Origin of the sequence: Sphingobium fluminis, from assembly GCF_037723805.1 — a bacterium.
In the GTDB taxonomy this organism is placed as follows: Bacteria; Pseudomonadota; Alphaproteobacteria; order Sphingomonadales; family Sphingomonadaceae; genus Sphingobium.
Window position 1 is genome coordinate 1 of sequence record NZ_JBBJUK010000007.1, and the last position, 115343, is coordinate 115343.

The window sequence follows — 115343 nt, forward strand, 5'->3', positions numbered from 1 at the left end:
TTTTGAGAAGACAGCGGCTAAAGGGGCTACGGCCACGCAAGGACCGGGATTTAAGGCGACTAACATGGGTTTGCAGGATGCAGATGCGGACGACGCCGGTTTCGGTACGCGCGTAAGGAGCGCTATCTTCTGGCGATCGGGCAGCCAGATCCTGTCACAAATGCTCAGCTGGGTCGTGACATTGGCGGTGATCCGCCTGCTGGATCCTGCCGATTACGGGCTTTTCGCCATGACCCAGGTGATTTTGAACTTCGCTACCTTCCTGAACGGCTACGGTCTCGTCAGCGCCCTGGTGCAATCCGACTCGCTCGATTCGCACCGGCTGCGTCAGGCTTTCGGAATCATGCTGCTGCTCAATGGCGGGCTTGCGATCGCGCAGCTGCTAATAGCGCCAATCGCCGCGGACTATTATGACCAACCCATGGTCGCTTCGCTGCTGCGGGTTCAGGCCCTGCTCTACTTGTCCACCCCTTTCCTCTCGATTCCCGAGGCGATCATGGGGCGGGCGCTCGACTTTCGCCGTCCGGCGCTCGTCAATCTGATCGCGGCCATCGCGTCAGCCGCCACGGCGCTGGTCGGGGCACTGTCAGGCTGGGGCGTGTGGACATTAGTGTTCGCGCCGATCGCGGGTTTCTGGGTCAAGGCGATCGGCTACGTCATCGTCACCGGCTTCCGCCCGATCCCCAGCTTCGATTTCCGGGGAACGGGCGCCATGGTGACCTATGGCGCCTCGTTGCTCGGCGGCCAGCTCTTCTGGATTGTGCAGAGCCAGGCGGATATTTTCATTGGTGGCCGCGTGCTCGGCGCGCATGAACTGGGCCTCTATGCCGAAGCACTGTTCCTGACGCAGATTTTCGTCAGCAAATTCATTCCGCCACTCAACGACGTCGCCTTCCCAGCCTATGCACGGATGCAAAAGGACCCGAACCGGATCGCCTGGTCGTTCTGCAAGGCCGTGCGTCTGCTGCTGCTGATGTCATGCCCGGTCTATCTCGGCATGGCGGTGACGGCAGAGCCGCTGGTCGAGACATTGTTCGGAGTCAAATGGCTCGCCATGGCGCCCTTCGTCGCGATTCTCGCGCTCGCCATGCCGTTCATGACGCTTCAGGTGATGTTCGCGCCGGTCAGCAATGCTGTCGGTCGCCCCGGCACGACCGCGCGGATCGCTGCGGTGGGTGCGATCCTGATGCCGGCCGCCTTCCTAATCGGCATTCGCTTCGGCGCCATCGGTCTGGCCTGGGCATGGCTAGCTGCCTTTCCCATCCTCACGGCGGTGACCGCCCGACTCGCGGGCGCACCGATGGGCTTGCGGATCAGCGACGTGATCCGCGCGGCCGCACCGGGCATTGGCTGTTCGGCTTTGATGGCCGGCGTCGTGCTGGCGGTGGATTGGGCGCTACCGCCTTTGCCCGCGCCGATCCTGCTCGGGATACTGGTCCCGACAGGCGGCGTCGCTTTTCTCGCCGCCCTGATGCTGTGCGCGCGCGGTACGCTGATGGAGTTGGTGACCCTGGTGACTCGCAAAGCGCCGCCCGCAATCCCCCCGGCCTGATCGGCCCTTATCAGCATGTCGCTCAGGCGGTGGCGATATAGTTGCGAAGAGCTGCCGCTTCCGATTCGATCCCGTCGATGCGGTGTTTGACGAGATCGCCGATCGAGATCAGCCCCACCAGCGCGCCATCCACGACCACCGGCAGATGGCGGATCCGCCGCTTCGTCATCAGCGACAGGCCCGAAATCACCGGCGTTTCGGTGTCGATCGTGATCGCCGGTGAAGTCATGACCTCGCTCACCGGCCGGTCGAGCACGCCTGGCCCGTCCGCGCCGACGCGATAGACGAGGTCGCGTTCGGAAAATATGCCCACCACCGTACCGTCGTCGACCACGGGCACGCAGCCGATGCGATGCTCGGCCAGCAGCTTCACCACGGAGAGGACGCTATCGCCGGGCCGGGCCTGAACCACATCCTTGCCTTTGCCCCGCAAAATCGCCGCAACGGTCATGGTCACTCTCCCTTTTCGTACGGACATGAGGTCCGGGTGCTTGATGATCCCACTTTAACACCCCAAAGAAAAGGGATGACTCGCAAGCAAGCGCTCGACGACCCTGTTATCGCGGCTACCGCCTGGGGGCGGTTTCGGCGGATGATGGTCTGGATGGCGCTCGGCGGCGCCGTCTGCGTCGGGCTGGCGCTCGGCGCATTGCGTTGGTGGGCCGGACCGCTGCCACTGCATATGATCATCGCCACGGTCATCGGGACATGGTGCACCTTCATGCTGGGCACCGGCCTGATGGCGCTCGTTTTCCTGTCGAGCGGCACGGGACATGACGAGCAGGTAATCGACAGACTGAAAGGCGAGGTGAACATTGACGATTGAAACGAGCGGAACGAGCGCATCCGGGGGCGGCGTGCCCATCCTGCGCGTGGTGCCGGGGCCAACCGACATCAACGCCAACGGCCATATCTTCGGCGGCTGGGTCTTGAGCCAGATGGATATAGCGGGGGGCATCGTCGCGCACCGGATCGCACAGGGGCCGGTCGCAACCGTCGCGGTCGAGAGCATGCATTTCATCGCGCCCATCCTGCTGCGCGACATCGTGTCGGTCTTCGCCCATGAGGAACGGCGCGGCCGGACGTCGATCGCGATCCGCATCGACGTGGTCGCCAATCGCGGCGCGGCGATGACGGACGTGCACCTGACCAGCGGGCTGTTCACTTTCGTGGCGCTTGACGAAGACCACCGGCCCCGGTTGCTCCCGCCAGCCTGATCAGTCCACCGCCGGGGCATCATAGTCGAGGGTCGCCGTAGCGTTCGCTGGCACGGTCGTCCGCCACAGCCAGTCGCCATCCTTGCGAAGCAACCCGCGCGCGGGCGAGACGGGCGTGTCGTCCGTCCGTGCGATCTTCACCTCGATCCCGACGGGGCGGGAGGTCGCGTTACTGAAATGCGCGTGCAAAAACCGGCGTTTCGTTCCGGCTTTGCGTGTCACGGCGAACCGCACGGGCGCGCTGTCGCCAGCCGCCATTTCCACATTTTCGTCGACGGCATGGTCGCCCAGCGTCGATTCGCTCAGCACCAGCGATTCAGCACCCACTGGCGCAAACAGCGCGACGCTACCAGCGGCAGGCCGACACCGGAGTTTGCGTCATTGCGGAAGAGCCGATGACAGGTCACTGTCGTCGTGCCCATCGGCCAGCATTGCAGGTTGAACGCTGGTATCGGGGGTTCGACGAGAGCGCGCGATAGTGCGACCGGCGATCCAACCGCCCGGCAACGGCCAGCAATTGCGCGCCGGGGAACCCGATTTCACCATTATTGGCGACCGTCATCCAGCCGAACGGGTCCATCCGGTCGCCGGTGGCGGACAGGCGGCCGACATAGTTCGCGCTTCAGTGAACCCCGTGGCGATATAGGTCAGCGTCACATCGGCCACCGTCGCGTGATCGGTCTTGCTGGTCAGGGAAAGAACCGCTCCGCCATTGACGCTCAGCACCCGCGTCTGCTCGCGCGGTTCAGCGCCGGTAGCGGGATTGATGCGCATGATGGTGACGGTGCGGCCGATGACCTTTTCCATCAGTTTGGCGGGCGACAAGAGGTCGAAGTCCAAATTCTGCTCGACGATGCCGCGCCATCGGCGGCGAAGGAGAGTGTTTCGGGGCGGATCTGCGCCGACACGTCGGGAAATTTGATGCGCGCGATACCGGCAGGGATAGCGATCGAGCGTATATCCTGCATCAGCGCCAGAATGTCATTATAGAGGGTGACGGCGACGTCACCCTGCCCCGATGCGCCCGTCGGATCGGATGCGCTCGCCTGGGCGAAAGTGATGGCGGGCAAGCCACATAGGATGATGCATAAATGGCGAACGGCTCTGATCATCATCGTCTCTCCCCGCATGGCGATCTTGTGCCGCATCCGGCTGCACTTGGAAAGCGGCAGAAAAAAGGGGATGGCACGCCAGCGCCATCCCCTTTTCGTGCCGCCGTTGCCACACGGCCTGGACGTTATGGCTTATTCGGCCGCCTCGGTCGTAGGACGCGGCCGACGGACGCGCTTGCGCGGCGCTTCGGCGGCCTCACTGTCATTATCGGCCCGCGCGATCGACGGCGGCAGCACGGCGAGGTCGAGACCTTCGCTCAGCTTTTCACCCTGATCGACTGGTGCCGGCTGACGAGGCGGACGGCCACGACGCGGACGAGGTGCTTCGGCCGATTGCTCGGCTGCGACGGTCGGCGCTGAGGGCAGGGGTGCGGACGGGGCCGCCTGTGGCTGTTCCACCGCGCCCTGCTCCACAGGGGACTGCTGGGTGACAGACTGCGAAACCGGGCGCTCGCGACGGTTGCGATCACGGCGCTCGTTACCGCGATCACGATCATTGGGCCGTTCGCCGGACCTGTCATTGGAGCGCTCGCCGGAGCGATCCGCAGATTGACCGCCGGAGCGATCATAACCGCGATTATCGCTGCGTTCCCGATCACTGGCCCGGTCATTGTTCCGCTCGCCGTTGCGTTCATTGCTCCGGTCATTCCCGCGATCGCGGCCGTCATTCTGCCATTCGCGCTCCTGGTAGCGCGGCGTCTGCTGCGGAGGATCGAAGCGGCTATCTTCGCCGGCATCGTCATTGCCGTCGAAATCCTCATTCTCTTCGTCCATGCCCTCGTCAGGGCGACGATAGCGGCCCTGCTGTTCTTCCTGACGCGCGCGATTATCGGCGAGGACACGGAAATAATGGTCGGCGAACTGAAGATAATATTCGGCGTTTACGCGATCGCCCGCCATCTGCGCGTCACGCGCCATATTCTTGTATTTTTCAAGAAGCTGGGTCGCGTTGCCACGCGCGCGATTGTCGATGCGGTTACCATTATCACCGCCGCCCCGGTTAGTACCACCGTTGGGGCGCCCGTTATTCCGGCCGCGATTGCGACGGCCGGCCTGCCTGTTGTTGATCAAGACATGGTCCTTGCGTTCACTAAGACATACTTCACTGAAAACATTGTTCAGTCGCCACCCCATTCCGGCCCGCTCGTCGAACCGGATATGGCTCCGCAGGGGAAAGCTCGCAGGAGCCATCCCTCATTGCCAGAGGCGCTTGCGCAGCAGCGCCGTCATGGCTTTTAGGAGCTGAGAAAAACGGCTTTTCCATCAATGGCCCTGAAGGCCAAATCCAAATATAGTGCCGCTCCTGCATGCCATGTAGTGGGTTTCGGGGCATAAACCAAGCAAATTTCGCTTGATCTCGCGTAAATCACAGCTTTCTCGTTGCCACCAGACACCGATCATGCCCGGCAAGATCGCGATGCACCGCGACATCCAGCCCCTGCGCATGGAGCAGTGCTGAGACGCTGTCCCGCTGATCGAACCCGATTTCGATCGCCGCCATGCCTCCGGGCGCGATGAGGCGCGGCAATTGCGGGGCTATGCGGCGATAGTCGTCCAACCCCTCGAGCCCGGCGAACAAGGCGCCATGCGGTTCTCGCAGGATATCGCGAGCGAGCGGGACGTCTCGTGCGATATAGGGCGGGTTGATCAGCATCAGGTCGAAGCAGCCCTCGATCCCCTCGCCCCAGTCGCCAGGCGCGAAATCGGCCCGGTCGCCCATGCCGAGCCGGTCCGCATTGCCGCGGGCCACATCGAGCGCGGCGGGGGAGATATCGACGCCGAGGCCTCGCGCTTGCGGCCACTGGTCGAGCGCAGCCAGCAGCAGCGCGCCCGAGCCGGTGCCCAGGTCCAATATGGTCGCGGGTGACCGCACCAAAAAATGCGCGACGGCCGCCTCGATCAGGGTTTCGCTGTCGGGCCGGGGTATCAAAACGTCGGGCGTGACAGCGAGGCTGATCGTCCAGAAATCACGGGCCCCGATAATATAGGCGACAGGTTCATAGCCGAGGCGGCGCTCGACAAACGCATCATAGGTCGGGGGGGCGTCAAGGTCATGCTGGCGCAACAGCAGATCGTTGCGGGGCAGGCCGAGCGCATGGGCAAGAAGCAGCTCCGCATCGAGCCGGGGCGAATCGCTGACGGAGGCAAGACGGGCGGCAGCCCCGCGCAGCGCCTCTGCGGCCCTCACCCCACCCCGTCCAGTTGCGCGAGCCGCGCCGCTTCATCCTCCGCCACCAGCGCGTCGATGACTTCGGCGAGGCCCGGCCCTTCCAATATTTCGGGCAGGCGATGCAGCGTCAGGTTGATGCGATGGTCGGTGACCCGCCCCTGCGGAAAATTATAGGTGCGGATGCGCTCGGACCGGTCGCCCGAACCGACCATCGCCTTGCGCGCGCCGGCCTGTTCGCTGTGCGCGCGCTCGCGCTCGGCTTCGTAAAGCCGCGCGCGCAGCACCTGCATCGCCTTGGCCTTGTTCTTGTGCTGCGACCGCTCGTCCTGCTGGATGACGACGAGGCCCGACGGCAAATGGGTGATGCGCACCGCCGAATCGGTGGTGTTGACATGCTGTCCGCCAGCGCCCGATGCGCGATAGATGTCGATCTTGAGGTCGCCATCGGCGATGTGCACGTCGACTTCTTCGGGTTCGGGCAGCACCGCCACGGTCGCTGCCGAGGTGTGGATTCGACCGCCGCTTTCGGTGACGGGCACGCGCTGAACCCGGTGGACGCCACTCTCGAATTTGAGCTTGGCGAACACGCCCGTGCCGGTGATGCTGGCCACCACTTCCTTGTAACCACCCGCTTCCGAGCTGTTGGCGCTGATCAGGTCCATCTTCCAGCCCTGCGCGTCGGCGAAGCGCTGATACATGCGGAACAGGTCGCCCGCGAACAGCGCCGCTTCGTCGCCTCCGGTGCCGGCGCGGATTTCCAGCATGGCGGGGCGCGCATCGGCCGAATCGCGGGGCAGCAATTGCAGCGCCAGCGCCCGCTCGGCCAGCGGCAGCTGGCCTTTGAGGAGCTGCATTTCCTCCTGCGCCATGTCGCGCATCATCGGATCGGCGTCCGCATCCGCGCCGCCAGCCATATAGTCGAGCGCGGCGAGTTCCTGCCGCAGCCGCCGCACCTCATGCGCCGCCCGCGCGACCGGCTCGATTTCGGCATATTCCTTCGACAGCCGCACAAACTCGTCCGCCGCCAGATCGGCGCGCGTCATCGACGCCTGCACCTCGTCCCGGCGCGCCTCGATCTGCGCGATGCGTTCAGGCGAGATGTGCATAAGGTTTGTCCACTTATCCGTTCGGGCTGAGCGAAGTCGAAGCCCTCTGCTGAGCGAAGCGAAGTGGCTTCGCCTGCGGCTCAGCCGAGCCCTTCGACAAGCTCAGGGCGAGCGGGGGCGGGTATGCGGGATTAGCCAAAGGGGGCATCAGACAGGCCGGTCCGCCCAAAGCGTTATAGGCTGGCGCTCGATCTGCAAGTTATAGCGCGATCCAAACATTGAATGCAGCACGTCGTCCGACGGCATTTCGATCTGCGGATACTTTGCATAATAGCGGACACGGAGATTTGGTCGATCGGCCGTGACTTCCGATGATATGGAGATCGCAATGTCAGGGTTCTTTAATCGCGTTGCCTTCTCCCACCGTTTTTTGGGTGACCCCGTCGCCGTCACCTCGCAGGATAAAGACGATCGCCAAATCCTGCTGGCCACGTCATAACCGGCCGAAATGAGATCGTCGGACTCAACAATGACGGCAAAATTTGCTTTGGCGATCTCCGGCGCATCCACCAGCATCGCCAGCCGCTCGATCCCCGCCGCCCAGCCGACCGCAGGCGTCGCCGGCCCGCCCAGATTCTCGATCAGTCCGTCATAACGCCCGCCGCCCAGCACGGTGCCCTGCGCGCCCAGCCGGTCGGTGACGAATTCGAACGCGGTGTGGCGATAATAATCAAGGCCACGCACGAGCCGGTCGTTACGTTGATAATCGACGCCCGCTGCCTTCAGGCCCGCTGTCACCTTGTCGAAAAATGTCAGCGCCTCGTCGGTCAGATAGGCGTCGATCCCCGGCGCGCTGTCGGCCACGGGGCGATCCCGCGGGTCCTTGCTATCAAGGATGCGCATCGGATTGCGCGCCAGCCGGTCGAGGCTTTCTTCCGACAACTGATCGCGATGCGCTTCGAAATGCCGGATCAGCGCCACCCGCCATGCCTCCCGGCTCGCGGCGTCGCCCAGCGTGTTGAGCGTCAGCGTCACGCCATCTGCAATCCCCAATTCCTTAAGCAACTGGTCGGCGAATACCAGCAGTTCGACGTCAGCCCCCGGCTCGGCCGCACCGATAATTTCGGCGTCTAGCTGGTGGAACTGGCGAAAACGGCCTTTTTGCGGGCGTTCATAGCGGAACAACGGGCCGTGGGTCGCGACCTTGAGCGGCGCATATTGCTGCCAGCCTTCGGTAATATAGGCGCGGGCGATCCCGGCGGTGAATTCCGGGCGCAGCGTGATCGAATCCCCGCCCCTGTCCTCGAACGTGTACATTTCCTTCGACACGACGTCGGTGCTTTCGCCGAGCGACCGGGCGAATACCGCCGTCGCTTCGAACACCGGCACCTCGACGCGCTGGAAGCCGTAAAGCTTACGCACCCGGTCGAACGTAGCGATGACATGGGTGAAGCGTTCCGCAAACGCATCCTTGGTCCCGCCGAGCATGTCCTGTGTACCACGCACCGCATTTGGGGTTTTTGGGCGCGGCGTTTCGTTTTTAGCCATGGGTCGGGGGCATTAGCGATAATCGCCTCTCGTGGAAACGCGATTTTTGCGCGGTCGCCCCAGCGTTCTCCAGGCGCGTGATCGGATCATCGCGAGGGGGTGGACGACGGCGGTTCGCCTCGTCATGCTGCATATCCCTCGTCCCTCCCCCGTTCGTCCACCGGAGACCCGCATGATCCGCAGCCTGGCTGCCGCCCTCTTCCTCTCCACGACGCTCACCGGCCCGCTCGCCGCGCAGGACGCGATCCGCGCTCGGCCGACGGCGCCTGTCATAAACGATGCGACCCCGGCGCCGCGCGACGCGCCCTATCCCGGCGGCACGATCCGGCTGGAGGTGGACGCGACCGACACGATGCAGCGAATCTTTCGCGTACGCGAAACGATCCCCGTCGCGGCGGCCGGCCCGATGACATTGCTAATGCCCCAGTGGCTGCCCGGCAATCATGCCCCGCGCGGCCAGATCGACAAGCTCGCAGGGCTCAGCTTCACCGCCGATGGCAAGCCGCTCGCCTGGACGCGCGATCCGCTCGACGTCTACGCTTTCCGCATCGACGTGCCTCAGGGCGCGAAGCAGGTGGTGGCACAATTCCAATTCCTGTCGGCCACCATGCCCAATCAGGGCCGGGTCGTGGTGACGCCCAAGATGCTCAACATCCAGTGGGAATCCGTCTCGCTCTACCCGGCGGGCTATTATACCCGGCAGATCCCGGTGCAGGCGACCGTCACCTACCCGGCCGGCTGGCAGGCGGCGAGCGCGCTGCGGGGCAGGCGAACCGGCGACACCATCGCTTATGACGTAATCGATTATGAAGCCTTGCAGGATTCGCCGGTGTTCGCCGGGGTCCATTACAAGGCGGTCGATCTTGGTCACAACGTCACGCTCAACATCGTCGCCGACGACGCCGACGAACTGGACGCAAAGCCCGACCAGATCGAGAAGCACAGGAAACTGGTGGCCGAAGCGGGGTCGCTGTTCGGCGCTTATCATTTCGACCATTATGATTTCCTTCTCGCCATCACCGACGAGATGGGGGGCATCGGCCTCGAACATCATCGCAGTTCCGAAAATCAGGTCGAGCCGGGCTATTTCAAAAAGCCGGGCGATGCCGACGCGCTGCTCGACCGCAACCTGTTGCCGCATGAATTCACCCATAGCTGGGACGGCAAGTTCCGCCGCCCCGATCTGCTATGGACCCCCGATTTCCGCACGCCGATGCAGGACAATCTTTTGTGGGTCTATGAAGGCCAGACGCAATTTTGGGGCTATGTGCTGGGCGCGCGATCGGGGCTGTTCACCAAGCAGGAAACGCTCGACGCCTATGCGCATATCGCGGCGAAGCTCGATACCGCCAGGGGGCGCGAATGGCGCGCGATGGAGGATACGACCCACGATCCGATCATCTCGGCCCGCCGGCCCAAAGGCTGGGCCAGCTGGCAGCGGTCGGAGGATTATTATAATGAAGGGCTGATGATCTGGCTGGAGGCGGACGCGATCCTTCGCCGGCAGACCGGCGGCAAGAGGGGCCTCGACGATTTCGCGCGCGCCTTTTTCGGGATCAATCCCGGCGATTGGGGCCAAGTCGTTTATAATCGCGACGAGGTCGTCAGGACCTTAAACGGCGTCGCGCCTTATGACTGGGACGGCTTCTTCAAGAGCCGCGTCGATGCCACGACGAAGGAGTCCCCCAAGGGCGGCTTCGCTCTTGGCGGTTACAAGCTGGTCTATGGCGATACGCCGGGCGCGATCACGCGCAGCGCCGAAAGCGCGCAAAAGATGGTGGACCAGAGCTTCGGCATAGGGCTCACCATCAAGAATGACGGCGAGATCAGCGGCATTACGTGGGACAGTGCTGCTTTCAGGGCAGGCCTCGCGACGGGCACGAAGATCGTTGCGGTCAATGGCGACGAATATTCGTCCGATGGCTTCAAAGCGGCGATCAAGGCCGCGCAGACGGTTCGAAAACCGATCCAGATCATCGTCCGGCAGGACAAATATTACCGGATATTGTCCCTCGCTTATTGGGATGGCCTGCGCTATCCGCGCCTCGAAAAGACAGGAGAGGGTGAGGGCAGCCTGGACCGGCTGCTCAAACCGAAAACATAATCACCCCGCGCCCTAACGTTAGCAGAAGGCCCTTTCATGAATATCGAACTGATCCCGGTCGGCGACGATCCACCGAACAGCCTGAACGTCGTCATTGAAGTGCCGATCGGCGGCGAGCCGGTAAAATATGAATTCGACAAGGCCAGCGGCGCGCTGTTCGTCGACCGCATCCTGCATACGCCGATGCGCTACCCGGCCAATTATGGTTTCGTGCCGCACACTTTGTCGCCCGATGGCGATCCGCTCGACGCGCTGGTCATCGCGCGTTCGCCCTTCGTGCCCGGATCGGTCGTGCGTGCGCGGCCGATCGCCGTGCTGAACCTGGAAGACGAAGCGGGCGGCGACGAGAAGCTGGTGTGCGTACCCGACAACAAGACTTTCCCCTATTATGCGGACATCAGCGAGAAGGACGATCTGCCCGGCATCGTGATGGAGCAGATCGAGCATTTCTTCACCCACTATAAGGATCTGGAAAAGCAGAAGTGGGTGCGCGTCGGCACCTGGGGCGGCGCGGAAGACGCCAAGCGCATCACGCTGGAAGCGATCGCCCGCTACAAGGCCGGCAAGACCGCCTGATACAAAAGATCGAAAGGGGGCCGCGCGAACAGTCTGCGCGGCCCCCTTTTTTGCGTCAGATCAGTCGATCAGCTTCCAGCGCCAGCGCCAACGAATCACGACCTCGTGGCGCGCGGGCATGCAAGCGCGCGTCTGCTTCGGCGAGGCGCGCGACGCCCATTGCCATCTGCTCCTCCGGGACGGCGAAGGGCAGACGCAGGAATCGCTCGAACGCGCCGTTCACGCCAAAGCGCGGCCCCGGCGCGATGCGCACGCCATGGCTTTCTGCCAGCGCCGCGAGCGCGGTGGCCTCCGCATGGGGAAGCTCAGCCCAGAGTGACAGGCCGCCGGCGGGCGATTCGACCCGCCAATGCGGCAAATGTCGCTCCAGCAGCCCAAGCAGATGATCCCGCCTCGCTCGCAGCATGTCCGCGCGCGCGCCCAGCCCCTGATCGGCGTCGATCAGATGCGCCACGGCAAGCTGTTCGACCACGGGACTGGCCATGTCCATGGTCGTGCGCAACCGGCCGAGCGCAGCGATGGTTTGCGGGTCGGCGCGGATCCAGCCGACCCGCAGCCCGCCCCAGAACAGCTTGCTCGCCGACCCCATGGTGATGACATGCCGGCCGGAAGGGTCATGTGTGGCGACCGGCGGCGGGGCCATGAAGTCCAGCCCCATCGCCATCATCGTCTCGTCGATGATCAGCGGCGTGTGGCTGCGCATGGCGGCGGCGACCAATGCCCGCCGCGTCGCCGGGTCCATCGACCGGCCGGTCGGGTTATGAAAATCGGCGATGATATAGGCAAAGCGCGGGGACGTTTGGCGGAAGGCCGCATCCATCGCGTCGATGTCCCAGCCCTGCCGCGGCAATCCGACCGGCACGGGCACGACATGGGCGCGCTGCAACGCCTGGATCGCATTATGATAGGTCGGATGATCGATCACCGCCCGGTCGCCCGGCCCGGCCAGCCATTGCAACAGCAGCGCAAATCCCTGCTGCGCGCCGTTGGTGACCATGATCTGGTCCGCGCCCGTCGGACAGCCGCGCCGCTCGAAATCCGCCGCGATCGCGCGACGCAGCGGCGCAAGCCCGAGCGGATCATAGCCAAGCTCGCCAAGATAAGCGGGCAACGCCTCGACCGCCGCCTGACAGGCGCGGGCGACGCCGGGGGACGCGGGCAACGCCGCGTGGGTCCAGTTGAACAGATTGCCGCCGGTCGGGCTGTCAGGCTCTGCTATCGTCGGCTCCGTCCGGCCCGGCGGCAGGCGCGTGACGCTGCCAGAGCCCTGCCGGCTTTCGAGATACCCCTCCTCGCGCAGCCGGTCGAAGGCGGCGGCGATGGTGGTGCGGCTGAGGCCCAGCGCCGCTGCCAGTTCCCGTTCACCCGGCAGGCGCACGTCGAGCGCGACCCGCCCGTCGAGCACGAGCATCCTAAGCGCGCGAGCGAGCTGACGATAGGCGGGTTCAGGGCTTTCCGTGGCACGCCATGCGCCAAGCTGGCGGATCAGGGAGGGTGGACGGAGGGACGATGTAGACATGATATTGGCATCCGATAGCCGGTGACAGTCAAGCCAATTATCCCATATTGGCCATTTGGTAAAATGCCACTTTGACTATTGCTGGTCTTCATGATGATCCGCCGCCGTCTTTTCCAACTGAGCTGGGGTCTCGTCCTCTATGGCTTTGCGATGGCGCTGCTGTTGCGCGCGAACCTCGGCCTAGATCCATGGGATGTGCTGCACCAGGGGCTCGCACCGCGCCTTGGTCTGAGCTTCGGCATGACGGTCAATCTGATTGGCTCGGTCGTTCTGCTACTGTGGTGGCCACTGCGCCAGCGGCCGGGTATCGGCACCGTTTGCAATATCGTGGTGATCGGCACGGCTGTGGACCTGAGCCTGATGATCCTGCCGACGCCAGCAGGGTATGCGATGCGCGCCGCTTGGCTGATCGCCGGGATCCTCCTTAACGGCATTGCCGGCGGCGCCTATATCGGCGCTGGCCTCGGCCCCGGGCCACGCGACGGCCTGATGACCGGCTTTTGTCGCCGTACCGGCTGGTCGGTCAAAAGGGTGCGCACCGGAATCGAGATCGCGGTACTTGGCATCGGCTGGCTGCTCGGCGGTACTGTCGGCATTGGCACCGTGCTTTATGCCGTGAGCATCGGCTGGATCGTCCACCACAGCCTGCCTTTTTTCACGATCCGCGATCGACCACCCGCCGCTCCGGCATAAAGCTCAGTTCGACACCAGTCGGATCGCCGCGCTCGACACCCAGCCGCTGGCGCAAGGCCCGCTATAGGCTTGCTTGCGATCTGCTGGTCCGGATACGCCACAATCGGTGGCGGGAGCGTCGGCACCGGCTACATCCTTATTCGCCTTATCCGCTGCCGGGGGGGCTGGAATGACGACGACGCCCAACCATTTTTGGTCGAGGCTGCGGGTGCAGACGAAGGTGCGGTCGCCTTCGGCAAGCCGGCCTGTCTCCACGCTCTCATCAAATGGCGCGGCACGTAAGGCGATGCCCCCTCCGCCCGCACGCGTCACCCGGCCCACCGTTCCGCAGGCGGCGAAACGCGCGCCGTCCTCGCCGATCGTGACGGGCCGCGCGACCGGGGCATCCATTCGGCTTTCCGGCACATCCGCGCGCGGTGCGCCTGCGAGCGAACTGTTAGGCAGTTCCTCCAGCACGTCGCTGCTGCTCGAACAGGCGGCGAGCAATAATATCGGGATGAGAATGGCGCGCATCCCTGCCTGATAGACCTCCCCTCGCCCCGGCGGAAGCCGGCATGTTTTGCTTTAGTTTCGCAGGCGCATTCCCTATATGCTGGCCCATGAGCGAAGACAGCCAAGCAAATCCCAACAGCAACGAATATGGCGCCGACAGCATCAAGGTGCTGAAAGGCCTGGACGCCGTGCGCAAGCGGCCCGGCATGTATATCGGCGACACCGACGACGGGTCGGGCCTGCATCATATGGTGTTCGAAGTCAGCGACAATGCGATCGACGAGGCGCTGGCGGGCCATTGCGACCGGATCGACATCGTCCTCAATCCCGACGGTTCGGTCAGCGTGACCGACAATGGTCGCGGCATCCCGACCGGCATCCATAGCGAGGAAGGCGTGTCGGCGGCCGAGGTCATCATGACCCAGCTCCACGCGGGCGGGAAGTTCGAGAATACCAGCGACGACAATGCCTATAAGGTGTCTGGCGGCTTGCACGGCGTCGGCGTGTCCGTGGTCAACGCGCTGTCCGACTGGCTGGAGCTCAACATCTGGCGCGACGGGCAGGAACATTGGATGCGCTTTCGCAACGGCGACGCCCAAGCGCCGCTCAAGGTGCTGGGGCCGGCTGCTGCGGGTCAGAAGGGCACGAAGGTCACCTTCATGTTCTCGACCGAGACGTTCAAGAATGTGACCGAATATGATTTCGACAAGCTGGAGCATCGCTATCGCGAACTGGCCTTCCTCAACAGCGGCGTCCGCCTGTTCCTGACTGACGCGCGGCACGAGGAAAGCAAGACGGTCGAGCTCTATTATGAAGGCGGCATCGCGGCGTTCGTCAAATATCTCGATCGCAACAAGGCGTCGATGATGCCGGAGCCGATCGCGATTTCGGGCACGCGCGACGATGTGACGATCGACGTCGCGCTGGAATGGAACGACAGCTATTACGAGAACGTCCTTTGTTTCACCAACAACATTCCTCAGCGCGACGGCGGCACCCATCTGGCCGCCTTCCGCGCGGCACTGACCCGCACGCTCAATAATTACGCTGAAAAATCCGGCGCGATGAAGAAGGAGAAGGTATCGCTGACCGGAGAGGACATGCGCGAGGGGCTGACCGCCATCGTGTCGGTCAAGCTGCCCGATCCGAAATTCAGCAGCCAGACCAAGGACAAGCTGGTCAGCAGCGAGGTGCGCCAGCCGCTCGAAAGCCTGATGGCGGACAAGATGGCCGAATGGCTCGAAGAAAATCCGGCGCACGGCAAGATGATCGTGCAGAAGATTATCGACGCAGCCGCCGCACGAGAAGCCGCCAAAAAGGCGCGCGAACTGACGCGGCGCAAGGGTGTGCTCGACGTCGCCAGCCTGCCCGGCAAGCTCGCCGATTGTCAGGAGCGTGACCCCGCCAAGTCGGAACTGTTCCTGGTCGAGGGCGATTCGGCCGGCGGTTCGGCGAAACAGGGCCGTAACCGCCACAATCAGGCGATCCTGCCGCTAAAGGGCAAGATTCTGAACGTGGAACGCGCGCGGTTCGACAAGATGCTTTCGTCCAAGGAGGTCGGCACGCTGATTCAGGCGATGGGCACCGGCATCCGCGACGATTTCAACCTCGACAAGCTGCGCTATCACAAGATCGTCATCATGACCGACGCGGATGTCGACGGCGCGCATATCCGCACGCTTTTGCTGACATTTTTCTATCGCCAGATGCCGCAGATCATCGAGGCCGGGCACCTCTTCATCGCCCAGCCGCCGCTCTACAAGGCCACGCGCGGGCGCAGCGAGCTTTATCTCAAGAACGACGCGGCGCTGGAGCAATATCTGGTCGACAATGGCGCTGATTCGATGGTGCTGGAAGGTGGCAGCGGTCCGCGAACCGGCAATGATCTCAAATCGCTGGTCGACCATGCCCGGCGCATGCGCGCCGTGATGCGCTATGTGCCGCGCCGCTATGATCCGACGATCATCGAGGCGCTCAGCCTTACGGGGGGGCTCGACCCGGAACTGTCCGAGGCGCAGCAGGCCGAACGGCTGATCGCGGCGGTCGTGTGGATGGGCGAGCATGACGCCGAGGGCAAATGGACCGGTCGAATCGCCGAGGGTGGCGGCTTTCATTTCGAACGGCTGTGGCGCGGTGTTACCGACCATCATGTCATCGAACATGGCTTTCTGGGGTCAGCCGAGGCGCGCAAGCTGCACAGCACGGCGTCCGAGGAAGCGTCGAGCTATCGCAGCCCGAGCCGCCTCGTTTCGGCCAAGGCCATCGCCGTGCAGGAAGATCCGGGCGACGATGAACTGCCCGCCGCCCCCGCCAAGGGATCGACCCTGATCACGCGGCCGAGCGAATTGCTGGAGGCGATACTCGCCGCCGGGCGTAAGGGCCTTGCGATCCAGCGCTATAAGGGTCTGGGCGAAATGAACGCCGAACAATTGTGGGAAACCACGCTCGATCCCGAAAATCGGTCCATGCTGCGCGTGGAGGTGGAGCAAGCCGACATTGCCGACGAAATCTTTACCCGGCTGATGGGCGATATCGTCGAGCCACGCCGCGAATTCATTCAGGACAATGCGCTGAACGTCGCCAATCTCGACGTGTAAGGCAGGCGGCGATGCGCGCCTGTTTAACGATGGGGGCCCTGCTGCCGCTTATCCTTGCCGGCTGTGACGACGAGGACGGACGCAGCCCGCCGGCCAATCGCGCCGTTGCTACTACGCCGATCAGCTCTGCGCAGATCGGCGTAGTACAGGCGGCCAATGCGATCGCGGTGGTCGATCCCGCGCCTCGATCGTCGCCGAGAGGGCCAGCCCTGAAGTCAGGGTCCGCTTCTGGACCCCCGGCACGGATCGATTATCGCGCCATCGGCACCGAGCCTTTCTGGGCCGTGACGCTGCGCGGGTCGACGGCGGTGCTGGAGCGCCCGGACAGGCTGCCGCTCGATGTCGCGGTTACCCGCTCGGATGATGCCAATGCCATCCGCTATCGGGGCGAAGGCTTCGCCATGACGGTCAGCGCCGGCCCGTGCAGCGACGGCATGAGCGATGCGATCTGGTCCGATAGCGTGCAGATCGCCTTTGGCGAGGGGACGCTCAAGGGCTGTGGCGGTGTTCGGGAAGAACCCTGACCTCGCCTTAAAAATCGAAGATGGAGAGACGAACGATGTTGGTGCAGCGGTTCAAAGAGAAGTCGGTGATCGTGACCGGCGGCGGCTCAGGGATCGGGCGCGCTACGGCGGTGGCCTTCGCCCGTGAGGGCGCCAATGTGCTCGTCGCCGACATCGTTCGGGATCGCGCCGAGGAAACAGCACAGATCATCCGGCAGGCGTCGGGCAGCGCCGAGGCCCATCAGGTCGACGTCAGCGAGCGCGCGCAGATCGACGGCATGTTCGACCGCGCCATCGCCCTGTTCGGACAGCTCGACGTCTATTTCGGCAACGCCGCCGTCATCGACATGGGGACGCCCTGCGAAGATATGTCGGACGAATTGTGGCACCGGAACATCTCGGTCAATCTGTCGGGCTGCTTTTACGGCGCGCGCGCCGCGCTGCCGCACCTCGCGCGGACGAAAGGCAATATCGTCATGACCTCGTCGGTCGCGAGTCTCGGCGGACTCGCGGGAGGGGTGGCCTATACGGCCTCCAAATATGGCGTGACGGGCCTTGTAAACCAGCTGGCCTGCGAAGTGGCGGCGCGCGGCATCCGTGTCAACGCGATCGCACCGGGCGGCGTGCTGACGAACATATTCGAGGTCATGGACTTTGCCGGCGTCGACGAGCAGGTCAAGGCGGTGACGCCGCTCGGCCGCTTCGCCGCGCCCGAGGAAATCGCCGAGCCGGTCCTGTTCCTGGCCTCCGACGCGGCCAGCTTCATCACCGGCACCTTGCTGCGCGTCGACGGCGGCTGGCGTTCCAAATAGCATTCGCCCTCAAGTGGGCGCATCCCGGTCCCGTTCGGCGAGAGAGCGGCGAATTCTGCCGTGCTCAGCCTCGTCGAGCGGGAAGTGATGGATGAGCCAGGCCGATAGCATATGCGCCAGCGCAGGGCCGAGCGCTAAGACGTAGAGCAGATTCCTCAGCGCTTTGGGCGCGTTCGATTTCGCGGCGGGATCGAAACGCAGCCATGCGACCAGTGGAAGGGCGATGCCGACCGCCGCTGCCATACCGGCCTTCATCGAAATGCTGAAAGCGCAGAAGAACAGCGCCGTCCGGTCATGCCGGTAAGCAGTCGATGACGATCCGCCACGTCCGCGACCCGTCGAGGCGAATGGCCGTCGCGGTCCCCCTTATCTGTCGTCTGCTTTTTCCAGATATTTCCCCAAGGTGGGCAGCATCGCCCCGCCCACCAGAAAGAGGGCGGCCGTCATGTAAAAGCTGGCGTCATAACTGCCTGTCAGGTCACGAAGCCACGAAAACATCATAGGGCTCGCCGCGCCTGCGCATGCAGCGGCCGCATAGACCCAGGAATAGACTTTGGAAAACAAATGCGGCGCGAAATATCGCGATGTGAGGAGCGCCAACAGGTCAAGCTCGGCCCCTGTCGCCAGCCCGATCAGCAAGGCTGCGGTCACCGCCGCTGAAAAGCCCGGGTCCCAGGTCAGGAGCAAGCAGCCCAATGCCGGCGGCGTCAGAAAAACTGCCCCAATCGCGGGGGCCCAGAAGCGATCGACAAGGAAGCCGACAACGAGCCGGCCCAGGATCAGGGACGCGCCAAACGCGCCTTGCGCTATCGCCGCGCGCTCAAGGGTCATGCCCTTATCCGTCAACGCCGGAATGAAATTCGGCATGACGCCCGAGATCGCGCAATAGGTGCAGAAAATGGAGATCAGCAGCACCCAGAACCTGTACTGCAAGAACATGCCGCTTCGAGCGCGTCCCGACCGGGAATGTGGCTCGCCACTATCCGGCCGGACCCGTATCGCAGATGTTTCCGCCGGCCTGAACATAAGAAAGACGATCGGCATGGCGACGAGCGCAGGTAGGCAGGCCAGCGCCAGATAGCCCGTCCGCCAACCATGGCCCCCGATCACCCAGGCGAGGAAGGAGGGCAGAAAAACGCCCGCGATGCCGGCACCGGACAGGACGATGGCGAGGGCAAGCCCCCTGTTCTTGTCGAACGCGGCGGTGACCGCGCGCGACCAGGTGATAGCACTGGCGCCCGAGCCGATCAGCGCGGTCAACGCCATGATCGCATAAAATTGCAGGATCGACTGAACAAAGGATATCAGCGCCAGACCAAGGGCCGTTGCCAAAAGGCCGACAAGCGCCAACCGCCGCGCGCCGACCCTGTCCAGCAGCAGACCGGTCGCGATCACGCCCAGGCTGCTGAAACCCTGCCCGAAAAGCAGCGACATCTGAACGGCGGTCCTGCTCCACCCCATGTCCCGGCCAAGTGCGGTTACGAATGGCCCGATGGAAATGGTGGCCAGCGTGCCCATGCAAAAGGCACAACCGACGATCGCAGGCATCAGGATCGTCCATCCCCGCTGAAACTCCCCCTGATGGCGAGACGCGGCTGGAAAGGCTACAGGGTTGCTTACGCCTTCAGTCATGCCTGCACCTTTCCGGTCGCGCCGTGGCTTTGAACGGTCGCATCATTCTGCCAGCCATCAGGCGGATCAGAAATTAAAGCCGATGCTCGCCCCATAGGTGATCGGCTTGGCGAATACTTCGGAAAAGCCGAAATTATTCCCAAATGTATACATGGGGCGCTTTTCGTTCGTGAGATTGTCGCCCCAGACCCGAACGAAATATTTGTCGTTGGCCGTGCGCCACGTCACCGACGCGGTGACATTCGACCAGGACGGGATCGACAGCGGTCCCCTGAGTGGCTGCGTGTCGAAGCCGTCATTATAATAATAGGATGAGCTGAGCAGGATGGACGAGCCGCCTGGCAGGATGGTCTTATAGTCGAACCCCAGACTGACGGTCCATTTGGGCGCGAATGTGAGATCAGACCCCGACGCGTTGGTGCTGATCGCCACGGCGGCGCCGGACGGCGCCGGCACGAACACGGCGGCGTTGGGGAATTTCTTGTATTCGGCATGAAGATACGTCGCCGACGCCCGCAGATTGAGTGCATCATTGACGACCACGGTAAGGTCACTGTCGATGCCGTAGATTTCCGATTTGGCGGCGTTGCGCAACTGGCTCTGGACGGTGACCGGGTCCACGAACTGGACCGTGATATCGTTATATTTATAGAAGAAGCCTGAGAGATTGAGGCGAACCCTTCTGTCGAACAGCTCGCTTTTCAAACCGATTTCATATGCGTCGAGAACTTCGGGTTCCAGCGCGGCCGGCTGACCGCTCGCCGTCGCGATCGCCGTCGGCACATAACCGCCGCTCTTGAAGCCGCGATTATAACTGATGAAGCCCAGAATATCGTCATTGAACTTGTGATCAAAGGCAAGGCGCCAGGTCAGCTTCCTGAACGTCTTATGCGTATCGGCGCTTCGGCCGGGCACGATGACTTCCGCCCCGGTTCGATTGATATAAGTGTTGTAATTGCGCAGCCCCTTGCGGTCCTCGCTAAAACGCAGGCCAACGGTCACGCGGTCGCGGTCGGTGACGCCATAAGTCGCCTGTGCATAAACGGCCTTGGCCTCGGTCGGCATTCTCGCATGGGTGAACGAGACATAGGGCGCAACGAATGGCAAGCCCGACAGGGTCGCCGGATCAAAACCATTGGAGACGCCGACACTAAATCCCGAAGGATCGATCCTGGCGACGTTTTTGTAATAGAATAGGCCCAATATCCAGGAAAGACGATCATTGCCGCTGGACGTCAGTTGGAGTTCTTCGGAAATCGACTTGCTGCTTTCACCCTGAATAGCGAACTGTCTGGCTGCCGATGTGCGGTCCGCGTCCACCGTGATGTTCGCTTTGGCATCCTGATAGGCGGTCGTGGAGACCAGATCGATCTTGTCGGTCAGCCCATATCTGATTTTGCCGATCCCGATCTGCGATCTGGCCCCAATGACCGGAATGAAATCGAAGGAAGACTGATAATCGCCCGTCGCATTGATGGTGCCGGCGGGGAATGCCACATGCATGCCGCGCTTGTTATGAGTCAGGACGCCGGCATTATTATCTGTTTTATATCGGAGATAAGTCGCCTCTACATCCAGTCGATCGGACGGCGACCACAACAGTTTCGCCATGACGGCATAATTATTGACATTCCCCACCGTGCGACCGCTCAAGATATCCTTGATGTAGCCGTCATCGTTGCGGAAGGAGCCGGATACAGCCAGTTTCAGCGTATCGCTGACTGGCACGGAGAGATGGCCTTTGGCGGCCCATTCGTCGAACCGGCCGAGGCCGACCTCACCGCCATATTCGAGTTGCTCGCCAGGTCGCCGGGTCACGACATTGACCGCGCCGCCCGTAGCGTTGCGTCCGAACAACGTGCCCTGCGGCCCCTTGATGACCTCGATCCGCTCGATCGTCCCGAGATCGAAGATCGCGGAGGATTTGGATGAAAGATATACCCCGTCCAGATAGACCGCGACGGGGCTTTCATAAGCGACGCTCGATATATTGCTGCCAACCCCGCGGATGAAGGGCTGAAAAGACGTCACGGTCTGATAGGCGACGAGGCCGGGAACCGCGACCTGTAAACCTGTGGTGCTGCGGATATTGGCGTTGGTCAAAGCCTGTTCCGTCACGGCCGAGACCGCGATCGGGACATCCTGAAGATTTTCGCTCCGCTTTTGAGCGGTGACCACGATGTCTTCCAGACCGACGGGATTTGCCGTCCTGTTTTCAGTACCAGCCGATGCTGCGGGCGAAGAAGAACCAGGCTGCTGCGCCAATGCCGAAGTCGACATCAGCGCGATCATAGCATATCCTATTCCAGCTAAATGACGCCTCTCCATGAAATCTCTCCCCATATTTTGACATTATGATTTTTAAGCGAGCGTATTCATGCCGCGATCGATATTTTTCCGACCGTCACATGCGCTTATGCTCGACCCTGCCTCAGGGCTGCGTGCGCGCCAGTCCTTCAAATCCGATCGTTCGAAGATAATCCATCTGAACCTCTTCGGTGAACGCGTTCATTCGGGATGCGCCCGCATCCATGCCCACCGTCGTCCGGATCGGGCGTCTGCCCGGCTCCATCTGAATCAGCTCCAGCACGAGATCCGCGACATCGCGAGGATCAAGGGAGATTTTGGACGCTTCGAGCAGCGGCCACAGGCGCTCGCCCAATATTTTGTCGAGCCGGCCGTTCTCGCCATATTCCTCGACGATCAAGGAATCCGCCGGACCGATCTGATTGGCCCCCAAATTGGTGGCGAAGGGACCTGGCTGTACGATGACGGTGTCGATCCCAAGGCCCGATACCTCATAGCCCAGCGATTCCGCGAGGCCCTCCACCGCAAACTTACTGGCGTTGTAGATGCCAAGGCCCGGCGCGATCACCCGGCCACTCACCGAGCTGATGGTGATGATGAGCCCGGAATTCCGGGCGCGCATGTTGGGCAGCACGGCCTTGTAAAGGCGAAACGGTCCAAGAACATTGGTTTCGAGGATCAGGCGGAACTGGTCGGTGGAAAATGCCTCGACAGGTCCAGCTGACATCAGCCCCGCACAATTGATCAAAATATCTATGTCGGATGTCTGACCCAATATTGAACCGACGCCTCTCATGACGGAATAATCATCGGTGACGTCGATTTCGACCGGGACGATCTGGTGCGGCACGTCTATCGAAAGCAATTGGGCGGCATTGTCGGCATTGCGCCCGTGGACATCGCGCATGCCGGCAAACACCCGGAACCCTTGCAACGCAAGCACCTCCGCGATGATCTTGCCCATGCCGCTGCTTGCGCCGGTGAGAATGACTGAACGCGCGTGGCTCATGCCATTTCCCCCTCATCTTCCTTGACGAGCACTTGTTTCAGGTAACTTTCCGGGCGGCTTTCATCGATGATCCACTTGCACATCCGGCGCATCGGCTCGATCGCGTCCTGCGGCCCGGTGAATACCGGCATGCCCGACCCGCCGAGCGAGACGATCCGCTGCGCGCCATGAATCGACAGACGATCGCGTAATTGCGCCTTCAGCGATTCAGGGTAGATGCCGATCGTCTGGGTATAGGCGGTGACGGCGCGAACCGGGATTTCGAGATCGTCGACGGGGACGACGTTCGCGACGCGATTGGCGAGCAGCTTGGCGAAATCCACCGGCTCGTCCATCTGCGACACGACGACCGCGCCTTCGCGCCCGCCACCGTAGATTTTATGCCATTCGCTGCTGAGCCGCAGCGCGTTCATCTCGTTTTCCAGTGCCGGGTCCATCCGAACCGCAGGCCCGCTGAAATGCGGGGGCAGCGCCCTGATTTCCTCGTTCAGCATGGCGCCAAAGGCGTTGGCCTTGTCGATCCCGTCCTGATCGGTGCCGCTTTCGACATAGATCACACGCGCGTTCGAACAGGCCTCCTGATTATAGACGCCGACATCGAGTGCCGCCAGGGCGGCCGCGGCGCGCATCGTCGCCTCATCGGCAAAGGTCTCACGCCCCAATATGGTCGAGGAAAGCTTCGGGTCGAGCGTGATGAGGTCAATGCCCGGTTGCAGATATTTGGAGATATGCGTGATCGACGCGAAGCCGCCCCAGGCGATGATCTTCTCGATATTGGCGGGACGGTACAGCCGCTCTTCCACGGTTTCCGTTCCGCCCTTCCAATAGGCGACGCTCAGATGCCGGGTGATAGGATGATCGGGCGCCATGTCGATCATCGTCCTCGCGATGGCCGAGGCCGTAAGCGGATCGTTGGACGGCGTCTTGATGATGGCATCCCCGCGCGTCACCGCGTTGCGAGCGATGGTTATAGCGGCAACCTGTGGCACATTGCCCGCGATCACATGGACACTGCGCGCGCCAAAAGCGCGGATCGCTGCGCGTCCGCCGTTGCCGATCGCATGTTCGACCCATCCTTCGACATGGTCGATGCCGATGGTCCGATCGACCGTCTGGCGCCATTGTTCTTTTCCGAAGATTTTGTGAAGATTGGCGTAGCAGTCGCGCAATATGCCTTCGGAAAGGCCAGACGTGCGCAACGACAGGTCGAGAGCGTCCTGCACATAGCTGTTTTCCGCGAGATGGAGCCGCGTACCGAGTTGTTCCAGATAGTCGAGAATTTCCTCGAAGCTGATGGCGTAAAGGTCGCTCATTGCCGAAGGCCGGGTCAGGGCAAGCTCCGACATATATTTGCCCACGGACGGCGTCACGAGTTCGGTAGCGCCGTCGCGTCCGCCGAATTGCGCCTCATAATCTTCGATCACCTTGCCGCGGATGATCAGCGGAACCTTATACTGCGTCATCTCAGTTCTCCACCGAGGCCATCAGGAAGGCCAGGGCATTGTCATGGGCCTCGGGCGCGCCGGCGCAGTTGATCTTGTCGTCGCCGCCTTCCGCTTCGCTGTAGCGGCTGATGCTGTTGGCCAGCACCATCGGCGTCGTGCGCCCGCAGGGGCAGGGTTCGTAGGAGACCGTGACCTTGTCGCCGGTCAGGAACCCGCCCCAATAGGTGGTGGCGCCAAGGTCGAACACGCCGAACCGGCCGGTTTGTTCACCCTCGCGCGGATAGGGCTCGCCGGTCAGCGGATCGAGCACGAAGGGGATCTGGAAGGGATAGATATGATAATGACCATGTTCGCACGAACGCGCCGAGGCGATACATTCGGTCATGCCGTAACCATCGCGTATTTTGTCGACGCCCAGGAATCCGGTGATGACCGCTTCCCAGTTTTCCGGCGGCGTGCGCCCTTTCCAGCCGCCGCCGAACATGATGTTGCTGTTGGAAGCAAAGATGTTCGACAGCCCCCGGTCGAGCCCCGCCTGCGCAAGGTCGTATAGCTGGCCAACCCATGCCAGCATCGCCACGGGGCGTCCCGCCAGCGATTTGGCGACGGCGTCGATGAAATCGCTCATCCGGGTCGGCGCTTCGGTCATGCTGCGCACATATTCGTCGCGCCGCGCGATAAGCGCCGGCGAAAGACGCACTTCGCCCAATTCGCCTTTTTGCGCGGCGAGTTGCAGCCGCCCGCCAAGCGACAGCGCGTCGGCGCTCATGCGTCCCTCGTTGAGGGCAACCAGCATAGACTGGTCGCCGCCGAAAACCGTCTCCACCATCCGGTTGAACATGCGCTGCTGAGCGAATGCACCGGTTCGGTAGGCCGGGAAAATGACCGGGACCTCGTCCATCGGCGGCAGATCGGGACCGGCCCCTTCATGCAGTAGGCGCCATCCCTGGATCATCAGGTCGGTTTCCGCGGTGCCGCGCGGCAGGAACGACAGTTTCCCCGATGTGCCGCCCGAATGGAGCACGCGGACGGATGTTTCCGCGTCCAGCATCATGATCCAGTCGTCGATAGTCTCGACGCCATCGAAGTTGAGGCCCGACAAGTCCGCCGTCGTAAAGCCGGACAGCCATTTCGTCAGTCGATCGAACTGGGATTTCTCGACGAAGCTGACCGGATAGGATTTATATATGGAATGCTGGAACAGCAGTTTAGCGGCATCATTGACATCGAGAATTTCAGTAACGCCCTGCTCATCGGCCAATTTTCCGAGCATGAGCAATCTGGGTTTTAGATACTCGAACCGCTCCCTCAAACCCCGGATAGCAATATGATCCAGATCTTCGGCCGGAACGGAATGCAAATCATCTATAGAATAATAGAATAAATCGGCCCATTCATCCTGATCATCGACGTACAGGCCCCATGACTTAGCCTGCTCTGCGTTCGATCGCATCCTAATCTCCAGCTTTATATTTCCATAAGGATCGATCAAGCGACGCCGACGGTCAACTGGGCAAAAAATCCAGTCCTAAATCGGCGTACAGACCACTACGGCGCTGGCGATCCGGGTGCACGCCTTGCCTTTGCGCGGCTTGAAGGACATAGTTCCGCAGGCGAAAAGACGGTTCAGGAAGGCCGCCATTCCGGAGGATGTTGAGGAACGAGTGGTGACATACAGAATCGGCTTCGTCATACATGCGGGCTTCCAGCTTCAGCATGTCGCCGGACCGCTTTCGATCTTCGAAGCTGTCGCTGGTTATGGCGACCCGGTCTATGCCGCGATCCTGCTCTCGGACGATGGCGCTCTCGTCCCGTCCTCGGCCGGGGTCAGCGTCGCATCGACGCCCTTCTCGAAGGCCGGCCCGCTCGATATCCTCTTTATCTGTGGTGGCTACGCCTGCTTCGAAGCGGAGCGCTCACCCGCTATAGCGCAGTTCGTACGAACCCAGAGCGGTCGTTGCCGCCATATCGTCGCTATTTCCAGCGGCACTGTCGTGCTGGCCGCCTCCGGCGTGCTGGCCGGGCATCGGGTGACGACCCACTGGTCGCTGAACGGCGAACTGGCCGAACTCTATCCCTCGATCCAGGTGGAGGGCGACGAAACCATCGTGCGCGATGGCAAGTTCTGGACTTCGACATCGGTGACGGGCGGCGCGGATATCGCGCAACGGATAATCGAGGAAGATCTGGGGCATGACGCTGCCAAGCGCGCCGCGCGCGAATTTCTGCCCCACCACCGGCCCAATGCGAGCGACAGCCCCGACGTTACCGGCGACGAGCGCTTCAAATGCCTGATCCATTGGGCACGGGATAATCTGAACCAGACTTTGTCGGTCGAACAGATGGCCGAGCATCTTGGCATGCATCCGCGCAATTTCGTGCCCGCCTTTACAACTGCGCTCGGCCAGACCCCGGCCAAGGCAATCGAACGCATCCGTCTGGAAGCCGCTCTCGCCCTGTTCCGCGAGCCACAACTCGCTCCATCGGCGATCGCCCGTCAGGTCGGTTTCGGCAGCCCCGACCGGATGCGCCGCGCGTTCATCAGGGTGTTTGGCGTTCCGCCGCAAAGCATGCGGGTGATTGCCCGGGCGCGCGCTGCCAAATTCAGGGCCGATCGCGTGGAACTGGCCAGTTCCAGATAAACGCTGTCCGCGTAGGCGGTGCCTGCCGCCCTATATCTGCCGGATGCGAAACAATCTGCGCGCCCGATGGCGGGTTCCTCATGCTTGTGCGTTTTAAATAGAAACTCTTACAAGTTTCAATGATGCTCGCGCGCCTAGGCTATTATGCGAGTGATCGGGGGGAATGTTCGGCTGAAGCAATCGGCCGGTCTGAAGGGCGGACCAGACAGGGGGTTTGCCATGACGAAGATATCTCATCACATTGGTTTCAGCTCGAAGCGCGCCCGCCGGACCATGCTCGCATTGTTGATGAGTTGTTCCGCGCTTGTCAGTCTGCCGGCAACTGCGCAGGACGCCGCTCCCGCACCAGAAGAACAGGGCGAAATCCTGGTGACCGGCCGACGCATTTCCGTATCATCCGAAGCGATCGGTCAGGACAGGGTGACAAATACTGTCGGCATCACACGCGAAGCATTGTTGTCAGCGCCATCCGGCATTTCGGGCCTCAAGATGCTGGAGCAGTTGCCCGGCTTCAACGTCCAGACCGACGGCCCGCTCGGCCTTTATGAATTCGGCAACAGCGTGCAGGTGCGCGCCTTCAATCTCGACCAGATCGGCTTCATCATCGATGGCATCCCGACCGGGCGCAGCGACGCCTTCGGCGGCAGCCCGGTGTTCCGCTATGTCGATAATGAAAATCTAGGGCGCGTCGAGGCATCGGTCGGCGCGGGCGACGTAGGTCTGCCGAGCTATTCCTCGCTGGGTCCCATCATCTCGTACAACTCGATCGCGCCGCAAGAGGATCTTGGCCTGTTCGTGTCGCAAAGCTTTGGCGATAATGATCTCAAGCGCACTTTCATCCGTTTCAGCACGGGCCAGGTTGGGCCGTTCAAGGCTTATGTCAGCCGCACCAAGCTCGACACCGATCTGTGGCGGGGCGTGGGTTCGGTCGATCGGGAACATTGGGAAGCACAGGTTCATGCCGACCTGGGCGGCGACAGCTGGGCGCGATTCAAATTCGTATCGAACGATTTCTTCGATTATGATTCGCCGGGCCTTGGCCGCGCGCAATATTTTTCAAGCACACCATCTTACAACGGCCTCGGCGGGACCGGGCGCAATATCGGCTATATTATCGCACCGCCCAACACGACGCCGGGATTCGCGCCCATCGCACCGGGGGTCGCCTATTCCAGCCTAGCCTATATCAACAGCTATAATCTGGCGATCAACGTGCGAAAGGACAAGCTGTATGGCGCCACCGTCCATCTGGGCATCGCTGATGGCGCATGGGTGGAAAGCACTGCTTATTGGGAAGACAAGGGCGGCTATGGCGTGTCGCCCGACAGCTATACCAACAGCCTGCTCAATTATACCGAACAGAGGGCGATAGGGCTGCCGGTCAATGCGCCGCGCGGCACCCAGTTCGGGCGGTCGGGCGTCGGCGGCGATCGCTACGGCCTTACCACCAAGTTTCACTGGGAGCTGGGTGACCATGCGGTAGAAGCCGGGCTATGGGCGGAACAGGACAAATATCATCGCACCCAGGCGCGTTACAACACCACTGATGGGTCGCCGGCCAGTCCCGCTGACCTCAATTCCCTCGTCTTCCTGCGGCGCGATTATCGGAGCAAGCGCGACACCACCCAGTTGTTCCTGAAAGATACGGTCAAACTGCTCGACGACCGCCTGATCGTCGATCTCGGCTTCAAGTCGCTGTTCCTCGACTATCATTATTTCGGCTATCGCGATTTCGACGATTATTCTCGCAATATCGGCACGGCACAGGCGCCCATTTTCGTCGGCGGCCGTGGCCAGCATGGCGCGACGGCCCATTATAATGACGGCTTCCTGCCCATGGCGGGCTTCATCTACAAGCTGGACGGACGAACACAGCTCTTTGCGTCATTCGCCGAAAATATGGCGTTGCCCAAGGGATTGGACGATATTTTCTCGGTTGTCCCGTCCACAGGTGTGCTCGCGCCCGCACCAAGGGCAGAAAAATCACGCAATTTCGAACTGGGTGTCCGGACCAACCAGTCCGAATTCTATGGCGCGCTCGCGCTTTACTACACCAAATTCGACAACCGGATCGCACAGACATCGATCCCGCTGGTCGGGAGCAACGTGCCCGAAAACGTCTATACCAATGTCGGCCGGGTAATGGCCTATGGCGCGGAATTCACCGGCACCTACAAGCCGGCCTTCCTCAACGGCCTTGCCTATTTCAACCTCAACGCGACTTATAATAATGCCAAGTTCAAGGACAATCTACCCAACGGCACATTGCTGGCCGGCAAATATCTGCCCGATAGCGCGAAGTGGATCGTCAATGGCGGCGTCACCATCGAACCGGCAAGCTGGCTGGTGGCCAATTTCAGCGGCAAATATACCAGCAGCCGCTGGGCTACGCTGGCCAACTCGCCCAGTTCGAGCGTGCCGGGCTTCACGATCTTCAGCGCCTATGTCGATATCGGCGACGGGATCACGCTGGGGCCGGTCAAGGGCGTGAAGGCGCGGTTCAATCTAGACAATGTGTTCGACAAGGATGTGCTATCCTTCATCATGCCCAATGTCAGCGGAGACGGGCTATTTTTCCGTCCGCAATCGCCACGGACCTTCCAGTTTACGATTTCCGGAGAGATTTGAATGAAGCCATTTCCGTTGGGGGCGGCGCTGCTGGCGTCGCTCTCCATCCCGGTCCAGGCTCAGGACGTGTCGAAAGCGACGCTCAAGCTGCATCAGTCGCTGATTACCCTCGACACGCATCTGGATACGCCCGCCTCGCTTGATCTGCCTGGCTGGTCGATCGAGGACGAACATGATGCGACCGTGGACTATACGCAGGTCGACCTGCCCCGCATGAAGAAGGGCGGGCTGGATGGCGGTTTCTTCGCCATTTACACAACTCAGGGTCCGTTGACCCGCGAAGGCTATGAGAAGGCTCGTGACTTCGCAATCCTGCGAGGCATGTCGATCCGCACAATGGTCGCGGCGGACCCGGCGAACTTCACGCTCGCCACAAAGGCATCGGACGCGGCGGGGATCGCCGCCACCCGCAAGCGCATCGTCTATATGTCGATCGAAAACGCCTATCCGCTGGGCGAGGATGTGAGCCTGATCGACCTGTTCTTCCACATGGGCGTTCGCGTGTCGGGTTTTGCCCATTTCGCGAACAACCAGTTCGCCGATAGCGCCACCGATCCATCGAAACAGGCCAAATGGGGCGGCCTCAGTCCGCTCGGCAAACAGCTGCTGGTCGAGATGAACCGGCTCGGAATTGTGGCCGATGCGTCGCACAGTTCCGACGCGGTGCTCGACGATCTTCTTGCCCTGTCGAAGACGCCGGTGCTGCTAACGCATTCGGGGTGCAAGGCCGTGTATGATCACCCCCGCAATATCGACGACGCCCATTTGCGCGCGTTGGCCGCCAAGGGCGGTGTCATCCAGATGAACGCCTATGGCACCTATCTCAAAGCCGCAAAGCCCAATCCCGAGCGACAGAAGGCGATGACGGCGCTCTTCGCCCAGATGCGCGAAGGCGCCAAGGTCAGCGTCGAGGCGCGAGCCGCGTTTTTAAGGAAGCGTCACGAGATCGACACGCTCTATCCGGAGATCGATCCGCCGACATTCGACGATTTTCTCGCGCACCTGTTCCATGCGCTCAAGCTGGTTGGCCCTGACCATGTCGGCATCGGTCTCGACTGGGATGGTGGCGGGGGCGTTCGGGGGCTGGAGGATGTGACCAAAATTCCCCGCATTACCGAGGCCCTGGTGAAAGCCGGCTATTCGGAGACGGAAATCGGCAAAATCTGGTCGGGCAATGTGCTGCGCCTGCTCAAGGCAGCAGAGGTCGAGGCGGCCGCCCAAAGGAACAAGGCACCGCCCGCCCCGCAATCCTAGCAGCTAGACCAGCCCAAGTTTCGCCAGTTCGCCAAGCAGGCGCGGCGGCATCGCGTCAGTGTCGTCCGCCTCGCCATCGCCAAGATCCGCCGGCGCGTCAGCGTCTTCGAGATAGCGCCATCCCTGATGGGCGCGCTTGGCCTTGGCGCGGACGGGTATCAGGACGGGTTCCAGCCTGATCCATTGACGGCCCTGCCCCGTCTCGGCGAAACCGAGGATCGGGCTGCGACCGACGAGGCGGTGGCCATGAATCCAGTACAGTGAACCACCCGCCATCTCCGCGACACGCTTGGGCAGATAGCGGGTGGTGAGGCGCGCTTCGCCATCATGGCTTTCCAGCCAAGCGCGCAATGTGGCGGGGCTTTCGCTCTGGAACGCGATCTTGGTCATGTGCAGCGGCATCATGCACCTATCTGGGCAGAGAAGGGCCGCGGTTCAATCGACCGCAGCTTTATCTCAGCGCAGGAACAGGGTGGCAAGACCAAGAAAGCTGAAGAAACCGCAACAGTCGGTCATCATCGTCACGAACACCGCGGACGAAACCGCCGGATCGACATTGCTGCGTTCGAGCGTGATCGGGATCAGCACGCCCGCCAGCCCCGCCACCATATTGTTGATGAGAATGGCGCAGGCGAACACGATCGACAGGTCGGCACGACCATAGAGAATATAGGAGCCGACGCCGATCAACAGGCCGAGCGATGCGCCGTTCGCGGCGGCGATGCGAAATTCGCGGCCGATCATGCGCAGCGTATTCGAACTGGTCAGCTGGTTGGTCGCCAGCGCCCGCACGACCACGGCCAGCGTCTGCGTACCGGCATTGCCGCCCATGCCGGAAACGATACCCATCAGCGCAGCGAGGAGCGCAAATTTCTCGATCGTTCCTTCGAACAGGCCGACGACCGACGCCGCCAGCATCGCGGTGCCGAGATTGACGATCAGCCAGATGAGGCGCGCGCGCACCGTCATCAGGATCGGCTCGTTGATGTCGCCTTCGCCCGCGCCCGACAGGCGCAATATGTCCTCGCCGGCTTCTTCCGAAATGATGTGGACGACGTCGTCGACCGTGATCATTCCGACCAGCCGGCCCTCACCGTCGACCACGGCGGCGGAGATGAGAGCATATTTCTGGAAGCGCAACGCCACTTCCTCCTGATCCATGTCCACCGGGATCAGCGTCTGTTCCCGCTTCATCAAGTCCGCCATCGCGACCGAACGCGGGCAGGTGAGTATCCAGCTGAGCTGGCAATAGCCGATCGGCTTGTGCAGCGCATCGACGACGTAGATTTCCCAGAAATCGCTGGTCAGGTCGCGATTGTCGCGCAGATAGTCGATGACCTGGCCCACAGTCATATGTTCGGGCACCGCGACCAGATCGCGCTGCATCAGACGGCCGGCCGATTCCTCCGGATAGCCGAGCGCACTTTCGATCGCGGCGCGGTCTGCCGGGTCGAGCGCGTCGAGGACGGCCTGCTGGTCGGCCTCCTCCATATCCTCGATGATGGCGACGGCGTCGTCCGTGTCGAGTTCGGCGGCAAAGCCCGCCACCTGTTCGGGCGCGAGCGCGCCGATCAGGTCGTCGCGGACATAATCATTGAGCTCGGAAAGAACTTCCGCGCCGACCAGATCGCCCAGCGCCGCCGCCACCGCGCCCCGCCGGTCGCCGGGCGTGAGTTCGAGCAGATCGGCGATGTCGGCGGGATGCAGCGGCGCGACGAGATCGCGCGCCTTGTCGGTATCGCCATCCTCGACCGCATCGAGCACGGCGGAGACGAACCCATGTTTCAGACGATCGTCCTCGTCATGGCGCGATTCCGCCACGTCCGGGATCAGCGTATCGCTATCCTGTGTATCCGGCCGCGTCCCGGCCATGTCGCCGCGCTCGGTCATGGCGCGTCCTACTATCGGGTTCCTGAAGCATTTAAATGCTTTCGCTCATGCACAATATAATTGCAATGGGCTTGGAAGCGCTTCCATCGCGATCCCAACCCTCTATATGAACCCCGCATATCTGCTTGCCCAAGAGAGGACCCTGCATGGCCGACGAAACCCTGACCCTTAGCCTCGACAGCGGTGGCGATGTCGTCATCAAGCTGCGCCCGGATCTTGCGCCCGGTCATGTGGCGCGCATCGTCGAGAACGCAAAAGAAGGCTTTTATGACGGCGTGGTTTTCCACCGCGTCATCCCCGGCTTCATGGCGCAGGGCGGCGATCCGACCGGCACCGGCATGGGCGGCCATCCCAACAAGCCCGACATCAAGGCCGAGTTCAGCCGAGAACCGCATGTACGCGGTGTTTGTTCTATGGCGCGATCATCCAATCCGAATAGCGCCAACAGCCAGTTTTTCATCTGTTTCGACGACGCTGGCTTCCTTGACGGCCAATATACCGTCTGGGGCGAAGTGACGTCGGGCATGGAGCATGTCGACGCGCTGCCCAAGGGCGAGCCGCCGCGCACGCCCGGCAAGATCGTCAAGGCGACAGTAGCCTGATCACCGGGGCTTGACCATCGCATCGGTGGCGGAAATGGCGTTGGCCGTTTCCGCCCCATTCTCCGCCGCTCCACCATCTTCGGCCAGGGCTTCATAAGGGCGGATAGATATGATGTGCCAGCGCCGTTCGGCCGCGCTGGCCCCCGGCACGTCGTTCACGCGCCGCAGAACCACTTGTCGAAGACGATACCAGGGTGACCCATTGGCAGCGATCCGGCCGTATACCTGCACCGGGACGGTCACATAGCTGGATCCGGCCGCCCCTTCAGGATGGCGTGGTGCGCCAATATTGGCGTGGATTTCACTGAACCCCCGAAAGCGCAACGCGAAATGCGCATCGTCCTGCGCGCCCTCTGGACTATTGTCCGACCACAGGTCCTGCGCATCACCATAGCGCTTCTGTTCCAGCAGGCCATAATAGCCCTGCACCACCTGCGCCGCGCCCTGCGCCGACTTGGGATCGATCTTGTCCTCCGCAGGCGGGGGAGCAACCGGAAGGCCGCCCGGCGTACCGGGAGCAGGCGGCGCAAGCGGCTCCATCACCGCCTGCGCCTCCGCCCGGAGGCTGTTATCGACCTGCGCCACATTCGCGCCGTTGGCGAGATTGTCGAGCGCGCTTTCCTCGCGACCATCACAGGCGCCAAGGATCAGCAATCCCACCAGCGCGACGGCCCGCACACCATGCCGCATTAATCGGCGCGGCCCCGGCGTCCACCCCGGTTGAAGGACCGGCCACCATCCTGTGTCGACGGAGCGTTGCGCATACCCTGCTGACGCCCCGCCCAGGGATTGGGGTTCACATTCTGCTGAGGTTGCGGGCGGGCCTGAGGCGCAATGGCGTTGCCAGCACCTGGCGCCATCTGACCACCGCGATCACCACGCTGCCATTGTCCGCGATTTGCCCGCCAGTCGCCACGTCTTTCACCACGATTGCCCTGCCACTGACCACGATCGCCATCACGCCATTGCGGGCGACCCTGGCCATTGTTCCAGTTACCGGGCCGACCATCGCCGCGCCCTTCATTCCCTCGTGCCTGCCTGCGGCCTTCCCAGTAGCGGCGCTGGCCATCGTCCCAGCGACGGCGCGTACCGCCGCGATCATAGATATAATAGCCGCTGCCGGGATAATAGAAGCCGTTATACCAGCCGCCATAGCCGCCGGGGCCATAACCATAATCATCATAATATCCGCCACCGCCGGCATAATAGCCGGTGCCGACGCTGACGCCGCCATAACCATATCCGTCGTCATAGGCACAGCCGCCGAGCGCGAGTGCTCCTGCTAGGCCCACCGCAGCCAGGAACTTCTGTCCAGTCCACGTCATCGCCCGTCTCCTTGTTCGAGTATCTGATGACATCGTAACGCCCGGCGGTTGAATTGGTTGTGAATGAAATAGCGATATGTTGCCGTTTATCTACCGTTCAGAAACGAGATGCTGCGTTCATCTATCCGACAGGAACCGTGCCCTTTCCGTCACATTTTGGCTCTTTTCGGCGCTTTTCACTTTCGTTCAGGAAACCTTCTGCAGACCCCGTCCATTACCCCCTCATCCATCGCGAGCCGCTTAAAGCCGCTCCGGGACGCCGGTGGGTCCACACCCCGGCTTTGCTTTCACACATATTGTAAGGGTTAAACCCATGAAGACACTGCTTCTCACAGCGGTCGCTGCCGCGTCTCTGATCCCCGTCGCCGCCCTGGCGCAGGACGACGCCGGATCGACACGCCGGATCGAACCCTATGTCGGCGTCCTTGGCGGCATCCATAATTTCGACAGCGAGACGAGCAAGTCGGGCATCCCGCCTGTGGGCTATAAGGGCCGCATGGTCGAGGGCGTCGCCGGCGTGAACGTCGATGTCGCCGGACCCATCGTCCTGGGCGTCGAGGGCAATGCGGCCAAGGGCGTGTCGGGCGACATCGACTGGGAATATGGCGCGGCCGGCCGAGTCGGCGTCAAGGCGGGCAAGGACAGCATGATCTTCGGCAAGGTCGGCTATCGATGGGTCAATTTCGACGCACTCGGTTCTAACAGCGGCGACTATCATGGCATGAATTATGGCGCTGGTGTCGAACTGTCTCCCGCCGATATGGGGGGTTCGGCCGCCAGCAGCAATATTCGCCTGCGCGTTCAGGCCGACACCGACGGCAACTTCCATTCCATCCGCCCAATGGCGGGCGTGGTCGCGAAATTCTGATCGCCCAATTCTGATCGATTGAATAGGGCGGGGCTGGCCTGATGGTCGGCCCCACCTTTCACCAGTCACCCCCCGCTTGCGAGGGTTGAGGGTTCGGGGCGGCCATGGACTGCTGGCCGTCCCGCACTCTATGAGAGGCTTTCGAAGGGAGCCTCTTTTGCGTCGGACGAGATTGAGCATTTGCGCCCGCAAAAGGCGATTCGACACGGAGCAGGATGCGCATGGGGCCATCGCCGCCGCCACGATGCCGCTCAGACTTTATCGTTGCGACCGTTGCGCGCAATTTCACCTGACAAGCCGGACCAAGGGCAAACGGATCGCGCGCCCTGTCGCGTGAGCGTCTCAAGCCGCTTGCGCTGCACCGGCCGCTTGGGCCAAAGACCCTCCCGTGACAGCCAGCATCACCATCGGCACCGACGGCGCGGGGAAATCCGTGACCATCGACGTGGAAGAATTGCTCGCCACCCGATTGCTCGTTCAGGGCAATAGCGGGTCGGGCAAGTCGCATCTGTTGCGCCGCCTCCTGGAGGAAAGCGCCCCGCTGGTGCAGCAGGTCGTGATCGACCCCGAAGGCGATTTCGTGACGCTCGCCGATGCCCATGGCCATGTCGTTATCGAAGCCGGCGATTATAATGAGCGCGACATCGTTCGGATGGCGAGCCGCATCCGCGAGCATCGCGCGTCGGTGGTGCTGAGCCTCGAATCGCTCGAACTCGAAGCGCAGATGAAATGCGCCGCGACCTTCCTGTCGACCCTGTTCGATGCGCCGCGGGACCATTGGTATCCGGCGCTTGTGGTGGTGGACGAGGCGCAGATGTTCGCCCCGGTCTCGGCGGGCGAAGTATCGGATGAAGCGCGGCGCCTCAGCCTCGCGGCGATGACCAACCTCATGTGCCGGGGCCGCAAGCGCGGCCTGGCCGGCGTGATCGCGACGCAGCGGCTGGCCAAGCTCGCCAAGAATGTCGCGGCCGAAGCGTCCAATTTCCTGATGGGGCGCACATTCCTCGACATCGACATGGCGCGCGCGGCCGATCTGCTCGGCATGGAACGGCGACAGGCGGAGCAGATCCGCGATCTGGAGCGCGGGCGCTTCCTGGGGCTGGGTCCGGCGATTTCGCGTCGGCCGGTCGCGGTGAAGATCGGCGCGGTCAGGACGGGCACGCGCGGGGGCACGCACAAGCTGATGCCGCCGCCGGTGACGACAACCGGGGATTTCGTCGAACTGCTGTTCGCGCCCGCCAAGGAGGACGCCACCCCTCCCCCGCTCCGCAACGAACCGGCGCCGGTGCCAGCCGAAAACGTGATGCAACAACTGGCCACCGCGCCGAGCGCGAAGCCGGCCGCGCCCGAACTCGACTTTGGCCAGAACGAGCCGGTGGTGATCGCGGTGCTTGAAGCCATCGTCGCCGATCTGGGCGACGCGCCGGCCAGCGCGGCCACGCTGTACCAGGATTTCACCGTGCGCTGCCGGATGAAGGGACTGCGTGCCGTTCCGCTCGATTTGCCGGCTTTCCGCAAGCGGCTCGCCATGGCGATGGCGGGGATGGCGGACGCGGCCGATCCGCGTTGGGACGATGCGATGCGCGCTGCCGCGCCGCTCCCTGAGGATATGCTCGCGCCCTTCCTGCTGATCGCGCGGGCGGCGATGACCGGCGCGCCTTGCCCCGACGATGCCGTACTGGCACGCGCCTATGGCACCAGTTCGCCGGGGCGGGTGCGGCGCTTGATCGAGTATATGGAGAAGCTGGGCGTCGTGGTCGCGCGCACCGATTTCGGCGGGCGGCGATCGATCGGGGTGCCCGATCTGGGGCTTTCGACGGCCGCCGCCGAGGGCTGAGCACGGCGCCTCACCGCCCGACCGCCCGTTCGATCCGTTGGGCGGCGCGCTCGCCCAGCGCCTTGACCCGGTTGCCGGCGGGGAAAAGCCGGGGCGCGGCGGGTGACAGGCCCAGGCGACGCAGGCGGCGGTTGAACTTGTGCGCGTCGATCGCGGCGAAGCTCCATGCGCTGCACCATGTCAGTGACAGCGAGACCGAAACCGCCTCATGCACCTTTACATGATGGGGGGCGAAAAGCGGCACGAAGATCGATTCGCCCGGTTCGATCGCGATCGCTTGTCCGCGCTGCCCATGTTCCTCGCGCCACGGCAGATAACGCTGGCCGCCGGCGAAATAGCTTTCGAAAAAGCGCTGGCCGACGATCTGGTCGTCGGCGGTCGGGAAAAGCGTCATCGTCTTGGCACCATGCGCCTGGAACAGGATATTATATTCCGGGTCGAAATGGGGCTGCGTCACGGCCTGCGGCGAGGAAATGAAGATGAAGGCGCGCAGCTTGTGCATCGGCCCGGTGCGCGCCTCGATGATCGGGCGCAGCTCGCCCAGCACATCGGCCATCAGCACGGCATAGGCCGGGTCCTGCTCGATCTCGCGCAGCAGCACCCAGGAGCCGCAGGTCTCGATCTGTTCGATCGTCTGGAGCGTGGTGAGGCCATTAGGGGGCAGCTTCGTCGTCGGCGTGCCGAGCGGCACGTCGATCGCGGCATTATGCTCCAGCGTATCGGGCCGCATCCGCGCCGCAAGGCCTGCGAGCGCGTCGAGGGTGAGCAGCGGATGATCGGCAAAGCCATGGGCCATGCGCGCGGGGACCAGCGGATAAATGTCGCGGAAACGCTGCTTGGATGAGTCGGGGATGACGCCGTGCATGAACCGATGCCCTATAATGTCCGATATGTTGCCCGATTGTAAATGACGGGCATGAAGAGCGGGTAAATGGTGGGTCCGCCGCCGGAGCCGGACGCTTGCGCCGAAGTTCACACCGTCGTCGCGTCTTTCGGCCCCGTTTTTGCCCATCTGCGCCGCCGGTGCGCCGCAAACGCGACACCCGCGCGCCGCCGCCGCAACGACCGGGTCACAGGCGCGCGCGCAGGACGCGATGGGCGGGCGACCCGGCGGCGTCACCCCTGCGACCGCTGTGCGGCGGGATCGGCACCGAAGGGATCGGCGAGCCGCCGGGCGTAGAGGGCCAGCGCCTTGTCCCAAAGGCGATCGAATGGCGTGCCCGCCAGCCGCCGGCGCAGGCGATGCGCGCTGGAGCGCGACATGCCGGCGGCGCGGGCGGCATGGACGACGCTGCCGGTGTCGAGCAGGGCGGTGAGGAAAAGCCGTTGCTTGGCCGGGGTCCAGTGGGTGCGGTCGGCGGGTTCAGGATCGGGGTGCTGCTGTTCCATCGGACAGTATGGAGCAGAGGAAATCCTATATTGGAAGGGGATTTGCGCGGTGGCGCTTGTCAGGATTAGCGCTAAATCGTATAAAGTCTGTCATGGCTCAAATGAACATCTCCCTTCCCGACGCCCTGAAAAGCTGGGCCGAAACGCGCGTGGCCGAGGGCCGATACAGCAGCACCAGCGACTATGTGCGTGACCTGATGCGGCGCGATCAGGATCATGCGGAGAAGCTGGCGCGGTTGCAGGCGGCGATCGACGAGGGTCTGGCGTCCGGGGTGAGCGATCGCGACCCGTTCGATTATCTGGATGAGGTGCGCGCACAGTTGCGGAGTGCGGATGCGGCTTGAGCTAAGCCGCAGGGCGCAGGCCGATCTCGATGATATCCGAGACTATAGCGTCGAGCATTTCGGGTTGGCGCGGGCGATCCTGTATTTTGATGCGATCGAGGAGGCATTTCGCCGGGTGCTGGCATATCCCGAGATCGGGGCGACACAGACGGATTTGGCGACAGGGTTGCGCAGCTTACCGGTTGGCGAACATCGGCTGTTTTACCGCGTCGAACGGGAAAGGATTTTGATCGTGCGCTTGCTGCACAAGGCGATGAACCCGGTTCGGCATATCTGATCACGCGACGTCAGCATTCTGCCGCGCCGTGCCCGGCGGATCATCACGACATTGGAAGGGCGGATCGCGACGCTGGACGATCCGCGCCTGCCGGGCAGCGCGCTGACCGACGATCATGCGGGATTGGCGTGGCGGATGGGGTAGCGGCGGGAGGCTATTGGCAGATCGCAATCTGCTTAATTCTATCGCTTTGGCCCATGCCCATAAGTATCGAAGATTTCCAGCATGCGGTCCGCGCTGATGCCCTCTTCCTGCGCAATCGCCAGCGGGTGATCGTCATCCATCACCCAAAGCAATGGCCGTTGCCGATTGGGCCTGCGTTGGACCCATATGGCGAGAGGATCGGTTCCAACATAGTCGGCCAAGCGGTTGCACAAACATCCGCTTAATAATGTTTCATCAGCCTCGCAACCGCCGTCAAATTCTTCAAGATATTTGTCGAAATTATCCCGCGATAAGGTTGACCAGCAGCCAAATCCGAAAGGCTCATCCAAACCTTGGACGGGTAGGGTCAACACAGCACGGATCATGAAGTATTTCCCATCGAGGACGCAGAAATCTTCCGAAAGGAAATTACCGTCCATACGAAGCGCGCCATTGGGCTGATATTCTTGCCCATGGGGCCAAGGGTCGGGCGCGCGCGCGGCAAGGTCGAAAGGCCAGCCATGGACTGCATCACAGCTATCACAGCGCCAGCTTCCGTCTCGCAACAATTGTGCAGCGGTAGGAGGCTTGTTCCTGAAGCCGAACATGGTTCCGCCTATGCCTGTTTCGGCGCAGGCGCACCCCTGAGTAATCCTTCGGTACTCAAATCTTCGTCGATCTCGGGCCAATGAATCCCGTAGCCGCCGCCCGCCACTTCCCACACGGCGCGCTCGGCTAGCGTGGCGCTGGCGAGGCGTGGATACCAAGCGAGCGGCACCGAGATCGTGCGGCCGTCCATCAGGTCGACGATCAGACTGTCGTCGTCGCAGCGGACATCGGCGACGCGCTCGTCTGTGACCCTAGCCGAAATATTCATGCCACGCCTCCAACAGCCGGCTGCGATGCTCCGCGACCATGGCGATTATGCCATTGATTTCGGAACGACGAAAGCCGGTGTTCTTGGCGTGCGCGACCGGATCAAGCCAGACCTTCAGGGATGCGCTGCCCTTGTCGATATGGACATGCGGCGGCTCGTTGGGTTCGTGGCTGTAAAAATAGAATCGGTAGCCATTGAGGCGAAAGATGGTTGGCATCAGCGATCATCCTTGCAGTGATGCCAACCATCTATCGCGTGAGCCGCTTCTGCGTCCAAGGCTTGCCCTCAATCATGCTGCCTACCCCCAGCGCCCATATACAGCTCTGACCCCTTCGCCTTGAACATGGCGCTCATTTCTTCCATGCCCTTGAGCGCGGCGGCCTTGCTGGCGGCGGCGGTTTCCGCGCCCGTGGGACCGGTCGCGATAAACCCTTCAACGCCCTGATTCTGCTTAGTGGCGAAGTCGCGGACTTCCTGACTGATCTGCATCGAGCAGAATTTGGGGCCGCACATCGAGCAGAAATGGGCGGTTTTCGCGCCTTCTGCCGGAAGCGTCTGGTCGTGGAATTCTTCCGCCGTGTCGGGGTCGAGCGACAGGTTGAACTGGTCGCGCCAGCGGAATTCGAAGCGTGCCTTTGACAGGGCATTGTCGCGGACCTGCGCCGCCGGGTGGCCCTTGGCGAGGTCGGCGGCGTGGGCGGCGAGCTTGTAGGTGACGACGCCGACCTTCACATCGTCGCGGTCGGGGAGGCCCAGATGCTCCTTGGGCGTGACGTAGCAAAGCATCGCCGTGCCGTACCAGCCGATCATCGCGGCGCCGATGCCGCTCGTGATATGATCGTATCCCGGTGCGATGTCGGTGGTGAGCGGCCCCAGCGTGTAGAAGGGCGCTTCGCCGCAGACTTCGAGCTGCTTTTCCATATTCTGCTTGATCTTATGCATCGGCACATGGCCCGGGCCTTCGATCATCACCTGCACATCCTGTTTCCAGGCGCGATGGGTGAGTTCGCCCAGCGTGTAGAGTTCGCTGAACTGCGCTTCGTCATTGGCGTCGGCGATGCTGCCGGGGCGCAGGCCGTCGCCAAGGCTGTAGGCGATGTCATAGGCCTTCATGATCTCGGTGATCTCGTCGAACCGCTCGTAGAGGAAGCTTTCCTTGTGATGGGCGAGGCACCATTTCGCCATGATCGATCCGCCGCGCGAGACGATGCCGGTGACGCGCTTGGCCGCCATCGGGATATAGCCCAGCCTGACGCCCGCATGGATGGTGAAATAATCGACGCCCTGTTCGGCCTGTTCGATCAGCGTGTCGCGGAAGATGTCCCAGGTCAGGTCCTCGGCGACGCCGCCGACCTTTTCGAGCGCCTGATAGATGGGCACGGTGCCGATCGGGACGGGCGAGTTGCGCAAGATCCATTCGCGGGTGTCGTGGATGTTGCGGCCGGTCGACAGGTCCATGACCGTGTCCGCGCCCCAGCGGATCGACCAGACGAGCTTGTCGACTTCGGACGCGACGTCGGACGCGACCGCGCTGTTGCCGATATTGGCGTTGATCTTGACGAGGAAGTTGCGGCCGATCGCCATCGGTTCGGATTCGGGATGGTTGATATTGTTGGGGATGATGGCGCGACCGCGCGCGACCTCGTCACGGACGAATTCGGGGGTGACATAATCGGGGATCGACGCGCCGAAGCTTTCGCCGTCGCGGACATAATCGGACAGGCGCGCGCGGCCGAGATTTTCGCGCTCCGCGACATATTCCATTTCCGGCGTGATGATGCCGCGCCGGGCATAGTACATCTGGGAGACGTTGCCGCCCGCCTTCGCGCGCAGCGGGCGGCGGTTCATGTGCGGGAATTGCGCGACGCCGCCGGAGCGGTCGGGGCCTTTGAGGCCGTTATCCTCGGGCTTGATGGCGCGCGCGTCATATGCCTCGACATCGCCGCGCCCCATGATCCAGTCGCGGCGCAGCGCGGGCAGGCCCGCCATGATGTCGATGCGGGCATTCGGATCGGTATAGGGACCGGACGTGTCATAGACCCGCACCGGCGGCTCGCCGCTGCCCGGCTCCAGCGCGATTTCGCGCATCGCGACGTTCAGGGGGCCGACGTGGATCTTCTTCGAGCCACGGATCGGTCCAGTCGTAACGCGCATTTCGGTGCGGGCGGGAACGTCGGCCATAAGATTCTCTCCTTGGGCGGAGAGGAAGCGCAATCCCAAACGGACCACTCCCTCCCTACGCCAGTGTCAGCTGGATCAGGTTCGGCGGGTCGGGCGGATTTGCACCGCCCCTCTCAGCCTCATGGCTCCCCGGGGATGTGGACAGGATAGGGGCGGTGCGGCACAAGGTCCAGCCTCTTATGTTCGATCGGTCCCCCATGAACCGCAGACACGTGAAAAGGATATTGACCCTGGTTTCCGCTGCCCTGCTGACCGGCGCCGGTGCGCCGCCCGCCATCCCCGTGCCGGCGGACGATCCTTTCGTCTGGCTGGAGGACTGGACCGGCCCGCGCGCGATGCAGTGGGTGGAGACGGAGAATGTAGCGACGGTCAAGGTCCTGCAGGGCGACCCGCGCTATGCCGGCTATCACGCCCAGGCGCTCGCCATCGCTTCGGCGAAGGACCGGATCGCGATGCCGAGCCTGATCGACGGGCGGGTGTTCAACTTCTGGCGCGATGCCGACCATCCGCAGGGCATCTGGCGATTCACCAGCGCGGCGGACTATGCGAGCGCCAGCCCGAACTGGACGACCGTGCTCGATCTCGACGCGCTGTCGAAGGCGGAGGGCAGGAAGTGGGTGTGGAAGGGTGCAAGCCTGCTCGACCCCGAGGAGCGGCTGGCTCTGGTCCATCTGTCCGATGGCGGCGAGGATGCGGTGGCGTTGCGCGAATTCGACCTGCGCGCTGGGCGGTTCGTCGGCGGTGGCTTCGATATTCCGACGTCGAAGCAGGATGTCGCCTGGATCGACGGGGACACACTGTTGCTGGCGCGCGACTGGGGGGCGGGCACGACGACGGCATCGGGCTATCCGTTCGTGGTGAAGCGCTTGAAGCGCGGACAGCCGCTGAGCGCGGCGACAGAAATCTTTCGGGGAGCGCACGAGGACCAGCTGATGTCCGCGCCCTACATCCTGTCGGACGGGGCGGGCCATCGCGCCGCCTTCATCCAGCGCGGCGTCACCTTCTTTGGCTTTGAGCATCTGCTGGTGACGGGCGACGGCGTCAAAAAGCTGCCGTTGCCCGCCAAGAGCAGCATCGTCGGCATGGTCGACGGGCAGGTGCTGATCCGCACCAGCGAGGACTGGACGAGCGGTGGAGTGACCGTGGCGCAAGGGGCGCTCGCGAGCGTGCCGCTGGCCGCGCTTGAGGCGGGCGAAGCGCTCAGGCCGCTTATCCTGTTCACGCCCAATGCGCGCCAGTCGATCGACGGCGTGGTGGCGATGAAAAGCCGCGTGATCCTGACGATCAACGACAATGTGCGCGGGCGGGCGATCCTGTTGACGCCGGGCGATAAGGGCTGGACCAGCACGCCCGTCACCCTGCCCGACAATGCGACGATCAGCACGGTGGCGGCGACCGACCGCAGCGACACGGCCTATCTGAGCGTCGCGGGCTTCCTTGCGCCGACGACGCTGTGGGCGATCGATGCCGCCGATCCCGCGCCCCGGCAGGTCAAGGCCACGCCCGCGCGCTTCGATGCGGCGGGCCTTATCGTCGAGCAGTTCGAGGCAGTGTCGAGCGACGGGGTCAAAATCCCCTATTTCATCGTGCATCGAAAGGACATTCCGCTCGACGGCTCCACCCCGACGATCATGACCGCCTATGGCGGCTTCGAGATTTCCAATACGCCCAGCTATCCGGCGATCACCGGCAAACTGTGGCTGGAACGGGGCAACAGCTTCGTGCTGGCCAATATCAGGGGCGGCGGCGAGTTCGGCCCGGCCTGGCACGAGGCGGGGCGCAAGACGAAGCGCCAGATCATCTATGATGATTTCGCGGCCGTCGCGCGGGATATTTTCGCGCGCAAGCTGTCCAGCCCAGCCAAATTCGGCATCTATGGCGGGTCTAATGGCGGGCTGCTGATGGGGGTGGCGTTCAACCAGCATCCCGAGCTGTGGAATGCGGTCGTCATCCAGGTGCCGCTGCTCGACATGATCCGCTACGAGGCGATCGCGGCGGGCGCATCCTGGGTCGATGAATATGGCAGCGTGCGCGTGCCCGAGGAAAAGGCGTTTCTGGAGACGATCTCGCCCTATGCGAACATCAAGAGGGGCGTGAAATATCCCATGCCCTATGTCTGGACGACGACCAAGGACGACCGCGTCGGGCCGCAACATGCGCGCAAATTCGCGGCGCGGCTCAAGGATTATGGCCTGCCCTACCTGTTTTACGAAGACACTGCCGGCGGGCATTCGGGCGACGCGGACATCGAACAGGGCGCGCGGTTGCAGGCGATGCAGATGGTGTATTTTGCGCGAGCGCTGGAGGGGGAATAGGCATCATCCACTCCGTCATCCCGGATCAAGTCCGGGATGACGGTATGATGTGAGCGGAGCGAACGAGGGCACCTCACTGCGTTCGGTGGTGCCCTTCGACTTCGCTCAGGGCGAACGGGGTAACAGAATCTCGTCCCCCGGGCCAATTCGTCATTGCATTGCAGCAAGCGGTGGCGTTTGATCGGCCCATGCTTAAAGCCGCGCTGCACCACCTGACCGCCTATCGTTATTCGCGCCCGATCCGGCTTGGCCCGCAGGTCATCCGCCTGCGCCCCGCGCCGCACAGCCGGACCAAGGTGCCCAATTATGCGCTGAAGATCGAGCCGTCTGGCCATTTCCTCAACTGGCAGCAGGACCCGCATGGCAACTGGCTGGCGCGGGTCGTCTTTCCCGACCCCGTCGATCGGTTCAGCATCGAGGTCGATCTGCTCGCCGATCTCGACATCATCAATCCGTTCGATTTCTTCGTCGAGCCTTATGCGGAGAATTATCCCTTCGCCTATGACGAGCAGATCAGGACCGATCTCGCCGCCTATTTCGATATCGAGATGCAGGGGCCGCGCTTCGAGGCGCTGGTGGCGGAGCATGCCGCGTTCCGGGGCCGGACGATCGACTTTCTGGTCGATGTGAACAGCAAGCTGCAACAGCGGGTCGGCTATGTGATCCGCATGGAAACAGGCGTGCAGACGCCCGAAGAAACGCTGGATATCGGCATCGGATCGTGCCGCGATTCGGCCTGGCTGCTGGTGCAGTTGCTGCGGCGGCTGGGTTTCGCCGCGCGGTTCGTGTCGGGCTATTCGATCCAGCTCGTCGCCGATGTCGAGCCGATCGAGGGGCCAAAGGGCGTGACGCAGGATGTGGTCGATCTGCACGCCTGGGCCGAGGCCTATCTGCCCGGTGCAGGCTGGGTGGCGATGGACGCGACCAGCGGCATGTTCGCGGGCGAAGGGCATATTCCGCTCTGCGCGACGCCCCATTATCGCTCCGCCGCGCCGATCAGCGGCATGGCGGAACCCGCCGAAGTCGATTTCAACTTCGAAATGAGCGTCAGCCGCATCGCCGAAGCGGTGCGGATCACCAAGCCGTTCACGGAAGGACGCTGGGCGGCCCTCAACGCGCTGGGCGAGAAAGTCGACGCCGACCTCTTCGCGCAGGATGTGCGGCTGACGACCGGGGGCGAGCCGACCTTCGTCGCGATCGACGATCCGCAGGCCGAGGAATGGAATGGCGACGCGGTCGGCCCGACCAAGGCGGGCTATGCCGACCGGCTGATCCGCCGCCTGCGCGACCGCTTCGCGCCTGGCGCGCTGCTGCATCATGGGCAGGGCAAATGGTATCCGGGCGAAAGCCTGCCCCGCTGGGGCTATTCGATCTACTGGCGCACCGATGGCGTACCCGTCTGGCGCGACGTCAGCCTGATCGCGGGCGAGCCGGAAGCGGGCGACGCCACGGTGACGCCGGAGGATGCCGGACGCTTCCTCAACGCCTTTGCCGATGGGTTGGGCGTCGAGACGGATTTCGTCCAGCCGGTCTATGAGGATGCGCTCGCCTGGTCGGTCAAGGAGGCGGAACTGCCCGCCAATACCGCGCCGGGCGATCCCAAATTCGACAATCCGGAGGAGCGCGCGCGGATGGTGCGTGCGTTCGAGGGCGGCCTGTCCAAGACGGTCGGCTATGTGCTGCCGATCCAGCGCTGGCAGAGCCAGGTCAGCGCACCGCGCTGGCAGAGCGAAATCTGGAAAGTGCGGCGCAAGGCGCTGTTCGCGGTGCCGGGCGATTCTGCGCTGGGTTATCGCCTGCCGTTGGGCACCCTGCCCTATGTGCCCCCGTCCGACTTCCCCTATATCCATGCGCAGGACCCGAGCGAGCCGCGCGACCCGCTGCCCGATTATCGCGCACAGCCCGATCCGCGCGAACGGGTGGAGCGGGCGCAGGTAGCGCAGGCCGAGCATCAGGAACGTGTCGAGCAGGAGTTTATCGAGGGCGCGGTGCGCACCGCCGTCACGGTCGAGCCGCGCGGCAATTTCCTGTCGGTGTTCATCCCGCCGGTCAAGACGCTCGACGATTATCTGGAACTGATCGCGCAGGTCGAGCGCGTGGCGGAGGCGACGCGGATTCCGGTGCGGATCGAGGGATATACGCCGCCGGCCGACCCGCGCCTCAACCTGCTCAAGGTCACGCCCGACCCCGGCGTGGTCGAGGTCAATATCCAGCCGGCGAAGAGTTGGGCGGAAACGGTGGCGATCACCGAGGGCGTGTACGAGGCCGCGCGCGAAACGCAGATGACCGCCGACAAATTCATGGTCGACGGCCGATCGGTCGGCACCGGCGGCGGCAACCATCTGGTGCTGGGCGGCGCCACGGTGAATGATTCGCCCTTTATCCGTCGGCCGGACCTGCTCAAAAGCTTCGTCCTCTACTGGCAGCGGCACCCTTCGCTCAGCTATCTGTTTTCGGGCATGTTTATTGGCCCGACCAGCCAGGCCCCGCGCATCGACGAGGCGCGGCATGACAGCCTTTACGAGCTGGAGATCGCGCTGGCGCAGGTTCCCAATCCGTTGCGTGACGGCGAAGGCGCGTTGCCGCCGCCATGGCTGGTCGACCGGCTGTTCCGCAACCTGCTGGTCGACGTCACCGGCAACACCCATCGCACCGAAATCTGCATCGACAAGCTGTTTTCGCCCGACGGGCCGACCGGGCGGCTCGGCCTCGTCGAATTTCGCGGATTCGAAATGCCGCCCGCTCCGCAGATGAGCCTCGCGCAGCAACTGCTGCTGCGCGCGCTGACCGCATGGTTCTGGCGCGAGCCGCAGCAGGGCAGCCTCGTGCGCTGGGGCACGACCCTGCACGACCGGTTTTTCCTGGGGCATTTCGTGTGGGCCGATTTCATGGAGGTGCTGAGCGACCTGCGCGGGGCTGGCTATGATTTCGATCCCAACTGGTTCGAGGCACAGAAACAGTTCCGCTTCCCGGTGCATGGCGCGGTGGATGCCGGCGGGGTCGGGCTGGAAATCAGCCACGCGCTCGAACCGTGGAACGTGCTGGGGGAAACCGGCGCGATCGGCGGCACGGTCCGCTATGTCGACAGTTCGACCGAACGGTTGCAGGTGCGCGCCACCGGCCTTGTCGACGGGCGGCATATCGTCACCTGCAACGGCCGGCGCGTGCCCATGACGGCGACCGGCGTGCCGGGCGAAGGCGTGGGCGGCGTGCGCTACAAGGCGTGGGCACCGGCCAATTGCCTGCACCCCAACCTGCCGGCCGATGCGCCGCTGACGTTCGATGTGCTCGACAGCTGGAGCGGGCGGTCGCTGGGCGGCTGCGTCTATCATGTCGCCCATCCGGGCGGGCGCAATTATGACGATGTGCCGGTCAACAGTTATGAAGCTGAAGCGCGGCGCAAGGCGCGGTTCCAGGATCATGGCCATACCCCCGGCCCGGTCGACATGCCCGCAGCCGAGCCGGCCGGTGAGTTTCCGATGACGCTGGACCTGCGGTTCAGGCACCGGGCGATCTGACCATGGTCGATGCGTCCGTCCTGCCGGGCCAGGAGAGCGGCGGACGGGTCGCGCCCGGCTGGGGCGCCGATTATCTCGCGCGCGCGCCCAAGGGCGACCTGTTCGCCGGCGCCGACCCTGATCTGACCGCACAGTGGCGGGCCATGCTCGACCGGCTGTCGACGCAGGCGCAGGGCAACCCGGCGATCCTTGCCGACAATGTCGCGCGGCAGGCGATCGACCTTGGCATGGCGTTCCGGCTGACCGGGGACGAACAGGAACGGCCATGGCCGCTCAGCCCGATCCCCATGCTGATCGGCGCGGCGGAATGGCAGCGGATCGAACTGGGGCTCGCCCAGCGCGCCGACCTGCTGGAGCGCGTCATCGGCGACATTTATGGCGACCAGTCGCTGGTGCGCGATGGCAGGCTGCCGGCGGCGGTGATCGCCGGCAGTCCGCATTACTGGCGGGTGATGACCGGTTCGCCACCACCGCATGGCCATCATCTGCATTTCTACGCCGCAGACCTCGCGCGCGGGCCCGATGGCGAGTGGCGGGTGCTCGCGGATCGGGTCCGCACCCCCGTGGGCGTCGGCTATGCGCTGGAAAACCGGCTCGCTTTGTCGCGGGCGACCGGCGACCTGCTGGGGGCGATGAATACGCGGCGGCTCGCGCCCTTCTTCAGCGAATTGCGCCGCGGTCTGGCGGCGGATTGCGAGCGGAGCGAGCCGCGCATCGGCCTGCTGACGCCCGGCCGATTCAACCAGAGCTATGCCGAACAGGCGCATCTGGCGCGCTATCTGGGGCTGCTGCTGGTCGAAGGCGAGGATCTGATCGTCACCGACGGCCAGTTGTTCGTGCGCACCATTCAGGGGTTGAAGCGCATCGACGGCCTGTGGCGCTGGATGGACAGCCGCTTCCTCGATCCGCTCGCCTTCGACGGCAAGTCGCGGATCGGCGTGCCCGACCTGTTCGACGCCTGCGCGCGAGGCGGGCTGATGCTGAGCAACTGGCCGGGCGCGGGCGTCATCGAATCGCGCGCCTTTGCCGCCTTCCTGCCGCAACTCGCCCGCGCGATGCTGGGCGCGGACCTGCTGTTGCCCAATATCGCGACCTGGTGGTGCGGGCAGCCGGCCGAGCGCGATCATGTCATGGCGCATATCGACGATCTGGTCGTGGGATCGGCCTTCGATCAGGACGCCGCTGGTCTTTCCGACGCGCATTTTACGGCGGGATCGGCGCTCGCAGGGGACCAGCGCGCAGCGCTGACGGAGGGGATCAATCGCCGTCCTATGGATTATGTGGGGCAGGAGGTCGTTAGGCTTTCCACCACGCCCGCGATCGTCGATGGGCAGTTGACGCCCCTGCCCTTCACCCTGCGCGTGTTCGTCGCGCGTGACGGGCAAGGCGCGTGGCGGATCATGCCGGGCGCCTTTGCCCGACTCGCAGCCCATGGCGATATCCGGGCGGCGTTGATGGGCGAGGGCGACCTGTCCGCCGACATGTGCGTCATCGACAGCCATCCGGTGCCGCGCGAATCGCTTCTCGGGTCGGGTGGCGCGCCCGCGATCCGCCGCGTCGGCGGCATGCTGCCGGCCAAGGCGGCGGACAATCTCTACTGGCTCGGCCGCTATATCGAACGCGCTGAAACGACCTTGCGGGTGATCCGCGCGATCGTGGGCGGGTCGATCGAAGCCGATCTCGGCCCGGCGGTCGGGTCGCCGACGATGGAGCGGCTGATCGGCCAGCTTGCGCTGTGGGGCGCGGTCGACGGCACGTCCGGCAGAACCGGCGCGCTCTGCGCCCGCGCGCTGGGCGATGCAGGGCAGTCGGGCAGCGTTCGCGCGCTGATGGCGGTGGTCGCCAATATCGGCGAGGGGCTGCGCGACCGGCTGGCCACGGATTTCTGGCGGCTGGTGCGCCTGCCCCTGCCCCCGTTCGACGGCAGCGTCACCGAGTCGCTGCTCGATGCCTCCTCGCGCATGATCGAGCGCATCTCGGCGCTGTCGGGGCTCGCGGCGGAAAATATGGGCCGGACCGAAGGCTGGCGCTTCCATGACATGGGGCGGCGGATGGAACGGGCGGTCAATGGCTGCCGCCTGACCGCGCTGTTCGGCGCGGACTGGGCGTCGGCCGACGACCTGACCGTGTTGCTCGACCTCCACGACAGCCAGATCAGCTATCGCAACCGCTATCTGAGCGGGCCGTCGCTGGGCCCCGTGCGCGACATCGTGGCGCTGGAGCCGCATAATCCGCGCGCCATCGCCTATCAGGCGCAGCGGATCGCCGACCATATCGCGGCGCTGCCGACGCTGCGATCCGATGGCATGCCGGAAGAGCCGCAACGCCTGTCGGGGTCGCTGGTCGCCACACTCGCGCCGCTGACGGGCGATTCGCTGACCATGGCGGGGCTCACGGAAATCGAGGCGCGGCTGCTGGCGCTGTCCGATGCCATCGGGCAGCGCTATTTCCTGCCGATCCGCAAGGAAAAGAGCGACGGCGCGGACCTGCTGTCATGATCTATCACGTCCGGCACGTCACGATCGTGGGCTATGCGTCGCCCGTCCGGCTCGCGCGCTTCAACCTGCGCCTGCAACCGGTATCCTGGCCCGGCCAGCAGACCAGCGATTACAGGCTGAGCGTCGACCCGGCGCCGGTCACGACGCGATCGCGTCCCAGCGCCTGGCCGGTCCATGTCGCCCGGCTGGTGATCGACAGCCCGTTGCGGCAACTGACGATCGAAAGCCGCTTTCGCGCCGATGTGAGCGGCGGCGATCCGGTCACGCCACGGCCGGACGATCCGACCATCGGCGCGGTGGCGCAGGCCGCCCTGCTGGACCGCGATATGGGTCCGGCCGCGCCGGCCCACTATCTCTTCGCTTCGCCGCGCGCGCCATTGCTGGAGGCGATCGGGCAATGGACGGGTGAGGATCTGAACCCTACACGGCCGATCATGGCCGCCGCACTCGCGCTGGCGCAGCGGATCAGGGCCGAGTTCGCCTATGATCCGGGCGCCACCGACGCGAGCACCCCGGTGGCCGACGCCTTTGCCGCGCGGCATGGCGTCTGCCAGGATTTCGCGCATGTCATGGTGGTCGCATTGCGGCTTGCCGGCCTTCCCGCAGCCTATGTCAGCGGCTATCTGCGCACCAGTCCGCCGCCGGGCCGCCCCCGGCTGGTGGGGGCCGACGCGATGCACGCCTGGGTGATGCTATGGTGCGGCCCCGCGCGCGGCTGGATCGGCTTCGATCCCACCAACGGCGTCATCACCGGCGAGGGGCATGTGTTCGTGGCGATGGGCCGGGACTATGCCGACGTCACGCCGATCGACGGGCTGTTCGTGGGCGGCGCGGGTCAGGCGATCCGAACGATGGTCGATGTCGTGCCGGAGGGCTGACTTTCCGATCAGCTTTCGATCTTCTCGAACATCAGCTTCATGCCCTTGCGCGGGCGGATGGTGAGGCGGCTGATCGGCTCGGGCTTCCAGCCGGGTTTCACCACCATGCGGTAGCGGCGCAGCACGGTCGCGATCACGGTCATCACCTCCTGCTGGGCGAAACCCGCGCCGACGCATACGCGTGGCCCCCGGCTGAACGGGAACCAGGCCTGCTTCGCCATGTCCGCATTGGCGGGATCGTCGAACCGGTCGGGATCGAAGCTGTGCGGGCAGGCCCAATTATCCTTGTTGCGCTGGGTCAGCCAGGGCGCGACCACCAGCATCGCGCCCGGCTCCAGATCCTTGTCGCGCATCCGCATCGGGCAAGGCACTTCGCGGGGGAAGAAGGCGAGCGGGGGGTAAAGACGCAATGTTTCGCGGAAGATGTTGCGGATGACCGGCATGTCCTTGAGCATGGCGGCGGTCAGCGGCTGGTCGCCCGCGACCTGCGCCACTTCGGCCCGCGCGCGGTCCTGAATATGTGCGCATTCGGCGAGCAGATAATAGGCCCATGTCATCGTGCTGGCCGATGTCTCATGCCCGGCGAGGAAGATGGTCGCGACCTGATCCATCACCTGCGCCAGCGTGAAATGCTCGCCGGTCTCGGGATGTTTCGCCTCGATCAGCGACTGGAGGATATCTTTATGCGGGGCCTGCACGCCGGCATGAAAACCGTGGAACCGCTCTTCCACTACAGGGCGGAAGACGTTGCGGATCGCCTCAGCCGGCTTGACCGAGCGCCGCGCGAACCAGCCACCCGGCAGGCCGTAGAGGTCCAGCATCGAGGCCGAATGCGACAGGCGCTGAAAGCGGCCGAACGCCTGATGGATGATGAAGGAGCGATCGGTATCGAGCGTCTGGGAGAAGAGCGTGCGAAAGATGATGTCGGCGGCGACATGGGTCATCATCGGGTCGATATTCACCGGCTTCGATCGATCCGCCGCGTCGAGCCGATCGATCAGCGCATCGGCCGCACCCACCATCAGCGGCATGGATTTGGTCAGCGCGGTATGCGCGAAGGCGGGATTGACCATCGCCCGCTGATTTTCCCAATCCTGCCCATTGGCGGAAAAGACACTGTTGCCGATCAGCGGCGTCAGGCTCCGCACCAGCTCGCGATGCTTGGGGAATTCCGTACCCCCGCGCAGGATGCGATCGACCAGCGACAGTTCGTTGGCGATATACATAAGCTGGCCACGTCCGCGCACCTCGCCCATCTTCATCGTGTAGCTTTTTTCGAACAGCACATGGATCCAGCTGTCCCAGCCGATGAAGAATCGCCGCAGCATCGTGCGCTTGTTGCGCGTGGGTTGTGGGAAAGGCGGCGTGAAGAGCGGATCGGTCATGGGATCGTCCTGAAGGCGGCCAGCGCCTGATCGAGCGAACGGCGGCCCGCCGTCAGGCTGATGAAGTCCAGCGGCGACAGGCGGTCGCCCACCCGCAGATAATCGAAATGCGCCTCATATTTGTTCGACCAGCCGCCATGATAATTTTCGGGGTCATAGAACAGGTGAAAGCGTGGCGAGAGCATGTCGACCCGCGCGGCATGGGCATCGGCGCAGAGCAGCAGCGGATTGACGTTGAAATAGGCCGCGCCATCCGGGGGAAAAGACAGGTCGATATAATGAAACGCCTTGTCCGCCAGCGACGCCAGGTCGGCATGATACCAGCGCGCATCGGTGCGCAGCGCCACCACCGGCACCACCTGCCCCATGCCCACCATGGCGAACCGATCGGGCAGCGGGCCGGCGCGGCGTTCGAACACGCGCCGCATCACCGACATGCCCAATATCGTACCGGCACTATGGGTGACGAACAGGATTTCGTCCCATGGCTCGTCCATCTCCCCCACGATCCGCTCCGCGAACCGGTCGAGCCTTGCGTCCAGATCGGGCCCCGGCCCGCCGGCGGCGAGGCTGTGGTGATAATAGGTGAAACGCAACAGCCACGGCACCACCAGCTTGTTGAGCCAGCGCCCTGACAACAGCGCGCTGATGCCGACACCGGCCAGCGCGGCCGCCCAGAGGGGCAGGACAATCCACAAAAGCAGCGCCGGCAGCAAAGCGAACAACAGCGGGATGACGATCGCCAGAACGGGCGGATAGCAGATGGTCAGCACCGGCCCCGGCCGCAATTTTTTCATACGCCCGAACTGCATGAAGCGGGCATGGCCGATATAGGTGGCGATCGAGCGCAGGCCCAGTTTCAGCGGATTGCGAATCCACACCTTGCCGACCAGATCCTCCCAGCGGAGAAATTCATAATCCGTCTCGACCCCGGCCTGGGGATTGTCGATGCTCCAGTGGGTCGAAACGACCGAACCGGCCGGTCCGGCCCGGCGCCCGCTGACCGCCACCGGCTCGCCAGACAATTGCGCGAAGCGTGCTGCCTGATCCCGATACATCTGGTGGTAGAAACGGACGCCCCGGGGATCGAAACCGCCAAGGTAGAAGACTTTACGCTTGAACTTTTCCACGACCCCCGCCCTAATCGAGCCATGAACATACCCGAACGCGACTACTGCTATTTCATAGACCACCGCAAATACAACCGAAACATCGGCTGCAGGCGGCACGACAATGCCTATGGCATCAACGGCGGCGGCACGGAACGCGACCGCTGGCGCGCAGATTTCGCCTTTTACCGGCATATGCGTGACAATGGCGATCCGATGGCATTGCCGTCGCTGCTGGCCTGCCTCCTGTTCGGCTGGTTCTGCTGGAATTATCATCCGGGCAAAGGCCTGTGGCGCGGCCAGTTGCTACGCCGCATCGCAAAGGCACCCAAATGAGCGTCGTCGCAAAGCATGTCACGACAGGGTCGGTCACGTTCGGCAACGACCTGCCCTTCGTCCTCATCAGTGGCCCGTGCCAGATAGAGAGCCGCGATCACGCGTTGCGCACCGCCGACACGCTGGCGCGGATCGCGCGCGACGCAGGCGTGCCCTTCATATTCAAATCCAGCTTCGACAAGGCGAACCGGACGTCGGTGGCGGGGCAGCGCGGGGTCGGGATTGACGCGGGACTTGCGATTCTGGCGGAGGTGAAGGCGACGCTTGGATGCCCGGTGCTGACCGACGTGCATGAGGCGGGGCAGGTGGAGGCGGCGGCGCAGGCGGTCGACATCCTCCAGATTCCCGCCTTCCTCTGCCGTCAGACCGATCTGCTGCTGGCGGCGGGGCGAACCGACGCGGTGGTGAACGTCAAAAAGGGGCAGTTCCTGGCCCCCTGGGACATGGCGGCCGTGGCCCAGAAGGTCGCCTCCACCGGCAATGAGCGCATCCTGCTGACCGAGCGAGGCGCGAGTTTCGGCTATAACGCCTTGGTCAGCGACATGCGCGCGCTGCCGGTGATGGCGCAGACCGGCTATCCGGTCGTGTTCGACGCCACCCACTCGGTGCAGCAGCCCGGCGGGCTGGGGTCATCGTCGGGCGGTCAGCGGGAGTTCGCGCCGCTGCTCGCGCGCAGCGCCGTGGCGGCTGGTGTCGCGGCGGTGTTCGCCGAGGCGCATGAAGACCCGGACAATGCGCCCTCCGACGGGCCGGTCATGTTGCCGCTCGACTGGATCGCGCCGATGCTGGCGCAATTGAAGGCGATCGATGCGGTGGTGAAGGGGTGACCCCCCCTCAGGGTCGCGTTTGCCCCGTCCCGCGCACGATCCATTTATAGGTGGTCAGCCCTTCCAGCGCGACGGGGCCGCGCGCGTGCAGGCGGCCGGTCGAGATGCCGATCTCCGCGCCGAGGCCGAACTCGCCGCCGTCCGCGAACTGGGTTGATGCGTTCCACATCACGATCGCGCTGTCGACGGCATTGAGGAAGCGTTCCGCGCCAACCGCGTCTTCGGTGATGATCGCATCGGTATGATGGCTGGCATGGGCGGCGATATGCGCGATCGCGCCTTCGACGCCGTCGACCAGCGCGACCGAGACGATGGCTTCGAGATATTCGGTGTCCCAGTCCTCGTCGCTCGCAGCTATGACCCGGCCGTCCATCGCCAGCACGCTCGCATCGCCACGGACTTCGCACTGCGCGTCGAGCAGCGCCTTCACCAGCGCGGGCGCATCGCCGAACGCACGATCGATCAGCACCGTTTCCGTCGCGCCGCAGACGCCGGTGCGGCGCATCTTGGCGTTGACGATCAGCGCGCGCGCCATGGCAGGGTCCGCCGCGCCATCGACATAGCTGTGGTTGATTCCGTCGAGATGCGCGAGCACGGGCACGCGCGCCTCCTCCTGCACCCGCGCGACCAGGCTCTTGCCCCCGCGCGGCACGATCAGGTCGACGAAGTCCGCCGCCTTCAGCAAAGCGCCCACGGCCGCGCGATCGGTGGTGGGGACCAGCTGGACCACTTCAGCGGGCAGGCCAGCGGCGATGATGCCTTCGATCAGCGCGGCATGGATAGCGCGATTGCTCTCCTTCGCCTCGCTGCCGCCGCGCAGGATCACGGCATTGCCCGCGCGCAGGCACAATGCCGCCGCGTCCGCCGTCACATTGGGGCGGCTTTCATAGATGATACCGATGACGCCGAGCGGCACGCGCACACGCGACAGTTTGAGGCCGTTGGGCCGCTCCACTGAATCGATCACGCGGCCGAGCGGATTGTCGAGCGCCGCTACCTGATCCACACCATCCGCCGTCGCCGCGACCCGCGCCTCGTCCAGCCGCAACCGGTCCAGCATCGCCGACGACAGGCCACCGGCGACCGCATTTTCCATGTCGCGCGCATTGGCCGCGAGGATGTCGGGCGCATGATCGCGCAGCGCCTGCGCCGCGCGGCGCAGCGCGTCGACCTTTTGCGCGTCGTTCACGCTCGCCAGCTGCGCGCCCGCGAGCCGCGCCCGCGCGCCGAGCATGGCGATCAGCATTTCGGGGGTCTGGGTCAGGTCGTTCATCATCGGTCTCGCCACTGCTTGCGACGCGGCCCTTAGCATGAAAGCGCGCCCCGGCGAAAGCGGCGTCAGCGCCGCTCGACCATGGGCAGGCGTGGGGCGGGCGGCGTCAGGCGGCCTGGGCGATCGCCTCGTGCCTGACCGCTATGAACAGGCGGCAGGGCGGAATATTGCGCCACTCCCGCTTCTCGCTGACCACGCCGAATATGGGCGCGAGGAGTCGCCCGACATAGCCCGAATATTGATAGGCAAGGAACGCCCCGCCGGGCTGAAGCGCGTTACGCGTCTCGACGCAGATCTTATCGCCAACCCCCGCCGGCAGGGTCGAAAAAGGAATGCCCGACAGGATATAGTCGGCCTTCTCATGCCCGGCTTCGGCGATGAACCGCCCGACATCGGCAGCCGATCCATGCACGGTGCGCAGCCTCGGATCGGCGATCTGGGCATCGAGATAGGCGACGAAATCGGGGTTGAGGTCGATCGCCAGCAACGTCGCGTCGGGATGCATGCGATCCAATATGGTGCGGGTGAACGTCCCCACCCCCGGCCCATATTCCACGAACAGCCGCGTGCGGTTCCAGTCCACATCCGCCAGCATGCCGTCGACCAGCGCCGGCGAGGACGGGATGACCGATCCGATCATGCCCGGATGCTTGACGAACTGGCGGAAGAACAGCCCCCATTGGCCCATGAACTGGCCATATCGCCGGGCGATGTCGGCCAGCTTGTTCTTTTTCTCGAAGGGAATGGAGGCCATCAAAATCCGCCTGTTGGTCGAACATAACGCGTTGCAAATATGGGGTCCGCTGGCAAGCGGCTTTACCCCGATGATCGCCCAACGCACGGACGACAAAGGGGTTTCGCGACCTCTCGTCCTGCCGGCGCCCCCGCGACGATCATCCCTGCCGGGGCCGCAACATGCCCGGTGACACGAAACCGATAGGATCGATCTGCATCGCATTCTGTTTGAGCTTGGCGCGGATCTCCTCATATTCGCGTTCCATCTCGGGCGTCACCGATGCGCGCGTCTCTTCCAGCGCATCCTCGAAATGGGCCTGGCCGACCTTTTCGATGGACAGCGACTGGCGCAGCGCGACGAGGCCGGCGCGACGCACCAGATCTTCAAGGTCCGCGCCGGTGAACCGGTCCGTTCGCGCCGCCAGCGAATCGAGATCGACATCGTCGGCGAGCGGCATCTTGCTCGTATGGATGGACAGGATGCGGCGGCGTCCCGATTCGTCGGGCACCGGCACATAGATGAGCTCGTCGAAGCGGCCCGGTCGCAACAGCGCGGGGTCGACCATCGTCGGTCGGTTGGTGGCGCCGATGACGACCACCGATTGCAGCGCCTCCAGCCCGTCCATTTCGGCGAGAATGGTATTGACCACCCGCTCGGTCACCTGCGGCTCGCCCAGGCCGTTGCCGCGCGCGGGCACGAGGCTGTCGAGTTCGTCTATGAAGAGAACCGTTGGCGCGACCTGCCGGGCGCGGGAAAAGAGCCGCGCAATCTGCTGCTCGCTCTCGCCATACCATTTGGAAAGCAGGTCCGATGATTTGGTCGCGATGAAATTGGCCTGCGCTTCGCGCGCAACCGCTTTTGCCAGCAAGGTCTTGCCGGTGCCCGGCGGGCCGTAGAGCAGGAAGCCCTTCGCCGGACGGATACCGAGGCGACGAAAGGCTTCAGGGTCCTTGAGCGGCAGTTCCACCCCTTCCTTCAGGCGCATCTGCGCATCGTCCAGCCCGCCAATGTCCGACCAGCCGATATTGGGTGCCTGCACCATCACTTCGCGCATGGCAGACGGCTGGACGCGCTTGATCGCGGCCATGAAATCCTCGCGCGTGACCGACAGTTCCTCCAGCACGTCCGCCGGGATGGTGCCATCCTCCAGATTGAGGCGGGGCATGAACCGGCGCACCGTATCGATCGCCGCCTCCCGGGCCAGCGCAGCGATATCGGCGCCGACAAAGCCATAGGTCATCCGCGCCAGCTCGGCGAGATCGACAGAGTCGGCCAGCGGCATGCCGCGCGTGTGGATGCCCAATATCTCGCGCCGTCCACGCTCGTCGGGCACGCCAACGACGATCTCGCGATCGAAACGGCCCGGTCGGCGCAGCGCCTCGTCAATGGCCTCCGGACGATTGGTGGCGGCGATGACGACCAGATTGGTGCGCGGCTCCAGCCCGTCCATCAGCGTCAGCAACTGGGCGACCAGTCGTTTTTCGGTTTCGCCCGTCACCTGGCCCCGCTTGGGCGCGATCGAATCGATTTCGTCGATGAACAGGATCGAAGGCGCGGACCTGGCCGCGGCCTCGAATATTTCGCGCAGCTGCTTTTCCGATTCGCCATAGGCCGAACCCACGATTTCGGGACCGTTGATCAGGAAGAACTCGGCCTCCGATTCGTTGGCGACGGCCCGTGCCAGGCGGGTCTTTCCCGTGCCGGGCGGGCCATAGAGCAGGACGCCGCGCGGCGGATCGACGCCCAGCCGCTGGAACAGTTCGGGGTAGCGCAGCGGCAGCTCCACCATTTCGCGCAGCTGGTCGATCGTGTCGGCCATGCCGCCGACATCGTCATAGGTGACGTCGGCCCGGCGCGATTCGCGCGGTTCCTCATATTCGGCGCGCAGTTCGACCTCGGTATCCTCGTCGATCAGGACGAAGCCCTTGGGGACGGTCGACACCACAACGAGGCGGATTTCCTGAAGCGCATAGGCGGGCGCGGCCAGCATCTGGCGCAGATGAGCAGGCATTTCGCCGGGCGGCACCTGCTGCTGCCCCGCCGTCGCGACGACATCGCCAGCCGTCAGCGGCCGGCGATAGAATACGCGCTTGAGCGCATCGGGATTGCCCTGAAGCCGCAGATTATCCTGCGCCGGCGCGAAAACCACGCGTTGCGCGGGGCGCGGCTCCGCCTTGCTGATATGCACGAAGTCACCGGAACCCACCCCGGCATTGGCGCGCTGGAGCCCGTCGAGGCGCAGGACATCCAGGCCCTCATCCTCCTTATAGGGCCGCACGACTCGCGCGGGTGTGGATCGCTTGCCCGCAATCTCGATGACGTCGCCTTCCGACAGGCTGAGTTCGGCCATGACGCCCAGCGGCAGGCGCGCGAGGCCCCGCCCCGCATCTTCGGGCCTGGCGTTCGCCACCTGGATCTTGCGTCCTGTGCTTTCCTCGTCCGCCATTTTGCCACCCGCTCCTTTTTGCTTCAGTCGCGAGATAGGGAACGCCACGCGGAAACGGAAGAGCCGGGACATGCCGCAAGCGGAACAAAAAAAGGCCGGCCCGAAGGCCAGCCTGATGAGTTTTAGGAGAGGATGCCTGAAAGGCCTGCTCTATATGCGTTGCAATTGGCTATCTTGCAAGTGCGAAAGAAATTGATCGGGTTGCAAAAATTGCATCTTGCCATTTGCCTGATTTTCCGGCTCTGTGTTAACAGGATGCTTGGAAATTGTCCGCGCCGTCGCCTGATAATAAGATGACGCGACGCAGCGGACCGGCTTCGGATTTTGAAAAGTCATGCGTAGATTGCCGCCACTTACGGCCCTGGAGGCCTTCGTTCAGGTCGCGCGCCTGGGATCGGTGAAGGCGGCCGCAGAGGAACTCGCACTGTCGACGCCGGCGCTCAGCCGTCGCGTACAGGCGCTCGAACGCTTCATCGGCAAGCCGTTGTTCGACCGCAAACATCAGGCGCTGGAGATCAATGCGGACGGGCAAAAGCTGCTGGACGATATCGCGCCGGCGCTCGACGCCGTCAGCCAGGCGCTGGAAAATATCCAGAGCGGCGGCAACCAGTTGCGCCTGCGGCTCGGGGTCATGCCGCTTTTCGCCACCCAGCGGCTGTTCCCCCATCTTGGCGCGCTGCGGCGGCTTCATCCCCAGTTGCATATCGATATCGAGACCAATTCCTACGCACTCTCTCGCCTCGGCGAGGGGCTGGACGCCGCGATCGTGCTCGCCAAGGATATCGATCCGGCGCTCGACGCGCATGAACTTGATCGCGACGAGGTCTATCTGATCGGTCGCCGTGCCCTTATGGAGTCACCCGGCGGATTGACGTCGCCGGCTGACCTCGCACAGCAGACCATATTGCTCCACCGCGATATGGTGCTGGCCTTCGACGCCTGGAAAGAAGCCGTCGGCCTGCCGGACCTGCAACCGCTGGCGATCGATAATTATGATTCCGGTCAGTTGATGCTGGAAGCCGCCGCGCAGGGCCTGGGCATAGCGGTGATGCATGCCTCTCACTTCAATGAGGCTGACGATCCTCGGCTGGCGCGCCTGTTGCCCGTCCATGTCGAAAGCCCTTATCGCTATTATTTCGTTTGCCGCCCGCGCGCTTTGCAAAATCGCGCGGTACGGATATTCCGGGACTGGCTGGTGGCCGCCGAACTGTGATCGCGTCCCCACGACGGATTTGCGGTCGGAACACTTAACCTTGTTTAGCCAGGTCCGTTATATCGCATTATGAATGGGGCATCATCATCTTCCGCCAGCCCGCAGCATGGGCTGACCGACCGTCTGACGCGATGGGCCCGAAGCCTGTCGGGCAAGCCCGACGAGGGCGAGGATGAGGCGGAAAGCATCCACCCGCGCGCGGGCGGCGCCACTGGCCGCGAAATCACGCGGCGGCGTCAGCTTTACGAGGAAATCGGCGATTTCCTCTTCGCCCATGACCTCGATCTGAACCCGCTCAATTTCGGCGTGGCGCTCGACTATCTGACCGGCGCGAATATCGGCGTCGAAAAGGCGGTGCGCGCCGTGCTGATGGAGCGGGGCAAGATCACCAATGGCTGGGTCGAATCGGTCGCGGCGGAACAGCGCGCGGACGAAGTGACGCCCGAAGCGCTGGCGTCGATGCTCGACAAGGTCGAGGAAAATCTGGCGCAGTTCACCGGACTGGTCCACGAATCGCGCAGTTCGGCAAAGGATTATGGCGCGGCCTTGCAGGAGCAGGCGCGCAGCCTCACCGAAAATGCCGATGCCGAGCCGATCCTGTCCCGGCTGGTCGGCCTGACCCGGTCGATGGTCGAAAAGACGCGTCAGGTCGAAAACCAGATGCGCGAGAACCAGAAGCAGACGATCGCGCTTAAATCGAGCCTGGAGAGCGCGCGCCGCGCCGCCGAGCATGATCATCTGACCGGCCTGCCCAACCGCCGCGCCTTTGAAACCGTGCTGCGCGCCGAAGTCGCGCTGGCGCAGGCCGATCACGAGCAGCTTTCGGTCGCCTTTTGCGACATCGACCATTTCAAGCATATCAACGACACCCATGGTCATGACACGGGCGATCGGGTGCTCAAGTTCATCGCCAGCCTGCTGACCAAGATTTCCGGCGATAAATGCCATGTCGCGCGCCATGGCGGCGAGGAATTCGTACTGCTGTTCCGTGGCAAGACGGCGGCGCAGACGTGCGAGGCGGTGGATGGCGTAAGGGAAGATCTGGCGACACGGAGCCTCGTGAACCGGACCAATGGCGAACGGATGGAACGGGTCAGCTTTTCAGCCGGCGTCGCCAACGTATTGGCCTATGAAGATCCGCGCGCCGCGCTCAAAGCCGCCGATCGCGCGCTGTACCTGGCCAAGGAACATGGCCGTAACCGCGTCTATCTCGCAGCGGAGACGGATTGAGTCTCCAGGTGTTTGGCACCGGTATTTGATGGTCCGGTTTAAGCTGAAGCTTCAGGCTCTGTGCAGCATTTACAGATATATTCATTGGGTGGGAGGCCGCACAGGGTCTGCAGATGGCGGCCATTGTTGCAGGAAGCGGTAGACGCCGCGGTCGCCCGGTTCGGCCATCTGGACGGTGCATGCAATTCTGCGGGTATGACCTTCATGGGACCGCCGTTCGATGAAATCACGCTGGACAGTTGGGACCGCGGCCGTCGCGGGCATTCCAATGGCGCGGAATATTGTTCTGCCAAGGTTGGTGTCGCGGGTGTGACCCGCGCAGCCGCCACCGACATTGTTTGGCCGCGTGCGGCATCCGCCGTATCATGTCGCGGAGCGGACGGTGCGCACCTGAGAAGCGAAAATCGGAGGCTGAGCGTCTTGGATGGGTCGACACTGTAGTCGACAGTTGGGACACCGCGTAATTGATTTAGCCACCCTCGTGCATGGTACGAAGTCGCCTTGGCGCTTCAATGCAGGAGGGTGACCGAGGTCGATTTATGCAGCATTAGATGTGAGTGACAAGACGACGCATATCTGCGTGGTCGATGTCGAGGGCCAGGTTTTGCGGCGAGATGTTGTCGCCAGCGATCCCGATGCCCTGTCCAAATGGCTTAAGCGGCACTGCGCGGATCTTGAGCGCGGCGTGCCGGAAACAGGGTCGCTATCGACGTTTTTGCATCACGGGCTGGTCGAACGCGGTGTTGCAGCCGCGGACCAGCGCCTTAAGGCGGCGGTGGTCCGAAGGCGATACATCAATCGAGATACTGGTGCGCATCGCCCACGGTCGCACGCCGCACCGTCGCCGGGAATCCCCGCACGGACTTAACCGTCAGGTTCTATCCACTAGAGCGTGATCCGTTCATACTGAATCGGATCACGCTCTAATAATTGTTTGATTTCCGCATTTTCCGAGCCAGCAGACGTTAGCGTCTGCTTCGAAAATGCTCTAGCAGATATTTTGACGCTGGAAGATTTGGGTCTAATCTTCGTTCCTTCGTCACTGCGACGAGACCCAAATCCTCCTTAAATCACAATCCTAAATCTGGGCCACAGGTGCTGACAGGGAACAACGGCCGACCCTGCATATTCGTTCGTCGTATCCAATATCGGCCAAGACGCCTACATAAAAACCAGGCGGTTCAGGGGGATTAGGAAGTCGGTATCCGGATTGCTTTTCGCAGCGCCAAAGCGCTCTTGCGCCACTCCGGCGACCAAATCGCGACGGATAGGAAGACGCGCTTTCTCGGCTGTAGGCAGGGCGGCCGCCATCTCCTCTTTTTTGAGATCGGTGCAATAGACTGGCGATCCGGGTTGCTGACGCCAGGACTCTGCAATTGATCCCGCGTAAAACGGATCGAAACCGGTTTCGTCGACCAGACGCATCGCCACCTCTTTATCGACCGGCCGATCGGCGGAGACGGGAATGGCGATGCGGTCGGGACTGCCCGGCGCCTTGCCATATATAGCGAAGGAACGTGCCCCTATCGCGTTCCACGCCTTGGCGATCGGCCGTCCCAATTGCTCGATCACCCAAAGGCTTTCGACCTGACCAACTTCGATGGCGTCAATCGCGCCGTCTCGTGCCGGATAATAGTTGGCGGTGTCAATCACCACCGTTTCTTCGGGCACCCCGCCCAGAATGGGCCTGACCGTCGACAGGCGCTGAAACGGAATCGAAAGGATGATGACATCCACGCCTTTCACCGCGTCCTCAGCCGTGGTTGCGCGGGCACCGGAGGCAAGTATCTGCGCATCGATCGTCTCCGGACCGCGCGAATTCGCGACCTTGATCTCATGACCGACTTTGGTCAATTCGCGGACGAGCGTCTTTCCGATATTACCTATGCCCAGAATTGCTATCTTCATGATCTTGTTTCCTTCGCTCGAATATTTGAACATGGGGTCGCGTGGTCAGCGCATCAGGCGTGGACCGGTCCCGGACGATGCGGCGGGCCGGAGCGGCGTCTGCGCCTCGACGGCACCCAGCCAAGCGTCGAGTGTGTCGCCCCTTCAAGATAACTACGCTTCTTGCCGCGCCGGTATCTTCGCTGCGACGACAGCTTAACCGCATTCAGACAGGCACTCGCCCATGGCCCCGGGATAGATACGTCGCCGCAACGACGGCCCGTTGCTCTCGGGGCTCAGCCGCCCTCGCGCCGAAAAGGGCCACACCGTGCACGACTGATGTCCGCCCGCGCCTGCCTGAACGACTTTTGGCAAGCGACGGGCTGCACGATCGGCGTCAACGGCAGGTCATGCCGCCATCGACGACGAATTCTGCGCCGGTGGCGAACGATGACTCGTCGCTTGCCAGCATAAGTATTATGTTCGCGATCTCTTCAGGCTCTGCCCAACGACCGGCAGGCGTTTCAGCAAGCATGCGCTCCAAAACGGGTCGATCTTCGGGCGAAAGATCCGTCAACGGCGTCCGGGTCACCCCGGGATGAACCGAATTGACCCGGATATTGGCGGGCGCAAGCTCGATCGCTGCAACCTTCGTCATGCCTCGAACGGCGAACTTGGATGCCGTGTAACCAATTGCATTGGCTGCGCCGATGAGGCCGGCGACCGACGAGAGATTGATGATGGAGCCGCTCCCCGCGCGCTTCATCGAAGCGACAACCGACTTCATGCCCAGAAACACGCCAATCTGATTGACCTCGATCACCTGCCGGAAGTCATCCTCGCGATGTATCTCCAAGGGACCGTGGCGAACGATTCCAGCGTTGTTTACCAGAATCCCTACTGGCCCAAAATGGCGCTCCGTCTCCGCGACCACCTCCAGCCACTCATTTTCATCTGCAACATTGAGATGGCTGTATCGAGTGTCGGGCCCACAGGATCTTGCTACCTCTTGGCCAGCTTGATCGGCGACGTCGGCAAGCATTACCTTGGCGCCCTCCCGGGAAAAGGCGCGGGCGACGGCGGTGCCGATTCCGCCCGCGCCCCCGGTTACGATCGCCACCTTGTTCTCCAGCCTGCCCCGTTTCATGCGCCATAACTCCATTGTTGCAATTTCACCGGTCGGTCGCGCCGGCCCCGTGGATCGATTGATATGCGATCCGATCCTGTGCGCCCCCCCCCAAAAAAAAACCTTTGCAGCGACGCCTTGCAGAGACGTCGGGGGGGGGGGGGGGCGCGCTACATTGCTTGCAGAGTGACCAGTCGTGCGAAGCTCTGCCTCAGATCGAAAAAATGGTCACCGTTATTGCATCCGACCACATCAGGCGGGCCGGTGCGTGCGCCGGCATCTATGCCGGTTGGACGGGCTGAGGAGGAAATGAGGGCAGGACCGTGCGTCGTTCGAACCGCCAACCTTCTGCGGTCCTAACATAATCATCTTCGTAGCGGATATAGTAACGCACTTGCCCGCTGCTGCGCGTGCGGGCTTCGCACAGCGCGAACACGCAACCCGACGCCTTATTGGCGCTAGCGTCGAGGACAAGATGATTCATCATCAAATGGACGACGTTCAGGACATCCGCCTTTATCTCGGCTCCATATGCGGCGATGGCCCCGCGCCCCTCGAACATGGCGACGTCCATCTCGCGCTCATCAAGGACACCCTGTTCTGTAAACAGGGCGACCCAAGCATCAATCTGGCCCAGGTCCAGATGATAGGCATATCTGCTGACCAAGTCCTGAATGGCAAACCTGTCCTCCGAACTCAACATAACCTCTCCATCATTGTGCTATAGCCTATCGCTTCGATGAACCCTCGAATCGAGCTACTCTATGTAGCGGCGGCCCAAAGGTCTAGTCCTCCCCGCTGTGCCGGGCATCAGGCCATGGGTGCCAGCTCGTTTTTAAGATCATTAAGCATTAATTCGTCCTTCCGTTCATAACAGTATCGATGCTGGGCTTGATTTTCCCTAAGTTTTATCGAGTCCATCATGATCAACTGCGCAACGCTCATCGCTTCTAAGGCGTAGGAAATTTCCAGAAATTCCTACTAGCTGGCGAATGTTTTGCCACCATTTCGTCCTGATCTTGTCGATACTTGCTGCAGTGGGAGCGATTACGATCGGCGTCCGAGCTTATATTAAGTGCCAATATGTAACGCAGCGCTCATACCGTCCAGCAGATTAATTAAATCTCGGTTTAACTGGGCCTCCTCGCCGGGGCGGTATCTTTTAAGCGACAGTTGGACGGGACCTGGCCTGCGGGCATGAATCGCCTGCTCCAGGGCATCCAGAACGAAGCCTGCAGTGGCTGACGTGCTGACCTTCCACCCCACAATCCGCCGGGCAAAAGCGTCAATCACAAAGGCGACGTAGACGATGCCCGCCCAGCTATGCACGTAGGTGCAATCGACAACCCACAGAGCGGTAGGCCGGCTGACGCGAAACTCCCGATTGACCTTGTCCAGCGGACAGGGCGCCTTCGGGCTGCTGACAGTGGCCAGCATATCCGCGGATAACCATCAGGGCCAGTGGGGCAGTTCACCACACGCAAAGGCCGGAGACAGGACCGCACCCGAAGGCGTCGGATTACCGAAGATCATCCTTGATCGCAGGGCGCCGTCCAGACATGACAGTACCGCCAGGGTTGTTACATGGAGATGGTTAATGGGTGAGTTCGGCAACGTCCAGGACCGGCTGGAAATTGGTGCTTTGAATCAGCGATATGCGTTTCATTTCGATTTTCATGAGATCGAAGAATGGGTAAGTCTTTTCACGCCCGGCGCTGTTTTTGACGAGAGCGAGTTCGATAACCCGCTCATGAACGGTCACGAAGAAATCCGGGCATATGGAAATCATCTCACTGAGATCGTGCGGCACGTCCTTCATCATATGACCACGCACCATATTTTCGATATGACGGCGACAAGCGCTCGTGGGAGAGCCTTCGCACTGATAGAAGCCGTACTGAACGACGGAACGCACGCGCGTACTCATGTTGTTTACGAAGATCGCTATGAAAAGATTGCTGGTACTTGGCTTATAGCAGAGCGAATTCTCCGCAAGACCATCGAACCCGAAACGATCGCGGCGCCGTAACAACCTCCGAGCTGAGCTGTAATTGCGGCTGCTGCAGGCGCGTTGTCTTTGTCAGCACCTATGGCTCAGATTTGGTGTTGTGATTTAAGGAGGATTTGGGTCTCGTCACAGTGACGAAGGAACGAGGATGAGACCCAAATCTTCCAGTGCCAAAATTCTGCAGAGCAGCTGGTAAAGGACATCCGCAGGCGAGACGGCAGCATTTTTCGGCGGAAGACAGAACTCGAAGGATGGACGACAAGTGATAGCGTGTTGGCGATTCCCGACGGCATTTAGCGTTCCGCAGGCTGAGGTGATCGCCCAAGCGCGCCCTAGCGCCAGGCGGGCGCCTGCGCGTCCACGATGCTGGCACGTTGGAACTCTGGTCGCGCGCACGCCCTTTCGAGATAGGCGCGGACGTGCGGTCCGAAATTCGCGCCAAGACCGACGATGCGATCGGCGAGATATAATGCGTAAGCAATCGCGATGTCTGCGATCGTGAACCGCCCGGCGCACAGCCACTCCCGGTCCGCCAGTGCGGATTCCACTGCCCTGAGCCGGCCGTTGAACCATTTTTCATAATCCGCTGCCGGCTGTTGCGCGCGCTTCTCGGGCGCTTCGAGATGCCGGTATCGCAAGACGATGGTTTGCGGGAAAGTCAGGGTCGCATCGCTGTAGAACAGCCAGTTCAGAAATAACGGATAGTCTGGTTCGTCTGGCGACAGCGCGAGCAGCGTCGGGCCGTAGCGGGTGGTCAGATACAGGCAGATGGCGGTCGATTCCGTCATCCGGACCTCGCCGTCGACAAGGAAGGGAATGGTGCCGATGGGGTTGATGTCGAGATATTCCCGCGCAAGGGCTCTGGGCGGGAAGGGAAGCAGGACCGGTTCATAGGGGACGCCCATCTCCTCAAGCGCCCATAGCGGGCGCAGCGAGCGCGTCTCCCGGCAATGATAAAGCTGGATCATGACGTTTTCAGCCCTCCCCAAGATCGGCGATCATCGCTTCGCGCAGCAGATATTTCTGCACCTTGCCGGAGACGGTCATCGGGAAAACATCGACGAAACGGACGTAGCGCGGAACCTTGTAATGGGCGATCTTCCCGCGACAGAAAGCAATGATCTCGTCGGCATCTGCCGACGCACCGGCGCGGAGCTTGACGCAGGCGAGGACCTCCTCGCCGAACTTCGCGTCGGGCACGCCGATCACCTGCACATCCTCGACCGCCGGGTGGCCGTAGATGAATTCCTCGATCTCGCGCGGATAGATGTTCTCGCCACCGCGAATGATCATGTCCTTGATGCGCCCGACAATGCGGGCGTACCCCGCCTCGTCGATGACGGCGAGGTCGCCGGTGTGCATCCAGCCGTCGCGGACAGCGGCGACGGTCATTTCTGGATCGTCCCAATAGCCAAGCATGACCGAATAGCCCCGCGTGCACAGCTCGCCCTGCTGGCCGCGCGGCACCGTCTCGCCCGTGTCCGGATCGACGATCTTCACCTCAAGATGGGGCTGAACCCGGCCGATCGTGCCGACACGCCGCTCGATCGGATCATCGAGCGCGGTCTGGAAGCTGACCGGACTGGTTTCCGTCATGCCATAGGCGATGCCGACGTCGCGCATGTGCATCCGGGTCATGACCTTGCGCATCACCTCGACCGGGCAGGGCGATCCGGCCATCAGACCGGTGCGCAGGCTCGACAGGTCGAAACGCGCGAATTCGGGATGCTCGAGCGCGGCGATGAACATCGTCGGCACGCCATGCAGCGCGGTGCAGCGTTCGGCCTCGACCGCTTCAAGCACGGCGAGCGGCTCGAAGCCGGGCGACGGGTAAACCATTGTCGCACCATGAACGAGGCAGGCCAGATTGCTCATCACCATGCCGAAGCAGTGATAAAGCGGCACCGGAATGCACAGCCGGTCGCCCTGCTGCAAGCCCATGGCAAGGCCGCAGAAATAGGCGTTGTTGAGCACGTTCCTGTGCGACAGCGTCGCGCCCTTGGGCGATCCGGTGGTCCCGCTGGTGAACTGGATATTGATCGGGTCGTTCGGCTGAAGGCCTGCAGCGATAGCGGCGAGTTCCTGTTCGGACGCGTTCGTCGCAAGCGCCGCCACCGCGTCGAAGTCGAGCCAGCCGGAGCGATGATCGCCGCCGATCTTGATGAGATGGACAAGGTCCGGCAGGCGATCGGACGTGAGCGCGCCCGCCGGGCCTGCGACCTCCGGGACCAACGTCTCCACCATGGCGATATAGTCGCTCGTCTTGAAGGATGCCGCGCAAATGATCGCCTTCGCACCCACTTTCCGCAGCGTATATTCGAGCTCGGAGATGCGGTAGGCCGGATTGATATTGACCTGTACCATGCCGACGCGGGCGGTGGCGAATTGGGCGATGGTCCACTCGGCACAATTCGGCGCCCAGACACCGACCCGGTCGCCGGGACGCAGCCCGAGCGACAGCAGTCCTGCCGCGAACGCATCGGCCGCTGCCTTGAGCCCGGCCCAGGTAAGGCGGATATTCTGGTGGCGCGACACGAGCGCGTCGGCCTCCGGCCAGCGCTGCGCCGCCAGTTCCAGCGCCTCGCCGATCACATGCTCAAGCAGCGGTGGATCAGAGGCGCCGATAACGTGACTGAGTTCGTCAATGCTCATGGCATACCACCAGTTGTTCCAACTTCCGTAAGTCCCTGCAACGCCATGCAGCGTTCGGCCGCGACGAAGAAAATGCCGGCAGTGATGATGAGCGTCTGGCCGAGAGGGGGCGTATGTGTGACCTAGCACCTGCTTCAAACATCGTTCTGCGACACCAACCATGCGCCGGAGCCGAAGGAGTAGGGACACCAATGCGTACCTCCCGGTGCAGAATTGGTCGGGTGCCCATTCCCGAAAATGTTCCATTCGCTCGCGTCAATTTCATATCATCACCAACTGAACGAGAGACTTGCTCAAAAATACGGTCGCGACCGGAAGTGCTTGGGTCACAGGCTTCGGAAGGTCAGGCCATCGTTGGGATCACGAACGATTCTTCGATCTGGGTCGGGCCGCCGTCCTCCGCACGCCTATGATCGGGCCAGCGCTGGGTGACGGTCTTGACCTTTGTCCAGAAGCGGACGCCCTCGGTGCCGTGCTGGTTGTGGTCGCCGAACGCGGACCGCTTCCACCCGCCGAAACTGTGATAGGCAACCGGTACCGGGATCGGCACGTTGATACCGACCATGCCGACATCGACGCGCGCGGCGAACTCGCGCGCGGCATCGCCGTTGCGGGTGAAGATTGCCACGCCATTGCCATATTGATGGCTGGACGGCAGCGTGATTGCCTCCTCGAAGGTCGAGGCGCGGACGATTTGCAGCACCGGGCCGAATATCTCCTCGCGGTAGGAGGACATATCGGACGTGACGTGGTCGAACAGGCTGGGACCGACGAAGAAGCCGTCCTCATGCCCCTGCAGGGTGAAGCCGCGGCCGTCGACCACCAGTTCCGCGCCCTCGTCCACCCCGGTCTGGATCCAGCGTTCGATCCGCGCCTTGTGCTCGGCGGTGACGACCGGGCCGTAATGCGCGTCGGCATCGGTTGAAACGCCAACGCGCAGGGCCTCCATCGCGGGGATCAGCTTCGCCTTCAACCGATCGGCAGTCTCCGCGCCGACCGGCACTACCACCGGCAACGCCATGCAGCGTTCGCCCGCCGAGCCGAACGCCGCGCCGCACAGGTCGGCGACGGTCTGGTCGAGGTCTGCGTCGGGCATGACGATGCCGTGGTTCTTGGCCCCGCCCATCGCCTGCACGCGCTTGCCCGCCGCGACACCGCGCGAATAGACATATTGCGCGATGTCGGACGAGCCGACGAAGCTGACCGCGCTGATCGCCGGATTATCAAGGATGGCGTCCACCATCTCCTTGTCGCCGTGCACGACCTGAAAGATGCCGTCCGGCAGGCCCGCAGCCTTGAACAGTTCGGCAAGGCGAACCGGCACCGAGGGGTCGCGTTCTGAGGGTTTGAGGATGAAGGCGTTGCCGCAGGCGATCGCTACCGCGCTCATCCACAACGGGATCATCGCCGGAAAGTTGAACGGCGTGATGCCCGCGCCGATGCCGATCGGCTGGCGCATCGAATAAACGTCGATCCCCGGCCCCGCTCCCTCGGTATAGTCCCCCTTCAGCAGGTGCGGAATGCCGCAGGCAAACTCGACCACGTCAAGACCGCGCTGGATGTCGCCCCTGGCGTCGCTGACCACCTTGCCATGTTCGCAGGCGAGCAGCCGCGCCAGCGACTCCATTTCCGCTTCCACCAGTTGCTTGAACGCAAACATCACCCGGGCGCGGCGCTGCGGGTTGACCGCGGCCCAGGCCGGTTGCGCCGCCTGTGCCGCAGCGATCGCTCTGTCCAGATCGGTGGCCCCGCCCAGACCCACCCGGGCCTGGACCTGTCCGCTATTGGGATCGAATATGTCGGCGGTGCGGCCGGACGAGGACCGCACGGACGCGCCGCCGATAAAATGTTCCACCTCGCGGACGGGGGACGTAGTCATGTGTGTCTCCTAGTAATTCGGGCTGCAATCAGGACCGGCCAGCGTCGGCAGCGGTGCGAGCGAGCAACTCTCGAAGCAGCGCCAATGTGCGGACCAACGCACGATCCGCCGCAGGCACGAGAACGGTGAGGCCCGTGAAGCCATGTGTCAGGTCGGGAAACTCTATCAGTTCGACCGGCACGCCGGCGGCACGGAGCCGATCGGCATATTCCACGGCCTCGTCGCGCAGGGGATCGACCGTCAGGACCGCGATGACAGCCGGCGGCAGACCGGAGAGGTCATCCGCCGCCAAAGGCGAAAGGCGCGGGTCGGCGCGGTCGTGCCCGGCGCTGTACAAAGGATAGAGCTGGCGCAGCGAATGGGTGCGCAAAGAGGGGTCGGCGTCCGCCAGGAGCGAGGCGCGCTGGAACGTGGTGTCGCGCAGGTCGACCGCAGGATTAATGAGTAATTGGGCGTTGAAGCTTCTGCCCGGCTGCTCGTCGCGCAGCACGAGCGCCACCACGGCGGCAAGATTGGCGCCGGCGCTCTCGCCGCTCACCACTACCGGCCGCTCGCCGCCACCCAGTTCGCCGACATGATCGAGCGTCCAGCGGGCCGCGACAAGGCAGTCGTCGAGACCTGCCGGGAACGGATTCTCGGGCGCAAGGCGATAATTGCTCGTCACGACCACCATCGACAGGTCGCGCGCCAGCCGGCGCGCGATCGGATCGATGATGTCAATGTTGCCGACCGACCAGCCGCCGCCGTAAAAATGGTGAAGCGTGCCCGCGACCGCGCCGTTGGGGCGATAGATGCGTAGGACGATGTCGCCGCGCGGCCCGGCCAGCGTCCGATCCTCGATCGACGCCACCTCGATCGGCCCCTCGGGTCCGATCATCATCGAGCGGAGCGCCTCGGCCGATGCGCGGTAGGCTGCGATGTCCAGCTCCTCCGACGCGGGGATCGGCATCTGGTTGAGCATCGTCTGTAATATGGGGTCTAGAGCCATCGTCAGTTTCCTGTTCAATCGTCTGTCACGGGAGGGCGCGTGATCCACGCGTGCGCCGGATCGTTGGCGAAGACCCAGTTGCGACGAGGCCCCGCCATCACGTTGAGATAATAGAGGTCATAGCCGTGCGCGGCCCCGACCGGGTGATAGCCGCGCGGCACCATGACGACGTCGCCATCCTCGACCGCGATCGCCTCGTCGATCGATCGGTCGTCGGTGTAGACCCGCTGGAAAGCGAAGCCCTGCGGCGGCGACAAGCGGTGATAATAGGTCTCTTCGAGGAAGGTTTCGTCGGGATAGGCATCGCGATCATGCTTGTGCGGCGGATAGCTCGACCAGTGACCGCCGGGGGTGATCACTTCGACCACGAGCAGGCTTTCGGCCTCCGCCCTGTCGTCGAGGATATTGCGCACGAAGCGTGTGTTCGTGCCTTGCCCTCGCGTTTCGAGGGCAACATCCTCTGGCGGGATCAGGCGCAATCGCCCTTTGCCCATCGCCGGGGCGGTGCAGATGGCGATCTCGGCGATGCTGTCCGCCGCGATCCGGTAGGGCATTCCGGCCGGCACATAGACCGATGTGGCCGGGCCTTCGAACACGTCCGCCCGCCCGCCGATGCCGGTGAAGCGTTCATGGCCGCCGGTGACGCTGATCGTGCCCGAGAGAATGACAAGGCACGCCTCGCGCCCCTCCTCCACACCGTCATAGGCCTGGCCGGGCATCAGCCTTACGACGCGGAAGCCGACATGGCGCCAGCCCGCGCTCTGCGGCGTGATGTCCAGCACGACGCCGCTTGCGTCGGGCGTCTGGCTGCGGATGCGCAGGCTCACAGCACCAGTTCCGCGTCGCGGGCGAGACGCTTGAGCGTGTCGAGGCCCAGTTGCTGGTAGGTGCGGGGATTCGCGATCGCCGGATCCTGCTCCGCCTCGATCACGATCCAGCCGGTATAATCGACGCCCGCAAGCGCCCGCATGAACGGCGCAAAATCATAATCGCCATCGCCCGGCGTCGTGAACATGCCGCCGATCACGCCGTCGAGAAAGCTGGCGCCGCCGGCGAGGAACGCCCGGTGCCTGGCGGCGCGCACATCCTTGCAGTGAACATGGTTCACGCGTTCCAGTCGCTCGTGAACGACCGTGACCGGATCGATGCCGCCGCAGAAGGCGTGGCCGGTGTCGAGCACCAGCCCGACATGGTCGCCGGTCACATCGAAGAAACGGCGCAGTTCGGCGTCTGTCTCGACGACGGTGCCGCAATGATGGTGGTAGGCAAAGCGCAAGCCGCGTTGGTTGACATGGGCCGCGACCGCATCCAGCCGCCGGCCGAAACGAAGCCAGTCATCGTCGGCAAGCTGCGGATGCGTGTCGAGCCGGCTCGACCGGTCGCCATGCACCGCGTTGGAGGTTTCGGCGAGGATGAAGACGCTGGACCCCATCGCTTCGAGGAGCGCCAGATGATCCGCCATTGCCTCCATCTCGGCATCGGCATCGCGCACCAGCAGGTTCGAAGAGTACCAGCCGCCGACGATGTCGAGGCCATAGCCAGCCATGACCGGCTTCAGCGTGGCCGGGTCGCGGGGAAATTTATTGCCAAGCTCGACCCCGTCGAAGCCGATCTCCTTCACGTCGGTCAGCAGCGCGTCGAGCGTCGTGTCGCCGCCCAGTTCCGGCAGGTCGTCATTGGCCCAGGCGATCGGGCTGGCGCCCCAGCGGATCGTCATTTCACTTGTCCCTTCCTGGAATCGTCGTAGCGCGCCCGCGCCGCCAGCACGTCCGCGCGGGCGGAAACCTCGGGCACTGCGACGTCCCACCAGTGGCCGCCGGCCTCTGTCGTGGGCACGGGATCGGTATCGATCACGACAACGGTGCTGATCGGTGACGACGCGGCGCGGACGAGCGCGGCATCGAGTTCGGCAAGGCTCGCCACCTTCTCCGCTGCCGCGCCCAGACTGCGGGCATGAGCGGCAAAGTCGATCGCCGGCAGCGTGTCGTGGCGCGTATCGGCGAGCAGATTGTTGAACGGCTTACCGCCGGTCGCCTGCTGCAAGCGGTTGATGCAGCCATAGCCGCGATTGTCCAGCAGCACGACGGTGATCTTCAGCCCCAGCATGACCGAGGTCGCCAGTTCCGAATTGAGCATCAGATAGCTGCCGTCGCCGACCATCACGATCACCTCGCGCGACGGATCGGCCATCTTCACGCCCAGTCCGCCGGCGATCTCGTAGCCCATGCACGAGAAACCATATTCGACATGATAGCCGCCCGGCCGGTGCGTGCGCCACAATTTGTGCAGTTCGCCCGGCAGTCCGCCCGCCGCGCAAACGACGACGCTACTGGCGCTCGCCTGTCGCCAGACCGCGCCGATGACCTGCGCGTCCGACGGCAGTGGGTCCGACGGCGTCATGGCCGCCTCGACCGCCATGTTCCACGCCGTCACTGCGGCGGCGTTAGCTTCGCGCCATGCCGCTGGCGCTTGCCAGTCGTCAAGGTCCATCGCCAATGCCTCGATCACCGCGCGCGCATCGCCGACCACGGCGTGGGCATCGTGCTTCGCGGCATCGTGCGGGGTGACATTGACCTGAAACAGCGGCCCGCCGAACAGGGTGCGCGAGCCGGTGGTGAAATCCTGCAATCGCGTGCCGATTCCGATCACCAGATCCGCCGTCATGGCCGCGCGATTGGCGGCGCTGGAGCCGGTGACGCCGACGGAGCCGAGCGCCTCTGGCTGGTCCCACGGTAGCGCGCCCTTGCCTGCTTGCGTCTCCGCGACGGGGATGCCGGTCGAGCGTGCGAACGCCGCCAACGCCGCCTCGGCGCGCGAATAGAGGACCCCGCCGCCGGCCACGATCAGCGGGCTTTGCGCCGTGCGGATCGCGTCGACCAGCGCGGCGAGTTCGCCCTCGTCGGGCCGCACGCGTCGCCGCCGCCAGACCCGCCGCGCAAAGAAGCTCTGCGGCCAGTCATAGGCCTCCGCCTGCACGTCCTGACACAAGGACAGCGTCACCGGCCCGGCAGATGCCGGATCGGTCAGCACCGCCATCGCGCGCGGCGCGGCGTCCAGCAATTGCTCGGGTCGGGTTATACGGTCGAAATAGCGGCTGACCGGGCGGAAACAGTCGTTGGCGCTGACCGTGCCGTCGCCGAAATCCTCGATCTGCTGCAAGACGGGGTCGGGGCGACGGCTCGCATAGACGTCCCCCGGCAGGAACAGCACCGGCAGTCGGTTGACATGCGCCAGCGCGGCAGCGGTCACCATATTGGTCGCCCCCGGCCCGATCGAGGTGGTGCAGGCCATGGCCCGTTCGCGCCGGTTGGCCTTGGCGAAGGCGATGGCGGCGTGCGCCATCCCCTGTTCGTTGTGTGCGCGATAGGTCGGCAGGCTATCGCCGATATCGGCCAGCGCCTCGCCGAGGCCGGCGACATTGCCGTGGCCGAAAATCGCCCAGACGCCGGCGAAGAAGGGCACCTCCTCCCCGTCAATGGCGACATGTTGCGCCGCCATCCACCGCACCAGCGCCTGCGCGGTCGTCAGCCGGATCGTCGCCGCGCTCATGCCGCCTGCCCTTCGCGAACCGCGCGCCAGCCATCGACGAGGATGGAGAAGTTCGCCGCCATCGCCGCCACCGCGCCTTCATCGTCGATCGTGCCGCTCAGCCAGTCCGCCGCCGGCTCCGCCCATATCGTGCGGCCCACCGCGAAGCCCTTGACTATCGGGCTGGTCGCCGCAGCGGCGAAGCTGGTCAGCAGCGCGTCCTGCGTGGCGGCGAGACCCAACAGCACGACGCCGCGGCAATAGGGATCATGCTTGCCGATCACCGCCTCCACCGCAGTCCAGGCCGCCGGTTCGGCGGCCGGCTCCAGCTTCCACCAGTCGGGATAAACGCCCAATGTATAGAAATGCTCTACCAGCGCCGCTACCGTCCCGGTCGAGACCGGGCCATGTTTGGAGGCGATCACTTCCAGCAGCAGTTCGTGGCGCGTATGGCGGCATGCCTCGAACAACCGCAAAATCTGTCGGTCCTGGGCCTCGCGCAGTGCGGCGTCGTCGTCGGGATGATAGAAGACGAGGCATTTGACGACATGGTCGAGCGGCCAGTCGGCAAGGATTGTCGCCGCTTCGTGCCCGCCCTCAAACTGGAGCGGACGAGAGCCGGGCATCTCGATCGGACGGCCTATCCAATAAGGCGTATCCGCCGCCGCTTCGAGCGCGCGGGCGCCATAGCGCCCGTCCGCCAGCAGGCCGCAGCCTGGGTGGTTATGCGCCACCCGCTCCAGCGCGCGCAACGCCAGTTGCTTGAAGCGCGGTACGCGGTCGAGATTGCCTGTGCCCAAGGTCGCAACCAACTCATCGAACTGGCTGCGATGGTCGATCGCGAGCACGGTCAGGTCGCTATAGGCGGGATGACGGTTGCTCGACCAGTGCATCTGTTCGAGCGCCGCGCTGTCGCGCAGCCGGCGCGGCCAGTCGTCGCGCGCGAGGAACAACTCCAATTCCCGCCAGCTCGGCTCGGCCGGCGCGCAGCCGTGCCGCGACACCACGATGGCGCCGCACGCATTGGCATAGGTGCAGCAGGTTTCGATCGGCTCGCCCCGCAGCCAGCCGCGCAGAAATCCGGCCATGAAGGCGTCGCCCGCGCCCAGAACGTTGAACACCTCGATCGGGAAGCCGCGCCCGACGATACCGTGATCGAGGCTATCGGGAATCGCGCCCTGAAAAGCCACGCACCCGTCGGCTCCGCGTTTGCAGACGAGCAATCCGTCGGTGGCTGCCCGGATCGCTTTCAGCGCCGCAAGCGTGTCGGTCGTGCCACCCAGGATATGTATCTCCTCCTCGGTGCCGACGATCAGGTCGCAGAGCGGCAGGACGCTTTGCAGCTGACTGGTCACGATCGCACTCGCGACGAAGCGATCCTCGCCATTGTCCTTGCCGGCCAGCCCCCAAAGCACCGGCCGATAATCGATATCGAAGATCACTTGCCCGCCAGCCGCCTTGATCGCCCGCGCCGCCTTGAGGCTCGCGGCACGCACGCCGGGACGCGACAGATGCGTGCCGTTGATAAGAAGCGCGGCGGCTGAAGCGACGAGCTGCGGATCGATATCCGCTTCGCACAGCGCCATGTCGGCACAATTTTCCCGATAGAAGATCAGCGGGAAGGTGTCGAGGTCGCGGATACCAAGGATGACCAGCGCGGTCAGGCGGTCGGGGTCGCTGACCACGCCGGTGACGTCCACCCCTTCACGCTCCAGCTGCTCGCGGATGAAACGCCCCATATGATCGGCGCCGACGCGGGTGATGAGCCCGGTGCGCAGTCCCAGTCGCGCGGCCCCGACCGCCGTATTCGTCGGGCTGCCGCCCACATATTTGGCGAAGGACCCCATATCCTCCAGCCGGCCCCCGATCTGTTCTCCATACAGGTCGACGCTGGACCGGCCCAAAGCGATGAGGTCCAAAGATCCGGCTGCAGCCACCGCTTCGCTCATTGGCCTTGTCCCCCCCGTTGCGCTCGCTTCGCCCCGGCCGCCACGATATCGCCCACCAGCCCGCGGCTGCGGAATTGCAGCGACAGGCGCTCGGCATCCGCCAGCAACTGGACCATGCAGACGAAGGCGACATCATTGGCCGGATCGGCCCAGAACCAGCATCCCGCCGCCCCGTCCCAGAAATAGGTGCCGGTTCCCAGGCGAACCTGCGCAGCGACCGGATCGGTGACGACCACGCCATTATAGGCATATTCATAGCCGGGGCGCAGCATATGCGGCGCGGTGCCGAAAGCCCCGGTCAGGAAATCCGGCGGCGTGTGGCTGCGCGTCATTTCCGCGACCGATCCGGCGCTCAATATATCCACGCCCTCCAGTTCACCCCGATTCAGCAGCATCCGGGCGAAGCGCAGATAATCGCCCGCCATCGACACCAGTCCCCCGCCACCCGAAGCGAAAGCAGGGATGCGATCATAGGGCAGCACGAGTTGGCGCGCCGGCAGGAACGCCATATTATCATAGGGCATCGGCCCTTCGGCACTGGCTTCAACCAGCATGTCGCCGGGCAGGACATAAAGGCTGGCGAAACGGTCGCGCTTGGACGCCGGCACGATGAAATCGGTATCGACCATGCCGAGTGGCGCGAAGATGCGCTCGATCAAGAAATCGCGCAAAGTCATTCCGCTCAGCCGCTCGACCAGCGCACCCTGCACGTCCATCGCGACGCCGTATCGCCACCCCGTCCCCGGATTGAATGCCAGGGGCGCGCGCGCCAGTCGCGCGAGATAGTCGGCCAGTGGCAGGTCATGGGGAATGACGGGCACGTCGGCGGCGCGGAAGGCGCGATCGACCGGCTCGTCGCTGAAACCGTAGGTAAAGCCGGCGCGATGCGTCATCACATGTTCGATCAGCACCGGAGTCGAGGGCGGGGACAGGATCGGCATGCCGCCGGCATCGATACCATGCACGACCTCAAGTTCGGCAAGTTCAGGCAGATGGTCGGCCAGCCGATCCTCCGGCGTCCAGCGCCCTTCCTCGCGCAGGATCATCATTGCGACGGCCATGACCGGCTTGGTCATAGAGAATAGCCGGAAGATCGTATCCGGGCGCATCGGCACGCCGGTGGCGACGTCCTGCCGTCCGATCGCGGACATATGCGCGAGGCTGCCGCGATGCCAGGCCATCGTCACCGCGCCACTGAGCAGACCGCGATCGACCACGTCGCGGATCATCGCATCGATCGGCACCCAGGCAGCGGCGCTGCCGACCGACGACGGGTCGGGATCCGACCGTTCCGTCACTGATTGCATGTCGGGATCAACTCCAGAATAATATTTCTATCATATAAATTAGTAGAATAATTAATGCAATATCACATTGTCGGAGTGGCGCTTTGCATTTACCGCGCGATGCGAATCAGGATCGCGCAAACGCCCGCCAGTGCGGCGACTGCCGCGCCGAAAACAAACAATGCCGGGTAGCCGCCGGCTTCGATGATCGACGCCGCGATCGCAGGGGAGATGACACCCGGGGCGGATCCCGCCGCCAGAAGGATACCCAAGTCGCGTCCGGCAGTCTCCGGCGTCGGCAGGACGAGGGTGGCAAGCTTTAGGTCCAGTACGAAATAGGCCCCGAAGGTCAGCCCGATGCCGAGAGCGAAAGCGAGCATAATCGGCCAGCGCGCGCTTGCCGCTGGCAGCAGGGTGACGATCGCGGCGGCAAAGGAAGCAAATGCGACGACTAGCGCAGTGCGAGCAATTCGGTCGGCGAAATATCCAGATCCGATCGTGACCACCAGCCATGTGACCGTCATCACGCTCAGCAGGATGCTGACGCCCGCCGCGACATTGCCAAAGGGCACCCTCGCCGCTCCGACATAATCTTGTACGATGTAGAACATATACCCGTTGACCGCAAAATAGCACAGGAACATCAGGAAGCGCGACGCCAGCGCCAGTGCGAAATTGCGTTCCCGAACGCTGGAGAATTGCGCCAGGAAGCTGGTCAGTGACAGGGGCTGCCGTGGCAGGACCGACATGTCGGCCGACGATCCCTCCGGCTCCAGCAACAGCAGCGTCCAGGTCAGGATAGTGAAGGGGATTGCCAGAAGGATGTAGCCGACGAGCGTGTTCGACGCGAACGCCGCCAGATTGACACCGCAGAATATCCCGACCGGCGCGCCAAGGCCGATTGCGGCCGATGCGAAGCCCAGTTCATCTTCCGGGATGCGATCGGGCAGAGCGGCCAGCAGGACCGACTGGTAATAATTCAGCGCGAACCACAGCAGCGGCATCGCCACCGCGAGAAGAGCGACCGAACCGGCGATGCCCATGACCGGCATCAGGATCATGGCCGCGAACCACGAAAGCGCCAGCGACGGCGCACGCCGTCCCCAGCGCGACTGCGTGCGATCCGACACCGAACCTCCAACAAAGAGCGAGATGACCGTGGTGACCGAGGCAAGCGTGACCAGCAGCGCCATCGTTGACACCTTCGCATCGGGCGCCAGCCGCTGCACGACGGGGGGCAGCAGGATGTTCTGCACGCCCTGGAAGATGGTGATGAGGGAGGAATAGGCAAGGAACAGCAAAATGGCCAACCGCCGCGTATTGGAGCGCAGCAGCCTTGGCTGCCGCGCCGCCACGGTGAATCCGATCATTTCGGCCATCGCATTCTCCTCTCCACTCCAAAATACGAGAACAAAACCTTCTGTCAATAAATTATATGGAATATTAATTCCATTAACGAGGAGTGCGCGAACGCATAGTTTCCGAGAAAGCCTCTTCACAACGGAGCGGTTTATGGCTAGGTTTGCGGAACATATATTCTATTTCAATGAGGAACGGACATGATTGGTATTGCGGTTATCGGTGCCGGCCGGATCGGCAAGATTCACGCTGCCAACGCTGCGGGCAATGCGCGGCTGTCGCTGAAATATGTCGTTGACCCGTATGGCGATGCCGCTGCCTTGGCGAAGGCGCATGCGGCGCGGACCACCGACGTGGAGCAGGTCTGGGCCGACCCCGATGTCGCCGGCGTCGTGATCGCGAGTTCGACCGACACGCACCTTGATTACACACTCGCTGCGGTCCGGGCAGGAAAACATGTTTTCTGCGAAAAGCCGCTCGATCAGGACGTCGATCGCGCATTAGGGGCGTTGAAGGAACTGGAGGCCGTCGGGCCGAAGGTGCTGCTCGGCTTCAATCGCCGCTTCGACCCGAACTTCTCCAGCCTGCGCGCGCAGCTGTCACAGGGCGCGGTCGGCTCGCTGGAGACGCTCCATATCATCAGCCACGATCCCGCGCCGCCGCCGCCGGCCTACATCAAAACCTCGGGCGGCATCTTCAAGGACATGTCGATTCACGATTTCGACATGGCGCGCTGGCTCCTGGACGAGGAGATCGAGAGCGTCTTTGCCTCCGCCTCGGTGCTGGTCGACCCGGAGATCGGCGCGGCCGGCGACTTTGACAGCGCCAAAATCATCCTGCGCACTGTCACTGGCAAGCTATGCGTCATCTCCAACAGCCGGCGCAGCGGCTATGGCTATGACCAGCGAATCGAAGTCTTCGGGTCCAAGGGGTTGATTCGCGCCGACAATGTGCTCGAAACCACAGTGCAAAGCTGGACCGAGCCCGGCGCGCAGCAGTCGCCGTTCGAAAACTTCTTCCTCGACCGCTACGCCGACGCCTATCGAATCGAGATGAACCATTTCGCCGACGTGGTGGAAGGTAAAGCGACGCCGCTGGCGGACCAGCATGACGGCGTCGGCGCGCTGCTGTTGGCGCAGGCCGCAGAACAGTCCGCGCGCACCGGCAACGTGATCACTCTTGGAACCGGAGGCGGTCAATGAGCGCCGACAAAGGCCGCTTTCCAGACGTCCCCTTTTTGCTCGCGGCGTCGAGCGAGATGCTGTTCGTCGATCTGCCGCCGCTGGAACGCGTGCGCAGGATCGACGCCGCCGGCTTCCTGGTGGAGATCTGGGACTGGACGCGCCACGACATCGATGCGCTCGCGGCAAGCGGCGCCACTTTCTCGTCGATGACCGGTTATATTCGCGGTCGCCTCGCCGACCGCGACGGCGCCGATGAGTTGCTGGCGACGGCGCGTGAATCGGTGGCGGTCGCGAAACGGCTGGGCGTGCCCCGGCTCAACCTGCACGGCACTGGGCTGGGTGGCGATGGCCTGCCGCTGCGACCGGCGACCGAAGTGACGGGCGCCATGTGGCTGCAGGCAGGCGACACGCTGCGCCGCCTCGCCGACCTGGGCGAGGAAGCGGGCGTGACCTTCGTGCTCGAAAATCTGAACGCCCCTGTCGACCATCCTGGCGTACCGTTCGGCAGGGCAGCCGAATGCCTGGAACTGATCGCATTCGTCGATAGCCCCTCGCTTCGTCTTATGCTCGACCTTTATCACGCGCAGATCGGTGAGGGGAATCTGATCGAACTATGCCGCCAGGCGCTGCCTTATATCGGCGAGATCCAGGTTGCCGACGTGCCGGGCCGCTGTGAGCCTGGAACCGGCGAGATCAACTATCCCGGAATCGCGCGCGCGCTGGCAGACATGGGCTATGACGGCGTTATCGGACTGGAAGGCTGGGCATCGGGCGATCCCGCCGTCGCGCTTGACGCATTCCGTGCCGCGTTCACCGTCGCTTAGGGCGCAGGCGGTGACCGCGGTGCCGAGGGGCGATTGGCACGAATGCCGTATCGAGAGCGATGATGAAATGGTTGTTCTGAAATCCATTTCATGGTCAAAGTCGGCGTGATGGAAACGACGAATAGCCCGCCTGAGGATCTGGAGGCCTTCCTTTCCGCCATACGCGAACGCTATGACGCGCTGAGCGACCGTTTGCAGCGCATAGCCCGGCACATTCTCGACGAACCCAACGACCTCGCTTTCGAAACGGTAGCCATCGTGGCCGAACGCAGCAACGTGCAGCCTTCGGCTATCGTCCGATTCGCGCAGGCGTTCGGGTTTTCGGGTGCCAGCCCGATGCAGCGCCTGATCCGGGACGGGCTGCTCAAGGAGGACCGATCGCTTGGCTATGCCGAGCGAATCCGGCAGCATCGTTATGCCGCTGCCGGAGAGGCGGAGGGGCCGCGCGAGTTGCTGTCCGAATTCGTCAAGGGCAACATCCTGGCGCTGGAGAATTTGAACCATTCGGTGGGAATGCGCGAACTCACCCAGGCCATCGACCTCATCGAGAAGGCCGACACGGTCTATGTCGCCGGTTTTCGTCGCTCTTTCCCCGTCGCCAGCTATCTCACCTACATGCTTGCGCAAGCTGACAAGCGGACCGTCCTTGTCGACGGGGTCGGCGGCCTTCACCTGCAGCAAGCCCGCGGCGTACGCGACGGGGACGTCCTGGTGGCAATCAGCTATGCCCCGTACAGCTTCGAAACGATTGCCCTTGTCGATGCGTTCGCCGGTCATGGCGCGGTGATCGCCATCACCGACAGTGTCATCGGTGCCATTGCCAAAGAGGATGCGCTGGTTCTCCAGGTTCGCGAGTCCGAGGTCCGCGGCTTCCGTTCTCTGGCGGCCTCAATGTGTCTCGCGCAGTCGCTCGCAATCGGGCTCGCCAGCCGCAGGATTGCGGGCACCAACGCCTAGCGCACCATAGCGGCGGCGATAACTGCGCGATGGCCAGTTGTCGTCCCGCTGCCGTCGCTCAGCGATGGCGAACGACGAACTGTTCCACCGGCACACGCTCGGTCACCAGTCCGTTCACCACTGCTGTTGCGTCCTCATAGCCGAGCGCCATGCCCGAGACGATCACATGGTCGTCGCGCACCGGCAGCACGCGCCGGACCACGGCGCCATATTCCGCCCAGGCCTGTTGCGGGCACGTCGCAAGCCCGAACGCGGGCGCCAGCGTCATGACATTGGTCATGAAATTGCCCATGTCGATCCAGGCGCCGTAGCCCCAGTCACGCTCCATCGTGAAGAACAGCCCTACCGGCGCGCCAAAAAAGTCGAAATTGCGCAACAGCGCGCGCTGGCGCCCCTCCAGATCGTCCCGGCCGATGCCGTAGATCGCGAAGAGGTCGAAGCCGACCTTGCGCCGGCGACTGCGATAGGGCTCGCGGATGTCGGCCGGGAAATACGGATATTCGTCACTGCGTTCCCCGGCGGATACGGCGGCGGTGACCTCGGCGCAAAGTCGTGCGCGCGTGTCGCCAGTCACGACGCGAACCTGCCACGGCTGCATGTTCTGCCCTGATGGCGCGCGCGACGCCGCTGCGAGAATGCGATCGATCACCTCGTCGGCGACCGTGGTGGGAAGGAAGGCGCGCACCGAGCGGCGGCCGGCGACCGCGTCATAGGCGGAAACGGTCTGATCGGGATCGGCCATCGCTCAGTCGACCAGCTCGAACGCCATGGCGGTAGCCTCGCCACCGCCGATGCACAGGCTCGTGACGCCGCGACGGCCACCCCGCAATCGCAGCGCGCCCAGCAGCGTGGCGATGATGCGCGCACCGCTCGCGCCGATCGGATGGCCGAGCGCGGTCGCACCCCCGTTGACGTTGAGCCTGTCGGCCGGGATACCTATTTCGCGCGCGGCGATCATCGGCGCCACCGCGAAGGCTTCATTGATTTCGAACAGGTCGACATCGGCGACCGACCATCCGGCACGATCGAGCAGCGTCCGGATCGCGGGCACCGGGGCGGTGCCGAAGAGGCCGGGCTCGCGCGCATGGGCGCTCGCACCCACAATGCGCGCCGGTTGCGGTTGCCTGCTGCGCGTTCGAGCGAGCGCACCGCATAGGCGTCCTGTTCCTCGCGGGTGAAGCAGTATTGGCCTTGTCGACGAGGCATCGGTCATTTCGGGGGCATGCGGATCGCGCCGTCGAGGCGGATCGTCTCGCCGTTCAGCATCGGGTTTGCGATGATCGCCATGACGAGTTGCGCATATTCGCGCGGGCGGCCGAGGCGTGGCGGGAACGGCACCGATCGGCCGAGGGCATCCTGCACCTCCTGCGGCATCGCGCTCATCATCGGCGTTTCGAAGATGCCCGGCGCGATCGCGCAGACGCGGATGCCGACGCTGGCAAACTCGCGGGCGGCGGGCAGGGTCAGCCCGACCACGCCGGCTTTCGACGCGGCATAGGCCGCCTGGCCGATCTGGCCTTCGAACGCCGCGACCGAAGCGGTCGAGATGATGACGCCCCGCTCGCCGTCCTCCAGCGGGTCCAGCCCGGCCGCGCCCGCCGCAACCAGGCGCATCATATTATAGGTGCCGATCAGGTTGATGCCGACGACGCGGGAAAAATCGGCAAGCGGCGCCGGCCCGTTGCGGCCGACAATCCGCGCCGCGGGCGCTACCCCGGCGCAGTTCACCAGGATACGCGCCGGCCCATGCGTCGCGGCCGCCTGTGCGATCGCCGCCTCGGCGTCGGCTTCGTCGGTGACGTCGCAGGCAAGCCCCAGTCCGCCCACTGCATCCGCCGCCTCCGCAACCCCATCCACGTTGCGGTCGATCAGCGTTACGCGCGCGCCGGCGGCGGCCAGCGCCTGCGCCGACGCGCGGCCCAGCCCCGAGGCCGCCCCGGTCACGATCGCCGGCATATCCATCACATGCATCAACTCAACCCCGTCTTGTGATTGGCCACCGGCATCACGCCGGTGCCTTGGTCCTGGCGATTTCCTGGTTGCGCAGCAAGAAGCGCTGCACCTTGCCGCTCGGCGTCTTGGGCAGGTCCGCGACGAATTCGATCTCGCGCGGATAGGCGTGGGCCGACAGGCGCGAGCGGACGTGAAGCCGCAACTCCTCGGTCAGGTCCGCACCCGGCGCGTAACCCGGCTTGAGCACGACGAACGCCTTGATGATCTCGGTCCGCTCGGGATCGGGCTTGCCGATCACGGCCGACTCCGCCACCGCCGCATGCTCGAGCAGCGCACTTTCCACGTCGAACGGGCCGACCCGGTAGCCGGACGTGGTGATGACATCGTCCGCGCGCCCGACGAACGAGATGCTGCCATCTTCGTTCAGCTCGACCATGTCGCCACTGCGGAAATAGGCATCGCCCAAAGCTGGCGTCTCACGGCCGTGATAGCCCGTGAACCACATCATCGGCGAGCCCGCAATGTCGAGCGCCAGTTCGCCCGGCACGCCCACGCCGAGTTCTTTCTCCTCCGGCGAAAGCACGACCACGCGATGCCCCGGGGTCGCATAGCCCGCCGATCCGATCCGTATCGGATGATCGAGGCCGTGATGGTTGCACAAGACCATGCCCAGCTCGGTCGCACCGTAATGATCGTGGATCGTCACGCCAAGATTCTGATCAAACCACCGAATGATCTCGGGGTTCAGCGGCTCGCCAGCGCTGCTCACCGCGCGCAATCGCCCTTTGATCGCCGCCGCCTTCTCCGGGCCGTCGGCCATCAACATGCGATAGGCGGTGGGCGATCCGGCGAGATTGGTGATACCATGATCGGCGATTGTCGCATAGGTCGACTCGACACTGAAAGCCCCTTCGTGGAACAGGGTGGTCATGCCCATCGCGAGGGGACCGATAACGGCATAATAGAGGCCATAGCCCCAGCCCGGATCGGCGAGGTTCCAGAAGCGGTCATCCTCCCGCAGGCCGACCGCATCGCGCATGTAGCCCACGAACGCCGCGATCGCGCGCAGCGGGATGAACATCGGCTTGGGCAGTCCCGTGGTGCCCGATGTGAACATCATCAGAAAGGGGTCCTGCGCTTCGCAGGCGACCGGTTCCAACCCTTCGTCGCGGCCATCGAGCGACGGCCAGAAATCGCGATCGCCCGACCCCGTCGTCGCGCCGACCTGGACGATGGCGGCCAGATGCTCGAGCCCGGCCAGCTTGGGACGGTTCGCCGCGTCCGTGACCACGACCCGCGTTTCGGCGAGGGTGAGACGATGTTCGATGGCCTTCGGCCCGAAGGCGGTGAACAGCGGCTGATAGGCCGCACCCAGCCGCCAGGTAGCGAGGATGGTGACGATCAGCTCCGGCGTTCGTGGCAGCAGGCCGGCAACCCGGTCCCCCCTGCCCACACCAAGCCCCGCCAGCACATGCGCGAACTGGGACGACCGCCGCTTCAGCTCGGCAAACGTCCAGTCGCGGGTTTGGCCGGCCGGATCGCGGTGACGCAGCGCGACCCGGTCCCCGTCGTCGGCATGCCGATCGCAGCAGACCTCCGCCGCGTTCATATGCCCGGCCGGATCCATCGCCACCGATGCCAGCGCCGCCGCCGCATCGAAACCGGCCACCGCTACGCTATAGTCCGGGCGGCTCATGCTGACGCCTTTCCGACGCCCGGCACAACGGGCAGCTCGATGAACGAGGGACGATCGGCATCATGGAAGATGCGCTGCTGCGCGGCCTGCATCGCCGTCCCATCCTGATCGCCGGTATTGAGGTTGCGGTCCCAGCGGGGGAAGCAGCTGCTGGTCACCTGCACGCGGATGCAATGCCCGGCCAGAAACACGTTACTGGTCGACCACAGGTCGATCTCGTGACGATCGATCGCGTCCGCGCCGGCTACGACGCGGGTGATACCGTCGGCCAGGATGATCGAGCGCCCGTCCGGATGCACGTCGCACAGCCGCGCGACCCAGTCAGTCGACGGCGCCGAGCTGGCCGCGTGCAGCACGACGCGGATACGACCGGTAACCTCGACCTCTTCGTCCAGCGGGGCGGAGGTGAAGACGAGCACATCGTCGCGCCCCTCGACCGGCGCCTGGTCCAGCGGCCCTGCCGGATAGGCAGCCGCCATGACAAGCGGGCCGCCAAGCGTCGGCACCGGGTCGGCGGGATCGTAGATGAAGGTCGAGACGTCCTCCGCCGCATCCGGTTTGGCCGTGCCAAGGCCGCCGTCGCTCCGCAGAAAATGCTGTTCCGTGCGCGCGCGCGCCAGTGGCCACGCCGGCTCGTCGCGCCATTCGTTGCGACCCATCACGAAGATGCGCACCGGCGTGTCGGGTAGCGCCACCCCGGCATCGGGTGCCAAATGGCGCCGAAACCATGCCAACTGGAAGTCATTGGTGTCGCCGTGCGGATGGACCGGGGCATAGAGCCGTGACGCCATCGCGCCGAAACACAGATCGCCGATCGGGTCGCGGAAGACGCCATGCGTCCAGGGGCCGACCAGAAGCCGTGCATCCTTGCCGGCGGTGGCCATCGCAATATAATTATCGAGCGTGCCCTGCAGGAAGATATCGTACCAGCCACCCCAGTGGAGGCTCGGCACGTCGATCCGGTCATGCTGCCCGGCAACCCTGCACCATGCCACCGTCTCGGGCTCGTCGATCGCCCGGATCGCGCCCAGGCCCGGCAAATTATATTTCTGGAGAGTCGGGCTGCGGCGAACGGGCAGGTCCCAATAGCCCCGGTCCTTCATGCCGTCGACGTCGGCGAGCAGTTCCCCGCCCAGGCGCGCCTTCTCCTCGGGCGCGAGCGCGGGGGTCTTGGCGATATACTCAAACCCCATCTGCGTCGTCCAAGGCAGTTCGAGGCCCCATTCGATCGCGCCGCCGCGGCCGTAGAGGCCGTCCATGGGATCGCACCACGTCACCATCGGGGAGATGGCGCCCAGCGACGGCGGCTGGGCCGCGGCCGCCATCCATTGCGTGTTGCCGACATAGCTACCGCCGAACATGCCGACACGTCCGTTCGCCTTGGGCAGGCGGGCGGCCCATTCGATAGTGTCGTAGCCGTCGTCATATTCATGGCGGAACGGCATCCATTCGCCCTCGGATCCGCCTCGACTGCGGGTGTCCTGATGCACGACGATGAAGCCCTTCTGCGCCGCCCGAACGGGTTCCAGAACCATCAGGTGATCCGGCCCCGCGCGACCATAGGGCGTGCGCGACAGCAGGACCGGCCACGGTCCCGGGCCTTGCGGCGTATAGACGTCGGCGCGCAGGATGGCGCCGTCGCGCATCGGCACCGGCACGTCGGCCTCCACCGTCACGGTCATCGATCGCTCCAGCCTGTCGACAGGGGCCTGAATAGTCATATCTCTCTCCATCGTCCTTAATTCTTGCACGGGCTTTAGCCGTACTCGGTCGCGCTGCTACCGTGTCGCACGCGATTCAGCGAGTCTGCGACATTTTCCGCTTCCGCGCATGAGATGCGCGCCGTCGCAGCACTGCATATACGCCTCTATCCGCTCATCATCCCGCATAAGATGAAATAGAATTTTTATTCCGTCAAGTTCACAGTCGGAATTCACCCCTTTAATCGGTTCCTCCCATGTGGGGGTGAATATGGTCAATGCAGCGCAGAGCGTTCATCAATTTGGACCCGGCCCCGTCCGACCAGCCATGCCATCGCCATGCCTCATTCCTACCACGCCCCGATTACGAATCGTTCGAATGATTTATTCCATAAATAAATTTGACAGAATATATATTCTTCCCTATAAGAATGTTGTCGCTTGAATTCGGCAAAAAAATGGATGGGAGGATATAATGAGAAGCAAGCGTGCCCTGTTAGGCCGCGTCGGTCTTGTCGGCCTGATGGCAGCGGCCTCTGCGCCTGCGCATGCGCAGATGACGGCAGAGTCCTTGGCCCCGGCGGCGGACGCCCAACCGGATTCCCACCCGTCGCAGGCGATGAATGTCAATTCTGCGCCAACAGGAGCAAGGCAAGCCGCATCCCCCGGCGACAAAGGGTTGCAGGACATCATCGTCACGGCACGACGTCGCAGCGAGAGTGCCCAGACCGTGCCTGTCGCGGTAAGCGTTGTAAGCGCAACCGCCCTAGAGCAGCATCAGGTTTTTAATGCTTACCAGTTGGTAAACCTGACCCCGAGCCTCCAGGTGCAATCGAGCAATCAGCAGGTTGGTGCCGTCAACTTCGTTATTCGCGGTATCGGGACGACAGTTTTCGGGCCGCAGGTCGAGTCGAGCGTCGGTATCGTCATCGACGATGTCGTGATGAGCCGCCCACAATTCGGCAATATCCAGTTCTTCGATCTTGAGCGTGTGGAAGTTCTGCGCGGGCCCCAGGGAATGCTGTTCGGGAAAAACGCCGCAGCGGGCCTGATCAATATCGTCACGGTCCAACCGAAACTGGGGCGTACCGAACTGCTGGCCAACGCCCAGTATGGCAACACAACCGCGCCGGGATCCGGCAATGTCGCTACGTTCCAGGCAGCGGCTAACCTGCCTGTCACGAGCAATTCAGCGCTTCGGATTTCCGCGTTCGTTACACGTCAGGACGCTTATGTTCGCGATGTGACGCTTAATCAGAACCTGGGCAATACGGCCTATGGCGGACGCCTCAAATTCCTTTGGGAACCAAGCGATGCTATCCGCCTGACTATCGCGGGCGACTATCAGCATTCCAAAGGACCGGGTGAAAGTGTCCTCATACATCGCTTCACCGCGCCGGATGGCTTGATCGACACGGTCAACGCTTCCAATGGCGTTTTCGCATCTCCCAAGAATACCCGCATGGCCACGGATGTCCCCAATGACAACGATTCCGACGTCTATGGCGTGCAGCTCAAAGCGGAATTCGAACTGGGTGGCGGCTATACGTTAACCAACCTACTTGCATACCGCAACTACAAGATGAACACGTCGATCGACACCGATACGACAACAGCCGACCTCTTCAGCATCAACACCGGAGGTTTCAGGCGCCATCAAACGACCGCAGAAGTGCGCCTTTCATCGCCACAGGAAGGCCGGTTCAGCTATCAGCTGGGGGCTTTCTATCTGAACCTTGTTGCCCGTGATTTTCTCCTTCAGGGCGCAAACCTCGGTGCGCCGGTTCCCCCCGGGCTGTCGCTCCTCGGCGGATATCAGGATGCCACATCCCCGACTAAGAGTTATGCCGGATTTTTCGAGGGTCAATTCAAGCTCACCGAGAAGCTGGGACTGACCGCGGGGGCCCGCTACACGCATGACGATATCGGCTACAGTCTGGACCTGACCAACCCCGCGGCACTCCTGCCGCTATACGGTCCTGACACCCATTTCACACGTCGGCTTACCAAGAATAATTTGTCCTATCGCTTTGGTATCGACTATCAGATCGTGCCGGACGTGCTTGCCTACGCTACCTACTCGCGGGGTTATAAGGGGCCGACGTTCGACCAGCTGAGTGGTACCACCGTCAATCCCGAGATACCCAAGAGCATCGAACTGGGCCTCAAGTCCACGCTTCTGGACCGCAGGCTCCGGTTGAACGTGGCGCTCTTCGACACGACGTTCGATGGCTATCAAACGCAGGCGCAGAAGCAGGGCACGGCAGCCGGCTTCATGAACCTCAACGCGGGGCAATTAAAGACCCGGGGCGTCGAAGTCGAATTTACCGCCCTGCCGTTCGAAGGTCTGACGATCAGCGGCGGCACGACGTATAATCATACCGAGTATAAGGACCTGTCCGGCATTCCATGCTATTATGGGCAGCCGTCAGGTACGAGTGGCACGAATGTCTGCATTCCAAGTGCTACTCCCGGCGCTCCGGGCACTACCGATGTCAGCGGAAACCCGCTTGCAAACGCGCCGCAATGGACCACGACAGCTACGGTGCGTTACGAGCACCCCGTTGCGGGTAATTGGATCGGATTCTTGCAGGGTGACGTTTACCACCGCAGTTCCTTCTACTTCTCCCAGACTAACGATCCGAACTTGCGCGTCAAAGCGAACGCGATTGTGGGCCTTTCGATAGGCGCGCGCAGTTCCGATGACCGCCTGTCGCTGACGGCCTTCGTGCGGAACCTTTTCGACAAGCGCGTGCCAAGCTACATTCTTGCCGATCCGGTCGCCAATTTCTACACAGGTTCCACGGGGCAGAGCGACGGTGCGTTGGGCGGCAATTATTGGCACAATTTCGGCCCAAACTCCTATCGCACCATCGGTGTGACGCTGAATTACCGGATGTAACCGATTGGCGCCGGCATCACCCGTGGGGTGAATGTCGGCGCCTGCCTACCCAATTGGGCTGATGATATCGCAGGGAAACGGGGCCTCACCGCTCCAAATCCAAGCGATGTCCTGGACAAGGCCCGGCAGCTAATGAATGTCCACGGCTGAAGAGGACTCGAAATCGATCGGTTTTGGCCCATAAATTCGCCATTAGGTGAGAATGATTACAAGGCTATACCATGATCGATACCTTGGGAATTTCCATCGGAGTGATCTGAGTCCCGAAGTCTCCAAAATCATGTACACTGGCAGGTGATTCGACGCGGCTGCATTGGGGCCTGCCTATGCCGCGCCACCGTGTCGCGCCAGATCTTCCGGCAGCGGGATCTGGCCACTGCGGTTCTTCACGGCAGGAAGGTCGGCTACCTTGCCGCGCCAGGCGTGAAGAGCCGTGAGTTCCGGAGCGATCGGCAAGCCAACAATGTCGGCAAACATCAAGCCGGCAAACAAAGTTATGTCGGCCATCGAAAACTGGTCGCCCGCCAGGAAAGGCCGTTTCGCCAGCACATCATTGAAATATGGCATATTGGCCACGGCAAATGCACCACGCCGCTGCCCCCATTCCTTTGCGCCACTCCAGTCTGGCGCCCGCCACGGGCGCAGCGCAGCCCCAAGGCCGGGAGTCCCATAGTGGAAATAATCGTCGACGGCATCGATCAGCATCATCTCAGCCCGACGCTGCATCATGTGGATCAGCCCCTTCTCACGCGGCGTCGTGCCGGTCAGAATGGGGTTGCCATCCAGATTATCGAGATATTCGGTAATTGCCGTAGACTCGGAAATAATCGTGCCGTCGTCCAGTTCCAGAACAGGGATCTTCCCGATCGGGTTCATTGCGAAAAACGCCGGCTGCTTCTGTTCGGCAGCCATCAGGTCGACGCTGACGAATTCGACCTGGTCCTCAAGGCCTTTTGCAGCCAGGACGATGCGGACCCGCGCGGGATGGACTGCGGCCTCCCGATCATAGATCTTCATAAAATTCCTCTCTATCTGGCAGTTGATAGGTGTAATATGTCTACCGTGACCGGTACGTCAATGCCTATCTGTCACCTGGCAGGCGCGAACTTGCAGGGTATTGGAATGAGTACGAACACCAGAGAGTTAATTCTAAGCGCTGCCACGCGGGCTGCGCAGGCGCATGGCTATGGCGGTCTGAACTTTCGTGATCTCGCGGAAGCCGTGGGCATTAAGTCGGCAAGCATCCATTATTATTTCCCCAGCAAGGCCGATCTCGGCGCGGCGGTGGCGCGGCGTTATCGCGAGGATGCTGCAGCGGCTCTGGAAGCCCTGTCGGACGAAACTCCGGATCCGCTCGCATGCCTGTCTCGTTATCCCGATATGTTCCGCAAAGCGCTTGAGAACGACAACCGAATGTGCCTCGCCAGTTTCATGGCCGCCGAGTTCGACGATCTGCCCGACGCGGTGGCAAAGGAGGTTCAACTCTTTGCCGACGTCAATGTCGCGTGGATCGACCGCCAACTGTCCGCCGCTTCCCTCATAGCCGTTGAGAAAAGCAAACAGAGGGCACAGGCGATATTTGCCGCCATTGTCGGCGCGCAGCTTCTCGCCAGAAGCCGGTCAGATGTCTCACTCTACAATTCGATGATCGCCAGCTACCGCGATGCTGATCTCTTGCCTTGATAAGTGCGTCGTAGAGCGTGGTATGAGATTTAGGATTTTGCCCGGAACGGCAGCACAGTCGCGAGGCTGTGTAAAAACGTATAATCGTGCTATGTTTTCCTGAGATTTCGGGAGGTTTTGGGATGGGCCGTTTCGTCCAAGGGTAAGATCGCCGGCAGGACTAACTGCTGCCAGCATCGCTCGATGATTATGTGTCGGCAGACAACCCGGCTCGGGCAGTCGAGGCCTTCATCGATGCGCTGGATCTGAAGGCGTTGGAGTTTGCGGGAATGACGCCGGCCGAGACCGGTCGCCCTGCCTATCATCCGGCGACGATGCTCAAAATCTATCTCTATGGCTATCTGAACCGGATTCAGTCGAGCCGGCGTCTTGTGCCGGCAATTGGGGCTGTTCACGCCGGCGGTCGTCGCGATCGACGGCAGCAAGATGAAAGCGGTCAACAACCGCCACAAGAACTACACGGCCGCGAAGGTCACTGCCAGAGCACCGGCTCTGAACCATGGGCCTTCTCACCTGAAACCGTTTTTGCACGGCCTGTCCCAATGTCGGCCGTTTGACCGGATAGCGGCAGGCGATGAGATTGGGGCCGCTGGTATGGCAATTCCCTTCAGAGTGGTTGATAGCGAACAGACTCTGTCTCATGCAGGGCCGCCATCCACTCGTCATGGAATCTACCGGCGTCAGCCGATCAGTCGTTTAGTCGGGAGCCCGCCGCAGTTGGAACTAAAGTTGTGTTACCATTCGAGCGGCGAGAATGGCATGGGACGAACCGTAAAATGAAGTGCATATGAGATCGGGGAGCGGAGGGTGATGATGCCCAATCAGTTGGGTGATGACACGGCATCTTCATCGCGCGGTAGCTCCAGGCAGCGCCTGCTTGAACGGCTATACCGTGATCATGCCGCCAATCTGGTCGACTGGCTGCGGCGGCGCTATGGTGGCGGCCCCCCCTCGCCTGAGGACATTGCGCAGACAGCGTTCACCAAGCTGGCCTCGCATTCCGACATACAGCATATCGAGAAAATCAAGCCCTATCTCTATGCCACGGCCGTCAATGTGGCTCTCGACGAGATCAAATGGATGAAGCGCACAGAGGCCTTCATAGATCATGAACTCAACCGCATCGGCCAAGCCTTGGAAGAAATTACGCCCGAACGAGTCTATCAAGGGAGGGAACAGTTGGACAGGCTTGCGCGCGTCATGGAAAGATTGCCGAAAAAGCAAAGGGAAATCGTGAAAAGAAGCCGCTTTCTGGGCCAGACCTATGCTCAGATTTCGGCAGAGACGGGGTGGAGCGGCGCTGACATTTCACGACAATTGGGTGAGGCCATGATCGCCATCCAGGCAGGGATTGCCACAGTGTCGACGGAGGATAAATAGGCAAAATGGCGGACATCCTTCCTCCTGTTGAACGTGACGTCGACACGCCGCAAGAACGAGCGGCGCGCTGGCTCGCCTATCTTTATTCCGGAGCCGCGACAGATGAGGGCCGCGGGGAATTTTCCGCATGGCTGGAACGCTCGTCCCGTAATGCGCGCGCCTATCGCCGCACGCAGCAGATCTGGCGCGATATGACCGTCTCCGGGATCGAGACCTTGTTCCCGGACGACGACGCTGTCCGCGGTGAACCAGACGGTAAAGTCGTGCCGTTCGAAAGACCTGCGAGGTGGTTGTCCTTGGTGACCGAGCGGCGCGGCGCGATGGCCGCGATAGCTGCATCGTTGGTGTTGGCAACCGGCGTCTGGCGCATGGAATTCTACGATCCGCTCACCGTCCAAAGCTATCGGACAGCCATAGGGGAGGTGAAGACCTTCGCCCTTCCTGATGGCTCGCGGGTGACGCTCGCGGCTGACTCGCGGATGGAGGCGACATTTTCAAAACGGCGCCGGGGCGTGGACCTGGCTCAGGGCCGAGCGTGGTTCGATGTTGCGTCCAACCCCGCAAAGCCATTCACGGTCGTCGCCGCCAGAACGCAGATCCGCGTGGTCGGCACGCAGTTCGACGTCGATTACGCCCCTGACGATGTGCGCGTGTCAGTAGCCAGGGGTATCGTCCGCGTCCACCCGCTTACTGGCCGGAGGCCGGGGGAAGCAGGTGTCCAGCTGGTCGCCGGCCAGCGGGTCGTGTCTTCCCTCAATGGCCGCATCGGGCCGATCGAGCGTTTCGACCCCGCCAGTGCGGCGCTGTGGCGCACGGGGCTGCTCATTTATCATGATGCCCGGCTAGGAGACGTGGTGGCGGAGGTGAACCGTTATCGCGCCGACAAAATCGTCCTGGCCGACAAAAGTCTTGGCGAAATGAAGATCACGATGGCGGTGCGCGCCAGCCACACCGACGCCCTGCTCTCTGGCCTGGAGGCCACAGCTCCGCTGCAGATAGATCGCACCTCGTCGGGCATCCTTGTGCGGCCGAAGCGCTAGACGGCAGGCATTATCGCCAACGGACTCCCAAAAAATATCATTCATATTGAACGGCTTGCTGGATTTTTTGCAAAAGCCTGGAATCTTTTCTGGCCTGCGCAGTCTCTCCACTAGGGACCCGCAAAGCGGCCCGTCGATTACGGAGGGGAGATCAGAATATGCACCGCAATCATTTTTATCGCAAAGAGGTATCGGGCCGCTGGAATAATGGACTGAAGGGGACTTGTTCCAGCCTGGTCCTGACGCTGGGCATCGCGGCCGCCGCGTGCATGGCGCAGCCAGCGGTTGCCCGGGCAGCCTCACAATCCATTTCGATCGCCGCTGGACCGCTGGACGCCGCGATCCTGGAGCTTGCCACTAGGACGGGAATTTCGGTGTTTGTCCCGCCCGCGCTGGCGGCGGGGAGGACCGCTCCATCCATAGGCGGCACGATGACGCCGGATCAGGCGCTGGGCAGTCTGCTGCGTGGCAGCGGCCTGGCCTACAGCCGGAGCCGCGATGGGACCTATGTGATCGTGCAGACGCAACCGAAGAAGATTGCCGCCGCGTTCACGCCAGCGGCGAGTCAGGTAGCGCCTCAATCCGCAGCGGCAGCCGTGCCCGAAACAGCCGCCGATAATCCGGCAGGCGACATCGTCGTGACTGCCCAGCGTCGGGAGTCGAGTCTGTCCAAGACGCCGGTCGCGGTTGCAGTTGTCAGCGGGGATACGCTGGCGAAGGCCCAGATCGTTTCCGAGCAGGACCTGCGCACGGCGACCCCGGGCCTGACGATCAAGGCGGGCGCAGGTAGCAATCAACTCAACTACGCGCTTCGCGGCCAGACCGTCGATCCCTTCTCATCGGGGCGTCCTGGCGTGCTGCCCTATTTCAACGAGGTGCAGATCGGCGGTCCCGGTGCGGCATCCGCTTTCTACGACCTGCAGTCGGTACAGGTTCTCAAGGGACCGCAGGGGACGCTGTTCGGCCGCAGCGCGACCGGTGGCGCGGTCCTGTTCACCTCGGCGCAGCCGACCAATGACTTTGGCGGCTATGTCAGCCTGCTGGGCGGCAACTATGATGCCAAGAAGGTCGAAGGTGCGCTCAACGTGCCAATCGTCGACGATGTGCTGCTGGCGCGCGTGGCCGGTTTCTGGAGCGAGCGCGATGGCTTCCAGAAGAATCTGTTCGATGGCGGCCGTCTGGGTGGTTATGAACGCTATGGTCTGCGTGGCAGCGTCACCGTGAACACCGGGGCGCTGACAAACAATCTGGTGGTCGACTATTATCATGCGACCGGAAGCAACAACCAGAATATCGTGACGCAAGCGGTTCCTGGCGGTTTTCCGATCGGTGCGCTTTACGCTGGCGTTGCCACGCCTCAGGATCGCGCCACTGGTATCGCCACCGTTCAAGCGTTCCTGGGTGGAGCGAACACGCCGGCCGGCGCCGCGGTGCCAGCCTTTTACGACGCCTATTTCGCGATGCCGGGCCATGTCGGCCTGGGCCAGTTTTTTGCCGAACAGAAAGCGCGGGGCCCCTATAAGGTGGTTTCTGACGCCCTCACGGAGACCTCGACCAAGAATTTGGTGATCACCAACAAGACGTCATACGAAATCGGCGACAATGCCCAGATCAACAATATCATCGGCTATACCCGTCTCAAAAGCTTCAACGGGTTCGACGACGGACTGCCCTACGGTGTCGCCCAGAATAACTTCAAGGGCGGCAACGGCCGGGGGGTCGACAATCTGACCAAGCAGTTTTCCGAAGAGCTGCAGTTCACGGGTAAGACGTTCGATGAGCGGCTGACCTATGTCGTCGGCGGGTTCTTTTCCGACGAAAGCTATGATCAGACCAATTATTTCGTTTCACTCGACATCCTGCTCGGCGGCTTCGTCCAGCCCTTTCATTTCAGGCTGAAGAACAGGACCTATGCCGGCTATGCGCAGGGCACCTATGCCCTCAACGACAACGGCCTGTCGTTCACCCTGGGCGGCCGGTACACGTCCGAAAAAGTGCGCAAGCTCACGCTGCCGGATGACGCGAACAGGTTGGTGCTAGGCGATCCGGCACCTGCTGGTGTTTCTTACGACAAGTCCCGGACGTTCAACAAATTCAGCTGGGCCGTCGGCCTGCAGAATCAGTTCGACCCCTACACCCTGCTCTATGCAACCACGCGGCGCGCCTACAAGAGCGGTGGCTTCAACGGGGCGGCCCCGCCGCTCAACGGCACCCCGGCGCAGGGTGGCGACAGCGTCGAGGCGGAACAGGTCACCGACGTCGAACTGGGCCTCAAATATCAGAACAATGCTGGCGGCCTGCCCAAGCGCTTCAACATCGCCGCCTTCCACAACTGGGTAAAGAACCGGCAATCGATCGCTTTCTTCCTGCTGAGAGGCGCAGGACAGTCGGCAACGGTCAACGTACCGACCGCGAAGGTCTATGGACTTGAGGTCGACGGCTCGATCGGTCCGGTCAGCGGCGTGACCCTGGGCGGGTCGTTCAACTACACCCATGCCAAGTTCGGCTCGGAGCCGGTGAACGTCCCGGGACCGGCATTGTTGCAGTATAACCAGTTCCCGGACACGCCCAAATTCTCAGGGTCCGTCTTTGCGGAATATGCAGTGCCGGTCACGGCATCGATCGAAGCCATTTTCCATGGCGATGTCTATGCCCAGTCGAAGACCAACACCTATGTTCGCCGCGAAGCAGGCGCTGGCTCAACCATCCCAAGCTACGCGCTGGTCAATTTCCGCATTGGCCTCAACGATGCGGACGCCGGCTGGTCGCTGACGGCCAACCTCAAAAACGCTTTCGACAAGGCCCACTATGTGGGCGGCAGCGCGCTGGGCGAGGTTTTTGGATATAATATGCTCGCCGTTGGTGATCCTCGCACCTTCACCCTTGAGGCGCGGTATAAGTTCTAGATCATGCGAAGGGCCAGCGGCTACGGCGTCGCTGGCCCCTGGTCCATTTGAGGATTTGTAGACTTGGTAAGATCGAATTCCGTTACTATCTACCTTGATTGCCAGTAAGTCTTGGAACCCAGTTTTTATCGAGAGGGATTGTCAGTGAAAGTCTATCGGTGGACGTCAGGCGCTACCCGCAGTCTCGAAGCGCATGAGGAGCCGCTGCCAAGCGTTGGTGATCGCGACGTTCTTATCCGTGTTCACGCTGCTTCGCTCAACTATCGGGATCAGGCAATCCTGGATGGCGAATACGGGGGGGCGCTTCAGTCGAACGGTGTTCCCCTGTCCGACGGCGCAGGAGAGGTGGCCGCGGTGGGAAGGGCCGTCACCCGCGCGAAAGTTGGGGATCGGGTTACCGCCAGCTGTCATCCTCAATGGATAGCCGGCGACACCCGCCAGGAATATCACGCTGACAGCCTCGGTATGACGACTGACGGCTGGCTGGCCGAGTATATTCTACTGCATGAAAATGCGGTTGTTCATATACCGGACTATATGTCCTACGTAGAAGCGGCCTCCCTGCCTTGTGCAGGCGTAACGAGTTGGACAGCGCTGAACCTTCTTTCGCCGCTTCAGCCAGGTCAGACGGTGCTGGTCCAGGGAACGGGGGGCGTTGCCTTGTTCGCGCTCCAGTTCGCGCGGCTTTTTGGAGCCAGGGTTCTGGCGATCACTTCGTCCGACGCCAAAGCTGAAAGGCTGAAGGACCTGGGGGCTGCCGAAGTCGTAAACTATACGACCCTGCCCGATTGGGACGCAAAGATTTTGGAACTGACCAGCGGTGTCGGCGTGGACAAGACCATCGACATCGCGGGCGACACCACAATCGTGAAATCGGTCGCTGCGACGCGCAAGGGCGGCGAAGTAGCGGTCGTCGGGTTCGTAAGCGGCTTCGGGGGTGGATTGCCGCCCATGGACATATTGTTGCGGTCGGCGCGGCTAGCAGGTTCCGCCATCGGGCCTCGGGCAAATTTCGACGCGATGATGGCGGCGATGGCGATGCACGGTGTCAGGCCAGTCATCGATCAGGTTTTTCCCTTCGCCCAATATCAGGACGCCTATCGCCGTTTGAAAAGCGGACAGCATATCGGGAAAGTCGTAATTCAAGTTTCGGACCAAAATGAGGCTCTCCAGCATGGATGAGAGACAGTTGGCCCGAAAGTGCGCACTGGTGACGGGTGGTCTCTTCGTCTCTCTTGCGAGACAACGATGGCCGCTATATGCATCTTTGTTATGCGCAGGGAAGCCTATACTGTCGTAACATGCATATAATTGCCCTGGAGAACCAACAATGTCTAAATATAGTGATGCTGAACTCTACGCCAACTATCAGGATATCTTGGACCTCGTCAAGCGCAAGGATCTGACGATGGCCGACGAGATATACAAGATTCCTGTAAGCGAATATGCCGACCGGGGCATCTGGGAACGTGAAGTCAAACTGGTCCGCAGGACGCCGATGATGTTGGGCTTTTCCTGCGACCTGCCGGAACCGGGCAGCTACTGGGCAATGACGCGCGTTGGCGTGCCTCTTCTCCTGACGCGGCTGAAGACCGGCGAAGTGCGACTGTTCATCAACGCATGCCGCCATCGCGGCGTGAAGGTCGCCAACGAAGGCCAAGGCAAGCAGCCTCGCTTTACGTGCCTGTATCACGCCTGGACCTATGGTCTTGACGGCTCGTTGCTGGCCTTGCCCGAAAACAGGATCTTCGGCGACGTCGACAAGTGCGACTACGGTTTGATCGAGCTGGCGGTCGAAGAGCGGGCCGGCATAATCTGGGGCGTGCTGACGCCCGGTGTCGCGCTGGACCTCGACGATTTCCTTGGCGAGGAGCTGGACGCCATGCTTCGCAAGGAAGGGTTCGAACGATTCCATTCGGTCGAGTTGGTCGAGTTGCCGGCCGCCAACTGGAAGATCACTTATGAAGGCAATGGCGAATCCTATCATTTCGCTAGTCTGCACGCGAAGAGTTTCGCCAGCTTCACCTACCCCAATATCCTGCACAACACAAAGCTGGGCAAGCATAGTCTGAATATGACGCCGGTTGTTGGCATAGAGAAATGCGACCCCTCGTCGCGAGCGGATCTTGAGCGTTTCGTGCAACGTTCCTATATGTTATTCCCCGGCACGGTCTGCTCTTTTGCGAGCGACACGGCTTTTGGCGAGCGGGACAGCAAATCGGAGGTCGTTTCGCGCATTTTCATGAATCATGTGCTGCCAGGGGACTCTCCGGAGACATCCATCACCATTTCCCGCACGCTGGTCAGTGCTCCCTTCGTCGGGACGCCGATCGAGGAAGAGACGCGCATCTGGGCGCGGTCCAGTCATGAAACGGTACGGCTCGAAGACTATCCCGTCGTGCAGAGTGCTCAGGATACGGTTCACTCTGGAGGACAGGACTATTTCACTTTCGGCCGCAACGAGATCGCCCTTCACCACTTTCATGACGCGCTGCACGAGGCGCTGAAGGATGAAGCCCTCGACGCATAGGAGGTAGCGCGGTAAAACAGGGAGGAAGCCGCCGCATCCTCCCTGTTGCGGTGAGCCAAGGCGGCCTCGCGCCTCATCGCATAATGACTAAAGCCCCGCCGGACGTTTGCGTAAGGCGCTCGGCGGTCGTTCCTGGTGTTGGCCACGAGAATATGGGGTCCGTGTTTTGCCGCATGCTCGGAAAAGCCATGAGATATTAGAGCATTTTCGAAGCAGACGCTAACGTCTGCTGGCTCGGAAAATGCGGAAATCAAACAATTATTAGAGCGTGGTCCGATTCGGTATGAACGGATCACGCTCTAGTTTAACAATATGGGGAGCCTTATAATGTCCAACCGATCCTTTGGCGCTCAGTCGACCACCGATGAAGTGCTCGCTGGCGTCCAGCTTGCTGGAAAGCGCATCCTCGTCACCGGCGTCTCCGCAGGGCTCGGCGTTGAAACGGCGCGCGCGCTTGTCGCACATGGCGCGGATGTGGTCGGCGCAGTACGGGATCTTCATAAGGCCGAGCGGGCATGCGGCCCCGTGCGCGATGCGGCAACGGGCGGCGGCTCGTTTGAACTCGTCGAACTCGACCTCGCCTCGCTCGCCAGCGTTCGCGCCTGCGCCGACGCACTGATGGCGAAGGCCCTTCCCTTCGATGTCGTCATCGCCAACGCAGGCATAATGGCGCCGCCATTCGGCCGTACGCAGGACGGATTTGAAACCCAGTTCGGTATCAATCATCTCGGGCATTTTCTGCTGGTCAACCGCCTCGCGCCCTTGCTCCGGGCAGGCGGTCGGGTGGTTGCCCTGGCATCATCGGCGCATCGCCTCGCCGACGTGGATCTGGACGACCCGAGTTTCGAACATACTCCATACGATCCCTGGGTCGCCTATGGCCGTTCCAAGACCGCGAATATCCTCTTCGCGGTTGAATTTGACCGTCGGTTCAAGGGAAGAGGCATAAGAGCCGTGTCGCTCCACCCCGGCGGCATAGCCACCGAGCTGATCCGGCACATGAGCAAGGAAGAGCTGGAAGCGATGACGGCGTCGTTCACTGCCAGCAATGCAGCGGCCGGCCTGCCACCGCCGGATTTGAAGTCGGTGCCCCAGGGAGCAGCCACCACCGTTTGGGCTGCGGCGGTTGCGGATGCCGATGCTGTGGGGGGACGCTATTGCGAGGACTGCCAGATCGCCGTTCTGGACACCGCGCCGCAAATGGACCGGGGGGTTCAGCCCTACGCTCTCGACGCGGCGCGCGCGCAGGCGCTTTGGGCGAAGAGTGAAGAGATGGTCGGTGAACGATTCTGAATGAGTCCGCTCCAAGGAGCTGATAGAATTCGCTGTTCGTCGGGATGCGTGACTTGGCTAGAGCATTTTCGAAGCAGACGGTAACGTCTGCTGGCTCGGAAAATGCGGAAATCAAACAATTATTAGAGCGTGATCCGATTCAGTACGAACGGACCACGCTCTAGTCATCGAGGTTCGCAGAGAGGGTGTGCCTTGCATGCGCGGGTTCATGCGTTGGCAGTAGCAGCTGGCCGAGATTTTGCGGTGCTGATCGGTTCTTCCAAAGCTTGCGCCGCTCGTCGTCGGGCAAGCCGAAGGTCATGCCATTGTTGACATTGTTGACGGGGAGGAGGCACACCGCGTCATTACCCTGAAGCGCGGTTTGCAGTACTTCGAGAGAACATAGGCACCCTGCGGGATAAATTTGGCGGGGACAAGATTCAGGAGCGGATATGAGAGGATTACAGGACAAGGTAGCGATCGTTACGGGAGCAGCCTCTCCGATCGGGATTGGATTTGCCACGGCCAAGCGTTTGGCTGAAGAAGGCGCTCGGGTCGTGCTGACCGATATCAATCATATTGACGTCGAGGAAAGGGCCGCCGAACTTCAGCGAGCCGGTTACCGTGCGATCGGACTTGCTCATGATGCCGTTGACGAAGCGTCATGGGAGGACGTGCTCCAGGCCACGCGCAGGGAATTTGGTCCACTGGACATACTGGTGAACAATGCCGCCGTCTGTATTCTAGCTCATGTCGTTGACATGGCGTTGGCCGACTGGCGCCGCCAGCTCGACATCAATGGGGTCATCACCTTTCTGGGATGCCGGATGGCAGCCCGTGAGTTGCGATCATCCGGCCGGAAAGGAGCGATTGTAAACGTGGCATCGGTTACATCGATGGTGGCCGGAGAAACGTCTGCCGCATATGCCGCAAGCAAAGGTGCCGTCGCGATGCTGACCAAGGTGCTGGCGATCGAAAGCGCGCAATATGGCATTCGGGTGAACTCGGTGCACCCTGGCTGGACCAAAACGGCAATGCTCGGTGATTCGGACGATGCCGAAGCCCAGACCGCGGAGATCCTGTCGAAAATACCGGCCGGGCGGTTAGGGCAACCTTCAGAGATCGCAGCAGCGATTGCCTTCCTCGCTTCGGACGATGCGGCTTTCTGCAACGGAACCGCTCTTGTCGTCGATGGGGGCCAGTCGGCACAATGATCAGGGTTCGATAGAGCTGAAGAGGGCCGTCGCGCCAACGTTGAATTCAAGCACCGATAAGAAAAAATAGTTATGGTTAGTGCCACAGACCCGTTCGCGGGAACATCCGTCGGTCCCCACCGCAAGCGACCGACACGCTCGAGGAGCGGATATAATTGATCGAGGATCACGAGGATATCGCGCGATTGATGTTGCTCTACTGCCAGTACAATGACGGCGGGTGGAAGGTTAGGGGCCGAGCCACATGGGCCCAGAATAATCGTTCAAACCGTTTTTTGAAGTTGCGCGCACCTGTCGGGGCCAAAGTAAACCATTTTCGCAACGCACCGCCAGTGCGGCGACGCGCTACTGATGGGGAAGACGGGATAGGCGTCTATTCTGCGCCAAACAACGGTAAGCGTGGCCTGAGGGCCGCGGTTCAGGCGGCTTCGGCGATTACCTGATTATCTGGCTGCCAGTTCCACGGCATGAGTCCATCCCAGCGCGCAGCAGGCCAATCGCCAGCAATCTTGGCGATGACATCAGCCATATAGGCTGCGGCTGGTCACCGTGGTTGCCGCATCAAGTGGCAAGGCCAACCGCTTCCGACTCAACCGTGGCGGAAACCGGCGAGCCAATGCAGCGCTATATCGGGTCGCAATCCTTTGGATGCGTAACCATCCGCCGACACTTGCCTATGTCAGCAAACGAAAAATGGAGAGAAAGAGCAACCGGGAGATTATACGTTGCCTTAAGCGATATATCGTCCGCGAAATCTTACCCACCTATGTCGCCAAAAACATCGCGGACGAGCGCTTGACAAATATAGGAGCCTCAACGCCTTGGCCGAGACGATCAACGGCCTCTACAAGGCGGAGGTCATATGGCGGCAGCGCTCTTGGTCGGGCGTATCAGCCGTGGAAATGGCAACGCTGCGCGGGGTAAGCTGGTATCAACAATCACCGCCTATTTGGCCCCATCGGGCACATCCCGCCCGCCGAAGCCGAAGCCAACTACTATGCGGCCATTGAGAACCTCGATATGGTCGCATGACTGAATGGAAAATGTCTCCGGGAAGCCGGGGCGGTTCATACCGCCGCTCACATTTCGCGATCGGCTATATCAGCTCGGCGCAAGCAACACAGTCAAATTAGCAGCCGCGCCTGTTCGACCCCACAGATCCCGCTCCAATGAGCGATTTCGCCAATTACCCGGCTAACGGGATCCCTTTTGCACGCCGATCCCCATGAATGGGCTCGGGTCTTTGAGATCGTCGTCGCTGTGGCTCGCGCCATTCGCGAGTAGTTCGTTGCGCAACATGCGCACTATATTCTCGATCCACACAGCGGTTGGCAAGGAGCCGATCGAAGTATCCAATTGTACCGGGCACATAGGCATTGCCGCCAGAGGAGTGATCACTAGACCTAACAACATCCAAGTCGCCACCACGGGGTCGAGTTCCGGACGGTAAATACCTTTGGCGATGAGTTTACGTATAATCCTTTCAACACGAACGGAGCTAAACTCGCGGTTCAGGTAGAGCGCGCCAATCGGCGTATTCGCGCGGTATAGCTCAATGAAAAACAATGGCGAGAGCGCCGCATGGTGGTAATAGGCAGCAACGATCCCGCGCACGATGCATTCAGTGGGATCTCCGTCGTTGCTCTCTATGTCCGCTTCCATCGTATCAAGATGCTGATCAATGTCCCGGACGGTTCTATTGAACAGCTCCAACAGCAGTCCCTCTTTGCCCTGGAAATAATAATTCACCATGGCCGCCTGCGTGCCCGCCGCTTCAGCTATCTCGCGACAGGTTAGGTCGAGATGGCTTTTATCGCGAAGCTGGGATTCGGCAGCCATTAGCAATGAATCGGATAAATTGCGTCCGGCGCCATTGCGGGGGCGTCCTCTCATCTACCTCTCTCCATTCGCCGCGGCAGTCTCAATTCTGGCTTGGTTTGTCGGTCGTGTTTGCCATTAGATCAAGGATACGGCGCCTGCCCATTCAAATTCATTGCCACCGTTCTCGCCACGTTACCATAGCGCGGTGACACGCATATGTCCATGGATCGGCGCGTCGTGCGGGCACTGTCAGACCAATGCGCTAGGCTGCGCGGGGTGCTAGATGCCGTAATGGGCCGGCGTCTCGCACAATAGCCGGTTTGGGTGGCTGTGCCTCAGAATGATGTTGTTGAAACGGGTCCGAGCCAATCGGTCCGAAGCATCATGAAGGAACATCCGTGGACCATTATGCCGGGATCGATGTCTGGCTGAAAGAGAGCAGCGTGTGCTTGGTGGACGCCAAGGGGAAGGTCGTCTGGGAGGTCAAGATCGCCAGCTAGTTCGAAGCGCTGGTTCGCTATTCGGCGACTGGGCTTTCCGATGAGTGGCATTGGGCTTGAGGTCGGGCCGCTATCGCAGTGGCTGCACGCCGCGCTTGGCGCCGTCGGCTGCGGCAGGAGATATCAACCCTCAGGCCTACCTCACCGAGATCCTCGCCCGCATCGTCCTGAGGGACGACGCGGGCCCCATCGATGATCTGCTCCCCTATAATTGGGTCGATAGTCGCGCCGCCGCCAGCGCCGTCATCGATCAGGCCGCTTAACGCGTCCCGGCGGAGATATTTTAGCGCTTACGTAAAGCTAGACACAGCTTCTTCTTGGAGGATAGCATATTATGAGCGATATCAGAAACCTCTATGTTCTCTTGCGATCAAACTCGAATCCGGATCATATATTCGCAATTTCCTCCGGCTCTCCCAGGCGCGCTGCAGGAGTATCCCCAAGCATCGGTTGTGCAATCCATCTCTCCTTCATGCGCGATGTCACTACGCGGCAGCGTCCTCCCGAACGGCTTCGGACGATTCTGTTCTTGCCTTCTTACTATCACGCTGCTCGTCACTGATTACGAAACCTGCGCCTGCTTTTATCACCTCGGGCGTGAAGCTTTCCATCACTCCCCAGCGTGCCATGCGTCGCAGTAATTCGATCGCATCGTGCGGGTTCGCCATGCCTTCGCCAACCGCACAGCCAAGATCGGTGATGCGTTGCGCGCCATGTAGCAGGCAGCGATCCCTGATCTGGGTCTTGAGCGACGCCGGATATACGCCAAGCGTCTGGGTGTGAACGGTGACGTGGTCGAGCGCCTGGTCGACATGGTCCAACGGCACCAGATTGACCACGCGGCCGCCTAGATAGTCGCGGAAATCCACGGGGTCGTTGGTTTGCGAGACGATGACGCCACCTTCATTTTCCTTGCAACCGAAGACGCGATAGGAATCGCTGTAGCGAATGCCGTCGATTTCCTCCTTCAGATGCGCATCGAAGGAGGGATGGGGGGTGCTCAAGGTGGACGGCAACGCCTTGAGCGCGGCAAGCACTTTCTTGCCGAACTTGTTGAGGCGATCGATATCCTCGTCGCCGGTGCCGCTGACGACATAGGCTACGCGCGAGCTCACGCAGCCTTCCTGGTTATAGGCTCCGAAGTCCATCGCGAGTCTTTCCGCCGCTTCGTCCATCGACGCTTCCGAAGCCAGCGCTTCGGCGCCGATGATCGAGCCGCTGATCTTCGGATCGAGCGCGATCAGGTCGAGGCCCGGACCGATATAGCCACGGATGCTCTGCATCGAGGCCATGCCGCCCCAGGCGACGATCTTGTCTATCGCACCGCCGCCATAGAGGCGCTTTTCGAATTCCACATCCCCGCCCTTCCAATAGCCGACAGTGAAATGCCGGGTAATGGGATGGTCGGGCGCCATTTCGATCATGGTCTTGACGATGGCGAACATGGTGAACGGATCGTTCGACGGGCTCTTGATGATATTGTCGCAGCGCAGGATGGAGCCGTTGATGACCGCGAAAAGCGTGAGGATCGGTGAATTGCCTGCATTGAGATGGACGATCCGACTGCCGAAGGCGCGTACCGCGATCTCACGGTCATGGAGCGTGTAGCTGTCCCACCCTTCCAGATAACGCGACCCGATATTCTGCTCGATGATATCCCGCAGAAACGTGCGATTGAGGCTGGAGCTCAGCGCCGCATAGGCACCATAAAGCTGCTCCCGCTTCAGGCCGGAGGTGTGTACCGCAATGTCCAGCGACTGGGCGATATAGGGGTTGGTGTCGGGCGAAAGGCGCGGACCCAGCTCCACCAAATAATCGACTATCTCATCGAGCGACACATCGTAGAGATCGCCAATCTTCGACGGGTCTTTCAGAACGATCTCGTCGATATACTGATTGATGTCCGGCGTCTGAAACGCAACCACGCCGCGGCGTGCTTCGAACCGAACCAGGTTGTCTTCGATGATCCGGCCGCGAACGATCAGCGGAATAGTGTACTCAAGCATCATATTTCCTTTAACTTGGCAGATCAGGCTGTGAGATATTCTTCGAGGCGCTCGAAGGCCTGCGGCGTCTTGGCGCAGGTGATCTTGTCATCCCCACCGCGCGTGTCGGCGAGGCGCTTGATCGAATTGAGAAAGTAAGGGCCCTTGCGTCCGCAGTCGCATCCGCCATCCCAGTTGATCGTCACGTCGTCACCCGTCGCGGTGCCCGACCAATAGGTGCTCGGCAGCAGGTCCATGACCAGCATGCGACCCCGCTGGACACCCTCGCGGGGCAATGCCAGTCCGGTTTCCGGGTCGGCGACATGCTGTATCCCCCACGGCAGCGGATGGAGATGTCCTTCGTCGCAGCGCAACGATAGCGCCGTCGTCTCGGTCATCGCATAGACTTCGCGGAACTGGCTTGGATACTGGAACGGGAACACGCTCTGGACCGTATCCATCCAATCCTCGGGGAAGGTATAGCCCTTGGTGCCGCCACCAGCGAGAATGGCCGAATCCTGTGCCCATTCGACTTTGACGCCGCGGCTCGCGCACTCTTGTGCAATCTGGAAGAGCTGCAGCCAGAACCCGTTATACACGACTGTCTTGCCCTTTTGCGCGAGTACGGCGCGTTCGATGAAATCGTCCCAGCGTTTGGCGCTGTCCTTAGCGTCGGCGGCTAGCCGCTTCGCCAAGAGCTGTTCGCGCGGCGTCAATTCCAGTTTCTCGCCAAGCGTGTCGGCACGACGCACCTTGCCGGCTAGCCACAACTCGCTAGCACCGGTGCGACCATCGCCGAGCGTGATGATCATGTCGTCGCGGCCGCCGTAGACATGCTGTTTCATCAGGTCGAATACGAGCGTCATGCTATGTCGGCCATGACGGGCCGGGTACGCGCAGATGAAAGGATAGTTTCCGCTCGCCACCATGTCGCGAAGGGGACCGTACATGCGCAGGAAATGCTCAAAGAAAAACGGCACTTCCACCGTGCTGCGCGGAAACAGCGAGATCTTCCCGCTTGTGCCGGATGATGCACTGGGTCGGAGCGGCGTGGAAGCTTCTAGGACATCTAGCCAGTCGTCGAGCGTCTCGACACCCTCAAGATTGACGCCGGAAAGATTGTGGGTGGTAAACCCCTGCAACCAGCGCGTCAGGCGGTCGTAGCGACGGTTCTCAACGTCAGCCGAGGCGTAGGACTTGTACATCGTATGTGGAAAGCCAAGGCTCGCCAGATCATCAAAACTCGTGACGGATTCAATATCCACATCCTCGGCCAACCGATCAAGCGCCTTCAATTGCGGGCGCAACTTCTCAAATCGCTTTTGGAAATGATGGAGCTGAAGTTTAGCGACATCATCATAATCCAGCGCGAAGAGTTCGTCGCTGCTTAGGCGAGTGAAGTTAATGGGATTCTCGTACAATTCCGCAAGCGTTGCCGTCATGGGGCTAGCCTTTCCTTCGTTAGGGGCAAACAGACGTGACTCTCGTTGTCGTCCGGAAATTTTCTTCGATCGAAAGTTATGTCGCAGTGTCCATATGGTCTAGCGGATTAATTAACTCGCCGTTTAATTCCTTAGCGGCCGCTTGGAAAATCGGCATGGGACCCGCAACGCGCCGCCGGTGGGCAGCACGGTCGACGTGGCCAACGCGACCTACACCAACAGCATCGGCGATCCCGAGCTGGCTACCGTCGGACGGATCATACGGAGTTCCGTCCCGACCAACGCGCCATCTACTATGTGCGCGTGCTGTAAATCCCAAGCCGCGCTGGATCGCCTATGACGCCAAGTTCTTCAAGGTCCGGATGCCTGCCAACATCCCGATGACAGTGCAGGATCGCACCTTCAGTTCGCCGATCTGGTAAGATCACGGAAGGTGACGGAAGGGACGCGTCAGCCGGTTTCGAACATGGCGCGCAGCCCCGCTCAGGTTGAGACACGGCTCGTCTCCATCCGGCGCGGCCCGGAACACCGGAATCCTGTGATGCGACCGGAGCGCAGTGACACGTTCGCGCGTCCAGCGATTGCCGTTGCCCGTCATCAGACCATTACTGCATGCATACCTGCCGGTGTTGCTAATATCCTCTGAATAGCTGCGGTGTGCGGAGGAACTGCTGCGTAGCGAAAGGGCGACACTATCTTCAGTGAGCGTCATAGAGGAGAGAGTGGCTATCGCAGGCTGGCCGCTCTCTGGGAAGCTGTTCAAGCATTTACAGGAGGTGGTTTCATGGCCCAAAAACGAGCCGAATTGATCCACGCTCAACGCGCTGCTTGAGGGGCCGCGATTGAACACTTGGCGAGTTCCCAGAACTCCTCTCCGGCCGCCGAAAGCTGAGCCCTGCGGCGGAGCAGCTGGAAAGGAACGGTTGCTGGTGCCGCTAGCGGCACGCGGACCCCTATGACGGAACCCGGATCGTCTGCTCCAAAGTCGAAAAAGGCGGCGATCGCGTCCGGTGATCGAGTCTGGTCGGCTATTTCCGGCACTTCGACGAATTGGGCGCCGGCGTTGATCAGCGGTGCATAGAGCGCGTCCCACAATTTGGGGTAGAGGGCTCGGGGGTAGGCCTCAATAGGGTAGCGCGCTACGTCCTCCGGCGACAGCGAAGTCGCCGCTGCCAGCGGGTGCTCCCGGCCGAGGGTGAGTGCGACTCCGTATCGCTTTAGCAAGATTCCCTCATAATGGGCAGGTTCGACAACCCCCATTATGAAAGACATCTCGATATCTCCAGCGTCGAGCCAGCCGAGTAGCGCCGGCACCCAGCCCGTCTCCAGCTCAAGGCTCACATTTGGGTGAGCGAGGACGAACCCGTCGATGAGTTCCCGCCGCTGCCGGATGATCTTGGTATAAGGGGCGGCGCCGATTCGCAGGATGCTCTCCTTCTGGCGCCCGAGCTGAAATGCCAGCCGGTCAGCGGTTTCCGATGCTTTCGCGACCTCACGCGCTGCTTCGAGAAATTCGTGGCCGCGTGCCGTCAATGACACTCGCCGTGTTGTCCGATCAAGTAGACGGAACCCGACGATCTCTTCAAGCTTGCTAAAACGGGCGGATAGCCACGGCTGGGCAACGCGCAGCCGCTGTGCGGCGCGAGTGAACGATCCTTCCTCGGCGATCATGGCGAAGTCGATTATCAGTTTGGGGTCAATACGCACGGGCATTCCCAGATTGTGGCATCTAAATTATTATGACGGGTTTCCTATTAATCAAGCGGAAATCCGGCTTAGACAGCGCAGCAAACCGGTGCGTAGTATGAAGGAGCCAGTGACTGCTCCGGCGGGCGATAATGGAGGATAGCCATTATAGCTTAGGAGCGAAGGCAGGTTGCTTAAAATAACAAAGTCGCTGCCGCAGCGTTACCGGCAAGTTACAGGAGGGGATTATGAGAAGATTAGGACCGGTATCGATCCTGCTTAGTGCGCTGCTCGCTTCGGCGAGCAACGCCCAGGCCCCGGGGGACGCAGCGGGGGCGACATCCCCCCCGCGGGACGTCGGCTATCAGACGAGCGAGATCATCGTCACCGCCCAGCGCAGGTCGGAAAGTCTGCAGAAAACGCCGATCGCGGTGACAGCGGTTACGGCCGAGGCGGTTCAGAGTCTGGGGCTTAGCGAAATAAAGGATATCGCGGCAGTAACGCCGGGCGCGAGCTTTACGACCAACTCGAACTTCTTCGCGCCCTATATTCGCGGCATCGGAACAGCTTACGTCTCGGTGGGCGTCGAAGCGCCCGTGGCGATATATGAAGATGGGGCTTATCTGCCGCGGACCCTCGGGGCGAACGACCTGCTCGATAATTTCGATATCGGCAGCATTCAGGTTCTGCGTGGGCCTCAGGGCACCTTGTATGGGCGCAATGCGACTGGCGGCGTTGTCATCGTCAACAGCGCCGATCCCGAGCCGGAATTTGGCGCTCGCGTTCGCGCGGGAGGCTGGCAATCTTAACCATTATTCTCTGAACGCGATGCTCAACGTCCCGCTCGGCCAAGATCTTGCTCTGCGCGTAACAGGGGGCTACAAACACGATGGCGACTTTGTCTCAAATGCTGCGACGGGTGAAAGCACTGGTGGAGGACGCGCCTATAACGTGCGGGGCAAACTGCGCTGGAATCCCGGGGACGCCGACATCGTGCTGGGTGGGCAATATTATAATCTTTCCAACCGGGTGGGTCTCAACACGTTGGGACGCAACGACCTGACCTGCCTTGGCTGCCAATTCTTCCCGGCCGGTCTGCCCGCCAATCCGGGACCGCATGATTATGCAGCCCGTCTCTCGCAATCGCCGATGAAAAATGAATTTTACGGCGCGAACTTGAGCATGAAATTCCAGGTGGGCGACTTTGAACTATCGAGTGTCACGACCTATCGCCATCAGAAGGTGACCGATAGCGTCGGGGACTCCGACTTTATCCCAGAGCTGCTGTTCGAGTTCAACGTACCGGAATCCGGCGGCAAGACGTTCACCCAGGACTTTCAGATAAGCTCCGGGCTGGACGGCCGGTTCAACTATCTCTTTGGACTGAGTTACTTGCACGACAAGGGGTATTTCAACCCTTGCCTCATCGGAGCGGGCTTCGGCGGTTCGACGAGTGCGGCCAACGGGTTTTGCGCCGACAACAGCACGACAACCAAGTCTTACGCTGCATTTGTCGAGGGCTATTATGAGATTACGGATAGTCTGAAGGCAACGCTCGGTGGCCGCTACACCTATGAGCAGCGCAGCGCCGAAGTCCTTCAGCGCGCCTTCCCGGCTTTTTTCATTCCCGCCTTCTCGATCTCCAATAAAATATCGCAGCGTGCCTTCACGCCGCGTTTCGTGTTGGCGTGGAATGACGGACCCACCAATATCTACTACAGCTTCACCCGCGGCTTCAAAGCAGGCGGATTTCCGGGTCCCTTCTTTCCTGGCTTCGGTGGCGGGATCACCACCGTGCAACCCGAAAAGATTTTCAGCCACGAAATCGGAGTCAAGCAATCCTTGCTTGGCAATCGCATTCGACTGAACGCGGCCGCATTCTATTTCAAGAACAAGAACCAGCAGTCCCAGACGCTCGATCCTCTCACGAGCGTGGCTACGTCAAGGAATTCGGGCGCCGTCGAAAATTACGGTCTCGAAATCGAGGCGCAGGTTGTCCCGACCGATGGTCTGACTTTGGGCCTCACCGGTGCCTGGCAGCACGCTCGCTACAAGCCGTTCAGTGACGCTGCGCTGGTTTGCTTCGACCCGACGCGGCCGTCACAATTGTTGCCGGCTCCGACAGGGACGCTTTATCCTTGCTCTCGCGATATTACGGGAACGCCGCCGCCCCATGCTCCGAAGTTCGCGGGATCGTTTAATGCTAACTACCAGTTCCCTATCGCTTCGTGGACCGGCTCGCTTTCAGGCATCGCGCAATATACGTCCGCGATCCTATATTATCCCGGCGCGAGCGGCCCGTTGAATTACGACCGTAGGGGTGAACTCTTCCTGGTCAATGCATCGGGCTATGTGAGCCCCCCCGGCGAACATATTCGTATCGGCTTTTACGCAAATAACGTGTTCAACAAGTCCTATGTCGACTACCGGCAGACCAATGCTCCCTGGGGCCTGGCCTTCAATGGCGCCAAGCCGCGCACTTACGGTCTTCGTGTCGAGTATAGGTTCTAGATACCTTTAGTCGACGAGTTGTACTGGCAAACATGACGTCACCTGGACTATTGAAAATATCTTAGGAGGGAAGCGAGTGGTTCGGGTTTGGCTTCGCTGCGATCTTCGCAGTCCGGAATTTGGTACCAAGACCCGCGATCTTGCTCGCATTCACATCGAGCAGGCATCGTGGGCCGATCGCCACGGGTTCGAGGCAGTGGTTCTGGGCGAGCATCACGGCTTTTCGGATGGCTTCAATCCCTCTCCAATGGTCCTGGGTGCTGCGATAGCCGCGCGCACTTCGCAAATGCGCGTTCATCCGTCGGCACTGCTCTTGCCATTGCATGATCCCATTCGCGTCGCCGAAGATATTGCCGTACTCGATAATATCAGCGGTGGCCGGGTGGATCTGACAATTGGTCTGGGTTACGTAAAATCGGAATTCGCAATGTATGGCGTTCGCCTCGAAGACCGGGCGAGGCTAGCCGAAAGCAAGTTCGAGGCGTTGAAGCGTGCTCTACGCGGCGAAAAGTTCGTATATGAAGGTCGAGACGTTTATATCACCCCGCGGCCTGTTCAAAATCCTCATCCGCCCTTTTACTTTGGAGGTGGCGTCAAAGCGTCAGCCCGCCGCGCAGCATTGCTGGGTGACGGGTTCCTGCCCACGTCGCCCGATCCTCAGCTGCGCGAGCTGTATGTGAGCACCTGTCGTGACATTGGAAAGGAGCCGGGCCCAATCATTGATTTCCTGACCGGTCCCCAATTCATATATGTAACGGAAGACCCGGACAGGGCATGGCATGACGTCGCGCCCCATGCATTGCATGAAACGAACAGTTACAGCAAGCTCTTGGCAGAGTCCGGCACGATCGCACCGTATAAATTCATGAGCAGCTTGGAAGATCTCAAAGACAGTGGGTTATACGCTGTCGTGACCCCGGACGAGTGTGTCGCCCTTGCTCGGAAGCTGGAAAGGTCCGGATCGATCATGTCGTTCAATCCAACCATGTCCGGCATGAATGAATCTCTGTCGTGGTCCAGTCTGGAGTTATTCGCGTCAAAAGTGCTTCCGAGGCTGACCTCAACCGATGCAGCGTCACCGGAATGACGGAGGTGGCGGCAGAGCAAACCCCTTTTTGATGAAAGCAGTGGCCTGGAGA

Annotated in this window: 96 protein-coding genes, 6 pseudogenes and 1 riboswitch; of the genes and pseudogenes, 47 read left to right on the forward strand and 55 right to left on the reverse strand. The window is 62.4% G+C overall.

Annotated elements, in window-relative coordinates; all coding sequences use genetic code 11:
- The first annotated feature begins 64 nt into the window (after window positions 1–64).
- A complete protein-coding gene (locus tag WG907_RS15900) occupies window positions 65–1552 on the forward strand; it encodes a lipopolysaccharide biosynthesis protein (RefSeq protein WP_340234334.1) in 1488 nt (495 codons plus the stop codon).
- Between the two features lie 22 nt (window positions 1553–1574).
- Here WG907_RS15900 and WG907_RS15905 read toward each other — a convergent pair whose 3' ends face one another.
- A complete protein-coding gene (locus WG907_RS15905) occupies window positions 1575–2003 on the reverse strand; it encodes a CBS domain-containing protein (protein WP_340234336.1) in 429 nt (142 codons plus the stop codon).
- A 75-nt stretch (window positions 2004–2078) separates the two neighbouring features.
- Between WG907_RS15905 and WG907_RS15910 the strand changes: the two genes are divergently transcribed.
- Together WG907_RS15910 and WG907_RS15915 are read left to right on the forward strand one after the other, a co-directional pair.
- On the forward strand, window positions 2079–2378 hold the full coding sequence (locus WG907_RS15910; protein WP_340234338.1) for a hypothetical protein: 300 nt from the start codon (window positions 2079–2081) through the stop codon (window positions 2376–2378).
- The gene (locus WG907_RS15915) at window positions 2368–2769 is read left to right on the forward strand and encodes an acyl-CoA thioesterase (RefSeq protein ID WP_340234339.1); all 402 of its coding nucleotides are present in this window, start codon (window positions 2368–2370) and stop codon (window positions 2767–2769) included. The genes WG907_RS15910 and WG907_RS15915 overlap by 11 nt, the downstream gene beginning before the upstream one ends.
- Here the strand turns inward: WG907_RS15915 and WG907_RS15920 are convergent, their stop codons facing one another.
- The 7 genes from WG907_RS15920 to hisS all read right to left on the reverse strand — a co-directional run bounded on the left by WG907_RS15920 (window position 2770) and on the right by hisS (window position 8645).
- Window positions 2770–3078 carry a hypothetical protein gene (locus tag WG907_RS15920; RefSeq protein ID WP_340234341.1) on the reverse strand — a complete coding sequence of 103 codons (309 nt, stop codon included), beginning with the start codon at window positions 3076–3078 and terminating at the stop codon, window positions 2770–2772. It abuts the gene before it with no gap.
- A gap of 249 nt (window positions 3079–3327) precedes the next feature.
- Window positions 3328–3594 (reverse strand): hypothetical protein, encoded by a 267-nt coding sequence (locus WG907_RS15925; RefSeq protein ID WP_340234343.1) that lies wholly within the window; start codon window positions 3592–3594, stop codon window positions 3328–3330.
- Window positions 3576–3884, reverse strand: a complete 309-nt coding sequence (locus WG907_RS15930; protein WP_340234345.1) for a hypothetical protein — start codon at window positions 3882–3884, stop codon at window positions 3576–3578. Before WG907_RS15930 ends, WG907_RS15925 begins: the two co-directional genes overlap by 19 nt.
- Before the next feature lie 129 nt (window positions 3885–4013).
- On the reverse strand, window positions 4014–4952 hold the full coding sequence (locus tag WG907_RS15935; protein WP_340234347.1) for a DUF4167 domain-containing protein: 939 nt from the start codon (window positions 4950–4952) through the stop codon (window positions 4014–4016).
- Between the two features lie 295 nt (window positions 4953–5247).
- Complete coding sequence (prmC, locus tag WG907_RS15940) at window positions 5248–6069, reverse strand: peptide chain release factor N(5)-glutamine methyltransferase (protein WP_340234348.1); 822 nt, start codon at window positions 6067–6069, stop codon at window positions 5248–5250.
- Window positions 6066–7157: a peptide chain release factor 1 gene (gene prfA, locus WG907_RS15945; RefSeq protein WP_340234349.1), complete on the reverse strand. Its 1092-nt coding sequence runs from the start codon at window positions 7155–7157 to the stop codon at window positions 6066–6068. The genes prmC and prfA overlap by 4 nt, the downstream gene beginning before the upstream one ends.
- 147 nt (window positions 7158–7304) lie before the next feature.
- The gene (gene hisS, locus WG907_RS15950) at window positions 7305–8645 is read right to left on the reverse strand and encodes a histidine--tRNA ligase (RefSeq protein ID WP_340234350.1); all 1341 of its coding nucleotides are present in this window, start codon (window positions 8643–8645) and stop codon (window positions 7305–7307) included.
- 172 nt (window positions 8646–8817) lie between these two features.
- Here hisS and WG907_RS15955 point away from each other — a divergent pair, with 172 nt between their 5' ends.
- Both WG907_RS15955 and ppa read left to right on the forward strand, forming a co-directional pair.
- Window positions 8818–10749 carry a M61 family metallopeptidase gene (locus tag WG907_RS15955; RefSeq protein WP_340234352.1) on the forward strand — a complete coding sequence of 644 codons (1932 nt, stop codon included), beginning with the start codon at window positions 8818–8820 and terminating at the stop codon, window positions 10747–10749.
- Window positions 10750–10785: 36 nt separating this feature from the next.
- Window positions 10786–11325 (forward strand): inorganic diphosphatase, encoded by a 540-nt coding sequence (gene ppa / locus WG907_RS15960; protein WP_340234353.1) that lies wholly within the window; start codon window positions 10786–10788, stop codon window positions 11323–11325.
- Window positions 11326–11380: 55 nt separating this feature from the next.
- Here the strand turns inward: ppa and yczR are convergent, their stop codons facing one another.
- Window positions 11381–12844, reverse strand: a complete 1464-nt coding sequence (gene yczR / locus WG907_RS15965) for a MocR-like transcription factor YczR (protein ID WP_340234354.1) — start codon at window positions 12842–12844, stop codon at window positions 11381–11383.
- A gap of 90 nt (window positions 12845–12934) precedes the next feature.
- Between yczR and yczE the strand changes: the two genes are divergently transcribed.
- Window positions 12935–13537, forward strand: a complete 603-nt coding sequence (gene yczE / locus WG907_RS15970) for a membrane protein YczE (RefSeq protein ID WP_340234355.1) — start codon at window positions 12935–12937, stop codon at window positions 13535–13537.
- A gap of 3 nt (window positions 13538–13540) precedes the next feature.
- On the opposite strand, the gene WG907_RS15975 is transcribed toward yczE, so the two are convergent.
- Complete coding sequence (locus tag WG907_RS15975) at window positions 13541–14050, reverse strand: hypothetical protein (RefSeq protein ID WP_340234356.1); 510 nt, start codon at window positions 14048–14050, stop codon at window positions 13541–13543.
- An 86-nt stretch (window positions 14051–14136) separates the two neighbouring features.
- Here WG907_RS15975 and gyrB point away from each other — a divergent pair, with 86 nt between their 5' ends.
- The 3 genes from gyrB to WG907_RS15990 are packed head-to-tail and all read left to right on the forward strand — an operon-like array spanning window position 14137 to window position 17941.
- Window positions 14137–16626: a DNA topoisomerase (ATP-hydrolyzing) subunit B gene (gene gyrB / locus WG907_RS15980; protein WP_340234357.1), complete on the forward strand. Its 2490-nt coding sequence runs from the start codon at window positions 14137–14139 to the stop codon at window positions 16624–16626.
- Window positions 16627–16637: 11 nt separating this feature from the next.
- A complete protein-coding gene (locus WG907_RS15985; RefSeq protein ID WP_340234358.1) occupies window positions 16638–17150 on the forward strand; it encodes a COG3650 family protein in 513 nt (170 codons plus the stop codon).
- Between the two features lie 35 nt (window positions 17151–17185).
- Window positions 17186–17941, forward strand: a complete 756-nt coding sequence (locus tag WG907_RS15990) for an SDR family NAD(P)-dependent oxidoreductase (protein WP_340234359.1) — start codon at window positions 17186–17188, stop codon at window positions 17939–17941.
- A gap of 9 nt (window positions 17942–17950) precedes the next feature.
- Here WG907_RS15990 and WG907_RS15995 read toward each other — a convergent pair whose 3' ends face one another.
- From WG907_RS15995 to WG907_RS16020, 6 genes are all read right to left on the reverse strand, one after another.
- Complete coding sequence (locus WG907_RS15995; protein WP_340234361.1) at window positions 17951–18184, reverse strand: hypothetical protein; 234 nt, start codon at window positions 18182–18184, stop codon at window positions 17951–17953.
- Between the two features lie 123 nt (window positions 18185–18307).
- Window positions 18308–19573 carry an MFS transporter gene (locus WG907_RS16000; protein ID WP_340234363.1) on the reverse strand — a complete coding sequence of 422 codons (1266 nt, stop codon included), beginning with the start codon at window positions 19571–19573 and terminating at the stop codon, window positions 18308–18310.
- Between the two features lie 66 nt (window positions 19574–19639).
- Complete coding sequence (locus tag WG907_RS16005; protein WP_340234364.1) at window positions 19640–21865, reverse strand: TonB-dependent receptor; 2226 nt, start codon at window positions 21863–21865, stop codon at window positions 19640–19642.
- Window positions 21866–22004: 139 nt separating this feature from the next.
- Window positions 22005–22889 (reverse strand): SDR family NAD(P)-dependent oxidoreductase, encoded by an 885-nt coding sequence (locus tag WG907_RS16010; RefSeq protein ID WP_340234365.1) that lies wholly within the window; start codon window positions 22887–22889, stop codon window positions 22005–22007.
- On the reverse strand, window positions 22886–24352 hold the full coding sequence (locus tag WG907_RS16015; protein ID WP_340234367.1) for an acyl-CoA reductase: 1467 nt from the start codon (window positions 24350–24352) through the stop codon (window positions 22886–22888). The genes WG907_RS16010 and WG907_RS16015 overlap by 4 nt, the downstream gene beginning before the upstream one ends.
- Before the next feature lies 1 nt (window position 24353).
- Window positions 24354–25607 (reverse strand): phenylacetate--CoA ligase family protein, encoded by a 1254-nt coding sequence (locus WG907_RS16020; protein ID WP_340234369.1) that lies wholly within the window; start codon window positions 25605–25607, stop codon window positions 24354–24356.
- 394 nt (window positions 25608–26001) lie between these two features.
- Here WG907_RS16020 and WG907_RS16025 point away from each other — a divergent pair, with 394 nt between their 5' ends.
- The 3 genes from WG907_RS16025 (at window position 26002) to WG907_RS16035 (ending at window position 30858) form a co-directional block, all read left to right on the forward strand.
- Window positions 26002–26976, forward strand: a complete 975-nt coding sequence (locus WG907_RS16025; protein WP_340234370.1) for a GlxA family transcriptional regulator — start codon at window positions 26002–26004, stop codon at window positions 26974–26976.
- 219 nt (window positions 26977–27195) lie between these two features.
- The gene (locus WG907_RS16030; protein ID WP_445326832.1) at window positions 27196–29604 is read left to right on the forward strand and encodes a TonB-dependent receptor; all 2409 of its coding nucleotides are present in this window, start codon (window positions 27196–27198) and stop codon (window positions 29602–29604) included.
- A complete protein-coding gene (locus tag WG907_RS16035) occupies window positions 29605–30858 on the forward strand; it encodes a dipeptidase (RefSeq protein WP_340234372.1) in 1254 nt (417 codons plus the stop codon). It abuts the gene before it with no gap.
- A 3-nt stretch (window positions 30859–30861) separates the two neighbouring features.
- Here the strand turns inward: WG907_RS16035 and WG907_RS16040 are convergent, their stop codons facing one another.
- Complete coding sequence (locus WG907_RS16040) at window positions 30862–31260, reverse strand: DUF1489 family protein (RefSeq protein WP_340234621.1); 399 nt, start codon at window positions 31258–31260, stop codon at window positions 30862–30864.
- Between the two features lie 54 nt (window positions 31261–31314).
- Window positions 31315–32748 (reverse strand): magnesium transporter, encoded by a 1434-nt coding sequence (gene mgtE, locus WG907_RS16045; RefSeq protein WP_340234374.1) that lies wholly within the window; start codon window positions 32746–32748, stop codon window positions 31315–31317.
- Between the two features lie 146 nt (window positions 32749–32894).
- Here mgtE and WG907_RS16050 point away from each other — a divergent pair, with 146 nt between their 5' ends.
- Window positions 32895–33350: a peptidylprolyl isomerase gene (locus WG907_RS16050; protein ID WP_340234376.1), complete on the forward strand. Its 456-nt coding sequence runs from the start codon at window positions 32895–32897 to the stop codon at window positions 33348–33350.
- Here WG907_RS16050 and WG907_RS16055 read toward each other — a convergent pair whose 3' ends face one another.
- Window positions 33351–34040 carry a hypothetical protein gene (locus tag WG907_RS16055; protein WP_340234378.1) on the reverse strand — a complete coding sequence of 230 codons (690 nt, stop codon included), beginning with the start codon at window positions 34038–34040 and terminating at the stop codon, window positions 33351–33353. It lies immediately after the preceding gene.
- Complete coding sequence (locus tag WG907_RS16060) at window positions 34040–34675, reverse strand: hypothetical protein (protein WP_340234380.1); 636 nt, start codon at window positions 34673–34675, stop codon at window positions 34040–34042. The genes WG907_RS16055 and WG907_RS16060 overlap by 1 nt, the downstream gene beginning before the upstream one ends.
- 313 nt (window positions 34676–34988) lie before the next feature.
- Here WG907_RS16060 and WG907_RS16065 point away from each other — a divergent pair, with 313 nt between their 5' ends.
- Both WG907_RS16065 and WG907_RS16070 read left to right on the forward strand, forming a co-directional pair.
- The gene (locus WG907_RS16065) at window positions 34989–35543 is read left to right on the forward strand and encodes an outer membrane beta-barrel protein (protein WP_340234382.1); all 555 of its coding nucleotides are present in this window, start codon (window positions 34989–34991) and stop codon (window positions 35541–35543) included.
- 388 nt (window positions 35544–35931) lie between these two features.
- Window positions 35932–37380, forward strand: coding sequence for a helicase HerA domain-containing protein (locus WG907_RS16070; protein ID WP_340234383.1), 1449 nt, complete (start codon window positions 35932–35934; stop codon window positions 37378–37380).
- Between the two features lie 10 nt (window positions 37381–37390).
- Here the strand turns inward: WG907_RS16070 and WG907_RS16075 are convergent, their stop codons facing one another.
- Window positions 37391–38245, reverse strand: coding sequence for a cupin-like domain-containing protein (locus tag WG907_RS16075; RefSeq protein ID WP_340234384.1), 855 nt, complete (start codon window positions 38243–38245; stop codon window positions 37391–37393).
- A gap of 251 nt (window positions 38246–38496) precedes the next feature.
- Window positions 38497–38769, reverse strand: a complete 273-nt coding sequence (locus WG907_RS16080) for a LysR family transcriptional regulator (protein ID WP_340234386.1) — start codon at window positions 38767–38769, stop codon at window positions 38497–38499.
- 92 nt (window positions 38770–38861) lie between these two features.
- Between WG907_RS16080 and WG907_RS16085 the strand changes: the two genes are divergently transcribed.
- Window positions 38862–39113, forward strand: coding sequence for a type II toxin-antitoxin system ParD family antitoxin (locus WG907_RS16085; protein ID WP_340234388.1), 252 nt, complete (start codon window positions 38862–38864; stop codon window positions 39111–39113).
- Window positions 39103–39390: a type II toxin-antitoxin system RelE/ParE family toxin gene (locus WG907_RS16090; RefSeq protein ID WP_340234390.1), complete on the forward strand. Its 288-nt coding sequence runs from the start codon at window positions 39103–39105 to the stop codon at window positions 39388–39390. The genes WG907_RS16085 and WG907_RS16090 overlap by 11 nt, the downstream gene beginning before the upstream one ends.
- 182 nt (window positions 39391–39572) lie before the next feature.
- Here WG907_RS16090 and WG907_RS16095 read toward each other — a convergent pair whose 3' ends face one another.
- From WG907_RS16095 to thiC, 4 genes are all read right to left on the reverse strand, one after another.
- On the reverse strand, window positions 39573–40142 hold the full coding sequence (locus WG907_RS16095) for a DUF2199 domain-containing protein (RefSeq protein ID WP_340234392.1): 570 nt from the start codon (window positions 40140–40142) through the stop codon (window positions 39573–39575).
- 8 nt (window positions 40143–40150) lie between these two features.
- Entirely contained in the window at window positions 40151–40411 is a 261-nt protein-coding gene (locus tag WG907_RS16100; RefSeq protein ID WP_340234393.1) for a DUF2442 domain-containing protein, read from the reverse strand.
- Window positions 40395–40628 (reverse strand): DUF4160 domain-containing protein, encoded by a 234-nt coding sequence (locus WG907_RS16105; protein ID WP_340234395.1) that lies wholly within the window; start codon window positions 40626–40628, stop codon window positions 40395–40397. The genes WG907_RS16100 and WG907_RS16105 overlap by 17 nt, the downstream gene beginning before the upstream one ends.
- A gap of 68 nt (window positions 40629–40696) precedes the next feature.
- The gene (gene thiC / locus WG907_RS16110) at window positions 40697–42592 is read right to left on the reverse strand and encodes a phosphomethylpyrimidine synthase ThiC (protein WP_340234397.1); all 1896 of its coding nucleotides are present in this window, start codon (window positions 42590–42592) and stop codon (window positions 40697–40699) included.
- A 35-nt stretch (window positions 42593–42627) separates the two neighbouring features.
- Window positions 42628–42734, reverse strand: a riboswitch (TPP riboswitch).
- Between the two features lie 55 nt (window positions 42735–42789).
- Between thiC and WG907_RS16115 the strand changes: the two genes are divergently transcribed.
- The 4 genes from WG907_RS16115 (at window position 42790) to WG907_RS16130 (ending at window position 51801) form a co-directional block, all read left to right on the forward strand.
- Window positions 42790–44907, forward strand: coding sequence for a prolyl oligopeptidase family serine peptidase (locus WG907_RS16115; protein ID WP_340234399.1), 2118 nt, complete (start codon window positions 42790–42792; stop codon window positions 44905–44907).
- A gap of 188 nt (window positions 44908–45095) precedes the next feature.
- A complete protein-coding gene (locus WG907_RS16120; protein WP_340234401.1) occupies window positions 45096–48425 on the forward strand; it encodes a transglutaminase family protein in 3330 nt (1109 codons plus the stop codon).
- Between the two features lie 2 nt (window positions 48426–48427).
- Entirely contained in the window at window positions 48428–50923 is a 2496-nt protein-coding gene (locus WG907_RS16125; protein WP_340234402.1) for a circularly permuted type 2 ATP-grasp protein, read from the forward strand.
- The gene (locus tag WG907_RS16130; RefSeq protein WP_340234403.1) at window positions 50920–51801 is read left to right on the forward strand and encodes a transglutaminase family protein; all 882 of its coding nucleotides are present in this window, start codon (window positions 50920–50922) and stop codon (window positions 51799–51801) included. The genes WG907_RS16125 and WG907_RS16130 overlap by 4 nt, the downstream gene beginning before the upstream one ends.
- Before the next feature lie 8 nt (window positions 51802–51809).
- On the opposite strand, the gene WG907_RS16135 is transcribed toward WG907_RS16130, so the two are convergent.
- The gene (locus tag WG907_RS16135) at window positions 51810–53186 is read right to left on the reverse strand and encodes a cytochrome P450 (RefSeq protein WP_340234405.1); all 1377 of its coding nucleotides are present in this window, start codon (window positions 53184–53186) and stop codon (window positions 51810–51812) included.
- Entirely contained in the window at window positions 53183–54316 is a 1134-nt protein-coding gene (locus tag WG907_RS16140) for a hypothetical protein (protein ID WP_340234406.1), read from the reverse strand. The genes WG907_RS16135 and WG907_RS16140 overlap by 4 nt, the downstream gene beginning before the upstream one ends.
- 21 nt (window positions 54317–54337) lie before the next feature.
- On the opposite strand from WG907_RS16140, the gene WG907_RS16145 reads away from it, so the two are divergent.
- Window positions 54338–54631, forward strand: coding sequence for a hypothetical protein (locus WG907_RS16145; protein ID WP_340234408.1), 294 nt, complete (start codon window positions 54338–54340; stop codon window positions 54629–54631).
- Window positions 54628–55458, forward strand: coding sequence for a 3-deoxy-8-phosphooctulonate synthase (gene kdsA / locus WG907_RS16150; RefSeq protein WP_340234410.1), 831 nt, complete (start codon window positions 54628–54630; stop codon window positions 55456–55458). Before WG907_RS16145 ends, kdsA begins: the two co-directional genes overlap by 4 nt.
- 7 nt (window positions 55459–55465) lie before the next feature.
- Here the strand turns inward: kdsA and WG907_RS16155 are convergent, their stop codons facing one another.
- The 3 genes from WG907_RS16155 to WG907_RS16165 form a co-directional block, all read right to left on the reverse strand.
- Entirely contained in the window at window positions 55466–56731 is a 1266-nt protein-coding gene (locus tag WG907_RS16155; protein WP_340234412.1) for a glutamate-5-semialdehyde dehydrogenase, read from the reverse strand.
- A 106-nt stretch (window positions 56732–56837) separates the two neighbouring features.
- Entirely contained in the window at window positions 56838–57485 is a 648-nt protein-coding gene (locus WG907_RS16160) for a class I SAM-dependent methyltransferase (protein ID WP_340234414.1), read from the reverse strand.
- A 139-nt stretch (window positions 57486–57624) separates the two neighbouring features.
- On the reverse strand, window positions 57625–59913 hold the full coding sequence (locus tag WG907_RS16165) for a CDC48 family AAA ATPase (protein ID WP_340234416.1): 2289 nt from the start codon (window positions 59911–59913) through the stop codon (window positions 57625–57627).
- A gap of 334 nt (window positions 59914–60247) precedes the next feature.
- Between WG907_RS16165 and WG907_RS16170 the strand changes: the two genes are divergently transcribed.
- A complete protein-coding gene (locus WG907_RS16170) occupies window positions 60248–61126 on the forward strand; it encodes a LysR substrate-binding domain-containing protein (RefSeq protein ID WP_340234418.1) in 879 nt (292 codons plus the stop codon).
- Window positions 61127–61195: 69 nt separating this feature from the next.
- Window positions 61196–62356, forward strand: coding sequence for a GGDEF domain-containing protein (locus WG907_RS16175; protein ID WP_340234420.1), 1161 nt, complete (start codon window positions 61196–61198; stop codon window positions 62354–62356).
- A 1161-nt stretch (window positions 62357–63517) separates the two neighbouring features.
- On the opposite strand, the gene WG907_RS16180 is transcribed toward WG907_RS16175, so the two are convergent.
- The 4 genes and pseudogenes from WG907_RS16180 to WG907_RS16195 all read right to left on the reverse strand — a co-directional run.
- Window positions 63518–64297, reverse strand: coding sequence for an NADPH-dependent F420 reductase (locus WG907_RS16180; RefSeq protein ID WP_340234422.1), 780 nt, complete (start codon window positions 64295–64297; stop codon window positions 63518–63520).
- Between the two features lie 343 nt (window positions 64298–64640).
- Entirely contained in the window at window positions 64641–65405 is a 765-nt protein-coding gene (locus WG907_RS16185) for a glucose 1-dehydrogenase (RefSeq protein WP_340234424.1), read from the reverse strand.
- A 244-nt stretch (window positions 65406–65649) separates the two neighbouring features.
- On the reverse strand, window positions 65650–66069 hold the full coding sequence (locus tag WG907_RS16190; protein ID WP_340234426.1) for a nuclear transport factor 2 family protein: 420 nt from the start codon (window positions 66067–66069) through the stop codon (window positions 65650–65652).
- Between the two features lie 485 nt (window positions 66070–66554).
- Window positions 66555–66797: pseudogene (locus WG907_RS16195) on the reverse strand (DDE-type integrase/transposase/recombinase); the annotation flags it as partial.
- Between the two features lie 169 nt (window positions 66798–66966).
- Between WG907_RS16195 and WG907_RS16200 the strand changes: the two are divergent.
- Window positions 66967–67398 (forward strand): nuclear transport factor 2 family protein, encoded by a 432-nt coding sequence (locus WG907_RS16200; protein ID WP_340234428.1) that lies wholly within the window; start codon window positions 66967–66969, stop codon window positions 67396–67398.
- 311 nt (window positions 67399–67709) lie between these two features.
- Here WG907_RS16200 and WG907_RS16205 read toward each other — a convergent pair whose 3' ends face one another.
- From WG907_RS16205 to WG907_RS16250, 10 genes are all read right to left on the reverse strand, one after another.
- Window positions 67710–68345, reverse strand: a complete 636-nt coding sequence (locus WG907_RS16205; protein ID WP_340234430.1) for a glutathione S-transferase family protein — start codon at window positions 68343–68345, stop codon at window positions 67710–67712.
- Between the two features lie 7 nt (window positions 68346–68352).
- Window positions 68353–70029, reverse strand: a complete 1677-nt coding sequence (locus tag WG907_RS16210; RefSeq protein ID WP_340234432.1) for an AMP-binding protein — start codon at window positions 70027–70029, stop codon at window positions 68353–68355.
- Between the two features lie 343 nt (window positions 70030–70372).
- Window positions 70373–71908 (reverse strand): CoA-acylating methylmalonate-semialdehyde dehydrogenase, encoded by a 1536-nt coding sequence (locus WG907_RS16215; protein WP_340234434.1) that lies wholly within the window; start codon window positions 71906–71908, stop codon window positions 70373–70375.
- Between the two features lie 28 nt (window positions 71909–71936).
- Complete coding sequence (locus tag WG907_RS16220) at window positions 71937–72896, reverse strand: alpha/beta hydrolase (RefSeq protein WP_340234435.1); 960 nt, start codon at window positions 72894–72896, stop codon at window positions 71937–71939.
- Between the two features lie 14 nt (window positions 72897–72910).
- Complete coding sequence (gene iolB, locus WG907_RS16225) at window positions 72911–73723, reverse strand: 5-deoxy-glucuronate isomerase (protein ID WP_340234437.1); 813 nt, start codon at window positions 73721–73723, stop codon at window positions 72911–72913.
- Window positions 73720–74613: a myo-inosose-2 dehydratase gene (gene iolE / locus WG907_RS16230; protein WP_340234439.1), complete on the reverse strand. Its 894-nt coding sequence runs from the start codon at window positions 74611–74613 to the stop codon at window positions 73720–73722. The genes iolB and iolE overlap by 4 nt, the downstream gene beginning before the upstream one ends.
- Window positions 74610–76445: a 3D-(3,5/4)-trihydroxycyclohexane-1,2-dione acylhydrolase (decyclizing) gene (gene iolD / locus WG907_RS16235; RefSeq protein ID WP_340234441.1), complete on the reverse strand. Its 1836-nt coding sequence runs from the start codon at window positions 76443–76445 to the stop codon at window positions 74610–74612. The genes iolE and iolD overlap by 4 nt, the downstream gene beginning before the upstream one ends.
- The gene (locus WG907_RS16240) at window positions 76442–78373 is read right to left on the reverse strand and encodes a bifunctional 5-dehydro-2-deoxygluconokinase/5-dehydro-2-deoxyphosphogluconate aldolase (protein ID WP_340234443.1); all 1932 of its coding nucleotides are present in this window, start codon (window positions 78371–78373) and stop codon (window positions 76442–76444) included. The genes iolD and WG907_RS16240 overlap by 4 nt, the downstream gene beginning before the upstream one ends.
- On the reverse strand, window positions 78370–79680 hold the full coding sequence (locus WG907_RS16245) for a serine hydrolase domain-containing protein (RefSeq protein WP_340234445.1): 1311 nt from the start codon (window positions 79678–79680) through the stop codon (window positions 78370–78372). Before WG907_RS16245 ends, WG907_RS16240 begins: the two co-directional genes overlap by 4 nt.
- 89 nt (window positions 79681–79769) lie before the next feature.
- Window positions 79770–81038: an MFS transporter gene (locus WG907_RS16250; RefSeq protein WP_340234447.1), complete on the reverse strand. Its 1269-nt coding sequence runs from the start codon at window positions 81036–81038 to the stop codon at window positions 79770–79772.
- A gap of 180 nt (window positions 81039–81218) precedes the next feature.
- Between WG907_RS16250 and iolG the strand changes: the two genes are divergently transcribed.
- From iolG to WG907_RS16265, 3 genes are all read left to right on the forward strand, one after another.
- The gene (gene iolG, locus WG907_RS16255; protein WP_340234449.1) at window positions 81219–82220 is read left to right on the forward strand and encodes an inositol 2-dehydrogenase; all 1002 of its coding nucleotides are present in this window, start codon (window positions 81219–81221) and stop codon (window positions 82218–82220) included.
- Window positions 82217–83026, forward strand: coding sequence for a TIM barrel protein (locus WG907_RS16260; RefSeq protein WP_340234451.1), 810 nt, complete (start codon window positions 82217–82219; stop codon window positions 83024–83026). Before iolG ends, WG907_RS16260 begins: the two co-directional genes overlap by 4 nt.
- Before the next feature lie 108 nt (window positions 83027–83134).
- A complete protein-coding gene (locus tag WG907_RS16265) occupies window positions 83135–83983 on the forward strand; it encodes a MurR/RpiR family transcriptional regulator (RefSeq protein ID WP_340234453.1) in 849 nt (282 codons plus the stop codon).
- A 58-nt stretch (window positions 83984–84041) separates the two neighbouring features.
- Here the strand turns inward: WG907_RS16265 and WG907_RS16270 are convergent, their stop codons facing one another.
- From WG907_RS16270 to WG907_RS16290, 5 genes and pseudogenes are all read right to left on the reverse strand, one after another.
- The gene (locus WG907_RS16270) at window positions 84042–84725 is read right to left on the reverse strand and encodes a nitroreductase (RefSeq protein WP_340234454.1); all 684 of its coding nucleotides are present in this window, start codon (window positions 84723–84725) and stop codon (window positions 84042–84044) included.
- A 3-nt stretch (window positions 84726–84728) separates the two neighbouring features.
- A pseudogene (locus WG907_RS16275) lies at window positions 84729–85082 on the reverse strand (acetyl-CoA C-acetyltransferase); the annotation flags it as partial.
- A 110-nt stretch (window positions 85083–85192) separates the two neighbouring features.
- Entirely contained in the window at window positions 85193–85954 is a 762-nt protein-coding gene (locus WG907_RS16280; RefSeq protein WP_340234455.1) for an SDR family NAD(P)-dependent oxidoreductase, read from the reverse strand.
- Window positions 85955–85988: 34 nt separating this feature from the next.
- Window positions 85989–87632: an AMP-binding protein gene (locus WG907_RS16285; protein WP_340234457.1), complete on the reverse strand. Its 1644-nt coding sequence runs from the start codon at window positions 87630–87632 to the stop codon at window positions 85989–85991.
- Window positions 87629–89353 (reverse strand): CocE/NonD family hydrolase, encoded by a 1725-nt coding sequence (locus WG907_RS16290; RefSeq protein WP_340234458.1) that lies wholly within the window; start codon window positions 89351–89353, stop codon window positions 87629–87631. Before WG907_RS16290 ends, WG907_RS16285 begins: the two co-directional genes overlap by 4 nt.
- A 454-nt stretch (window positions 89354–89807) precedes the next feature.
- On the opposite strand from WG907_RS16290, the gene WG907_RS16295 reads away from it, so the two are divergent.
- Window positions 89808–92234, forward strand: a complete 2427-nt coding sequence (locus tag WG907_RS16295) for a TonB-dependent receptor (protein ID WP_340234459.1) — start codon at window positions 89808–89810, stop codon at window positions 92232–92234.
- Between the two features lie 324 nt (window positions 92235–92558).
- Here WG907_RS16295 and WG907_RS16300 read toward each other — a convergent pair whose 3' ends face one another.
- Window positions 92559–93251 carry a glutathione S-transferase family protein gene (locus tag WG907_RS16300; protein WP_340234460.1) on the reverse strand — a complete coding sequence of 231 codons (693 nt, stop codon included), beginning with the start codon at window positions 93249–93251 and terminating at the stop codon, window positions 92559–92561.
- Between the two features lie 36 nt (window positions 93252–93287).
- On the opposite strand from WG907_RS16300, the gene WG907_RS16305 reads away from it, so the two are divergent.
- The 11 genes and pseudogenes from WG907_RS16305 to WG907_RS16350 all read left to right on the forward strand — a co-directional run.
- On the forward strand, window positions 93288–93917 hold the full coding sequence (locus tag WG907_RS16305) for a TetR/AcrR family transcriptional regulator (protein ID WP_340234462.1): 630 nt from the start codon (window positions 93288–93290) through the stop codon (window positions 93915–93917).
- 164 nt (window positions 93918–94081) lie between these two features.
- Window positions 94082–94400: pseudogene (locus tag WG907_RS16310) on the forward strand (transposase); the annotation flags it as partial.
- Between the two features lie 327 nt (window positions 94401–94727).
- Window positions 94728–95297 carry an RNA polymerase sigma factor gene (locus WG907_RS16315; RefSeq protein WP_340234623.1) on the forward strand — a complete coding sequence of 190 codons (570 nt, stop codon included), beginning with the start codon at window positions 94728–94730 and terminating at the stop codon, window positions 95295–95297.
- A 5-nt stretch (window positions 95298–95302) separates the two neighbouring features.
- The gene (locus WG907_RS16320) at window positions 95303–96337 is read left to right on the forward strand and encodes a FecR family protein (protein WP_340234464.1); all 1035 of its coding nucleotides are present in this window, start codon (window positions 95303–95305) and stop codon (window positions 96335–96337) included.
- Window positions 96338–96495: 158 nt separating this feature from the next.
- The gene (locus WG907_RS16325; protein WP_340234466.1) at window positions 96496–99243 is read left to right on the forward strand and encodes a TonB-dependent receptor; all 2748 of its coding nucleotides are present in this window, start codon (window positions 96496–96498) and stop codon (window positions 99241–99243) included.
- A gap of 144 nt (window positions 99244–99387) precedes the next feature.
- Window positions 99388–100425: a zinc-dependent alcohol dehydrogenase family protein gene (locus WG907_RS16330; protein ID WP_340234468.1), complete on the forward strand. Its 1038-nt coding sequence runs from the start codon at window positions 99388–99390 to the stop codon at window positions 100423–100425.
- 148 nt (window positions 100426–100573) lie between these two features.
- Window positions 100574–101773 (forward strand): aromatic ring-hydroxylating oxygenase subunit alpha, encoded by a 1200-nt coding sequence (locus tag WG907_RS16335; protein ID WP_340234470.1) that lies wholly within the window; start codon window positions 100574–100576, stop codon window positions 101771–101773.
- Window positions 101774–102100: 327 nt separating this feature from the next.
- Window positions 102101–103066, forward strand: a complete 966-nt coding sequence (locus WG907_RS16340) for an SDR family NAD(P)-dependent oxidoreductase (RefSeq protein ID WP_340234471.1) — start codon at window positions 102101–102103, stop codon at window positions 103064–103066.
- A 431-nt stretch (window positions 103067–103497) separates the two neighbouring features.
- A complete protein-coding gene (locus tag WG907_RS16345; protein WP_340234472.1) occupies window positions 103498–104259 on the forward strand; it encodes an SDR family NAD(P)-dependent oxidoreductase in 762 nt (253 codons plus the stop codon).
- A gap of 549 nt (window positions 104260–104808) precedes the next feature.
- Window positions 104809–104925: pseudogene (locus WG907_RS18255) on the forward strand (transposase); the annotation flags it as partial.
- 149 nt (window positions 104926–105074) lie between these two features.
- Window positions 105075–105291, forward strand: a pseudogene (locus tag WG907_RS16350) (IS3 family transposase); the annotation flags it as partial.
- 162 nt (window positions 105292–105453) lie between these two features.
- Here the strand turns inward: WG907_RS16350 and WG907_RS16355 are convergent.
- Window positions 105454–106152, reverse strand: a complete 699-nt coding sequence (locus WG907_RS16355; protein WP_340234473.1) for a TetR/AcrR family transcriptional regulator — start codon at window positions 106150–106152, stop codon at window positions 105454–105456.
- Window positions 106153–106478: 326 nt separating this feature from the next.
- On the opposite strand from WG907_RS16355, the pseudogene WG907_RS16360 reads away from it, so the two are divergent.
- Window positions 106479–106689: pseudogene (locus tag WG907_RS16360) on the forward strand (IS110 family transposase); the annotation flags it as partial.
- Window positions 106625–106843: a transposase domain-containing protein gene (locus tag WG907_RS16365; protein ID WP_340234475.1), complete on the forward strand. Its 219-nt coding sequence runs from the start codon at window positions 106625–106627 to the stop codon at window positions 106841–106843. The pseudogene WG907_RS16360 and the gene WG907_RS16365, both read left to right, overlap by 65 nt.
- 222 nt (window positions 106844–107065) lie before the next feature.
- Here the strand turns inward: WG907_RS16365 and WG907_RS16370 are convergent, their stop codons facing one another.
- Both WG907_RS16370 and WG907_RS16375 read right to left on the reverse strand, forming a co-directional pair.
- Window positions 107066–108586 (reverse strand): acyl-CoA reductase, encoded by a 1521-nt coding sequence (locus WG907_RS16370; RefSeq protein ID WP_340234477.1) that lies wholly within the window; start codon window positions 108584–108586, stop codon window positions 107066–107068.
- 23 nt (window positions 108587–108609) lie between these two features.
- The gene (locus WG907_RS16375) at window positions 108610–110007 is read right to left on the reverse strand and encodes a long-chain-fatty-acid--protein ligase (RefSeq protein WP_340234479.1); all 1398 of its coding nucleotides are present in this window, start codon (window positions 110005–110007) and stop codon (window positions 108610–108612) included.
- A gap of 155 nt (window positions 110008–110162) precedes the next feature.
- On the opposite strand from WG907_RS16375, the gene WG907_RS18260 reads away from it, so the two are divergent.
- A complete protein-coding gene (locus tag WG907_RS18260; RefSeq protein WP_445326835.1) occupies window positions 110163–110429 on the forward strand; it encodes a DUF3604 domain-containing protein in 267 nt (88 codons plus the stop codon).
- 394 nt (window positions 110430–110823) lie between these two features.
- Here the strand turns inward: WG907_RS18260 and WG907_RS16380 are convergent, their stop codons facing one another.
- Complete coding sequence (locus WG907_RS16380; RefSeq protein WP_340234481.1) at window positions 110824–111714, reverse strand: LysR family transcriptional regulator; 891 nt, start codon at window positions 111712–111714, stop codon at window positions 110824–110826.
- 227 nt (window positions 111715–111941) lie between these two features.
- Here WG907_RS16380 and WG907_RS16385 point away from each other — a divergent pair, with 227 nt between their 5' ends.
- The 3 genes from WG907_RS16385 to WG907_RS16395 all read left to right on the forward strand — a co-directional run bounded on the left by WG907_RS16385 (window position 111942) and on the right by WG907_RS16395 (window position 115291).
- Window positions 111942–112502 carry a TonB-dependent receptor plug domain-containing protein gene (locus WG907_RS16385; protein WP_340234483.1) on the forward strand — a complete coding sequence of 187 codons (561 nt, stop codon included), beginning with the start codon at window positions 111942–111944 and terminating at the stop codon, window positions 112500–112502.
- Window positions 112465–114204: a TonB-dependent receptor gene (locus tag WG907_RS16390; protein WP_340234485.1), complete on the forward strand. Its 1740-nt coding sequence runs from the start codon at window positions 112465–112467 to the stop codon at window positions 114202–114204. The genes WG907_RS16385 and WG907_RS16390 overlap by 38 nt, the downstream gene beginning before the upstream one ends.
- Window positions 114205–114280: 76 nt before the next feature.
- Window positions 114281–115291, forward strand: a complete 1011-nt coding sequence (locus WG907_RS16395) for an LLM class flavin-dependent oxidoreductase (RefSeq protein WP_340234487.1) — start codon at window positions 114281–114283, stop codon at window positions 115289–115291.
- Window positions 115292–115343 lie beyond the last annotated feature (52 nt).

Excerpts from the sequence above, each read along its gene's own strand:
- WG907_RS15900 (WP_340234334.1), top strand. The coding sequence starts at position 65 with ATGGGTTTGCAGGATGCAGATGCGGACGACGCCGGTTTCGGTACGCGC.
- WG907_RS15905 (WP_340234336.1), bottom strand. The coding sequence starts at position 2,003 with ATGACCGTTGCGGCGATTTTGCGGGGCAAAGGCAAGGATGTGGTTCAG.
- WG907_RS15910 (WP_340234338.1), top strand. The coding sequence starts at position 2,079 with ATGACTCGCAAGCAAGCGCTCGACGACCCTGTTATCGCGGCTACCGCC.
- WG907_RS15930 (WP_340234345.1), bottom strand. The coding sequence starts at position 3,884 with ATGATGATCAGAGCCGTTCGCCATTTATGCATCATCCTATGTGGCTTG.
- prfA (WP_340234349.1), bottom strand. The coding sequence starts at position 7,157 with ATGCACATCTCGCCTGAACGCATCGCGCAGATCGAGGCGCGCCGGGAC.
- hisS (WP_340234350.1), bottom strand. The coding sequence starts at position 8,645 with ATGGCTAAAAACGAAACGCCGCGCCCAAAAACCCCAAATGCGGTGCGT.
- WG907_RS15955 (WP_340234352.1), top strand. The coding sequence starts at position 8,818 with ATGATCCGCAGCCTGGCTGCCGCCCTCTTCCTCTCCACGACGCTCACC.
- ppa (WP_340234353.1), top strand. The coding sequence starts at position 10,786 with ATGAATATCGAACTGATCCCGGTCGGCGACGATCCACCGAACAGCCTG.
- yczR (WP_340234354.1), bottom strand. The coding sequence starts at position 12,844 with ATGTCTACATCGTCCCTCCGTCCACCCTCCCTGATCCGCCAGCTTGGC.
- yczE (WP_340234355.1), top strand. The coding sequence starts at position 12,935 with ATGATGATCCGCCGCCGTCTTTTCCAACTGAGCTGGGGTCTCGTCCTC.
- WG907_RS15975 (WP_340234356.1), bottom strand. The coding sequence starts at position 14,050 with ATGCGCGCCATTCTCATCCCGATATTATTGCTCGCCGCCTGTTCGAGC.
- gyrB (WP_340234357.1), top strand. The coding sequence starts at position 14,137 with ATGAGCGAAGACAGCCAAGCAAATCCCAACAGCAACGAATATGGCGCC.
- WG907_RS15985 (WP_340234358.1), top strand. The coding sequence starts at position 16,638 with ATGCGCGCCTGTTTAACGATGGGGGCCCTGCTGCCGCTTATCCTTGCC.
- WG907_RS15990 (WP_340234359.1), top strand. The coding sequence starts at position 17,186 with ATGTTGGTGCAGCGGTTCAAAGAGAAGTCGGTGATCGTGACCGGCGGC.
- WG907_RS15995 (WP_340234361.1), bottom strand. The coding sequence starts at position 18,184 with ATGGCAGCGGCGGTCGGCATCGCCCTTCCACTGGTCGCATGGCTGCGT.
- WG907_RS16000 (WP_340234363.1), bottom strand. The coding sequence starts at position 19,573 with ATGACTGAAGGCGTAAGCAACCCTGTAGCCTTTCCAGCCGCGTCTCGC.
- WG907_RS16005 (WP_340234364.1), bottom strand. The coding sequence starts at position 21,865 with ATGATCGCGCTGATGTCGACTTCGGCATTGGCGCAGCAGCCTGGTTCT.
- WG907_RS16010 (WP_340234365.1), bottom strand. The coding sequence starts at position 22,889 with ATGAGCCACGCGCGTTCAGTCATTCTCACCGGCGCAAGCAGCGGCATG.
- WG907_RS16015 (WP_340234367.1), bottom strand. The coding sequence starts at position 24,352 with ATGACGCAGTATAAGGTTCCGCTGATCATCCGCGGCAAGGTGATCGAA.
- WG907_RS16020 (WP_340234369.1), bottom strand. The coding sequence starts at position 25,607 with ATGCTCGGAAAATTGGCCGATGAGCAGGGCGTTACTGAAATTCTCGAT.
- WG907_RS16030 (WP_445326832.1), top strand. The coding sequence starts at position 27,196 with ATGACGAAGATATCTCATCACATTGGTTTCAGCTCGAAGCGCGCCCGC.
- WG907_RS16035 (WP_340234372.1), top strand. The coding sequence starts at position 29,605 with ATGAAGCCATTTCCGTTGGGGGCGGCGCTGCTGGCGTCGCTCTCCATC.
- WG907_RS16040 (WP_340234621.1), bottom strand. The coding sequence starts at position 31,260 with ATGCCGCTGCACATGACCAAGATCGCGTTCCAGAGCGAAAGCCCCGCC.
- mgtE (WP_340234374.1), bottom strand. The coding sequence starts at position 32,748 with ATGACCGAGCGCGGCGACATGGCCGGGACGCGGCCGGATACACAGGAT.
- WG907_RS16050 (WP_340234376.1), top strand. The coding sequence starts at position 32,895 with ATGGCCGACGAAACCCTGACCCTTAGCCTCGACAGCGGTGGCGATGTC.
- WG907_RS16055 (WP_340234378.1), bottom strand. The coding sequence starts at position 34,040 with ATGCGGCATGGTGTGCGGGCCGTCGCGCTGGTGGGATTGCTGATCCTT.
- WG907_RS16060 (WP_340234380.1), bottom strand. The coding sequence starts at position 34,675 with ATGACGTGGACTGGACAGAAGTTCCTGGCTGCGGTGGGCCTAGCAGGA.
- WG907_RS16065 (WP_340234382.1), top strand. The coding sequence starts at position 34,989 with ATGAAGACACTGCTTCTCACAGCGGTCGCTGCCGCGTCTCTGATCCCC.
- WG907_RS16075 (WP_340234384.1), bottom strand. The coding sequence starts at position 38,245 with ATGCACGGCGTCATCCCCGACTCATCCAAGCAGCGTTTCCGCGACATT.
- WG907_RS16080 (WP_340234386.1), bottom strand. The coding sequence starts at position 38,769 with ATGGAACAGCAGCACCCCGATCCTGAACCCGCCGACCGCACCCACTGG.
- WG907_RS16085 (WP_340234388.1), top strand. The coding sequence starts at position 38,862 with ATGGCTCAAATGAACATCTCCCTTCCCGACGCCCTGAAAAGCTGGGCC.
- WG907_RS16090 (WP_340234390.1), top strand. The coding sequence starts at position 39,103 with ATGCGGCTTGAGCTAAGCCGCAGGGCGCAGGCCGATCTCGATGATATC.
- WG907_RS16095 (WP_340234392.1), bottom strand. The coding sequence starts at position 40,142 with ATGTTCGGCTTCAGGAACAAGCCTCCTACCGCTGCACAATTGTTGCGA.
- WG907_RS16100 (WP_340234393.1), bottom strand. The coding sequence starts at position 40,411 with ATGAATATTTCGGCTAGGGTCACAGACGAGCGCGTCGCCGATGTCCGC.
- WG907_RS16105 (WP_340234395.1), bottom strand. The coding sequence starts at position 40,628 with ATGCCAACCATCTTTCGCCTCAATGGCTACCGATTCTATTTTTACAGC.
- thiC (WP_340234397.1), bottom strand. The coding sequence starts at position 42,592 with ATGGCCGACGTTCCCGCCCGCACCGAAATGCGCGTTACGACTGGACCG.
- WG907_RS16115 (WP_340234399.1), top strand. The coding sequence starts at position 42,790 with ATGAACCGCAGACACGTGAAAAGGATATTGACCCTGGTTTCCGCTGCC.
- WG907_RS16120 (WP_340234401.1), top strand. The coding sequence starts at position 45,096 with ATGCTTAAAGCCGCGCTGCACCACCTGACCGCCTATCGTTATTCGCGC.
- WG907_RS16125 (WP_340234402.1), top strand. The coding sequence starts at position 48,428 with ATGGTCGATGCGTCCGTCCTGCCGGGCCAGGAGAGCGGCGGACGGGTC.
- WG907_RS16130 (WP_340234403.1), top strand. The coding sequence starts at position 50,920 with ATGATCTATCACGTCCGGCACGTCACGATCGTGGGCTATGCGTCGCCC.
- WG907_RS16135 (WP_340234405.1), bottom strand. The coding sequence starts at position 53,186 with ATGACCGATCCGCTCTTCACGCCGCCTTTCCCACAACCCACGCGCAAC.
- WG907_RS16145 (WP_340234408.1), top strand. The coding sequence starts at position 54,338 with ATGAACATACCCGAACGCGACTACTGCTATTTCATAGACCACCGCAAA.
- kdsA (WP_340234410.1), top strand. The coding sequence starts at position 54,628 with ATGAGCGTCGTCGCAAAGCATGTCACGACAGGGTCGGTCACGTTCGGC.
- WG907_RS16155 (WP_340234412.1), bottom strand. The coding sequence starts at position 56,731 with ATGAACGACCTGACCCAGACCCCCGAAATGCTGATCGCCATGCTCGGC.
- WG907_RS16160 (WP_340234414.1), bottom strand. The coding sequence starts at position 57,485 with ATGGCCTCCATTCCCTTCGAGAAAAAGAACAAGCTGGCCGACATCGCC.
- WG907_RS16165 (WP_340234416.1), bottom strand. The coding sequence starts at position 59,913 with ATGGCGGACGAGGAAAGCACAGGACGCAAGATCCAGGTGGCGAACGCC.
- WG907_RS16170 (WP_340234418.1), top strand. The coding sequence starts at position 60,248 with ATGCGTAGATTGCCGCCACTTACGGCCCTGGAGGCCTTCGTTCAGGTC.
- WG907_RS16175 (WP_340234420.1), top strand. The coding sequence starts at position 61,196 with ATGAATGGGGCATCATCATCTTCCGCCAGCCCGCAGCATGGGCTGACC.
- WG907_RS16180 (WP_340234422.1), bottom strand. The coding sequence starts at position 64,297 with ATGTTCAAATATTCGAGCGAAGGAAACAAGATCATGAAGATAGCAATT.
- WG907_RS16185 (WP_340234424.1), bottom strand. The coding sequence starts at position 65,405 with ATGGAGTTATGGCGCATGAAACGGGGCAGGCTGGAGAACAAGGTGGCG.
- WG907_RS16200 (WP_340234428.1), top strand. The coding sequence starts at position 66,967 with ATGGGTGAGTTCGGCAACGTCCAGGACCGGCTGGAAATTGGTGCTTTG.
- WG907_RS16205 (WP_340234430.1), bottom strand. The coding sequence starts at position 68,345 with ATGATCCAGCTTTATCATTGCCGGGAGACGCGCTCGCTGCGCCCGCTA.
- WG907_RS16210 (WP_340234432.1), bottom strand. The coding sequence starts at position 70,029 with ATGAGCATTGACGAACTCAGTCACGTTATCGGCGCCTCTGATCCACCG.
- WG907_RS16215 (WP_340234434.1), bottom strand. The coding sequence starts at position 71,908 with ATGACTACGTCCCCCGTCCGCGAGGTGGAACATTTTATCGGCGGCGCG.
- WG907_RS16220 (WP_340234435.1), bottom strand. The coding sequence starts at position 72,896 with ATGGCTCTAGACCCCATATTACAGACGATGCTCAACCAGATGCCGATC.
- iolE (WP_340234439.1), bottom strand. The coding sequence starts at position 74,613 with ATGACGATCCGCTGGGGCGCCAGCCCGATCGCCTGGGCCAATGACGAC.
- iolD (WP_340234441.1), bottom strand. The coding sequence starts at position 76,445 with ATGAGCGCGGCGACGATCCGGCTGACGACCGCGCAGGCGCTGGTGCGG.
- WG907_RS16240 (WP_340234443.1), bottom strand. The coding sequence starts at position 78,373 with ATGAGCGAAGCGGTGGCTGCAGCCGGATCTTTGGACCTCATCGCTTTG.
- WG907_RS16245 (WP_340234445.1), bottom strand. The coding sequence starts at position 79,680 with ATGCAATCAGTGACGGAACGGTCGGATCCCGACCCGTCGTCGGTCGGC.
- WG907_RS16250 (WP_340234447.1), bottom strand. The coding sequence starts at position 81,038 with ATGGCCGAAATGATCGGATTCACCGTGGCGGCGCGGCAGCCAAGGCTG.
- iolG (WP_340234449.1), top strand. The coding sequence starts at position 81,219 with ATGATTGGTATTGCGGTTATCGGTGCCGGCCGGATCGGCAAGATTCAC.
- WG907_RS16260 (WP_340234451.1), top strand. The coding sequence starts at position 82,217 with ATGAGCGCCGACAAAGGCCGCTTTCCAGACGTCCCCTTTTTGCTCGCG.
- WG907_RS16265 (WP_340234453.1), top strand. The coding sequence starts at position 83,135 with ATGGAAACGACGAATAGCCCGCCTGAGGATCTGGAGGCCTTCCTTTCC.
- WG907_RS16270 (WP_340234454.1), bottom strand. The coding sequence starts at position 84,725 with ATGGCCGATCCCGATCAGACCGTTTCCGCCTATGACGCGGTCGCCGGC.
- WG907_RS16280 (WP_340234455.1), bottom strand. The coding sequence starts at position 85,954 with ATGCATGTGATGGATATGCCGGCGATCGTGACCGGGGCGGCCTCGGGG.
- WG907_RS16285 (WP_340234457.1), bottom strand. The coding sequence starts at position 87,632 with ATGAGCCGCCCGGACTATAGCGTAGCGGTGGCCGGTTTCGATGCGGCG.
- WG907_RS16290 (WP_340234458.1), bottom strand. The coding sequence starts at position 89,353 with ATGACTATTCAGGCCCCTGTCGACAGGCTGGAGCGATCGATGACCGTG.
- WG907_RS16295 (WP_340234459.1), top strand. The coding sequence starts at position 89,808 with ATGAGAAGCAAGCGTGCCCTGTTAGGCCGCGTCGGTCTTGTCGGCCTG.
- WG907_RS16300 (WP_340234460.1), bottom strand. The coding sequence starts at position 93,251 with ATGAAGATCTATGATCGGGAGGCCGCAGTCCATCCCGCGCGGGTCCGC.
- WG907_RS16305 (WP_340234462.1), top strand. The coding sequence starts at position 93,288 with ATGTCTACCGTGACCGGTACGTCAATGCCTATCTGTCACCTGGCAGGC.
- WG907_RS16315 (WP_340234623.1), top strand. The coding sequence starts at position 94,728 with ATGATGCCCAATCAGTTGGGTGATGACACGGCATCTTCATCGCGCGGT.
- WG907_RS16320 (WP_340234464.1), top strand. The coding sequence starts at position 95,303 with ATGGCGGACATCCTTCCTCCTGTTGAACGTGACGTCGACACGCCGCAA.
- WG907_RS16325 (WP_340234466.1), top strand. The coding sequence starts at position 96,496 with ATGCACCGCAATCATTTTTATCGCAAAGAGGTATCGGGCCGCTGGAAT.
- WG907_RS16335 (WP_340234470.1), top strand. The coding sequence starts at position 100,574 with ATGTCTAAATATAGTGATGCTGAACTCTACGCCAACTATCAGGATATC.
- WG907_RS16340 (WP_340234471.1), top strand. The coding sequence starts at position 102,101 with ATGTCCAACCGATCCTTTGGCGCTCAGTCGACCACCGATGAAGTGCTC.
- WG907_RS16345 (WP_340234472.1), top strand. The coding sequence starts at position 103,498 with ATGAGAGGATTACAGGACAAGGTAGCGATCGTTACGGGAGCAGCCTCT.
- WG907_RS16355 (WP_340234473.1), bottom strand. The coding sequence starts at position 106,152 with ATGAGAGGACGCCCCCGCAATGGCGCCGGACGCAATTTATCCGATTCA.
- WG907_RS16370 (WP_340234477.1), bottom strand. The coding sequence starts at position 108,586 with ATGCTTGAGTACACTATTCCGCTGATCGTTCGCGGCCGGATCATCGAA.
- WG907_RS16375 (WP_340234479.1), bottom strand. The coding sequence starts at position 110,007 with ATGACGGCAACGCTTGCGGAATTGTACGAGAATCCCATTAACTTCACT.
- WG907_RS18260 (WP_445326835.1), top strand. The coding sequence starts at position 110,163 with ATGGGACCCGCAACGCGCCGCCGGTGGGCAGCACGGTCGACGTGGCCA.
- WG907_RS16385 (WP_340234483.1), top strand. The coding sequence starts at position 111,942 with ATGAGAAGATTAGGACCGGTATCGATCCTGCTTAGTGCGCTGCTCGCT.